Consider the following 84,239-nt stretch of genomic DNA (forward strand, 5'->3'; position numbering starts at 1 on the left):
ACGCTTCAACCGCACCCTGCTCGAGGAATGGGCCTACGCACAGCCCTACCGCTCAGAGACCGAACGACGAGCCGCATTCCCGCACTGGCTTCACAGCTACAACCACCACCGCGGACACACCGCCCTGAACGGCAAACCACCCGCCAGCCGCGTCCCCAACCTCACAGGGCAATACAACTAGCCCGCGGTTACACAGCTCCCGTACGACTTGTAGCAGCACGTCGCTGAAGTCCAGATCGCGCTCCCACGCCGTTTCCGGGGCTGTGACGACTTCTACGGGGGACACGTCCCGTGGCCGCGGGACAAAGGTCGACCGTTTGTGGGGATCCTCAAGGCACTACTGCGGTATCGGCACCGGAAGCTTTGCCTTGATACGGCAAGCGGGTGGCGCCGCCCGGAACCCGTCAGTCTTCGGCAGACCGGGATCGGGCCCACAGGGGCAGGACAAACCAGCACAGCAAATACCAGGCGAGTATTGCCGCCACCAGGTAGGGCACGTACGGATCGTGGGTGGCCACCCGCAAGACCAGGAGCAGGGCGGAGGTCATAGTGGCCAGCAGCAGGACGAGCCCGGCGAAGGTGAGGCGTGAGGCCCATTGCACGGTCTCGGGTTTGATGCGGCGCCCGGAGACGATGCGGTGGAACGAGACCGGTCCGATCAGTGCCCCGGTGGCGGCTGCGCCCAGCGCGACCGTGAGGATGTAGATGATCTTGTCGGTCGGTTCGAGTTGCGGGTAGCGCGGGGTGAAGACCACGGTCAGGAGGAAACCGAAGAGGATCTGGACGCCCGTCTGGGCGACCCGTACCTCCTGGAGGAGTTCTCCCCACTGGCGGTCGGCGCGCTCTTCCCGGCTCTCGTCGCGTCCCTCCCGGCGACCGGTGCCGTCAGCTGGCATGTCGTCCTCCCGTCGATCCCTGGTCCAGTTCACCTCGTGTACCCGGGACGGAGCCCGAGCCCTCCTGCCCGCGGGCCGTACGACGGAACCGGCCGCCGGGGCGTCGGGCCCAGCCGGCCGGTTCCGTGCGTCGTGGTTGCGCGGGGCCGGCCGGGAGCGCCGGCGCAACCGTGGTGACGTTCCCCGTCCGTGCGGCGGCCCGGCTGCTGGGCGGCGCGGGGATTCGGCGCGCGAGCGGCACTGACCGGGAGGGTGAGTCGGGCGCTCCGGCGGGGATGCGCCTGTGCCTCGGAGGTAGGTAGAGCTGCATGAAAGCTCTTGTCATCAACTGCACCCTCAAGCGGTCGCCGCAACCGTCCAACACGTACGCTCTGGCGAAGGTGGTAGCTGACCAGCTCGCGGCCTACGGCGTGGATATCGATTGCGTCCGCGCCGTGGATCTCGACATCAAGCCGGGCGTGACCAGCGACGAGGGCGACGGGGACGCGTGGCCCGAGGTCCACGAGAAGCTGCTGACCTCGGAGATCCTCATCATGGCTTCGCCCACCTGGCTCGGCAGGCCGTCATCGGTCGCCCAGCGCGTGCTGGAGCGCATGGACGCCTTGATGTCCGAGACGGACGGCCGAGTCCGCCCAGTTGCCTACAACCGGGTGGCCGGGGTGGTGGTGACGGGCAACGAGGACGGCGCGCACCACGTCATCAGCGAGATCTCCGGGGCCCTGGCCGACCTGGGGTACACCATCCCGGGCCAGGCCTGGACGTACTGGCACCTCGGCCCTGGCGCCGGCCCTGACTACCTCGACGACGAACGGGGCCACGACTGGTCCCACAGGACGGGCCGCGCGATGGCCGCGAACCTCTACGGCGTGGCCCGGGCCCTGGCGGCCACGCCGCTCGACGCGCCGCCTGGGTGATTCGCGGGCGTCACGGGATCATGAGGACCTTGATCGCGCCGTCGGCCTTCTTCTGGAACATGTCGTAGGCCTGTGGTGCCTGTTCCAGCGGGACGTGGTGCGTGGCGAAGCCGTCCACGCCGAGCGGGTCCTCGTCGGTCAGGAGCGGGAGGATCTCGTCGCTCCAGCGCCGGACGTTGGCCTGGCCCATGCGCAACTGGATCTGCTTGTCGAACAGCGTGAGCATCGGCATGGGGTCGGTCATGCCGCCGTACACGCCGCTCACCGAGATCGTGCCGCCGCGGCGGACCAGTTCGATGGCCAGGTGCAGGGCCCCGAGACGGTCGACGCCGGCGGTCTGCATGAGCTTGGCGGCCCAGGCGCGTGGGAGCAGGCCGGCGGACTGCTGGGCCAGTTTGCCGAGGGTGCTGCCATGGGCCTCGGTGCCCACAGCGTCGATGACGGCGTCCGGGCCGCGGCCGTCGGTGGCGTCCCGGACGGCCTTCACGAGATCGTCCTGGTGCTCGTACTCGTCGAGGCTGAACACGTGGGCGCCGTCGCGGCGCGCACGGGTCAGCCGTTCGGGTACGTGGTCGACGCCGATGACCGTGCCCGCGCCCAGGTGGCGGGCGACACGGCAGCACATGTCACCGATCGGTCCCAGGCCCAGGACGGCCACGCTGCCGCCCTGGGGGACGTCGGCGTACTTCACCGCCTGCCATGCGGTGGGCAGCACGTCGGACAAGTAGACGTACCGGTCGTCTGGCGGACCTTCCGGGACCTTGATCGGCCCGAACTGGGCCTGCGGCACGCGGAGGTACTCGGCCTGGGCGCCGGGGACGCTCCCGTACAGCTTGGTGTAGCCGAAGAGCTCCGCCCCGCTGCCGTACTCGGTGACCTGGGTCGTCTCGCACTGCGTCGGCAGCCCCTCGCGGCACATGTAGCAGGTGCCGCAGGCGATCTGGAACGGCACCACGACTCGGTCGCCCGGCGCGAGGTTGTGCACATCGGAGCCGGTCTCCTCGACGATGCCCATGGGTTCGTGGCCGAGGATGTCGCCGGGCGTCATGAACGGGGCGAGGACCTCGTAGAGGTGCAGGTCGGAGCCGCACAGGCCGGTGGAGGTGATGCGGACCAGCACGTCGGTGGGCTCTTCGATCCGGGGGTCGGGCACGGTGTCGACCCGTACGTCGTGCTTGTCGTGCCACACGGTCGCCCGCATGATCGATCACTTCCTCGCGGTTTGTCCTTCACGGCAGGACCATCGGGTACCCGGGGGCGCGCCGGCGAACCGTCGGGTGCGCTGTCATCCGGCCGATCCGGCCTTGGGGGGCGTTAGAGACCGGACGCTTCGGGAACCCGTGACTGGGGCGCCGAGGCGGTTAACCGACCAGCGGAAGGCGGACGACGCGCACGCCGCCGCCTCGTGCCGGAGCGACCGGGGCGGCTGTCACGGTGCACCGCCACCGACATTGTTGAAGCCGAAACAGGAAGGTGACTCCCGTGTCCATCAAGGTGTCCGACCACGTTCTGCAGCGGCTGCGGGAATGGGGCGTCGACCACGTCTTCGCCTATCCCGGTGACGGCATCAACGGGCTGCTCGCCGCATGGGGCCGGGCGGACGACAAGCCGCGGTTCGTCCAGGCCCGCCACGAGGAGATGGCCGCCTTCCAGGCAGTGGGCTACGCCAAGTTCTCCGGACGAGTCGGCGTCTGCGCGGCCACGTCGGGCCCCGGAGCCATCCATCTCCTCAACGGCCTGTACGACGCCAAGCTCGACCACGTGCCGGTGGTGGCGATCGTCGGGCAGACCAACCGCAGCGCGATGGGCGGCTCGTACCAGCAGGAGGTGGATCTGCTGAGCCTGTTCAAGGACGTCGCCTCGGAGTACGTGGAGATGGTGACCGTCCCCGAGCAACTGCCCAACGTCATCGACCGCGCAATGCGGGTGGCGGCGGCCAAGCGCACGGTCACCGCCGTGATCCTCCCGGCCGACGTCCAGGAGCTCGACTACTCCCCGCCGCAGCACGCGTTCAAGATGGTGCCCTCCAGCCTGGGCATGCCCTCCTTCGCCCCGGTCCCCGACGAGGCCGACTTGGACAGGGCGGCCGAGGTGCTCAACGCGGGCGAGAAGGTGGCCGTCCTCATCGGCCAGGGTGCGCGCGGCGCACGGCTCGAAGTGGAGCAGCTGGCCGACACGCTCGGCGCCGGAGTGGCCAAGGCGCTGCTCGGCAAGGACGCCCTGTCTGACGAACTGCCGTACGTCACGGGGGCGATCGGCCTACTGGGCACCCGGCCCAGTTACGAGCTGATGCGGGACTGCGACACCCTGCTGGTGATCGGCTCCAGCTTCCCCTACAGCCAGTTCCTGCCGGAGTTCGGCAAGGCCCGGGCGGTGCAGATCGACATCGACCCCTTCATGGTGGGTCTGCGCTACCCGTTCGAGGTGAACCTCGTCGGCGATGCCAGGACGACCCTGACGCGGCTGCTGCCGAAGCTGGAACGCAAGAAGCACGGCAGTTGGCGCAGGAAGATCGAGAAGGACACGGCCCGCTGGTGGGAGGTCATGGAGCGCCGCGCCGGCGTCGAGGCGGACCCGATCAACCCGGAACATGTCGTGCACGCCCTGGACGCGCTGCTGCCCGAGGACGTCATCCTGGCCGCCGACTCCGGTTCCGCGGCCAACTGGTACGCCCGGCACCTGCGGATGCGCGGCGGCATGCGCGGCTCCCTGTCCGGCACGCTCGCCACCATGGGACCCGGTGTGCCGTACGTGATCGGCGCCAAGTTCGCCCACCCGGACCGGCCGGCGATCGCCCTGGTCGGTGACGGGGCGATGCAGATGAACGGAATGGCGGAGCTCATCACGGCCGCCAAGTACTACCGCGACTGGTCCGATCCAAGGATGGTCGTGGCCGTCCTCAACAACGGCGACCTCAACCAGGTGACCTGGGAGATGCGCGCCATGTCCGGAGCGCCGCAGTTCCTGCCCTCCCAGGCCCTGCCGGACGTCGCCTACGCGGACTTCGCCCGCTCTATCGGCCTGGACGGCCTCCGCGTGGAGAAGCCGGGCGAGGTCGAGGGCGCCTGGCAGCGGGCGCTGGCCGCGGACAGGCCCTTCGTCCTGGACTTCCGCACCGACCCCGCCGTCCCGCCGGTCCCGCCCCACGCCACGCTCGACCAGATCGAGGCCGCGGCCGCGTCCGTCCTCAAGGGGGACTCCGACAGCGCCGCCATGGTCCGGCAGGGCTTCAAGGCGAAGGTGCAGGAGATGCTGCCCGGCCGCGGACACCGTGGCGGCGGCGAGCAGTGACCGCCCTGCCACGGCCGACATCCCGCCAGTCGACGCCGTGGAAGCCTCGGCGTGCACGGTGCCCACCGACGCACCCGAGGGTGACGGTACCCTGACCTGGGACTCCACGACCCTCGTGCTGATGCGGGTGCGCACCGGCGACACCACCGGGATCGGCTGGACGTAAGTGCTCCTGCCACCGCCCAGGTCGTCACCGGGAAGCTCGCACCGGTCGTAACCGGTACGAGCGCCTGGTTCGTGCCCGGGGCGAACGAGTCGATGTGCCGGGCGGTGTGCAACGCGTGCCTCCCCGGCGTGACGGAGCGGCGCCGTCTCAAGCGAGCGACGGGTTCAAAGACAGGACCGCCGCGGGAGGCTGGCGCAGGCGCAGGTACCTCCGCCCTGGATTCGTCGCATGTCACTCAGGCGCTCCCAATCGAGCGCCCTGCAGTGGTGGCGGCCGAGACCGTGCTGCTCGCAGCGACCCCTATGCGGCCACTGCGCTCTTGCCGTACGCGGCGTGGTCCTGGTTTGTTACGGCGCTCAACGCCAGGATCGTCCAGCTCAACCCGCGTTCCTGAGAGCGCACGGATCGTCCAGGGCTGCCGAATAGCGGGGAGGGACGATCACGCGCTCTGCTCTTCATCCACCTCGTCTTCTTCCTCCTCTTCGCCCCCTTCGTACCCCTCGCCTTCCGGGTACTCTTCTTCTCCCTCGGCGTACGCGTCTTCTTCCTCGTACTCATCCCCTTCGCTTTCGGGGTACTCGTCCTCGTCTTCGTACTCGCCGGGCTCCTCCGAGCTTTCTTCGGCGGCTTGTTCTTCCTCGATGGCTTCCTCATGGGTGCGGACTACTTCACCGTCGCGAATTTCGCCGCGCCAGCCGTCTGGTTCCTCGTCGGTGAGGGTCACGTAACGCTGGTAGTGCTTGAAATCGAGTCGCAGACGGCGCCCCTGGGCGCGCCAGATGTTGCCGGTCTTCTCGAAGAAGCCGGAGGGGTAGTACTCAACCACGAGCACGATGCGGGTGAGGCTGGGTGCCAGTTCGTGGAAGCTGACACATCCGCGGGTGGTGCCCTTTGCGCCCTCCGAGCTCCAGACGATGCGTTCGTCCGGCACCTGCTCTTGCGTTGTGGCCTTCCACCCACGAGTCGACGGACCCACCTTGACCTTCCAGTCGCTGTCCGTGTCCTTGCCCCGTGACGCACTGCGAACGCCCTTAGTGAAGCTGCTGAACTTCTCGTACTGTGTCCAGTGGTCGTACGCGAAGCGCAGCGAAACACCGACGTCCATCACTTCGATGATGTTCATGACCTTGGTGGTGCCGCCCTTACGGCCCTTACCGCCGCCTCCGAAGACCCCCTTGACCTTGTCGACGACGTTGTCCTTGACGCTTTTCGCCTTCTCGCCGATCAACGCCTTGGCCGGTGAATCACCCTGGAGTATCCGCAGACCCGCCTTGGGCAGCACACCGCCGCCGTCAGCTACACCTTGGAGTCCGCTGGTAACGTCGCCGAGTTTGTCGCTAGCCTTGTCTGCCAGGTGTCCTACCTGCGCTCCCATGAAGCTTGTGAGCGCGCCGCGCAACTGGTCCAGCCCCGAGCCCTGCCCGTTGTCTCGTGTCGTGCTGGCCATGGGCCTACCTCCGCCGTGTGGATGTCTTCTTCGCCGCTGTCTTCTTGGCGGCGGTCTTCTTGGCGGCGGTCTTCCTCGCCGGAGCTGAGGTCTTCTTCGCTGTCGTCTTCTTCGCGGGTGCCGCTTTCTTGGCTGCTGTCTTCTTAGCTGGCGCCTGGCGGGGAGCTGCCTTCGCGGGCCGGCGGGTGGCCCTCCGGCTGCGCGCCTTTTCGTCGCGGCTCGCGTCCTGCTTTCGGGCTGTCGTGCGTCGCCTCGGCTCAGGCTCCTCTTCTTCCGGCTCTGGCGCACCCTCGGAGGGTTCCTCTTCCTCCTCGGGCTCGTCTTCCTCTTCGTATTCGTCCTCGGGTTCCTCCTCTTCTTCCGGCTCCTCTTCCTCTTCGTATTCGTCCTCGCGCTCCTCCTCTTCTTCCGGCTCCTCTTCCTTGCTCTTGCCTATGCGTTCTGTGCGTGCGTGGAGGGAGTCGGCCATCTCAGAGAGCTTGCGGTCGACTACCGCGCCCATCGCCTGGCGTCCGGCCTTCAGGGCCTCACCGCGTAGCTGCTCGCTGAGTTCTTCGATCTGAGGAAGTTCACGCAGCCTCTTCGCCCCTTCCGCCAGCAGCTGATGGGGTTCCAGGCCGAACCGGCGTCCAGCCAGGTAGGTCGCCATGGTGAAGGCCAGTCGCCCCTTCTTCGTCCGGCCCAGGATGTAGCCTCCGGCGACCGCGACGGCGATAGCGAGTTTGGGTACGTCACTCATCAGGTTTCCCTTCCGTCCGGCGCACGCCATCACCGAGCACGCAATGGCTCGCTCGCATGGGCGGAGCGCATGATGGGGCAGCGGGCAGGGGCCGCGCTGGGTCGCTCCACTCTTTTCAGTCTGGTCGGAGACTTCGGCCAGCGCACGCGGAGGGCGAACGCCTCCGGGGCCGCCGCAATACGTTGGTATGAGGCCGGAGTGAGCGGTTCGCCTTGCCAGTGCGAACACTCCGCTCTGGTGCCGGCGCTCTATTCGACGCGGCGCTGACGCCGATGCACCCGGGCGGACAGGTCGGTCAAACCGGTGCTCTCGCGGGCGTGCGCCACGGGGCCGCGACACAGCGCCTGCAGGACAGGGGCGGGTGCACCGTGATCTGTCAGCGTCAGAGCCACATCGAGCCGGGGGTGTGCGGGCCGTCCGGTCATGTGGGCGCTGGCTCGGTCGATGCCGGGCAGAGCGCGCGCTTCGTCAGCGACAGCGTCGCTGAGGGCAGGATCTCGCAGTTCGACACCGTCGGGCGGAGGCGTTCCGTTCAGGTGCACTGAGGCAGGGCGGCGACGACTCAGCTGAGCCAGCAGCCAGAGGAGGGCCAAGACGGTTGCCAGGGTGAGGCCTGCGATGACGGTAGGCCACCGCCAGCCCTGGTCGCTCCAGCGGATCCGGTCTGCGTTGCTGAGCAGTACGCCGTTGCGCGTGGTCAGAGGCCAGCCGACGGGCGGACTCACGTGAAGCCGACGGTAGAAGTCGATGCCAGCGGTGAAGATCAGCAGCCCTCCGCCCAGCAGCACCAGGCCGCTGATGGCCAAGAGGAGGCGGTTGAGCATGGATCGGCCGTTCATGGCGCGCTCCCCGGGCAGGTCAACGGTTTCGTTGTCGTATGCGGATCGCCAGCCGTGGGGCATGTGCCAGCGCAAGCTGGCGGCATTGGTCCTGCAGAGCCAAGCTGAGGTCGGCGCGGACGACAACGCGGCGTCGCCCGACCGGACTAACGCTCGCCTGATGCCCGGAACGCGCATCGCGGCGTCGCGCAACATCAGTTCCCGCGTCGCGCGTGGTCCGAACGGCTCCGAATGGCAGGTGGAGGTACGCTGCGTCGTCGCCGAGGGTCGCCGAGCCGTGGACATCGCCCGCACGGTCCACGACCGAGCCCGAGCGTCGCTCCTCCCGCTCGTCACGGCTCACGAGACCGGGAAGGACCTCACCGTGACCGTCACCATCACCCGGATCATGCGGACACCTGCGTGACATGGGCTCCGCGGCTAGCCACGGGCGAAACGGCCTCAACAGGAAACGGCACATTGCAGCTCGGTGGCCACGGAGGGAAGTCGGTTTCCCGTGTGAGGTTCTCGGGCCAAGTCTGCACAGGCAGGCGGGCTGTGCTGGCAGGGGAGGGCCCCTGCAGGGCTGGGACATGTCCCGGCGCCGGCTGACATGCTGGGGGCGATACCGGCGAGAGGGGTAGGGCGGCATGCAGTGGGAGGTCCACGGTGAAAGGCCGATCTACGAGAACCCGTGGGTGAACCTGTGGCTTGTGGACGTGCAGCAGCCTGATGGTCGGCGCTGGGAGCATCACGTGGTGAGGCTGCGGCATCTGGCCGTGGCCGTTGTGGTGGACGACCAGAAGCGGGTGTTGATGATGTGGCGGCACCGCTTCATCACCGATACCTGGGCGTGGGAGCTGCCGATGGGCCTGGTCGAGGCTGGGGAGACCCCGGAGCAGGCTGCCGTCCGTGAGGTGGAGGAAGAGACCGGCTGGCGTGTGAAGGCGGCACAGCCGCTCATCTACGGGCAGCCGGCGAACGGCATCACGGACTCGGAGCACTACGTCTTCCGTGCCGAGGCGGGCGCCTACGTAGGTCCTCCGACGGAGGTCAACGAGACAGATCGCATCGAGTGGATCCCGATGGCGGACATCCGAGGCATGATCGACCGGCGGGAGATCGTGTCCAGCGGCTCTCTGATCGGGGTGCTATACCTGCTTCTGGATGAGGCCACGAGGGGCTAGGCGAAGGCTTTTCGCATCTCCGCCTCGAAGGCGATCACAGGAGGTGCTCCCGCATGGGGGGCCAGGCGGGTGTGGAATTCGCGTACGTGGCCGAGGATGCGCGGGGAGTCCACATTGGTGGCCAGGTCGAGGGCCATGCTGGCGGTGGAACAGGCGCGGTCGAGGGCCCCGTTGTGTAGCTGGGTGGTGGCCAGCCAGAAGGCGTGGAAAGCCCGGCCGCGTTGTTGGTCGCGGTTCTCGCGGCGCAGGCCTTCGGCGATGAGGGGTTCGGCTTGGCGGTGCTCGCCGAGCTGTGCGCGAGCGATGCCGGTGTCCACGATCAGCTTGGTCTCGTCGAAGTAGCGCACCCACTGGGGCGCGTACGTGGTGTCGGCCCGTTCGAACTCGGCGTGCGACCGGGCGAGGGCCCGGTGGCAGTCGTCGGCAGCGCGCAGCGTGGCGTGGGCGAATGCTTCCCGCATGTGGAGCATGGCCATCACCAGCTCCGGGGCTTCGGTGGCGCGGGCGGTGTCCTGGGCGGCGTGGGCGAGTGCAGCGGCTTCGCCGGCGTCGCCTTCGTAGGTGGCCTGCAGGCTCATGCACGACAGGACGTTGGCGACGAATTGCCGGTCGCCGAGGTTCTGCGCGAGGTGCATGGCCTGGGTGAAGTAGGTGCGGGCGGTGCTGTATTGGCGGGCGTCGAAGTAGGACCAGCCCGCCATGCGGGCGAGCTCGGCGGCCAGAGAGATCAGGCCCCGTCGCAGGGGGCCTTCGCGGGTTCCGTCGATGAGCTGTTGGGCGTAGCGCAGGTGGCCGACGACTGCGGGACGCAGTGCTGCGCCGCCGTGCTGGTTGTCGCGTTTCCAGTAGTCCTCGATGGCGGACTGGATGGCTGTGAGGGTGGAGCGTGTGACGTCGCCGGCGTCGACCAGGTGGAGGATGGTGTCGAGCTCGGCGGTGGGGGCAGCGGGAGGGGTGGCCAGGGCCGCCTGCGGCTGCTTATTGGGTTCGGTGACGGTGGCCCGCGGTGGGACTTCCCAGGGGCGCTGGGCGAGTCCCAGCATCGCGCCTGGGATGCGCAGCCCGTCGGCGACGCGTTCGATGACGTCGATGTGTGCGAGCTTGCGCCGCCCTGCCGTGATCTCCCCGACGCGGCTGGGGGTCATGTCGCATAAGGCGGCGATGCGGGAGGGGTAGATCCCGGCGCGGCGCCGTACGAGGGCGAAGACCGTGGAGAAGTCGCGCCTTCGGCAGGCGCTGACCATGTCGGGGTCAGTGAGCAGCGCGGCTGGTAGTGCACGCGGCCCGTTGGTCTTGGCCATCGGCGATCCCCCTCGCCTCAGTTGCGCAGAGTGAAGGAATCTGACGCACCGGAATCTTATCCACGTTGGGTAATCACGTGGGCCTACACGTGGGTTATGGGTTGGCGGGACGCTTCCCACACGCCACTTGAGTGGTGTGACCTCTTGGAACTCGAATGGGGCGTGCGCCCCTCGAAGGGGGAGCTGTTTCCCCGTGATGACGCAACCCAATGCGGACACGCAGGTGTGGCAGATGTGGTTCACGCCGTTCCCGAAGACGGTGTACATCGCTCGTAGACAGGTGAGCCGGGTCCTGGCCGGCTGGGGCGTTCCTGACGATGCGGTGGACACCGCGGTGCTGATCACCAGTGAGCTCGTCACGAACGCGATCCGGCACTGCGGCACTCGGCACCTGGTGCACGTCGAGGTCACGGACGACGGCGACCAGGTGCTGCTGGAGGTGTCCGACCCCAGCCGTGAGCATCCCCGTCCGGCGGTCGCGCCGAGCTACGCCGAGAGCGGGCGCGGGCTGATGCTGGTGCGGGCGGCCGCTGCCGACTTCGGCGCACGGGACCGCGAGCCAGTCGGCAAGACCGTGTGGGCGACCGTCCTTCGGCAGCTGGCCGTATGAAGCCCCGGCCCTGCAGCGCGGACGCTGTCGTGCTGCAGGGCGGGTTCCATTTCCGTCCCTGTAGCGCGAAGGATTCTTGTAGTGGCCGTTGAGGCTGGTGCTGGTGAACAGCTCCCGTTCCGTGTGGCGTTCGACCCGGAGCGTGGGCAGCTGGTGCTGATGGTGACGGTCGGCATGCCGCCGAGGCAGCGGGTGACCACGCAGGTCATCTGCAGTGCTGAGGATGCGGCCTGTCAGGTCACTCTGCAGCGGCATGAGGCGCGGCTGCGGGGCCAGTTGGCCGACATGATCGCCGAGGCGGCCGTGCGGCATTTGGGCGTGGATCCGCACCGGCTGGAGGCGGCGGTGGCCGCATTGTCGGACCCGGCGAGCAGCGTGCCGGCCAGCTCGATCCTCCACGGTGAGCGCGGTGTGGACCATCCGGCCCCGATCGGGCCACCAGGCCTCTGACCTGCGGTTATGCGAAAAAGTTTCTTGACCCCCAACTTGTTTGCCTTTACAATAAGAGGAGGTCGAAGGGGGAGGGAACAGGCCCTTCGACCACCGGCCAGCCGACCGGCTGACCGGACACCAACCCGGATGGGAGATCACCGTGGCAGCCGAGCTGACCAGCGAGAGCACCACCACCGAGCCGTGGGGCGCGAGCCGCCTGGGCCACTACACCGACGACACCGCCGTCCCCGCGTTCACCGCCGTCCTCGACCCGGAGACGCAGACCGCCGTCCTGATCGACGAGCTCGGCCGGACCGTGGAGATGGGCAAGCACGGCACCAGCACCAACACCACCGCCCGCACCTCGACGTCCGGCGACGGAGCCGCGCCGGGCACCACGGACGCCGACTCCGTCCCGGCGAACGACCAGGACTGAGGCTGAGCTGACATGAGCAAGCACCCCCGGCCCGTGCTGGTCGTCACGAACCTCATGGACGAGACCACCGACGTGGTGATCCGCGTCCTGAACGCCCGCGCGGTGCCAGTGGTGCGGCTCGACCCGGGCGTGGACATACAGCAAGGCGGAAGCCTCGCCGCCACGCTCGGGACCTCCCAGATGCAGGGTCACATCACCACCGCGACCCGCCGCATCGAACTGGACGACGTCCGGGCGGTGTACTGGCGCCGCCCGACGTTGTACAGCCCGCCCGCCGGCCTGGAAGGGCCGGCGGGCGACTGGGCTGTGCACCAGTTCCGGTGGGGTCTGGGCGGCGTCTTAGCCGCCCTGCCCCACTGCCTGTACCTCAACCACCCCTGGCGCAACCGCGAAGCCGAACACAAGCCCGCCCAGCTGATCGCAGCAGCCCAGGCGGGCTTGCGCACACCCCAGACCCTGATCACCACCGATCCGCAGCAGGCCCGAGAGTTCGTCGCCGCCCAACGCGACGGCGCGATCTACAAGCCGCTGTGGACCAGCCCGTACCCGGACCAGGAAGGCCGGGCGCGGACCGTGTGGGTCACGACCGTCGACCCGCAGGAGATCACCGACGCGGTGTCGGTGTGCCCGCACCTGTTCCAGGCGAAGGTCCCCAAGGACTTCGACGTCCGCCTCACCGCCGTCGGCGACCGGCTGTTCGCGGTCCGCATCGACATTGCCGGGGACCACCTGGACTGGCGCAAGGACTACGCCAAGCTCAGCTACGAGGTCATGCCCGTCCCCGCCGACGTCTCGGCCGGCGTGCGCGCCTACCTGAACGCATACGGCCTGGTCTACGGGGCGTTCGACTTCGCTGTCACAGCCGAGGGCCAGTGGACGTTCATCGAATGCAACCCCAACGGTCAGTGGGCCTGGTTCCCTGAGGAGATCCGCGACCCGATCGCGCAGGCCCTGGCTGACCAACTGCAGAAAGGTCTCTCGTGACATCACAAGCCCTGCGGGATGCCTTGGCCGACCGGCTCAAGGCATCCGGCGACCTCGACGAACCGGAGTGGGAGCGGGCCGCCCGCTCCGTACCCCGCGAGGCATTCGTATCCGGCGGCTTCCTGCGGCCGCTGCCCGGGACCGCACCGACCCTGTACGAGCCCATCCGGCCCGCCGATGACGGCTGGCTGGAGGGCGTATACAGCGACGACACGCTGATCACCCAGCTCGACGGGCACCTGCGCGCGGTCAACCTGGCCGCGCCCCGGCACGGCGACCCCACGTCATCGTCCACCCTGCCGTCGCTGGTGCTGCGTATGTGGCAGCAGCTCGGCGTGACCAGCGGCCAGCGCGTACTGGAGATCGGCACCGGCACCGGCTACTCGACGGCGCTGGCCTGCGCTCGGCTCGGGTCGGAGAACGTGACCTCCGTCGAGTACGACCCGGAGAACGCCGAGCAGGCGGCCGCCGCGCTCAAGGGGCTGGGCTACAGCCCGGACCTGCGCGTCGGTGACGGCCTGGACGCTGCGGTGGTCGACGGCGACTACGACGCGCTGATCGCCACGTGCTCTGTGCGGTACATCCCGTACGCCTGGCTCGACCAGGTGCCGGTGGGCGGCACCGTGCTGGCCACGATCGGGGGTTGGATGGGCGCCTACGGTCTGGTGAAGCTCACCGTCACCGGCCGGGGGCAGGCCACCGGGCAGTTCCTGCCCGGCACCACCTCCTTCATGATCGCCCGCCCGCACAGCCGCCCCCCGCGGCCGCCGCTGGTGATGCTCCCCGGCCAGACCAAGCTCGCCGAGGCGCAGCCGGCCTGGATGGACGATTGGACGATGCGGTGGGTCGCGCAGCTGGCCGCGCCGTCGGCGGAGCGGCTCGGCGGCGGCGACTACCAGGTGCTGTCCGACGTCTCCACGGGCTCGCAGGCATGGTTCAGCACGGACGAGGATGGGCGGAGGCTGGTCACCCAGCGCGGCCCGATCGCGCTGTGGGACCGGGTAGAGGACGCCCTGGGCGTGTGGAAGCGCGCCGGTTCCCGCCCCCAGTCCGCATTCGGGATGACGATCACGCCCGACGCCCAGTGGGTGTGGATCGGAGACGAGGAAGGCCCGACGTGGCGACTTCCGGTATGAGCGGGGAAGAGACGACAGGCCCCGGCGGGTCGGCGTACCGTACCGGTAGTACGGCCATAGCGCGGAAGGGGACACCCATGCGGCTGCTGTTCGACGAGCACGAGAAGCCCGCGATCCTGGAGCAGGCCACCGAAGCCGAGGAAGCAGGCAAGCAGCTGCTCGCCGACTCGCTGCGTGGCATGGCCGAGAACGGTGTCGACCTCAAGCGCGACTGGGAGACGCTGCGCGTCGAGCTGTACGCGGCACAGGGCATCGACGTCACCGGCGACGGCGGGGATGCCCGTGTCGCCTAAGCACTCGCCGCGGCGGGCGCAGATTGCCTTCACCCCCGAGTGCGAGCCCGTCCTGCGGAAGCTGGGCGTGGCAGACCTGGTGCGCCTGGACCGCGCTCTGGTGGTCATTTCTCTGGACCCGTGGATCGGGCAGGAGCGGGCCACCCGTGCGGGGCACGTGCCGCTGAGGGAGTACACCGAAGGCTCCGCCCGCATCATCTACCACGTGACCGTCCTCGGATCGGTCGTCATCGTCGCCTACCTCGAGGTCTGACCGACCCCTGACTGCCCCGCCTCCCGGCACCCCCGTCCGGGAGGCGGGGCCTTGTGTCCCCTGGAGGGAAGCCGAATGCCGCGGAAGCTCATGAACAGCCGTGAATGCATGGCTTGGCAGCCACCGGCCGGCTGGAACGATCTGAGCTATGAGGAGCGTTTCGCTCACCTCAAGCGGCTCGGCTTGTCGTTCCCACTGCGCACGTCCGACTGGGACGACATGGATTACCTCCAGCAGGTGCGCTACTCGCACTGGCTCGGGCAGATCATGCACGACACGCCTGAGAAGCGGGCTTGCAAACGACGCGAGGAGCGACGGGAAGTCCTGGGGTGGTGGCGGCTGCTGGTGTGGTGGTGCCTGTGCCTGGCGGGGGCCATGGCCCTGATATGGACGGACGTCGTGTTCGGTGCGAGCATCACCACGGCCGAGCGCGTTGGGCTGACCGTATTCACAGTCGCCGGCTACGCCGTGGCGATCGGCGTGCCCATGTACATCACCGCACCGACCAAGTCCACGCGCTGACTCCGACGCCCCTTGTGGCCAGGGGAGTTGTCCGCGCACGGGCCTAGGCTCGAACGTATGAGCACTCCTCCGCCCTCCGAGGGGCTTTCGCTTGCCGCCATCGCCCCCATCGTCGAGACGCGCATCCTCGTGGACACTGTCGAGATCTTCCGCCCCGGGGAACCAGTCCTCGACCCGGACTCCGGTGAGTACGAGCCCGGCCCGGACGCGATCGTCTACACCGGGTCCGGCGCAATCTTCTCCGCCGGCGGCCCAGGCCTGGTTCTGTCGCTGGAGGGGCAGGCGTACGCCGACGACACCCGCAACCGGTACCGGCTGCTGACGCCGCTGGACGCGCCGCTGGCCTCCCGTGAGGACCAGGTGCGGGTCATCGCGGCCACGCAGGACGGGGGCCTGATCAACAGGGTGTGGAGGGTGCTGGACATCTCTGACGCCAACAGCCTCGCTGTGGTGCGCACGACGTGGCTGGACGAGTCCACCCAGACAACGGGGGCGTGACGGTGCTGGATCTCGCACAGGCCCGGGCCGACCTTGAGGCGCAGCTGACCGACACGGTGCGGATCTCTCGAACCGCCGGCCAGCCGGTCCTGGACCCGGTGACGGGGGAGCCGGGCCAGACGCCGACCACCGTGGTCTACGAGGGGCCGGGCGCGTTATTGTCCACGCACGGACAGATCGTCCTCGGCCAAGTCCTCGGCACGGACTGGCTGTCGGAAGGCTCGTCCTGGTACCGGCTGGTCACTCCCGTGTCCGCGCCGATCGCACTGCGCGGCGACCTGGTGGAAGTCGTCACCGAGACGGGCGGCCTGGCCGACCGTACGTGGCTCGCCGACGAGGTCACCGAGGCCTCCACGGTGGAGATCTGCCGCTCCACCATGCTCACGGAGCGCGTCACGACCGCGTCGAGCGCCATCTGACCGCTGACCTCTTGGGCGGCCCCCGCGCGTCCCGCGCGGGGCCGCAGTGCTGTCCGCGAGGCTTCGTAGGCTGATCGGCATGGATGATCAGCTGCACACCGTGCGAATCACGGCCACACACGCCACCGGCAGCGTGGCTCTCGACGGCCGCGACATCTCCCGCCAGGTCTCCGGCTACGAACTCCGCCAGCGCGCGGGCCACCCGGCGGAGCTGGTGCTGCGCCTGTCCCCGTTGGTGAAGGACGAGTTCGACGGCCTGGCCCGCGTTGTCGTCGGTGTCGACCCGGACCCGGGCCCAGCCGCCGCGGCGTTCCTGTCCGCGCTCGACGCCGGCGAGCTGGAGCGGCACGTTCTGTCCCGGCACGACCTGATGGACGGCAGGCCGCACGAGCTGACCCGGGCCATGCTGAGGCTGCTCACGGAGTGGGCGTCCGGCATGTGGCAGCCGGAGGTGACCGCGTAATGTCCGGCCGCCCGGGCGCGTCCAGCAACGCCGCAGAGGTCGCCGCCCTGTTGCGGGCCCGCGCCGCGACGGTGCTGACGTCGACGGTGACGGTGGTGCGGCACTACTCGATGCTGCTGGAGACGCGGATCAAGGCGAACGCCTCCGGCCGGCCTGGTCCGAACGCGCCAACCGGCGACTACCGCAGGTCATGGACCCACGAGGTGCACGTCGGCGGGGACGCGGTGACGGGGATCGTCGGCACAAACAAGCCGCAGGCGGCACGCCTGGAGTACGGGTACGTCGGCCCCGACAGCTTGGGACGCGTCTACAACCAGCCGCCGTACGCCCATGTCGGTCCCGCTGTCGAGAGCGTGGGTCCGCAGTTCGTGGCCGCCCTGGGCCGGGTTGCCGACGGGCACAGGCCGTGACCACCACACCAACCAGGAGGACGTGAAGATGAGTGTGTCAGGGCGCCAAGTGGCCCTCGCAGTACAGGCCATGCTGCAGACGGCCACCGGCAGATCGTGCGGGTATGGGACCGCGCCCACCACAACGGCGCAGCCGACGGGCAACACCATCCCGTACTGCGTGCTGTACGAGCTGGGGCAGACTGCCGGGCTCGGGCCGGCGTTCGGGGACAGCGACGCCGACGCCCGGGTGCTGCTGCAGGTGACGTCGGTGGGCACCACCGCCGAGCAGGCGAGTCTACAGGCCGACAAGGCCCGCCAGGCGTTCCTGGCCCGGGTGCCGGGTAGCGGGCAGTACCTCAATCCGATCACGGTGACCGGCGCTACTGTGATCGGCCGGGAGTTGGACCGTGAGGAAGGAGTCAGCGTCGTGAGCTCCACTTACGCTTACGTGCAGCGATTCGTGCTGACGGTGTCGACACCGAACAGCTGACGGCTGATCGCACTTCACCGCGGAAGCCTCTGCGCGGACGTCCGGCTCCGTTCACCCCTGTCCCATTTGGCACCGCCAATAGGGGCGGCCGTCACGGCGCCGGGGGTTCGGTGATCAGCGCCAGGAGGCCGGCGATCTCGTGGTCGGACTCGGCCGGATGACGAAACATGGCGCCGGGGACGATCTCGTACCGGTTCCGTCGGCCCTCGCGGGACCGGACCAGGTATCCGCCCTCCTCGAGGTCGGAGATGATGCCCTGTACCGTCCGCTCCGTGAGGCCGCAGGCGGAGGCCACGTCACGGAGCCTGATGCCGGAATCGCGGGCGATCATGATCAGGACCCGCGCGTGACTTGTGAGAAAAGTCCACCTCGGCTGGTCCCGGTCCTGTGTGCCTCCGTCGCCCATGCACCCCATCATGCGCTCCCCGTTTCCGGATTATCAACCCACGAAAAATATTTCGTGATTCATTTGACGTACGTCGCTGGTCTGAGCATCATCACAGTTGGCAGGAAGTCCCCTGGTGGAGCAGCGGGAGCCCACGATGTCGCGGCCGGAACACACCCACGAAGACGACGGCACCGCCCCAGACCCCTGGGCACTGCCCCCCTATCTGCCTCCCGGAGCCACGCGGCGCTTCGCCGGCCGGGCCGCGATGAGCCTCGCCACCCGCGGAACGGCTGGAGCGGTGGCGGTGATCACCGGGGAAGTGGACGCCGGTTGTGCCGGGGACCTAGAACGCTGCCTCATCGCGGCCATGCGCGCCCATCCCGAGGGTTTGGAGCTGGACCTGTCCGGGGTCACTTTTTTCGACTGCGCAGGTCTCAACGCGCTACTGGAGGCCAGGGCCTTTGGCGGCCGCGGCCTGACGATCAGAGTCATGAGCCCGCGGGTCGAGCGCGTCCTCGACCTCACCGACACCCGGGCGCTGCTCACTCGCGGCCACTGACTCCGGTGGGGCCCTGTGCGTAGTGGACATCGGAGGAAGACGAGCACCGGCTAATCAGCCCGGCGAGGCGGACACTCCCTGTAGCAATTCGATCACCAAGTGTTGTCAACGTGGATGCGGGGGTCCCGCTCAGAACCGGACTGGGAGGAGGAAGTCGGTGTCATGAGCGCCGCCTACACTTACGTGCAGCGATTCGTCCTGACGGTGTCGACGCCGAACAGCTGACGCCTGATCGCACCTCACCGCGGAGGCCCCTACGCGGACGTCCGGCCAGACGGCACGGGCTGACCCTCTGGTTCGCAGTCTTGCGACCTGTTGGGGACGGGCCTCCGTACGCCGGGGGCTGGGGTCCCCGGAGAGTGAGCACCCCCCTTGGGTACCACCCAGCAGCGGTTCATGCGCCGTGGCGTCACCAAGATCTACTTCCTGTCGGAGATCGCCGCGGCAACGAACGTCCCAACCCGTACCGAGATCAGCGGCGGCACGGACCTGTCCGGCGCAATCTCCGACATCGCCGGCTGGTCGCTCGGCAACTCCCCCATCGACACCCCCGACCTGGGCTCGACGCTGACGACGTCGATCCCCGGTGAGGACAAGGCCGACGCCTCGACCCTGACCTTCTACGAGGACAAGGCGGGCGACACCATCGAGACCCTGCTCAAGAAGGGCGAGGAGGGTTTCGTCGTCATCCTCCGCAAGGGCGACGTCCCGGAGTCGAAGTCGATGGACGTCTTCCCCGTCCGTGTCGCCTCGCGCGCACCGGCCTACTCCGCCGGATCGGACCCGGCCAAGTTCACCGTGACCTTCGCGGTGTCCGACGAGCCGACGCTCGACGCCGCCGTCCCGGCCGCGACCTGATCCACGGGGGGATCCGCATGACCACGAGCACGACTATCGAACCGCCGGCGGCCGCCGTCGCCAAGGACGCCCACTGGGCCGCGAAGATGGCCCGGCTGCGGGCCCGCAAGCTGCCCGAGCGGACGATGTCGATCTGCGACGACCATGTCGCGAAGGCCGCCGTCACCGACGCGGCCCTGTCCCTTGCCAAGGCCCGCGCCGCGGCACTGGCCGAGTGCGTCGAGCAGGGCATCCGCGAGGACCAGCGCGAGGCGTGGGTGGCTTCTAACCCGCAGGTCGTGGCTGCCGACGCGGCGCTGACCGCGGCGCAGGGCACCCTCGCCGAGGTGACGCTGACCCTGACCTTCCGGGCGCTGCCCCGGCCGGCGTGGGAGCAGCTGCTGCGCGAGCACGCGCCGAGCGAGGCGCAGGCCGACAAGGGGATGGAGTACAACGTCGACACTTTCCCTGCGGCGCTGATCTCCGCCTGCCACGTCGAGCGTGACGCCGACGGCGCGGAAGTCGACGGGATGAGCGAGGCCGACGCGCACGAACTGCTGGACACCTGGCCGGACGCCGAGGCGAAGGCCCTGTTCACGGCCGCCCTGGTCATCAACCAGACAATCCGAGCGGACCTGGGAAAAGGCTGACCTCCGACCCCGGATTCCGGGCGGAGATGGAGCTGTGCCACACGTACGGCATCCCGCACTCGCAGTTCACGGGGGCCGGTGACGGCCGCTGGACGGCCCTGGACCGGGCCAAGGCGCTGTCGTGGCTGGCCTACTCCCGGGCGGCGTGTGCGGGGTGCGGGACGCGCCTGGACGAGTGGCGGCCGGAGCAGGGCGGGGACCTGTTCGCGTACGTGGCCGACTCGCACACCTGCCCGGGGTGCGAGCTGGTGGAGATGGAGCGGGAGCAGGTTCCCGAAGGACCGGATGGGCGCGGGGTCAAGATCGGGCTCAAGCCCAGACGGGAGCAGTAGGTGGCCGCCAATGGCTACAACCTGTACGTCAACCTGCAGGCGACGACGGGCGGACTGACCGGGGGTCTGCGCACCGGCGCCACGCAGATCCGCCAGTTCGACGGGCAGCTGCAGCAGGTCAACCGGACGCTGATGGAGACCGGGACCGCGACGGAGCGCCTGGCCCGTCTGCAGGCCTCCGCGTCCGCTGACGCGGTCGTCGGCCAGACCCGGGTGCGGGCGGCCGTGGAGCGCACCCGGGCCGCGCAGACCGCCGCCGGCGCGGCCGCCGAGCGCAGCGGCCGCGCGCAGGCTCTGGCCGCGAACCTGGCCGCCCGAGCGGAGACCGAGCGGGCGGCCGCGGTCGCGGCAGGGGAACGGGCGCTGCGCGCCCAGGCCGTGGCGCAGAGCATGGCCACCCGCGCCGCGGCCGCCACCGGCCGCGGCGCTGCGGCCGCGCAGGCCACCGCGAACGCCGCCGCCACGGCGGCGACCCGGGCCGCGCAGGCTCAGGCGTTGCAGGAAGAGCGTGCGGCCGCGGCCGCCGCCACGTCTGCCCGCGCGCAGGGCGTGGCGACCCGGTCGGTGCGGGCGCGGGAGGTTGCTGACGCCCGGGCCCTTCAGGCGGTCGCCGCCCAGTCCCAGGCGGAGGGCGCCGCAGCTCAGCGGGCCGCCGCCAACAGCTCGGCGGTACGGCACGCGGAGGCGGCGGCCGCCGCCGAGACCCGGGCCGCCTCGCAGGCCCGCATCGACGGCTACCTGCGGACAGGCGTGGTCCTGTCGGCGGTCCTCGGCGCCGGCGTGCTGCAAGCCGTCGAGCTGGAGAAGCGCATGGCGAACGTCATGACGATCTCCCAGCAGATCACCGCCACCACGGTCGGCGGCTTCACCGATCAGATCGTCGCCCTGTCGACCGACCTGACGCAGTCCGCGAACCAGCTCGCCGAGGGCCTGTACCAGATCGTGTCCACCGGCTTCGACGGCTCCGAGGCGATGACCGTCCTCCGCGCGGCCGCGCAGGGCGCCAGTGCGGGCCTGACGACCACCGAGACGTCCGCGCGGGCCCTGCTGGGCGTACTCAAGGCGTACGGGCTCACATCGGCCGACGCCACCGACGTCATGGACATCATGTTCCAGACCGTCAACAAGGGCGTCATCTCCTTCGAGGAGCTGGCGCAGAACCTTGGTGACGTGGTGCCGATGGCGGCCGCCGCCGGCATCGAGTTCGACGACCTGTCCGCCGCGCTCGCCGCGATCACCCTGTCCGGTATCCCGGCGGCCGAGTCCGCGACCGCGCTGAACCAGATGATGACGCGGATGATGGCGCCCACCCGCGACCTGAGCAACGAGATGAAGAAGCTCGGGTACGAGTCGGCGGCGTCCGCGCTGCAGCAGGACGGCCTGTACGTGGTCGTCAACAAGCTGGTGAAGGCCACGGGCGGCTCGTCGGAGGCGATGACGAAGCTGTTCGTCGACGTGCGGGCTGTGCGTGCGGTGCTGTCGCTGGCCGCCAGCGACGGACAGAACTACGCCGACACCTACCAGGGCATCGCCAACCAGGTGGAGCGCGCCGGGGCCACCCAGAAGGCGTTCCAGCTGCAGATGAACACCACCGCCGGGCAGTGGGAGATGTTCGTCAACCGCAGCAGGGCGATCGGCATCGACCTGGGCCGGGCGTTGCTGCCGGTGATGCAGTCCCTCGGCAACGCCCTGTCGGTGTTCGCCGGCGCCATCGCCGACGCCCCGGGGCCCCTCAAGAGCCTCGGCGCGGGCTTGCTCGCGGTGACCGCGACGGGCGCGCTGGCACTGGCGGCGGTCACCAAGCTGACCACCCAGTGGCGCGAGTTCCGGGCCGCGCAGGCGGCCGCGACGGCAGGCGGCTCGGCCATGCCGGCGGCCCTGAAGGGTGCGGGCCTTGCCGTGTCGGGGCTGACCGCGCTCTTGGCGGTCGGCGTGCTGGCGTACGCGGCGTACTCGGCGTCCAAGGAGAAGGCCAAGCAGGCCACCGACGACCTGGTGCAGGCGCTGCGTGCCGAGCGCGAGCAGGGCGAAGAGGGCGCGGGCCTGCGGGCGCTGGCCGAGTCGCTGACGAACTCCGAGGACGCGAAGAAGCTCAAGGACGTCGGCATCGACATGACCAACGCGGTCGACGCCATCTCCTCCGGCGGGCAGAAGCTCGCGGACCTCAAGAGCCAGCTGTGGCGGAACAACTCCTTCGCCGTGGTCGACCAGTCCGGCCTGGTCAGTGCCTCACTGACGCCCCAGGCCAAGGACGCGATGGAGGTCCTGGACAAGCAGCACGAGGTCTGGTCGAAGGCGGTGAAGAAGGAAGCCGAACTCGCCGCGGCCATGCAGATCGTCAACGCCAAGGTGATGAAGGCCAAGACCGGCGCCGGCGCGGCGTGGACGCTGGACTTCCTTGTGCCGCCCGGCGACGACGGCATGCCGAAGTACACCGACGAGATGAAGGCCATGGCGCAGGCCCTGGGCGACATCGTCAACCCGGCCAAGGCGTGGGCCGACGCGCAGGACAAGGTCGCCAAGTCCAACAAGAACGCAAAGGCGACGCTCAAGGACTACATGGACCAGCTGCAGTCGCAGCTGAAGGCGCAGCGGAACTTCCAGAAGAACTTGACCGCGCTGGCCATGGCCGGATACACCGACCTGACCGACCACTTCGCCGAGCTCGGTGTGAGCTCCGCCCCGATCCTCGATGAGCTGGTCACGCAGCTCGGCAAGGGCAAGACGAAGGTCGCCGACGAGCTGCAGGAGATCATCGGCGAGTCGGCGGCCCGTTCTCAGGACTCGTTCCGGGCGGGCCTGGAGCAGCTGCCGGTGATCGCCGCCCGCTACGGCAAGAAGATCGCCCGGGAGTGGGCGGACGCCGCGCAGACCAACGACGCGGGCAAGTTCGGGCGGGTCATGCAGGAGATGGCCGTCTCGGACATGTCCCGTGCGGTGAAGAAGGGCAGCGCGTCCGCCAAGAAGGAGCTGCAGCGCGGCATGGACCTGCTGGCGCAGGTCGCAAACGAGCAGGGCGCGCAGGTGGCGAACGCGCTGCAGCAGGCCCTGCTGTCCGGCGACGTGACCGGCGCCATGGACCAACTGAAGGCGATCTGGGGCGCAGACGTGCCGATCAGCGAGGTCGACCTGCAAGGCATCGTCGCCGCCTTCGAGACGGCCGGCGGGCAGGCCAAGACCACGTGGACGGCCATGCTGGACGCCATTCAGCAGGTGGCCAAGACCAAGGGCACCGCCGCGGCGCAGGCCCTGACGACGGCGCTGCTGTCCGGGGACATGGCGGCCGTGCAGGCGCAGCTCGATGCGATCGGCGTGAGCGTCCGGCAGATCCCCGGTTCCAAGGAGATCTCCGTCAGCATCAACCCGCCCGCGCCGGTGTCGGTGACGGTGATCCCTCGCATCGCGCCCGGGTCGGGCGTGCCGTGGGGCAACAAGCCCCAGGTGCAGGCCGACGGCGGCCTGCTGTCGTTCTACGCCGACGGCGGCGTGCGCCGGGAGAACCACGTGGCCCAGATCGCGCCCGCGGGGTCGTGGCGGGTGTGGGCCGAGCCCGAGACCTACCCGGGAGAGGCGTACATTCCGCTGGCCCCGTCCAAGCGGCACCGCTCCAAGCAGATCCTCGACGAGGTGGCGCACCGGTTCGGCGCGAGCGTCACGTACCACGCCGAGGGCGGCCTCTCGAACTGGTCGTACCAGCCGGCCGGTGGCTCGGATGGCCTGTACTCCCTGTCGGGCATCGCCTCCGACTCCATGAACAAGAAGGGCACCGCCCTGGACCTGGGCAAGTTCTCCAAGAACCTGCACAAGTCCGTGGCGGAGGCGCAGCGGTGGCGCCGGGACCTGGCGACGGTGGCCCGCCGGGCCGGGCAGGACGTCGCCGATGCCCTGGAGGCGATGGGCGCCGACGGCATCGCCCTGACCCACAAGATGGCCACGGGCAGCTCGAAGTACGTCAAGAGCATGACGAAGGACCTGGAGAAGCTGGCCGCGACCGCCAGGGCATCGCTGTCGGAGTACACCAGCCAGCTCGGCAACGCGGCCAAGCACACGTCGGCGTTCCAGCAGAACCTGGCGACGCTGGCGGCCCGCGGCTTCGGGGACCTGGCCGGCAGGCTCGCCGCGCAGGGCGACCAGGCCGCACAGGACCTCGCGGCGCAGGCCGTGAAGAGCAAGAGCGCCGCGACGAAGGCCAACAACGCCTCGAAGGCGGCGTCGGCGACGCTGTCCGACCAGGACCTCGCAGACCTGCTGACGATCATCGCTGCGGTCAAGACGAGCGCGACCGGCATCCACCAGGTCGCCGACGCCACCGAGCTTGGCGAGGACCGCATCATCGACGTCGCCAACGCGGGCCTGTCCCGGCTGAAGAAGGCCCTCGGGACGCGGGCCACGAAGTTCGTCGCGGACCTCGCCAAGGCCAACAAGGGCCTGGCGTACGAAGCCGGCGGGGTCCTGACGCCCGGCCTGTACGCGACCAGCAACGGCCTGGTGCGGTTCGCGGAGCCCTCCACCGGGGGCGAGGCATACATCCCGCTCGGGCAGTCGAAGCGGCCTGCCGCGACGGCGGTACTCGAGGACGTCGCCGCGCGGTTCGGCTACACCCTCACCGCGCACGGCGTGACCGGCCCGATGCCCGTCGACGCCCGTCCCTCCGGTGGCGTGCAGGTCGTGGTGGTGAAGGAGGCCCCGCTGATCGGCCAGATGCCGGTGACCGTCACCTCCGGCGCGGGCGGCCGCGGCACTGCGCAGGAGATCGGCTCGGAGGTGATGCGGCGACTTCGTGCCGCGCAGCGAGGAGGCAAGCTCTGATGACGACCCTTGAGGACTACCAGCTCGACGTCGGCGGGGGCCTGGTGATCGGCTCGGGCACGCTGCTGCCCGTCGGTGAGATCACCGGCCTTGCCGCCCCCGAGCTGCGCACCGCTGACGTGGACAACCCCACCGAGGACGGCGGCTTCCCGGGCGTGGACCTGTACGGCACGCGGGGGGTGACGATCGAGGCCGGTATCCGCACCCCCGACGATCCGGCGGCCGCGCTGGACCTGCTGGCCCGCCTGCAGCAGGTCACCGACGCCGACGGCGTCCGCAAGACCGCGGGCGCTCTGGCGGTCCTGCGGGCGAAGTGGCCAGGGCGGGATGTCAAGCGCCTGTACGGCCGGTGGCGGCGCGTGGAGGCCCTGACCATGTCGCAGGCCGTCTACGGGTGGATTCCGCTCACCCTGGACTTCGCCGCGCTGGATCCGCGCTGGCACGCCGACGACTCGCAGTCGCTGGTGCTGCCGCTGGACATCTCCGACGACGACGAGGGCTTCACCGCACCGGTCACGGCGCCGATCACCACGGGGGTGTCCAACCCCGACGAGCGGCCCGGCTGGGTGGTCAACAACGGTGACCAGGCGGCGTGGCCCACGGTGCGGATCGACGGCCCTGTCACCAACCCGAAGGTGTGGGTGGTGCAGACCGGCCGGTACCTGGAGCTGCAGACCAGCCTCGCCGCCGGCGAGTGGATCGACATCGACACCCGGCCCGGCACGCGCTGGGTGCTGCGCAACGGGTCGGGCAACGCGGCCCCTGCCCTGACGGCGGGCAGCCGCATGGACCTGTTCCAGATCCCGCCCAAGAAGAGCGAGATCCGCTGGACCGCCTCCGACTACTCCAACACCTGCCGCCTGACCCTGTCGTGGCGCGACGCCTACACCGCCCTGTGAGGACACCCCGATGACGCTGATCCAGCCCCCGATGATGGTCAAGGGCGGCACCCACCCCGCCCGCACCATGCGCATGATGATCCGCGACCTGTCGCGCGGGTCCCAGGGCGTGACCGAGTACAACGACCTGAAGGTCTCCCAGCTGACCACGCCCGGTGCGGGCGTGCAGGTTGCCGACGGCTCCGGAGTGGTCCGGGGCGCGGCGCCGGGCCAGGGCTCCTACACGCAGTACAACGTGGGCTCCGCCACGGTGAACATCGCCCCGACCGGGGCGACCGGCCGCTTCGACATGGTGGTGCTGCGCGTGCTCGATCCCGAGTACGAGGGCAACCTGAACCCGGCCACCGACGACATCGGCTACTTCCACGTCGTGTCCAACGTCAGCAGCACCGCGACCCAGCCGCCGGCCGGAATGAGCGCGATCCCGCTGGCCCGCATCGCCATCCCGCCGAACACGGCCACCATCACCGACGCGATGATCACCGACCTGCGGGGCATCGCCAACCCGCGCCGGGACCGGCAGATCTACACCGCCTCCCCCAGCGGCGACCAAAACTGGGCGGGGAACAAGGACGGCACGTACGTGTCGTGGCCGCCGGCCGCCCGGTGGAACATCGCCGTGCCCGTGTGGGCGGTGCGGGCCCGCATCGTCTTCACCGTCGCCGCGGTGCAGGTCGTCTCGGGCAGCGTGTGGGGGCACGCGGCCTTCAAGCTGGGCAGCTCCCAGGGCCAGGGCGTCAACTACGACACCGGCCCGACGACCAGCGGCGACCGCTCCCAGCGCGTGCAGCTGATCTCCGCCGACACCATCACCGTGCCCGCCGCCATGCGCGGCACCACGCAGCTCCTGCAGGCCCTGGTCTCCCTGGACAGCGCGGAAGCCGGAACGCTGCAGGCGGACACGGCCACGACCGCGATCGCGGACGTGGAGTTCGAGGAGGGCGTGTTCTGACGTGCACTCCTACCGCTACCTGACGTGCCACGCGCTGTCGGGGCAGGTCCTGGCGTGGGACCTGCCGCTGTCGGATGTCGCCTACGGCCCGGAGCTGTCCGGGCCGGGGAGCCTGACGGCGACCCTCCAGCCGCACCTGGCGCACGTGCTGGGCACGATGGTCGACCCCGGCAACACGCTGATCTTCGCCGAGCGGGACTCCAAGCTGATGTGGGGCGGTCTGATCTGGCGGGCGGAGCCGGAGGCCGGGAAGTACCCGATCGAGGCCTCCGGGTTCACCTCGTACCTGGCGCGCCGCCACGACGTGCACGGCAACCTCAACGCGCGCGGCCCGTACACCTACGGCGACCCGTGCAAGGTGATGCGGGACGTGTGGGCGTACTGCCAGGAGCAGGCCGACGGCAACCTGGGCGTCCTCGTCGACGGCACCACCTCCAAGGCGAAGATCGGCACCCCGGCTGAGCCGTACTCCTCGGGCTGGTGGGAGACCCGCACCCTGGCGGACATGGTCGTCGACGCGGCTGGCGTCGACGGCGGCCCGGAGTGGACCGAGCACGTCGAGTGGGCCGGTGACGTGCCGCAGCGCCGGTTCCGTATCGGCTGGCCGCGCCTTGGTACCCGCCGTACGGACGTGTCGTTCACGACCGGTGTGAACGTGGCCGACCCGGAGCCGGTCCTCTACGACGGCGACACCTACGCGCAGGTCGTGGTGGCGCTCGGCTCCGGTGAGGGCCGGGCCCGGCTGCGCGCGATCGACGCGGTCCGTGACGGGCGGCTGCGCCTGGAGCAGGTGATGGACCTGCCCGCGGTGAAGGGTACGGACCAGCTCGCGGCGAAGGCCCGCACCGAGCGGATCGCCCGCCAGATCCGGGGCGACGTGCAGCGGCTCGACATCATCGACCACCCCGCGGCCCGCTTCGGGTCGTTCGGGGTGGGCGACGACGTGTGGGTGCAGGTCCACGACCAGTGGACCGACTACGACGGTTGGGCGCGAGTGACCGGCTGGACGCTCACGCCGGCGCAGGGGGACCAGCAGGAGCGGATGACGGTGCGCCTGGCGCGCGCCGACTCCTTCACTTACGGAGGCTGACCCTTGGCTGACACTCTCGCCGTTCTGGCGGGCAGGATCGCCGACCTGGAGCGGCTGGTGCGGGATCTGTCCCGCACCAGTCGCCTGGCGAACTCCTCGATCGAGAACGGCGCCATCGCCGTGTACGACAACGCCGGCACCGTGCGCGGCAGCATCGGCTTGCAGCCGGACGGCACGCTCGCGGTCGCGGCCGTCAACGGCCCCACCCCACCCATACCGGGCCCGCCCACGGTCGCCAGCGTTCTCGGCGGTGTCGCCGTGGGCTGGAACGGCGCATTCGCCGACGGCAGCCAGGCCCCGGCCGACTTCGCCTACGTCGAGGTGCACTTCTCGACCGCACCGGACTTCCCCGACGACGGCACCCTGTTCTCCGCGTTCTACTCCACCTCCGGCGGCTCGCTGACCGTGCCGACGGACAGCCCGCTGTGGGTGCGCCTCGTGTGCGTCACCACCTCCGGTGCCGCCTCCGAGCCGTCGGCCTCTGCGGGACCGGCCGGGCCTGCCCCCGTGGTCGCCCAGGCCGTGCTCGACGGCATCATCGACGAACTCGCCCTCGTCGACGGCGCGGTCAGCGCAGCGAAGATCGAGGCCGGGGCGGTCGGCAGCGTCGCCCTGGCCGGCAATGCCGTCCAAGAGGAGCACCTGCACGACGCGGCCGTCTCGACGGGCAAGCTCGCGGACGGTGCGGTGAGCTCCGGGAAGATCGCCGCTGACGCCGTGACCACCAGGGAGCTCGCCGCTGGCGCGGTCACCGCGGTGGAGCTCGCGGCGGGTGCGGTCACGGCAGACAAGCTGACCGTGGTCGGCAGCTCCAACATCCTGCCCGACCCCAGCTTCGAGGGCGCCGTCACCGCGGCGGCCGCTGCCGCCCGCCCGGGGTGGTCGGTCGACACCATCGGCAACGGCTCACCGAAGTCGCTCAAGGTCGATGCCACCGCGGCGACCGCGACCGCCAAGAACCTGACCCTGACCTCGTTCGCGGTCCTGCCGGGTGACCAGCTGTACCTGGCCATCGACTACATGGCCTCGGCGAACTGGGCAGGCCAGTCCTTGAAGTTCTACGCGGGCTGGATCGACGCCTCGGGCAGCATGTTCTCCTGGGGCACGGTCGTGGTGGCATCGCCCGTCCTCGGGCCGACCTGGCAGCGCGCCTCGGGGACCGTCACTGCGCCGCCGGGGGCCCTTCGGGCGGCCATCGTCGTGGAGACCTTCAACAGCACCGCAGGCACGGTGTGGTGGGACAACGCGGCGGTCCGTCCAGTCCTGCCTGGTGTGATGATCGCCGACGGGGCGATCACCACCCCGAAGCTCGTCGCCGGATCCATCAACGGTGACCGGCTCGCGGTCGGCACTGTGGCTGCCGACCGGATCGCGGCCAACAGCATCACCGCCGCCCAGATCAAGGCCCTTGGCGTTACATCCGATGTGCTCGCCGCCAATGCGGTCACGGCGTCGAAGATTGCAGCGGGTTCCATCGACGCCACGCACATCAAGGCCCTGGCGATCACCGCAGCCCTGCTGGCGGCGGACGCCGTCGACGGCAAGACCGTCACCGGCGCGAAGGTTCGCACTGCCGCTTCCGGGCAGCGCGTGGAGATGGTCCCGGCGACGCCTTTGGGCAACGACAACGGCGACGGAGTCATCACGTACCCGCCGGGCGTCGTCTGGTACTCCGGCCTCGCCGAAGAGGTCTCCCCGGGAGTTCTGCAGCAGTACCTCGCGCACGGCGAGTTCCGCCGCATCCCCACCGTGGAGCTGTGGACGGCCGACGCGGGGAACGGCCGCGCCCAGCTCAACATGAGGGCGGGCGAGCCCGGCGGGGCCATCCCGCGCGTGGACCTCATGGCCGGTGCCTTCTTCATGACGCTGCTGGACGGCAGCTTCTACGTCGGCGACTACTCGGGCGAGACGCCCAGCATCGGCCTGGACTCCACCGGGTTCACCATCAACGGCGCCGGCTTGTCCGTCATCAGGGACTGGACGACCCCGGCCCTGGCCACCGGGTACAGCAACAACGGCAACTCCAACGGGACCCTGCAGTATCGGGTGATCAACCTGCTGGGCACGAGGTTCGTTCAGTGGCGTGGCGGCCTGACCATGACCTACACCGCCGGGGCCCTGCCCAATGGGGCGAACCCGTTCTCGGCCGCGCTGCCCACGAACGCCCGGCCGGCCTCGCGGCGCACCGTCACCGCGGCCGCGTCACTGTCGGCGTCCATCAAGCCGTCCTTGAAGATCGACTTCGACAGCGACGGCACCGTGGGCATCGTCGGCCCGAACTCCACCGACATGCCGCCGTGGCTGTCGTTCAACGGCGTCCAATACAGCTTGTGACAGGGAAGGAGAGCACACCATGGCACGTCAGGTGACGATCGTCGGCCCGGACCCGTCCGGCTTCTCGTGGACGTGCGGTCAGTGCGGCGAGACTGGCACGGAGGCCACCAGCGAGGAGGCCATGGCCGCGTTCAACGAGCACTGGGACAGCGCGGTCATCCCACCGGTCGACCCGTGGATCGGGACCGTCCTGGACGCCGGTCAGGGCCTGGCGGACGCCGCCGGCGAGGGACCGGCCGCCAACGCGTGGCTGCAGGCCCTCGGCGCGGTCCCGACCGCCGTGGCGGCCGCGTGGCGGGACCCGGGCAACGTCCACCCCGCCGACTGACGAGGCGTCGCCCCGTGCCCGTAAGATCGAGTACGGCGCGGGGCACGCCAACCTAGGAGTGTGCGGTGACCCAGCCGCCGAGCGCCGAGCCCACCCTGTGGGAGCTGCACCGCACACTGCAGCAACTCCGCGAAGACCAGAGCGACGGCATCAAGCAGCTCCGTGACGACCTGCGCGGCGACCTCGCGGCGCAGGGCCTGCGCTTCGAGCAGATGGTCACCAAGGACGTCTACCAGGCCGACCAGCGACTGGTGATCCAGCGGATCCAGGCTCTCGAAGAGGGGCTGGCGGCCGCGATCCGGCAGCGCGAGGCCGACCAGCAGCAGGCCGCCAACACCCGCAAGTGGCTGGTGGCGGTGTTCGTCGCCCCGTTCCTGCTGGGCCTGGTGCAGCTGTGGCTCACCAGCAGGATCGGCGCAGGCCCGTAAGGGCCTGCGCCCGTCACAGCACCATCCGTCCGGCGCGGGGGAGAAGCACCGGGCAACGACATGATCAAAGCCATCGACATCAGCTCACTGCAGCCCCACCCGAACCTCGACGGCGTCGACGTCGTCATCATCAAGGCGTCCGAGGGCCGCACCTACGCCAACCCCGAGCGGGTCCAGCAGGCCAAGGCGGCGCGCGCCAAGGGCAAGCCGATCGGCTGGTACCACTTCCTGTGGCCCGGGAACATCCAGGCCCAGGCCGAGTACTTCATCCGCTGCGCCAACCCCAAGGACGGCGACGTCCTCGCGTGCGACTGGGAGACGACCACCTCGGGGACCCGCCCGTCGTGCGCGGACAAGGACGCGTTCCTCGCCGCGGTGAAGAAGCTGCGCCCGCGCCTGCGGGTGATCCTCTACTGCAACCTCGACTACTGGAAGAACCGCGACACCACCGGGAAGTGCGGCGACGGCCTGTGGATCGCCGACCCGAACGCCCCGGCCGGCCACCCGCGCATCCAGCACTCGTGGGTGATCCACCAGTACGGGATCAAGAACCACACCGACGTCAACGTCTGCCACTTCGACTCGGTCGCCGACTGGAAGAAGTGGGCGGGCGTGCCCGCGACGCCCAAGCCGCCGGCGACGCCGAAGCCGCCCGCCTCCAAGCCGTACGTGCCGCCGGCGTTCCCCGTCGGCCTGGCCCCGGGCAAGTCGCGGCCGTCGGCGAAGCCCCTGCAGAGGGCCCTGCGCGCGGCCAAGTTCCTGACCATCAGCGATGCGGACCTGTCCGACCACTACGGGACGCGCACCGAGGGCGGCGTGCGCAAGTTCTTCGCCGCGCACCCGCAGTTCCGCGCCAAGGGCAAGCCCAAAGACTCGGCGATCGGGCCGAAGGGCTGGGCCTACCTGCACAACCTCGCCTACGGCCGGAAGTGACAGCCGTGGACGCCGCCGACGTCATCCGCCGGTTCACCTTCCACCCGGCCGTCACCGACAAGCGCCGCCAAGCCCACGAGGACGTCCGGTCCGGATGCCTGGAACTGGCGCTGATGCTCCACAACGAGCTTCCCTCCGGCGCGGAGAAGCAGGCGGCCCTGTACCGCCTGGAAGAGGTCATGTTCTGGGCGAACGCCGCGATCGCCCGCCAACCCAAGGAGTCCCCGTGAACCTGTTCGTGTCCCTCATCCGCACCGGCGTCCCGGCACTGGTGGCCTGGCTGGTGGCGCTGGCCGCCCGGTACGGCCTCGACCTGGACGCGCAGGCCCTGGCCGGGGTGCTGACCCCGCTGGCCGCGTTCTGCTACTACGCGGTGTTCCGCCTGGCCGAGCAGTACGTGTCGCCGAAGTTCGGGTGGCTGCTGGGCTACGCCCGGCCGCCACAGTACGACCTCGCCGCGTAGCCCGGCCGGCGCAGAAAGACCAAGACCCCCACCGCGTGCGGTGGGGGTCTCGACCTCTTGGAGCCCCAAGCGTAGCAGTCGGCGAAATCACCCACTTGGGGTCCGATCAGCCGCCTACGCTTCAGGTTGTGACAATGGAAGAGATCAACGTGTTGGCCTCGTCGCTCAGCGCCCTCGCCACGGCGGGGGCCCTCTGGGTCGGCATCAGGGTGCTGCGCAACGATCACAGGGCGAACGCCGAGCGCCTGGTGGAGGAGCGCCGTAAGTACGCGGGGATGGTCTCTGCCTGGGGCGAACTGGTGGAGGTACTGGATCACTCGATGCCTTACCCCCGCCAGGACCTCACGTACTTCGTGCAGAACAACAGCGACAGCCCGGTCTTCGAAGTGGCCGTCTACATGCCGGAGACATACGGAGAGCCGCGCGGCAATATCGCGATCGGGATGGTCGCCCCCCAGTCCAAAGCCAACTGTCTGGGCGGGCACGGGATTGGTGGCGAGTTCTTGCAGCCCGCCCCTGTGCCGATCTTCTTCAGCGACGTCGCCGGCGTTCGATGGGTCCGCGATGGCCGCGGGACCCTCTACGAGTGGACCGAGGACATCGAGCGGCGTCTCTCGGACGAGTCCGGCGTCGTTGGAGACGCGCCCCGGACGACGCTTCCGAGGCGGGCTCCGTCTCCCCAGCTGGACAGTTAGCGCCCAGGAGCCCTCACCCACACTGGTTGTAATCTAGAGGCATACGTGAGGGAGAGGAGGGGGTCGGCGGTGTCCAAGAAGCCGTTCCTGGTCGGCCGGCAGGAGTTCGCCGCGCTGTACGGGGTGAAGGCGACGCAGGTCACGCAGTGGGTGGGGCGAGGCGTGCTCGGCTACGAGCACGCGGTGATCGTGTCGGGGTCGCCGTACTGGCTGCTGTCGTTCGCGCAGGGGTACGGTCAGGCGCAGCCTCGACCCAAGGAGCTGGACCGGCGCGTCCTGCACCAGCTGGTGGCCGCGCAGGAGCCCGGCGTGTGGGCGAGCAGCGTGAAGGAAGTGCCGCCGCTGCTGGGTCTGCAGGAGACGACGCAGCTGTTCGGTCTGTCCAGCCAGCAGAACCTGTCGGCGGTGGTGCGGCAGGGCCGGTTCGCGCCGGCGGACTACCAGCTGTCGGGGTCGCCGCTGTGGCTCCTGGACACGCTCATCGAGGCCGCCCCGGACCTGCGGGCAAAGTCCCGCTCCGTGATGTGGGCGATCGTGCCGCAGATCGAGGCGGCGCTGCGGCAGGGCCGCTACGACGGTCCCGGCTCGTCGATCGTGCCGCGTGGGCTCGCCGCGAAGGCCGTCTGACCTGCGGAAAGTCACTCGACACCGACCCCCGAAGAGGCTAAAATAAGAGCAGCGGCGCCGGATGGCGCCGCTGCCCTTTGTCTTTGGAGGAGCGATGCGCGACATCGCAGTTACGGCCCGCTCGCCGACCGCTGGGTCGGGCCTTCGGTGCAGTGCGCTGGTTGATCATGTTGGACCCTTCGTGAAAGATGTGCCACACCATTCGGATGGTTTCCGCACTTCGGGGGTCCTGTGCCCGTTCATCAGCAGCAACTGCCCGGCCTGGACGACATCCAGCTGGTCCAGCAGCCCGCCGTCGAACCCGGCCAGTCCATCCAGGAGCGGTTCGAGGCGTTCAACGACCTCAACCCGTGGGTGCTGCAGCAGCTGGAGGCGCTGGCCGGCGACTGCGTCGCCAAGGGGTTCCGCCGCGTCGGCATCGGGATGCTTTTCGAGCTCCTGCGCTGGCGCTACGGCGAAGCCACCCGAGGCGATGTCTTCCGGCTCAACAACAACTTCCGGTCGCGCTACGTGCGGCTCCTGATCGAACGCCGCCCCGAGTGGGCGGCCCTGTTCGAGACCCGGACCCTGCGCGCCGAATGAGACCAACGACCTCTTGGAGCAGCCCTGATGGGCATCAAGTTGAAGACCCGCAAGCCAACCGGCGTCGTGCCGTGGCCACTCATCCTCATCGAAGGTGAGGAGGGCAGCGGCAAGACCTACAGCGCCGCCGAGTTCTCCGCCTCGAAGCGCATCGGCCAGATGTACTGGGTCGACCTGGCGGAGGGCAGCGCCGACGAGTACGCGGCGATCCCCGGTGCCGACTACGAGATCATCGACCACGACGGCACCTACCGCGACATCCTGGAGCAGATCCGGGCCGTGTACCTGGAAGCCCGGCGGGCCGCGGCCGCCGGCGAACCGCCCGTGGTGCTGTCCGTCGACTCCGGCACCTCGCTGTGGCGGATGCTCAAGACCTGGACCAGCGAGCGGGCCCGGCGAGGCAAGAGCAACTCCCAGCGCCTGCAGGAGGACCCGGACGCCGCGATCGACGTCGGCATGAACCTGTGGAACGACGCCACCGAGCGGTGGATGGAGGTCATCCACCTCCTGCAGACCTTCCCGGGTATCGCCATCATCACCGCCCGCGGCAAGCAGATCACCGCCATCGACGAGGGCGGCAACCCCGTCAAGGACAACCGCGGCCGCGTGCTGCGCGAGTGGAAGGTCCAGGCGCAGAAGGACCTGGCGTTCGACTGCTCGGTGTGGGTGCGGATGCGCCGCGGCCGCGTCCCGCAGGTCATCAAGGCCCGCTCGCTGCAGCTGCGCGTCGAGGACCGCAAGCCGCTGGACCTGCCGGACTTCTCCATCGAGGACCTGGTCTTCAACCGGCTCGGCTGCTCGGTGGATTCCCAGCCCCGCCAGATGCCCGCCCTGGTCGGCGACCGGGTGCAGGCGTGGCTGAACGACAACGACGTGGAGGACCTGCGCGACGTCGAGAAGCTGCGCGAGCTGTGGTGGGACGCGGCCGCCGACGACGCCGGCCTGACCCGCAACGAGGTCGTTTCGATCCGCGCCGCGATCGAGCGGAAAGTCGCCGAGCTCGAGAACCCGCGCACCGAGATGGGCCAGGGACCGGTGAGCGATGCCGAGCGGCTGCGGGCCGCCGTCGAGCGCGGGGACGAAGAGGGCGACGAGGAGCCCGACGACGATCCCGACCCGGACCGTCGCCCCGTCCGCAAGGCCCCCGCCAAGCGCGCCGCCGCCAAGCGCACCACCAAGCGCACGACCGCCAAGCCGGCCGCCGCCCGCTCCTGACCTGCCCCCGCGGGCCGGGCTCGACGGCCCGGCCCGCCCCACGACCTTGGAGTACCTGATGACCGCACAGCCTGTGGAGTTCACGACCACACCGTCCCTGTGGACAGCCGCGCACGATGTCGACGCCAGACGGCCGCGCTCCCTGCAGCGGCAGCTCGGCGCCTCGGACACGGTGTGCGAGCGCCGCGCCGCCTACATCGTGGCCGGGACCGCCCCGACCGACGAGTCCGACAAGCGCGCCGCGATCCTGGGCACCTACATCCACGAAGGCTTGCTGGGCGCGGCCCGCACCGAGTACGGCTGGCTGGTGGAGCGCGCCGTCGGCGACGACACCATCCGTGGCCACATCGACGCGGTGCAGCTCGACGCGGCGACCGCCGCCCGCGTTCCCGCCCGCCACCGCCCCAAGGTGGTGGCCGCCAACGGGGTGACCGTGGAGGACGTCAAGACCAAGACGACGTTCCTGTGGGACAAGGTGCGCCGCTACGGGCCCACCGCCGCCGAGCTGCGCCAGGTGTACCTGTACGCGGACCTGCTGCGCACCGTCGGCTTCGAGGACGTGCGCGGCCAGCGGTACCTGGCCAAGCTCGGCCCGCTGGAGGTCGCCCGGATCCGCTTCCGCTTCGTCAACCGCGACAACGGCGAGGAGCACATCGAGGAGTTCGCGTTCGACCCGATGGAGGCCACCCGCGCCCGCTGGTGGGTTCAGCGGGTACGCGAGCTCAACAGCCCGGAGGAGGCGCGCCGCGACTTCGACGGGCCGGGCGTGGACGCCATGTGCGACTACTGCCCGTTCGTCACCGCCTGCTGGGGTCTGCCTAACCCGCCCGGAACGCCCGTGCAGACGGTGCTCATCCACGATGACGCCGACCGCGCCCAGGCCCTCGCCGACTACGTGCGCGGGCACGAGCTGGAGACCGAGGGCAAGAAGGTCAAGAAGCTCGCCCGCGCGAAGATCGACACCTCGCTGGCGGGCGTCTACGGCGGCAACGAGCTCGCGTGGGGCGGCAACAACGCCAAGTGGGACGTCGACCTGCAGGCGATGGTCGACGTGCACGAGGAGGCGGGCCTGACGGTGCCGATGGTCCCCGACGAGAAGCGCATGGTCGACAACCTCAAGGCGGCGGGCCTGGCCGTCCCAGAGAAGCGCAGCGCCCAGACCACGCCCAGGACCATCATCGTGCGGCCTTTCAAGGCCTGATCGGACTGTCGCCGCCCGCCCCGCTTGCCGGGGGGTGGGCGGCGGCGCCCGTGGAGGGAACTTCCGTTGTCCATTCACCTGATGGTCGTCGCCGCGTACCTGCCCGAGGACGTGGTGAACCAGGGCCAGAAGCTGGCCCTGATGAAGATCTGCGACTCGGCCGACGACGAAACGCGCATCTCCCGGCCGGGTCACCGCCGGCTGCGCGCGTGGACCGGCGTGGGGGAGAAGCGCACGATGACCATCGTCACCGAGCTGGTCGCCAAGGGCCTCATAGAGCGCCTGGAGGTCGGCAAGGCGGGCCGCCGTGCCACCTACCGGGTCTTCCCCCTGGGAGTCCCCCCGATCCCGTCCAACGACGACCTGGACGCCCGCTTCGCGGCGCTCGACGCGGCACCGAAGAACCCGCGCAAGGCGCGGTCGGGCGTCACTCGCGCGGCCCCGTCGAAGCCCGCGATGACGCACGAGGACATCGACGCACGGGCGTTGGCGGCCGGCGAGGGCGTGAGAGAGGCAGGGTTCCACGCGTGGAACCCTGATGAGGAGCCGGGCAGGGTTCCACCGGTGGAACCCAGTGGGTTCCACGGCGGGAACCCTGTGGGTTCCACGGGTGGAACCCCTTCTTTTCCTAGTCCTTCCTCTGTCCTTCCTTCCCCCCTACCCCCGCGGCTGACGCCGCAGGGGAGTCTCGCGGCTGCCCCAAGCACGCCGTTCCGGCTGCCAGTTGTCGCGGATGCGGAACCAACCCGCGCGCTGCGCGGGCCGCTGGCGAGCGCCAGCAGGCGGAGACGGATCGGCTGGCCCAGCAGGACTGGCTGCGCGGCTTCCAGGCGGACCTGAACGCGGCGCGACAGGCCGCGCACGAGCGACCGGGGGATGTGGAGGCGGCCCGGACGCTGGCCCGGCAGCTGGCCCGCCAGGGCCGCGAGAGGGTCCGCGACGGCGATCCCCCCGGAAAAAAATCTTGACCCCCATACGCAAGAAGGTAGAATAAGAGCAGCAGGGGGAGGGCGGAACGGGCCCACCCCACGACAGCGCAAGGAGAACCATATGAACCAGCAGCCGGCCGTCCACTACCTCGACGGCGACACCCGCGACGCGTACGACGCGACCCAGTGCCGCGACGGCATCCGCGACGGCGACGTCCTGGTCGTCGAGTCCGCGAAGGTGGTCGGGTTCCTCGACGCCGCCTGGCCGGTCGCCATCACCGAGGCGCACGGCGAGTTCCACGGCAACGGCACGGCGATCGAAGCCGCCCCCCGGTACGCCGACGGCCGCTACGCGGCCAGCATCGAGCGCGCCCGGCAGGTCGCCGTCGCGCTCGGCTTCCCGCTGGCCGTCGACGTTCACACGGCCTGACCCCCCGGCCCGGGCGGCGGGCAACACCGCCGCCCGGGCCAAGGTGTGCCACACCCTTGGATCGATCCACACCTCTTGGAGGTACCGTATGGGTCACCTGCCCACCCCGCGCAGCGAGGGCAAGGACCAGCTGGTCCTGGACTCCGCCGCGCAGGCCATCCCCGTCCTGATCGGCCTGGCCCACGCCTGGCGCGAGGAACCGAAGGCCGTCGACTCCCTGCTCGCCGATATCGCCGACCGCGACGACCAGGCCCGCGCCGAGGCGTACCTGGACGGCCTCGGCAGCGCCGAGCACGTTCGCGACCAGCTCGCCGACCAGCTCCTCGCCCGCGCCGGCGGCGCCCAGTTCTGGCTGGACCGCGCAAACGACCGCCACGCCGCCCACCAGGCGCGCCGGATCGCCGAGGAAGCCCGCCGACTGGCCGACCGCCTCGATCGGCACGCCAACCTGCTCACGCTGCAGGTGGAGAAGGCCGAGCGGGAGCGCGCGGCCCGCGACGCGGCCGAAATGGCGCACCTGCGGGGCGTGATCAAGGCGGCGGGGCTGTCCGCCGACTGCAAGCACTGCAGTTGCTGGGGGCACCACGCCAACGGCCTGCCGTGCCACCTGGGATGCGGCACCCCCGGTCACGCCATGACCGAGACCCTGCAGCCCGCACACGCGGGTTGACGTCGACCGAGCCGGGTGGGCGGAACGAAACCCCGCCCCCCGGTTCTGAAATGTGCCACAACTCTGTACGGTACGACTCACCTCTTGGAGATCATGATGAACCTTGCACCCCCTCCCGACCACGGCCGCACCGGCCAGCGCGAATGGCAGGCGCTGTGGCGGCAGTACGAGACCGTCACCCTGCCCCTGCGCGCGTCCGGGCTCCCCTGTGACATCGAGACCGCCGGCAGCCAGTACGTCATCTACGTCAACCTGCCCGACGGCTCGCACCTGTCCGTCTCCGACGAGCACGAGCTGCCCACCCGCCTCGCTGACGTCAACGGCTGGCGGATCGTGCGCGGTCACGAGGACAGCCCGAACCATGACGGCCTGGTCTACGACTCCACCGCCGAAGGCGAGCACAGCCAGCACGGCGCCGACGTCGTCACGATGCTCGCCGCCATCGCCCTCCACCTGAAGGCACTGCCCGACGCGGACACCCAGAGCGCCGGAGCCGCACTCGGCGAGCTGCTGCTGGTGAACGCGCAGCGGTTCGCCGTCAGCTTCGTCGGCGTCAACGGCCAGCACATCGGCAGCGGCCGAGTCCTCACCGGCCCCTTCGACAGCCGCGAGCAGGCCGTCAAGGAGTACGGCTGGCAGACCCACCTCCTCCAGGACGACGGCTGGCAGATGGTCCACGAGCAGGGCGGCACCGAGTGGCCCCTGACGGTCTGGGTGCGCCGCGGCGTGCTGCAGGCGGTCTTCGTCAGCCGCCAGCCCCTCCTGTGACCCCCGCCCGCGCCTGACCCCCGCGGCCCCGCGCCACCACGGCGCGGGGCCGCCCGACCTCTTGGAGAACACCGTGTTGAGCACCCTGCCCCGCGACGTCGACCTGACGTTCAACGACCTCCTCGCCGGCGCCGGCGGATCCTCCTCCGGCCTTGTCGAGGCCGGTTGGAAGGGCAAGTTGGCCATGAACCACTGGCAGACCGCGATGGACAGCCACGCCGCGAACCACCCGACCATCGAGCACCTGACAGCCGACGTCACCGGCTACCCGATGCGCTTCCTTCCCCGCGCCCTGCTGCTGTGGGCGTCGATCATCTGCACCGAGGTGTCCCCGGCCGGCGGCCGCGTTCACCCCACCGACCAGATCGACCTGTTCCAGGTCCTCGAGCAGCTCGGCGACGAGGACGACGCCGAGTCGTGGCAGGCCCTGACACCCGATGCGTTCGAGCGGACCCGGGCCACCGCCTGGTGCGTGGTGCGCGCCTGCGAGGCCAAGCGGTTCCCGTACGTGGTGATCGAGAACGTCGTCGAGTTCGCCCAGTGCTGGGTGCTGTTCAAGACCTGGGTCAAGGCCATGACGGAGCTCGGCTACGAGCAGCCCCAGATCATGTGCGCCACCTCCGCGCACGTCGGCGACAACGACAACCTGCGAGCCCCGCAGTGGCGCGACCGGATCTACATCGTCTTCCGCCTCAAGGGCATGCCCAAGCCGGACCTGGAGCCCCGCCCGCTCGCCCACTGCTTCGAGTGCGGCAAGGACGTCCGCGCGAAGAAGGCGTGGTTCGTCCACGGGGTCCGCATCGGGAAGTACCTGCGGGACTACAACTACCGCTGCCCCAGCACGCGGTGCCGTCACGCCGAGGTCGAGCCGTACGTGCGCCCGGCCGCCTCCGTCATCAACTGGGACGACCTCGGGCAGCGCATCGGCGACCGCAGGAAGCCCCTGGCGGACACCACCATGGACCGCATCCGGGCCGGCCTTACCAAGTTCCCTCACACGCCCAGCTCGATCACCCTCAACCACGGCAAGGACGGCACCGACCGGGCCTACGCGGTGGCCGACCGGCCGTTCTCCACCCGCACCATCAAGCAGGGCGACGCGCTGCTCGTCCCGACCGGCGGCAGCTGGAACACCGCGGCGAGCGACGTCGCCGACCCGATGCGCACCCGGCTCACCCGCGAGAGCGAGGCACTGGTCACGGTCGACCCCGAGCCGTTCGTGATCACCTACCGCAACAACGCCAACCCGGCACTGGCCACCGACCCGGTCACCTCCGTCACCGCGCAGGGCAACCATCACGCCCTGATCGTCCCCGGCGCTGCGGTGCCGCCCGAGCTGCGCAACACGCTGGTCATCCCCTACCGCAAGGCCGCCGTCAAGACGGTTGGCCAGCCCGTTCACACACTGTCCACTCGCGACTCGGCCGCCCTCCTTCACAGCGCGCCAGCGGTCGAGGAGTGCCGCTTCCGGATGCTCAAGCCCCGCGAGCAGCTGGGAGCCCAGCGGTTCGAAACCCGGTACATCGTCATCGGCACCCAGGCCGAGCAGACGATGCAGGCCGGGAACGCGGTCAGCGTCAACGTCGCCCGGCACATCGGCGAAGCCATCAAGGCCGCCCTGTGACCGACTGGACCGACATCGCGCCGTGCCGCGGCATGGACGGCTTCACCGTCAACGAGGACGAGTGGCAGCACGGGGACGACCTCATGGATCTGTGCGAGCCGCAGCTCCCCACCTGCGGGCCGTGCCCGTTCCGCGCCGAGTGCATCGCTCTGATCAAGCCGGCCCAGGCCAAGTTCGACGGCATCGCCGGCGGACGCCTGTGGTGCAACGGCGAGGTCATCACCGCCCTCGACGACGTCGACGTGGAGGAGCTGGCCGAGCCGAAGCTGCGCGCGTCCTGCGGCACCGAGGCCGGAGCCGGGGACCACAAGCGCCACGGCGAACGCCCCTGCCCCTCCTGCCGCCAGGCCGCCCGCGAGATGACCGCACGCCGCAACGAGCGCAAGGCCAAGGAGCCCAAGCAGTTGCAGATCGACTTCGCCACCACCACCTGACCGACCCGCCCGCCCCCTCCCGGGGGCGGGCCCCACCCCGCCCCTGGAGGGACCATGCCCCACCCGACGACCTCGCTGCGGCAGGTCCTGCAGCCGCTGCACGCCGAGACCGCCCCGGCGGGCGTGCGGTGATCCGCACCAGGGGCCGCGCCTGCACCGGCAAGCGCCGCCACGACACCAAGGAGCAGGCCGAGGACCACCGGCAGCGGCTCGTCGACCGGGGCGGCGTCCGCCTGGCCATCTACCGGTGCCGCAACCGCGACTGCCGCGGCTGGCACGTCGGCCACCTCCCCAAGCCCCGCACCTGACCCGTCACACCCTTCGGGAGACACCCATGGACCACATCACCACCCTCGCCACCCGCCTCGGCGAGCGCGCCGCCGGATCGTGGCAGGAGGAGGCAGCCGTGTGGCTGCTGGGCTCGCACGGCCACTGGCTGCCCGAGCTGGAGCGCACCCAGCTGGTCATCGCCGACGCCGACGGCCAGTCCCGCATCGCCTGGCGGCAGGTGGCCGCCGCATGCCTGTCCGCCGGCGACGGCCCGCTGATCGGCACCCTGTCGGAATGGCAGGTCCTGCGCCTGGCCTGCGTGCTGACCGGACGCCACGCCCTGTCGCTGGCCAACCTCTCCGCACTCGACGAGCCGAACAAACGCCTCGCCCTGCACGCGATGGCATGGGCGGCCGGAGGCCGCGCATGGGCCGCCAGCCTCGGCCTGCTGCCGCCCGCACCGCACCCCGCCTCCGCCTGACCCCACCCCTGATCCGGGCCGCGCCCGCGGTGACGCCCCCGCGGGCGCGGCCCTCCAGCCCCACCACTTCAAGGAGCAGAGCACCAGTGGACACCTCCCGCCGCGCCGAACTCGTCATCGAAGCCCTCCGGTACGCCGTCGACCTCGGCTTCAGCGAGGCCTCGGTACGCATGGGCGAGATCGCCGCGCACAGCACCGGCAACCAGATGTACGGCGTGTGCTGCGCACTTGCCGAGTCAGGCCGCCAGACCCTGATCCGCATGTACGGGCACCCGGGCCCCGAGCTGCTGTGGGCGCTGATCGCCCCGGACCCGGCCGACGGCGAGCCCGGCGACCCGGCGCGCACCTTCTCTCTGCAGTTCATCTCGGCCTTCGCCAACGGGGACCTGAAGACCTGCGAGGCCCTGTACGTGGCGGCCGCCAAGGGCAGCGCCGACGACTACGCGCACGCGCTGATCGCCTTGCTCGGCGACGTCGCCAACCTGGCCCGCATCGAGCGGGAGGAGCCGGCCGCCGACCAGGAGGCGGCCCCCAGCCACCCGCACTGACTCTCCAAGCCGGGCCGCGCCCGCGGTGAGCGCCCCCGCGGGCGCGGCCCTCTCAACCGAAGACAAGGAGCCCACCCGTGCAGGCAGCCCTGCTCACGGCCGGCCGGTCCCCGCTGGTGATCGGCGTGGACCCGTCGCTGACGTGCACCGGCATCGCCGGTGACGGCTGGGCGGATGCGCTGCGGCCCAAGAAGCTGCGCGGGCACCCGCGGCTGCAGTGGCTGCGCGACGAGGTCCGCGAGCGCACCCGGGCGGCCGACCTGGTCCTCATCGAGGGCGCGGCGTACGGACGCGGCGGGCAGGCCGGGCACCACGAGCTCGCGGGCCTGTGGTGGCACCTCACGCAGGACTGGTGGGAGCGGGGCATCCCGTACGTGGTGGTGAACCCGCACTCGCGCACCATCTACGCCACCGGCAGCGCCAACCCCGCCAAGGACCACCCGAGAGCGAAGCGGGCCCGCATCGCCAAGGGCATGGTGCGCGACGCCGTGGCGCAGCGGTACGGCATCGAGTGCGAGGGCCCGGGCCGCTACGACCAGGCGGACGCGTTCATCCTCGCCGCGATGGGCCTGCACTGGGCGGGCTGGCCGCTGGCCGAGGTTCCGGAGACGCACAGCAGGGCTCTGGAAGCCGTGCCGTGGCCCGAGCCTGAACCGGGCCAGCAAGCCTCTGACCTGCGGAGACGTGAAAAAAATGGTTGACGTGGCGAGGTGGGCAGGTAGAATAAGAGGGATCAGCGGGGGGAAGGGCCCCCCGACGTACCGACAGGGAGGCGCGCGATGAAGGACACCGAAGCCCGTACGGCCGAACCGGTCGACGGCGAGTTCGAGGACTCGACGTTCGGCCGCTGGCTGGCGGAGCGGGCGGCCGACGGCATCCGCACGGCCGCCGGCGCCTGACGTCACCGCAGGGCCCGCGAGGGAGCGGCCGACGCGCCGCTCCCTCCTCGCATGTGCCACAACGTTCAGCCGACCATCAAGCCTCTTGGAGTGAGCCTTGTTCGCACCCGTCACCGACGTGACCGACCGCCTCGCCGGCCCGTACACCCTCGGCGCCAGCGAGTTCACCGATCGCCTCGCCGACGCCCTTGACGCCCCGCACCTCGTGCGCCTGCTCATGGAGCGGTTCGGCTTCGGCACCGAGCCCGCCGCGCAGGCCGCGACCGCGGTCACCGCCGCCCTTCACGAGACCTGGCAGGGCATGGCGTACGGCGAGGACTACGCCACCTGGATCCGCCGCATGCCCGAGACGCTGCTCAAGTGCTTCGTCGACCTGGCCGTCCGCGCCGAGGACAACGAGCTGACCGCCGAGCACGAGCTGCGCGTGGCGCGGCAGATGCTCGCCGAGCTGGCCATCGTCATCCGCCACCGCTGACCCACACCGGGGGCCGCCACCACGGCGGCCCCCGGCATGTGCCACAACCCTCAACCCGGAGGAACCCTTGCTGTCCAACGTCATCGACTCGCTGACCGCCAACCTCGGCGAGCGATTCGAGCAGGGCGTCTCGCGCGTCGGCGACAACCTCTACGTCTGCTTCGCCGACGACCCCCGCGTCCTGAAGGTCATCGTCAGCCCGACCGCGCCCAGTGAGCTGCGCATCACGCTCGTGGCCGTCGACCCGCAGCACGGCCCGATCGACCAGGCCAGCTTCATCCACACCCGCTCGCAGAACCTCACCGCCTGCCTGGAGCCGCTCGACGCGTTCCTGGCCGTCTGGTTCGACTGACCCCTCCCCGCCAGGGGGCCGCCACCACGGCGGCCCCCGGCCCCACCCATGAGGAGAGACATGAGCACCGACCGCACCATCCGCGCCGTCCGCCTCGACGCCGACGGCACCCTCACCGACATCGACCTGCCCCTCGGCGCCGGCCTGAGCAAGGAGCTGCGCCGCCTGGTCGACGGCTGGGTCGAGGTCGCCCACTACGCCCGCGCCGACGGAAGCCGCCGCCTGTCGGTGGCCCTCGACTCCGACGGCGCCCTCACCAAGCCGGAGAACCCCTACGCGGCCTCGCTGGTCAACGCGATCCGCCTCCAGCAGCTCCCGTACAGCCTCTACGGGACGGCCGTCCTGCTCGGCGCCCTGGACGACGGCGGCCAGCACACCGACGTGCCCGAGGACCTGCACCAGGTGCTGCCGCAGGTCATCGCCGCCCTGAAGGCCCGCTACACCCCGGCCGCTTCCTGACCCGCCGTCCGACCCCGCGATCCCCGACATCGAGGAGAGTTCCATGCAGACGCACCAGGCCCTGTACGTCCAACCCGGCGGCCTCATCGAGGACTTCCCCCTGGCAGGCGATGCCGACCGCCAGAACAAGGCGATCGCCGGCGAGCTCGACGGCCCGGTCGCCAACTGGCGCCTCGGCTGCCACCTGACCATGCACGCCAACGCCGACGCCCGCCACAGCCCCCGCAACCAGGTCGCCCGCAGCACCTGGAACGACCTGGCCGGCTCGCCCGGCCCGGACCTGCGCGGCCCCGTCATCGTCACCGGCGCGCCCGGCCGCGACGACTTGCTGCAGCCGCTGCCGCCGGCGAGCGCAGAGCTGGTCACGCACTGGGCGCGCCTGCAGCACGCGATGGCCGTCGTCTCCAGCCTGCAGGTGTCCGCCGCCCAGGCCATCGGCACCCGCGACATGCAGTGCGACGCGCACGCCGTGCACCGCGACCGCGACAGCGGACGGTGGGCGTATGTCGTCCTGGACGGCATCGGCGACGAGGACGACGTGCGCGAGCACGTCCGCACGTGGGCGCCCGCCCTGGCCCGCGAAGCCGCCCGCTCGGGCGACCCGGCCGACGCGATCGCCCACATCCGCGCCCGGATCGAGGCGCGGCAGCGGTCGCGGCGCTGGCACTACATCGACCCGGGCGCGGTCGCGGTCGTCGCCGTTCACCACCAGGACGATCCCATGCTGCAGCTGGCCTGGTCCGGTGATGCCCGCGCCTACCGCTTCTCCCGCACGGGCGTCCTTCACCAGCTGACGAAGGACCACAACTACGCGCAGGAACTCCTGGACGCCGGCCGCACCCCCAGGAAGTGGGACCACAACTCGGTGACGGCCAACCTGGAGTACGGCGCCATCGGCCACCTGAAGGTGCACGCGGATCTGGTCGGGCAGCTCATCCTCTGCTCCGACGGGGTGTACCACCCCCTGGAGACCCACGAGCCGGGCCTGCTGGAAGCGGTCGCCGAGCTCGCGCTGGACGCGAAGGACAGCGCGGCCTCGCTGGTGGCCGAGGCCCTGGCGGTCGGTCAGCGCCACGGTGAGAAGTGCGACAACGCGACCGCGCTCGTGGTCACCTTCCCCTAGCCCGGCGCCCTGAAAAAACCTGGCCCACCAGGGCATATACCCCCGGGCTGGTAGAATAAGAGCAGTAAGGGGGGTGGACGCCCCCCGACCCGACCTCTTGGAGGGCAACGTGACCACCGCCTCGACCCTCATGCCCCCTCCCCCCTACCCCGGCCTGGACGTCACGGCCGTCGTCGACCACCACAACGCCACCGGCGCCGACGTCCGCGCCGCCACCGACCTCGTCAACCAGGCCCTGGACGCCGCCTTCGACCCCGGCAAGAACTTCGTCCGCATCGACCGGGTGCACGGCCTGACCCGCGAGCAGTTCGTGCAGGTCGCCTGCCACTGCTTCTATCGCTCGCTGTTCGAGACCGCGCTGGTCACCAAGAGCCTGTGGCTCGTGACCAACGACGCCCACGTCTACGTCGGCCAGATCAGTCGCTGACACCCCCCGAGGCCCGGCGGCGGGCGACCCCGCCGCCGGGCCTCGGATATGCCACAACGCTCGTTCGACCATCGACCTCTTGGAGACCCGCATGACCACCCTCGGCCCACCACGCCGCCGCTGGATCGTCGCCTTCAACGACGAGCCGCACGCGATGCGCATCGTCGCCGCCGAACCCGCCCCCCAGGACCCGGGCGCCTGCAACGAGCTGCGCACCGAACTGTGGATCGCCTGCCTGTCCTCGTACGAGGTGGACGCCACCACCAGCCAGGAGGCCAAGCGCACCGCCCGGCAGCTCCACGACGTCGACCGCATCCGCAGCGTCCGCTCCCGGCAGGTCTGCCCCGGCCAGCGCCGCCCCGCCCCGCGCGGCCGCCAGCTCGTCGCCGTCGCCGGCCAGACCCTCACCCACGCGGCCAAGGACCTGGAGCTGCCCCGCCGAGGCGTCCGGCGCGCCGACGCCATCGCCACGGCCGCGCTGCGCGCCGGCTTCCAGCACCGGCCCTGGCGGCAGCGCGAGCTGACGTTCGAGCAGTACGCCGACCAGATCCCGGCCACCGCCGCGACGGTCCTCTACCGGTACTCCGCCCTCACCGTCGCGGGCCGCACCGAGGAGGCCGTGGCGCTGCTCGTCAACTCCCTCGCCGCCGCCAGCTCCGACCTCTGACCCCACCCCGACCGCCAGGCCGGGCCCCCGCCGCGGGGCGCCCGGCCCGGCCACACCCGAGGAGAACAGCATGCCCGGCACCGATCAGCAGTGGCTCGCCGACGCCGAAGCCACCTACGCCCGCCAGCAGGAAGACGCGAAGGCCAAGGAGATCAGCGACGCCCGCGAACGGGTCAACCACATCGCCTGGATGCTCCGCCAGCTCGGCATCACCCCGATCGTCCCCGCCTCCGTCCCGGACGGCAGCACGGTCGTCGTCCCGGCCCTGCTCGTCGAGAGCAACCCCGAAGAGGAGCTGTACTCCGTCCACGCCGACTGGGACGGCGAGGAGGGCCAGATCCGCCTGACCCTCGGCCACTACTGGGGCGACTCCGAGTACGTCGGCCAGCGCCCCGGCCGCCTCCTCAACACCGTCCTCGACGTGGCGGAGGCCCGCCGCGAAGGCCCGACCAGCCAGCCGGAACGCAAGCGCGCCGTCATCGGCGGCCCAACCCGGCAGGAACTGCGGAAGACCGCCGAGGACACCGCCCGGTACATCCCCGGCGACCTCACCTCACGCGACGCCGACGACATCGCCTCGATGATCAGCGGCCTGACCGCCGCGGTGCTCTACCTCGCCGACACCGTCACCCGCGCCAACGACCGCCCCTGACCCCGCTCCACCCACCCCTTGGGCCGGGCCCCGCAACCGCGGGCGCCCGGCCCCTCCCACGCCCGGAGGAATCCATGGCCACCAAGTCCATCCTTGCCCGCCCCACCGCGGACGGCGGCTTCGCCGGCCGCCACGTCCAGTGCGACGGCTACCCCACCGCCCGCATCTTCACCCTCGGCTACCTGGTCTCCAACGTTCACCGCGGCAACGTCGAGGCCGCAGCCCGCGCCCTGCTCGACGAGCACCCCAACGGCTGGGTCAGCCTGCCCCGCAGGGGGAACCCCGGCGAGTGCTACTGCCACAGCGGCGACCAGACCGACCGCATCGACATGGGCCTGCTCACCCAGGAGGGCACCGCAGGCGGGCAGTACGAATACGCCTACGTGCTCCACACCGACCTCCTCGCCATCTACGAGCCCAACGCCGAGCGCACCGACTGGATCCTCAAGCGCCGCATCTTCTGGGCCGACCGGCAGGAGCGACCCGCCGACAGCCGCCGGATCCAGACCCGGGTCTGCCTCGAGGAAATCCTCGGCCCGTACGACGCCACGGTGGACCCCACCAACCGGTGGAACGGCTGGCTGGCCCCCTCCTTCACCCTCGACACTGTCCGGCTGATCGCCGCGCGCACGCAGCAGCTCGCCGAAGAAGACGGCCACGACAGCGTCGACACGATCTACGTCCTCGACGGCGGAACCCGCGCGGGCGAGCCGCGTGCGGTCGTCGTCCACGTCAGCTGGCAGTGGCACGACGAAGAGAACACGGGCGCCTCGATCATCGAGCCCAACGACGATGGCCTGTACGCGATCGGCGGCTTCTCGTGGTGCTGGGGCTTCGCAACCTGGACGTGTCCCTGCGGCGCCTACGCCGAGTGGCACAAGACGACCTGCGGCAGCTGCGGCCTGCCCCGCCCGGAGGAGGCCTCCGCACCCCTCACCGACGCGGAAGAAGGCCGGTGACGACCACCGCGCCGGACCCCGTACGCCTGCCGAAGGTCCTGATGACGCTGCGCACCTACCGCCGCGGCGTCGACGGCCAGGTCCTCGACCAGACGCCGGTCCGGGAGATCACCAGCGCACAGAACCTGGCCCCGCTGGGCTCGGCCTGGCACTGGCCGCCGTGCCAGTGCCCGCGCCACGCCCGGAACCTGCACCGCACCGCGTAACGCGAGCCCGCACGACAGCGCCCCGCCGCCCGGCCGACCACGGCCCGGGCGGCGGGGCGCCGCCATGCCCACACCTCGAAGGAGCAACCGATGGACCAGCTCGACCTGTTCGCGCCCGCCAAGGAGACCCCGGCGACGTTCGCCGCCCGCCCCGCGCCCGCACCCCGCCCGGTCGCCGCGCCGGCGCCTCGCCCGGCGCCCGCACCCCGCCCGGTTGTCGCGGCCGACGCCGAGCCCGACAGCCTGTTCGCCGAGGAGATCCCGGCGACGTTCGTCGCCCGCCCTGCGGCCGCGCCCCGGCCTGCCGCCGCGCCCGCCCGCCGCCCGGTCGCGCCAGCCGACGACGAGCCCCAGGGCCTGTTCGCCGACCCCCGCCCCGAACTGCCGTCCGTCCAGACGCCCATCCCGGTGCCGCGCCGCATCGCGCCGCTGCTGATCGGCAACCCGCGCGACGCCGGCCAGCGGCTCGGCGAGGCCGTCGCCGACACCTGGCACGCCTCCAACTGGGGCGGCTACCGCATCGACATCCCCGTCAGCATCATCGGCGGCCTGTGCCTGTTCCCCGTCAAGGGCCACATGGAGGACGTCGCCCGCATCATCACCGGCTCCAGCGACTACCAGCTCCTGCAGGGCTACCGCGAGATCTACGTCCACGCCTGGGCGCACCGGCCCGAGCTGGGCGCCCGCATGGCACCCCTGATGGCCTGGCTCACCGAGGACGGCGTGGAGGAGAAGGCGCACGCGGTGCGCCGGGTGACCGAAACGGCCCTCAAGTACGGCATCCTGCAGCTGACCGGCCACGAGGACCCCTACCACCGCTCGGACACCGACGTGATGTCGTGGACGATCACCTCACTGCGCTCGCATGGCGCCCGCCAGGGCATGGGCGAGTACCACACCCCGCCCGAGCTGTGCGACATGATGGCCGCGATGAACTGCCCGGTGGCGCCACCGAAGGGCCAGAAGTTCCACGAGCCCGCCGGCGGGACGGGCGGCATGTTCCGCGCCCTCGCCCAGCATCTCCGCCACCTGCAGTGCGACCCGGCCGACTACGAGTGGTGGCTGAACGAGCTCGATCCGCTCGCGGCGGCCGGCGCGGCCGTCAACGCGATCGTGTGGGGTCTGGGCCCGCGGGTGGTCATCGCCTGCGGCGACACCCTCGCCGACGGCGACCTGGCGAACCGGGCGGCGCGGGAGCGCACGCACCTGTTCGAGGAGCGCGACGAGATTCTCGGCCGGTTCGCGGTTGCCGAGGCCTTCCGGGAGGCGATCAGCCTCGCAGACCGGCTCATGGCGAAGGCGTAGGGCCTCTGACCTGCGGAAACGCGGAAATTTTTCTTGCGCCTGGCGCTGAATGCGGGTAGAATACGAGCGAGGGGCGAGGGGGAAGCCCGGGCCCACACCGCGAGGGGAACTGAGGATGAGCGAGCAGCAGACGCACTCGATTCACTACGACGGCTGGGAGCTGAGGTTGCGCCACGAGGGCGACGCGGCGATCGCCGAGCTGTGGACCTTCGGCGCTGGCCTGAGCGAGACGACGTTGAACACCGCCGGAACCGGTGAGGTCACCGTCACCTCCGAGTTCGCACCTCACGTCAGGGGCGATCGGCGGACGGAGTGCTCCGCCGGCTGCCCGTGCGGCTGGGAGCTGAAGTCGCGCGCGGAGGGCGACGCGGCGATCGCCGAGGTCTGGGCCTTCGGCGCCAAGCTCAGCGAGACGGCGCTGAACACCACCGGAACCGGCGAGGTCGCCGTCACCTCCGAGTTCTGATCCTCCCGCGGGCGGCGGATGACTCCGCCGCCCGCGGCGTCAAATGTGCCACAACGGTCAACCGTCTCTCCGGCGAGAAAGGCAGCCCATGTACCAGCCCGGCCAGCGCGTCGCCCTCGTCCGCACCACCGACTCCCACACCGAGCTCCGCCCCGGCGACGAGGGCACCGTCCGCTCCTGCAACCACGCCCTGCAGCAGCTCAACGTCGACTGGGACAGCGGCTCCCGCCTGTCGATGCTCCTCGACGACGGCGACGAGGTTCGCCGCATCGCCTGACCCCGCCCCCCAGCGCCCCGCCGCCCGGCCGACACCGCCCGGGCGGCGGGGCGCCGCCACACCCACACCCGCCAAGGAGCAACAGATGGACCAGCTCGACCTGTTCACAGCCGCGACGCAGGGCGCCCGCACCTGGGCCCTTCGCACCCGGACCCTCGCCAATCGCTCCCCGTGCGACGACCAGGAAGCCGCCCTCCGGGTCGCCGCGGTGCAGTTCGACTCCGCCGCCGAGTACCTCGTCCACGGCGACACCGTCAGCGCGCGCACCGCCCTCCGCGCGGCCCACAACTACGCGGCCAGCGAGGAGGGATGCGCCCCCAGGGTCGCCGCGGCCGCGACCTCCCTCCTGGACGGCCTCACGGCCTGACCCCACCAGCCTCCGCCCGCCGCCGGCGGGCGGGTCCACTCGCACCACACGACCTCTTGGAGACCCCCGTGCAGCTCGCACCGTCAGCCCTCCACGACACCGCCGCAACCGTCGGCCGCCATCTCGGCTGGATGCCCAACGAACTCGTCATCGACGACGTCATCAGCCTCGACGGCCCCCTCGACCGGCAGATCGCCATGCGCCTGCTCGACAACGGCGGCACCGTCCAACTGTGGGCCACCGGCGGCACCATGCCCGCCGACCTCCAGCCCACCGACGGCATCGCCCCCCTGCCGCAGGGGCACCGCTGGCACACCTGGGTCCACATCGGCGGCCTCGAAGCCGACCAGGACCCCGCGGCCGTGCTCCAGGACGCCATCACCGACCGCCTGCTGCCGGTCTTCGACACCAAGCCCCTGTACGTCGGCCACCGGCCCTGGGACCCCGCACCCGAGCTGGAGATCCCGGTCCCCGACGAGGACGAGGCGACCGCCCCCGTCGACGACCAGCCCGCCGTCGAGCCCACGCCCCACCTGGAGGTCCCAGTCCCCGCCGACGTCGAGACGAGCGTCCCCGTCGACGGCGACCAGCCGGCTGTGCAGCCCGAGCCCGAGCCCGAGCCCGAGCCCGCCCCCGAGCCCGCGCCCGCACCTGAGCCCGCGCCGGAACCGGCCGCCAAGGTCGTTCCGATCCGCGGCCGCCGCCCCAAGCCGGCCGCCGCCGAGAAGACCGACACCCCGGCCGCCGAGCCCAAGCCGCGCCCCGCGCGCAAGCGCACCCCGGCCAAGACCGCGGCCGCCAAGCCGACCCCGGCCGCCGAGCCCAAGCCCCGTACCGCCCGCAAGCGCACCCCCAAGCCCGCCACCTCCTGACCCCACACCCACGCCGGGCCGCCCACCCCACCAGGTGGGCGGCCCGACCCGTACCGCGAGGAGAACACCATGCCCAGATTGGGCGAACTCAACGTCGAGCAGCTGCTCGACGGCGCCGACCGCGACATGGCGTACCTGGTCGAGCGCCTGGACAAGCTGGCGCGCGAGCGCGGCGACGACCCCGAGCACATCGAGGAGATCATCACCCGCGCCACCACCACCCAGGTCCGCAGCCAACTCATCGTGGCCCAGGGCAAGTGGCGCGAGGAGCGCAAGGCCCTGCAAGCCGCGGCCGCCCCCGCCGGCACCACCAGCCCCGGGCCCGACCACGACCCCGAGCGCAGCGAGCGCCAGGCGGCCGAAGCGATGACCGCCCACCTGGTCGCCCTCGGCGTCGCCGCCGAGACCGTCAACACCGGCGGCAACTGCTGGGCGACCTCAATCACCCTCACCCCCCACACCCGCCTGGAGCTCGCCGACGCCCCCGGCGAGCTGTGGGCCTGGTGCCTCTACCACCACGGCGGCGACCAGGTCCTCTGCGGCCACTGGGACAGCGCCAACGACCACACCGTGGCGAGCAAGGCCCAGGCCCTCATCCACGCCATGGGCTCGATCGTCGCCTAACCGACACCCCCACCCCGCGGCCCGGCCAACCGGCCGGGCCGCACCCACCAGGAAGGAACCCAGCAGTGACCCCCGCGAACTGGAAGCCCGTCATCACCCTGGAACACAACGCCGGCCGCCACGTCGCCTACAGCGGCGACCACACCACCGTCTACGGCGCCCACGCCGCCCCCACCGGCGAGGTCTTCTACTACTCCCTCGCGCTGCACCTCGACCCCGACCAGGCGGCCGCCACCATCGCCGACCTGCCCGTGGCCCTCATCCTCACCGGCGACATGGAACACGGCCTGCTGCCCCTGACCACCGACACGAACTGCTGGCACATCGCCGAAGCCTTCTGCCGTCTCGGCATCCTCCCGCCGGCCACAGAGCTGCACCCGAACCCGGCCATCGCCCCAGCCGACTTCACGATCGCCCGCAAGCGGTACCTCCTCGACGCCCTGACCCTGTCCCGCCGCAACGACGTCGCCCGCGCCCGGCAGTACATCGCCGACATGCACGCGATCCGCGCCGGCTTCACCGAGGCCCGACCCGGACCCACGGAACAGCACCTGTCCGTGCAGATCCACGACGACCACGCCTTGGGCGGCCACGGCTGGACCCCCGCCCGGGTCACCGTCGACGAGGCCCCCAGCCGCCTCGGCCCCTACGACGCCGAGATCAGCTGGCACCGCTGGATGGGCGACCTCGTCATCCCGCGCTTCACCGCCGACGTCGTCCAGCAGCTCGCCGTGGACACCATCCCCTGGGAGTCCCAGGTCATCTGGCGCGACGGCTACGCCGAGGTCCGCGTCGAGAACGGCGGCCCCGGCGGCCTGCCCTGGATCGAGCTGTGCCTGCCCGACGACGACGGCCGCTTCCAGATCGGCGGCTCCCAGTGGACCTGGCAGGCCCACGCCACCATCGAACCGGCCGAGGCCGGACGCCGCATCCACGCCCTGTTCCAGGACCGGCCGCGCACCCTCGACACGCTCGCCGAGGTCCCCGCGATCCTCGCGGCCGCCGGCCTGGTCGTCGGCCGCGCCCACCCGTACGGCGAAGACCGCGACGGCCTTCCGGTCCCGGACTACTTCGTGGACCCGGAAGCCGCTGCCCGCCTGATCCACACGATCCACCACGGCCGCGAAGCCGACCAGGACCTCCTGGACCGCATCGCCGCGGTCGCCGACCGCACCTCCGCCTGACCCAACTGCAGGGGGCGGCACGCTGCCGCCCCCTGCCCCAGACACCCCGACCGGCCCACACAGGAAGGAACACCCATGGCCGTCATCCCGCTTGACGGATTCCCGCAGAACCACATCCCCATCGTCCACATGCCCACCCGGCACGCCCTGGTCGACCTGGTGCGCGGCGGCACCCTCCGCGAGGGCCTGCCCTCCAGCCAGCACCCGTTCCTGAACGACATCGCCGAGGCGTACACCACCTTCGGCGGACGCTGCTGGGTCCTCGCCCGCCAGTTCGTCACCGACCACCAGGGCAGCAGGATCCACAACGTCCGGCACGTCTTCACCCGCACCCCCGGACAGCCCTGGTGGTCCCTGCCGATCCGGCCCGGAGAGCGCGCCTACCAGCTTGACTTCAACACCGGCGTCCCGGTCGCCGGCAGCGGCCGCCCGTACCCGCACCCCGTCCTGCCACCCGAGATCGCCGCCATTGAGGAGGAGCGGTGCGGCCCGTACCGCGACGCCTTCGGCCTGTGCACCGGCTGCGGGCTGCGCGGCCGCGTACAGCACCGTTGCACCGCCGAAGACCCCGACCGCTCCCGCGAGTCCCTGCGGTCCCCGTACGCCCAGCCCTGGAAGTGGGTGCCCTGCCCGCACGGCTGCGGCTACGTCGACCAGCCCGAGATCCGCCCCAGCATCCTGTACGGACTCGTCCCGCAGCTCAGCCCGAGCCGCTAGCCTGAGGGCAGCGGTCGACGTCGGCCGCGCAGACGGCCGAAGGCCCCGCCCCGGATGGGGACGGGGCCTTCGTCATGCCCAAGGGGTCTGCGACGCTCACCACTTCGGTGACCCCCGCCGACCTCGACCGACGCTCCCGCCCCCGTTCCCCAGGCATGCAGGGGCACCCCAAGGGGAACGTCAGGGGAACGGAAGGCCGTGTAAAGGCCGGGAATGATCCGACAGGGACGGAACGCCCCATCGCCCTGACCAGGCAGAACAGTGAAACCGGGGGAAGATCATCACGCATAGGGGAGACTCTGGGGGCTCTTGTAAAGCGAAGGTCGTCGGTTCGAACCCGACAGGCGGCTCCAGTTGGGAGCAGCGACAACGCCCCGGACCATGATCGGTCCGGGGCGTTCCGCATTTCGCGGGCGGCGTCTGCGGGGCGGTCGCGGACGGTCGAGGCGGCGCCTGGGCAGGCGGTCCCTGCGGCTGGTGGGCTCACGCTGTGTGTCCGATGTCACGTGCGGGAGCGGTGCCACCATGCGCGGCAGAAGGGTGCCCCCGTGTCCAGGGGCACCCTTCCGGCTGTCTGCCCATGGGCTCAGGAGCCCGACATGGCGTCCCCGAACACGGGGTCGTTCCCCGAGTTTCCGATGCCCACGGAAGACGCACCGAAGCTCACCGCGCCAGTGGTCGTGACGCCTCCGGTGGAGCCGCGTAGGACCCACACGGCGCCGTCGTCGCTGTTCTCGCCGGCCGCGCCCACCGACAGATCGGCCCGGCCGTCCTTGTTGTGATCGGCGAGGTGGATGGCATCGCCGAACATGTCCGACGACTCGTTGGCGCCCGGGACACCCGAGGTGCCCTGGTTGAAGGACTGGGCACCGGTCCCCGTCAGGCCGGAGGCGCCGCCGCGCAGCACCCAGACGCTCCCTGTGTGGGTCGCGGAGCCCACGGTCTCGAAGTTCGCGCCGACGGCGAGGTCCGGGTAGCCATCGCCGTTGACGTCGCCCGCGTCGAGTGCGCCACCGAACGAATCGTCGGACTCGTCCGCTCCCGGCACACCGGTGGTGTCCTGGCTGAAGACGGCACTGCGAGTGGTGTCGACGCCCGCCGTACCGCCGTAGAACACGGTGACGTAGCCGCCCTTCGCCGTCTGGTCCATGACGGGGACGAAGTCGGAGCCGACGACCAGGTCGTCGTGCCCGTCGCGGTCGAAGTCGGCCGCGGTGAGCGCGCCCGCGTACCCTGCGCCCACCTCGGTCTGCAGCGTGGGCCCGGTCGAGGCGCCCCGGTAGACGACGTTGCCCGCGGAGGACCCCACCACCAGGTCGTCCGCCCCGTCGTCGTCGAAGTCCCCGGCGGCCAGTTGGACGGCGCCCTTGGGGTAGGCGCCGGACTCGATCTGTGCGTCGAAGCGCAGCTTCCCGGCCGCGCCGCCGGACTTGGTGAAGCCGCCCTTGAAGATCCACACGTCCTTGCCGGTGGAACCGACCGCCAGATCGACCTTGCCGTCACCGGTGAAGTCCCCCACCGCGAGTGACTGGCCGAACCGGTCGTGGCCCGAAGCGTTCGGGTCGCTGATCGTCGTGCCGCCCGACAGGCCGGACGAGCCGCCCCACAGGATTGTGACCGAACCGCCGTCGACGTCGCCGCCGACGTCCTCCAGCGGTGTGCCCACGACCAGATCGCCGTAGCCGTCGTTGTTGAGGTCGCCGTGCGCGAGTTCGGTGCCGAAGCGGTCGGAGGTCTCCGAGGCGCCCGGCACGCCGGAGGAACTCTGCGATGTGGTCTTGTGGCGCGCGGCGCTGATACCGCTCGACGAGCCGTAATTGACGACCACAGCGCCCGCCTTCGCCTTCCCGCCCGCGACAGCACCCGGGGCGCCGGTCGCCAGATCGCGGTAGCCGTCCCCGTTGAAGTCGTCGGCGAGGCCCGAGGCCGCAGCATTCGCGCCGCTGGGCAGGGCGATGAGCAGGCCCCCCGCAAGGGCTGTCGCGAGGGCGGTGGCGCCCAGCACGAGGGGGCGCCGGGAGCGCTTGTGGTGAGGTCTGGGCATGGGTTCCTCTCCAGGGCATGCGTGCGGGCTCAGAGATGACCGCTGGTCAGCTCGAAGGGTTGTATGGGAAAGGAGAGGAGGGGCGGCACTACAGCGGCGAAGTGCCGTGACCGCGTGAACCGCAGGGGCGCACGTCTTCCGCACGGCGACACCCTGCTCGGCATGATCAAGCAGACCCGGGCGCAGTTGACTTACCGGCCCGGCCCCGTGCCGCGGAGTGCGACCGGGCCGAACGACTTCGACGGCCCCGAGTGACGGGTGCCGTGGAGCAACGAAGTGAGGTGCGGCCTATGGCAGCGCATGCCCGCTCGTTGCGCTCGCGTGCGACGGCATGCGGGAGCTCCCGTCCGCCGCGTGCTTCCGGGTCGACTCCGGGTCGACGCGGACCCGGCGTGCCCGACGGGGCGGCGCAGTCCCGGTGACTGTCCCGGCTGCGCTCGCGCGGGAGCGCCCCGCGGCGCCTGGCTGCGGGGCGCCTTGGGGGTCTAGTCGACCTGCTCCCCGTCGTGCGTACCGCCCTTGCAGTAGTTGCCCTCCTCGTTGATCGCGGGCGTTCCGCCGCCTTCCGTGCACTCGGAAGGGGTGACGTAGGACGGAGCGCCCTGTGCGGTGGCGGTGGCGGCGCCTGTGAGGCCGAGTCCGGCGAGGGCTGCCGTGGCGATGACGGTGGCGAGGATTCGTCGACTGCGCATGTGGTTCCCCTTTCACGGATTGCCTCGGTCGGGGCACTAGCCAGCTTGATCTTCACCCATGTGGGTGGCACGTCATGTTGCGCCATTCGGGTGGCGGCGGTCGGTGCTCACCCGGACGTCATCACGGCCGCACGGGGTCTCCCGTACGGCCTCGGGTGCCGCATAGGCTTCGGCCATGGGGGGCAGGGGGGATGTGATGAGCCGAGTGCATGGAGTGCCCGGGTGGAATCCCAAGGCGTTCCCGAACGCGGGTGAGCGGGACACCGAATCAGCCCGGGACCCGCGGGCGCTCCTCGCCGTCGGAGCGCTGCTGCTCGTCGTAGGCGCGTGGGTTCTGGCCACGACGGTGAAGCAGACCGTCGACCAGCGCCACGGTGTGCACACGACGGGGATCATCCGGACGCATGTCCACGGCGCCGGCGACGACCGGCTCTGGGTGAGGTTCACCGCGGTGAATGACGAGGTGACGCACCGGCTCCCGGAGTCCACCGACCCCAGAGGGCTGGACGACGGGGACCGCTTGGCCGTCGTCTACGAGGCGGGCCATCCCGAGAACGTCGTCGCGGAGCGCGACATCGGGACCAAGGCGCTGTTGTTCTCCTCGGGGTTGGCAGCCGTGGGCCTCGCCCTGGTGACCGGCTCGGGCCTGACGCTGCATCGCGCGGCGAGGCGGCGGAAGCGTGTCCGCACCGATCCCGCGGTGTGAGACGGCCGTTCGGCCGCGCCAACCGGGTTCGTGTCCTCTGGGGTTGGGCGCGAGCCGCGGATGCGTCGGTGGCCGGCGGTCCGTCACCCGGTACCGGGCCGGAGGGGTCCCACACGAGTACCCGGCCTCCGGCCTGCGCGTGCGCGCCCCGGTCAACCCCGGCGCTTGTGCACCTGCCACCAGATGATCAGGGCGGCGGCGATCGCCAGCAGTATCACCACGCCCCAGAACGTGATCTGGCCGCCCCAGTAGTGGAAGGAGATGCCGCCTCTGCCGCGGTACCGGCTGCGAGCGAGCAGCAGCGTGCCGGTGGTGAGTGTCGTGTGCATGGCTCAACATGCTCATCGCGTGGAGTCCCGCGCAAGAGAGCCGGGGTTTCGTGACGGACCCGTGACGGCGCGGGTGGCGCGTGCCGGGTGCCCGGGCGGAGCGGGCACACCTGCGAGGTCGGCGGACGGTGACCTCGTTCGTGCCCGCCGCCGTACCGGCGCGGACGTGCGGAACGCCCCGGCCCCTGCTCGGCCGGGGCGTTCGGTGGGCCCCACGGGTCAGGCGCGGACGCCCGTCACCAGGGGGACGGGGCCGGGGGTGCGACGACCGGGGGGCGGTCGTCGCAGGTGATGGTGTTGGGCAGCTCCCACGCGCCCAGCCACGGACCGGTGGTGCCGCCTCCGTCGTTCCCGCCGAGGTCGGTCAGGGAGAACTCGGAGCCGGTCGCGGGGAAGTTGAAGGATCCGCAGTTGTTCACCCCGACCGCGCCGACATGGCGCGCGTCCACGTTCTCGAAGGACGCCGAGCCGGCGACCCGGGCGCTGACGACCGAGGTGCCGGTGCCGTCCACCCGGATGTCCTTGAAGTGCACGTTCGTGATGGAGTACGTGTCCTTCACCGGCCAGTCGGCGACCAGCATGATGGCGTTGTAGGTGTTGTCGAGGAAGTGGTCGCCGGTCACGCGGATGTCGGCGTCGATGTTCCGCTCCAGGGCGTAGAACCAGATCGCGCCGAGGCCGATGTTCCAGTTCAGCTCGTAGGTGCCGGCCCGCACCGTGGTGTTGTCGGTGATCCACAGGTGCCCGGTGAAGGGCTGGGCGCCGAAGCGGGAGCCCACCTGGAGGGCGCTGCCCTCGCGAACGGGGTCGGCGATCAGGTTGGCCGAGACCGTGTTGTCGGTGCCGCCGTAGATCGCGATGCCGTTGGCGAGTACGGGCGTCTGCACGGTGTTGTGGTCGAAGGTGTTGCGCGCGTTGCCGGTCTTCTCCGACCACATGGCCAGGCCGTCGTCGCCGGAGTTGCGGACGACGTTGTTGCGGACGACCGAATCCGTCACGCCGGTGTGGAAGTTGAGGCCGTCGGCGATCTGGTCGGTGATGACGTTGTCCGTGATCCGCAGGTTCGACATCGGGCCGTCGAACCACATGCCCACCTTGGTGTGGTGGATGTACAGGCCCTGGATCGTGGAGTCGCTCATCGCCCCGCCGACCCCGTTCACCTGGTCGGTGTCGATGCGTTCGCGGACGTCGCCCTCGATCGCGAAGCCGGACAGATGGACGTCGCGGCTGCCGCCGTCCGCCGCGTCCTTGCCGTAGAAGCCGACGCCCGTGTGGACGGACCCGTCGGGAAGGGGGGTGTCGAGCGCGACCTCCTTGCCCTTGAAGATCGTGTACCAGCTGCCGGCGCCCTCGATCGTCACGTCGTCCACGATGATGTGCCGGTTGACCTGGTACGTGCCCGGCGGGACATAGACCTTCAGGTGCGCGTGGCGGGCGAAGGCGATCGCCTTGTCCAGGGCCTTGGCGGAGTCCCGGCGTCCGGTCGGGTCGGCGCCGAAGGCGAGGACGTTCGCAGCGAGGAGCGAGACGCGGGGCGGCGCGACCAGGTGCGAGTCGAGCAGGTCGACGGTCGTCGGGACGGCCCCGGCACGCGACGGGACGGTCAGCCGGATCTTGTCGCCCGCCTTGTACGTCCGGCCGAGCAGGAGGCGCTGCTCGTCGTAGAAGTGGTTCGGCCGGAAGGGCTTGGCGATCACCGGCGCCGGGGTGGTCGCGTTGGGGACGCAGCCGCACTCGGTGATCCACCAGTCGTCGTGGAGCAGCCCGGCCCGCGGGTCGTTGGAGAACGGGTACTGGTTGTAGAGCCAGGCGTACTGCGAGGTCAGCGTCATCGTCGTGCGGGCGCGGCCGTTGACCGTCACGTCGAGCGGCGCGGTGATGCCGCCCCCGCCGGGCGCGTCCGGGATGCTGTACCGCACGGTGATCGCGTTGGCGGCGCTCGGCAGCGTGAACTCGACGTACCGGCCGCGCTGGAGGGTCACCGCCTTGCGCCCGGACGCCTCCGCGGGAAGCGTGTAGGCGGTCCGGTCCGGGCCGATGACCTCGCCGTTCGTCGCGGCGTTCTCGGCTTCCTGCTCCACGAACCCCAGGTCGGCGCCGCGTCCGGCGACCAGCGACGGATCCACCGCCCCCCGCGTCACGACGGGCGCGGCCGTCCCCCTCGCGGGCGCGGCACCGGCCTGGGCCGTTCCGACCGGCCCGATGCCGATGCCCACCCCGGCCGCAACCGCGACCACCGCCACGGCTCTTCGCCACGCTCTCCTGCTGCTGCTCCGTGTCATCCCCAGCTCTTCTCTCGTAAGGCGCGACCGCCCGGGACGTTCGAGGCGGAGCGGACGTCGTGAGGTGAGGCGACAGTAAGGACCCGTCAGGCCGCTCCACAAGGCTCTTGCCCGATGTTTTCGGGCTGATGATGAGCAACTGCGGATCTCTGTTTGTTTTTTGCGCGGCTTACGTTGGTCATTGCGAAGGCGGACAGCACGACGCACCCCGGCGCGGCCGGGGTGCGTGGGGTGGGGGTGGTTCTAGTGGGCCCGGTCCGCCCGGTCCGCCCGGTCCGCCCGGTTCGGCCACGGCTGGGGCAGGGGGGACCAGTCGGGCCCGCGGTGGCGCAGCCACCACTCGCCGATGGTGCGGAACTTCTCCTCGAACGCCGGGTCCCGGGCCGGGAAACCGGTGACGGGGGCTCGCAGCCGGGTGAGGCGGCCGTCGCCCTCGCAGATCACTATTCTCCGGAGTCCCATGGAGGACTCGGTCCAGATGCCCTGGACGTCCCCCCAGGAAATCGTCCGGCGGCGCAGGCCGTGCACCACCGCGGACGAGGCGGTGAGCGTCACGCCGTACGGAGCGGACAGAAGCGGCAGCGCCGGCACCGACAGCCACATACCGGCCGGGAACGCGAAACCGACCCCGGGCGACGCCGGGAAGGCGATCTGCTCGACGACCGACAGGACCGTGAGGACGACGGCGGCGGGCAGGGCCGGCATCATCCGCTGGTACCAGGTCAAACGGAAGCGGACGCGCTCCATCGAACTCCCCACCCCGCGCGGTGCGGTCCCGTGCCGCACATGATCGCGGACGCAGCATGTCCGAGCCGGGCACCGCTGTCCAGGGGATCGACCGCCGCGGGCCCTCCGCGGGCGGCGACCTTCCTTGCCCCTGGTCGGGACGCCGGTGCCGCCGGTCGGGACGCCGGTCGGGACCCGGGCCGACACCCGGGCCGACACCCGGGCCGACACCCGGACCGGCGCGGTCCCGGGCCGCTTTCCGCGTGGGGCACGGCAGGCCACTTACCAAAGGTGAGCGGCTAATGCCCTCCTTTGCCGGCGGCCCCGGCCCCCCGACGCTGAAGCCATGGACACCACCGACCGCGCACAGCCGCTCCGCTTCGGCCTGAGCCTCGACCCGGACGCCGGCCGCCTGCCGGAGACGCTGGAACTGGCCGCCGCCGCGGACGCCGCGGGGCTGGACCTGCTCGCCCTGCAGGACCACCCCTACCAGCCGGGGCACCTCGACGCGCTGACGCTGTCCGCCCTGGTCGCCGCCCGCACCTCGCGCATCTCCGTCTTCACCGACGTGGCGGACCTCCGGCTGCGGCCCCCGGTCATGCTGGCCAAGGCCGCCGCGAGCGTGGCCGCGGCGTCCGGGGGCCGGTTCCGGCTCGGCGTCGGCGGCGGCGGGATACCGGAGGCCATCGGCTCGATGGGGGCGCCGCCGATGCCGCCCCGCGAGGTGGTGGCGTACACGGAGGAGTCGTTGCGGATCATGCGGGCGGCCCTGGACGGGGGACCCGTGGCGTACCGCGGCGAGGTGCTCACCGTGCCGGGCTACCAGGCGGGCCCGGTGCCGCCTCGCCCGGTGGAACTGTGGCTCGGCGGGCAGCGACCGCGCATGCTGGCCGTCGCGGGCCGGGCGGCGGACGGCTGGATCTCGCCGCTGAACATCTACGTACCGCCGCGGGAGGTGCCGGAGCGTCAGCGGATCATCGACGAGGCCGCACGCGCCGCGGGACGCGATCCGGCGGGCATCCGCCGCATCTACAACGTGATCGGCGTGATCGGCGGCTCCGGCGCCCCCGGTCTGAACGGCGACGTCGACCGGTGGGCCGACACCCTCGCGGAGTGGGCGACCGAACTGCGCTTCGACACCTTCGTGTTCTGGCCGGTCACCGCGCACCGCCGGCAACTGGAGGTCTTCGCCGGGGAGGTCGTGCCGGCCGTCCGCGAGCGGGTGGCCCGATGACGCCCCGGCCCCGTCCGGGCGTGGTGCCGGCCGCCGCCTTCGCCGTGCCGGCCACCCTGGCGGACCGGACCGTGCTCCCCGGTGACCCCCGCTACCCGCTGCTGAGTTCCACCTACACCGCTGTCGCGCACCCCGCCGCCGTGGTCCTGGTCCGCGGTGCCGGAGATGTCGCGGCCGCCCTCGCGGCGGCCCGTGCGCAGGGTCTGGCCGTCTCCGTGCGCAGCGGCGGCCACGGGCTGTCGGGCCGGTCGTCCAACGACGGAGGCGTCGTCATCGACCTGTCCGCGCTGGACGAGGTCCGGGTCCTGGACCGGGCCGCTCGTCTGGTGCGGGTGGGGGCGGGTGCCCGCTGGGGCTCGGTGGCGTCCGCGCTCGCCCCGTACCGCCTGGCCATCAGCTCGGGCGACCACGGCAACGTCGGGGCCGGTGGGCTGGCGACCGCGGGCGGCATCGGCTGGCTCGCCCGCCTGTACGGCCTCACCGTCGACCGGGTCCGCGCCGTGGAGCTCGTCCTGGCCGACGGGACCGCGCTGCGCGCCGACGCCACGCACCACCCGGACCTGTTCTGGGCGGTGCGCGGGGCGGGCGCGGGCGTGGGGATCGTGACCGCCTTCGAGATCGAGGCGATGGAGCTGGGGGACATCGGCGTGGCCCAGCTCGTCTACGAGGCGGACCCGGGCGGCGCCGCCCTCGCGCAGTGGGCGTCCGCGATGGCCGCGGCCCCGCGCACGCTCACCTCCGCCGCCCTGATCGTGTCCAACGGCCCGGCCCTGGCGCTCTCCGTCACCGCGGCCGTGGCCGACGACGACCCCGACCGGGTACGCGAGGCCCTCGGCCCCCTGCTGACGGGGCGGCACCGCCCGCTGCGGGCCACCGCGCAGATGGCCCCGTACACCGCGCTGGTCTCGACCGCCCACCGGCACCCGAACACCGGGCAGCAGCCCGTGGTCAGCACCAACGCGCTGCTCCCCGCACCGACCCGGGAGGCGGCGCGCGCCGTCATGGCCGTCGCGGGCGACCGGCGCCGGCCGGCCTTCGTCCAGCTGCGCTCGCTCGGCGGCGCGATCAACGACGTCCCGGCCGACGCGACCGCCTACGCCCACCGCACCCAGCAGGTCATGGCGCAGGGCAACCTCTTCCCGCCGCACGGGGCGGAGGACCTGCGCCGGCTGTGGGCACCGGTCCGCGAGCTCGGCACCGGGGGCTATGTGAACTTCGAGAGCGGCACCGGCCCCGACGTCTTCGACCGCGCCTACCCGGGGGCGACCGGCGCGCGGGTACGGGAGACGTGGCTGCGGTACGACCCGGACGGAGTCCTCCGCCCGCTCACCCCCGGCTGACCGGACCGGCACCCGGCTCGCGGCGCTCCGCGAAGGGCCCGCCCGGCCCGAAGGCGATCGCCGCGAAGCGCCGGCCCATCCGCCGGTAGCCGGCGGCGTTGGGGTGCAGGTCGTCGGGCAGGTCGGCGACGTCGCCGGGGCCGAACAGCCGGCGGCCGTCCAGATAGTGCAGGTGCCGGTCGCCGGAGGCGGCACGGGCGGCGACGATGCGGGCCAGCTCGGCCCGGATGACGGTGAGGGTGAGGGCCCCGCCGGGGACGTCGGCCGGGCTGCCCATCGCGACGATCCGCGGGACGGCGGCCGACAGGTCGGGCGCGGTCGGGCCGGGGGTCGTCTCGACGACGGGGCAGCTGATGGGGGACACCACCAGCAGCGGGGTGTCCGGATGCCCGTCCCGGACGGTGTCGAGGAAACCGTGCACGGCCGGGCCGAACGAGCGCAGCCGGAAGGCGTCCCGGTTCACGATGTTGATGCCGAGCTTGAGGCTGATCAGGTCGGCCGGCAGGTCCCGGATGGTCCGCGCGACATAGGGGTCGAGGAGGGCGTTGCCGCCGAGCCCCAGATTGAGCAGTTCGGCCCCGGCCAGGGCCGCGGCGAGGGCGGGCCAGGTGGCGGTCGGGGACTCGGCCGCCGCGCAGTGGCTGATGGAGCTGCCGTGGTGGATCCAGCGGCGCCGGCCGGTCGGGCGCGGCGGCAGCACCTCGGCGTCCGCCCACAGCCCGACCAGCTCGGTGCGGGTCTGCTGCGGCAGCCACAGCTCGATGTCCTTCTCGCCCCCGGGGAGGCCGCCGAACCTGACGCGCCCCGGTGTCCCCGGCTCGCGCCGGGAGGGCTCGGCGAAGAGGTCCGGCTTGTGGAGGACGTCGCCGGGCGGCGCGGCGGCGCTGCCGGCGCGCGCGCCGTCGACGACCAGGTCGACGAGCCCGGCGGGCAGCGGCTCGGAGGTGCCCGCCAGCTGCCACACCGAGGTCAGCACCTCCAGCTCGATCACCCTGGCCGCGGTGCGGAACGCCAGCCGTACGCCGGAGGGCAGGGCGGTCACCTCGTCCATGAAGACGTCCGGGTACTGCGTGCGCGTCCACGCCGGGAGGCGGCGCGGCAGCACTCCGGCCCTCGTCCGTTCCAGGTCGAGCGCGCCGCGGATCTCCACCGGGCCACCGGTCAGCGGGACCGCGTGCAGGGCGTGCGTGGCTGTTGTCACGTTTTCTCCCTGCCCGCGACCTGCCGTCGGCACACGGCCGGGCCGCCGATCCGGCGCCGGGGTACCGGGCGCAGGGGCCAGGCCGCGTGCCCGGGTCAGGGGATCAGGACGACCTTGCCCATCGTCCCGCGGCCCTCCAGGGCCTCGTGCGCGGCGGCGGCGCCGGCCAGCGGGAAGCGCTGCACGGCGGGGGTGAGCCGGCCGGCCGCCCACTCCGCCAGCGCCTGCTCCTCCAGCGTGCGCAGGCCGATCCGGAGCATGGGGGGACCCAGGACGACCTCGGAGGTGATGCCGCGGGCGGCCAGTTCCCGGGCCGTGAACTCCAGCGGCCCGCCGGACGTCCAGCCGTACACCACATGCCGCCCGCCCGGGCCCAGCAGCCCCACCGCCCCCCGGCCCAGGTCGCCGCCGACCGCGTCGAGGACGACCGTGCCGGGCCGGCCGTCCAGGGCCTCCCGGGCCCGGTCCGGCCAGCCGTCCGCGGAGTAGTCGACGGCGGCGTCCGCGCCCAGCTCCAGCACCCGCGCGGTCTTGACCGGCCCGCCCGCCAGGCCGAGGACCCGGGCGCCGGCGTTCCGGGCGGCCTGCACCAGCAGGCTGCCCAGGCCGCCCGCCGCCGCGGTGACGACGGCCGTGTCGTCCGGGCCGAGCGGTATCTGCCGCAGGATGCCCAGGGCGGTGCGGCCGGTGCCGATCATGGCGACGGCCTCCGCGGCGTCCCGGCCGTCCGGCAGGACGTGGAGCCTCTCGACGGCGGTGACGGCGAGTTCGGCGTAACCGCCCGGCACCGTGCCCAGGTGGGCGACGACAGGCCGGCCGAGCCACTCGGGGCCGACGCCCTCCCCGACCGCCTCCACGGTGCCGGCGATCTCGCGGCCGGGGATCGTGGGCAGTTCCGGCAGCGGATAGGGGCCCTTGGGGTCGCCCGAGCGGATGGCGGTGTCGATCACGTGGACGCCGGCGGCCGCGACGGCGACGCGTACCTCGCCGGGGCCGGGTACCGGGTCCTCGGCCTTCTCGTACCGCAGGTTCCCGGCCGGGCCGAACGCGTGGAGACGGATGGCGTGCATGGTGTTTCCCCCTGGACACGACGACAGTGGGCGGTCGGATGATCCGCACCGCCCACTGTTCAACCTCAAGCGGGGTTGAGGTCAAGCGAGGAGTTTCGCCTTCGCCTTGGCGTACTCGTCCTCGGTGATGTGGCCCTGGCTCTTGAGTTCGGCGAGCTTGGCCAGCTGGTCGACGTTGCCGCCGGCCGCTCCGCCCTCGCCCGAGGCGGCCTCGCGCACATACTGCTTGAAGGCCGCGTCCATTTCCTTCGCCTGCTTCTGGTCGCGCTCGGCCATGCCCTTGCCCCTGGCGATGATGTAGATCAGCACGCCGATGAAGGGCAGGAAGATCAACAGGATGATCCAGCCGGCCTTGGCCCACCCGCCGACCGTGTGGTCACGGAAGAGGTCGCCGATGATCCGGAAGAGCAGGAAGAACCACAGCACCCAGCAGAAGATCAGGAGCATGGTCCAGAACAGGTTCAGCAACGGGTAGTTGTCGTCCATGCCCCAAGTGGACGGCGGCCGAACGGGTCGCGCACCCGGGATTGCGCCGTTCGGGCTACACGCGCGGGAAGCGCGCCGCCAGGTCCCAGATCACGGGGTTGGCGTCCAGGCCGTCGTGCATGTCGGTGAGGTCGGCGATCAGGTCGTGCAGGAAGTCGCGGGCCTCGCGGCGCAGCTCGGCGTGGGCGAGGGCGAGCGGCCGGTCGTCCGGGGCCCAGTCGGCGGAGACGTCCACGAAGCCGAAGCGGCGCTGGAAGCGGAGCCGGTCGGTGGACTCGGTGAAGTCGAGCTCGGCGTACTGCGGGCGGGCCGCGCGGCTGCCGAGCGGGTCGCGGTCCAGCTGCTCGACGATGTCGCACAGCGCCCACGCGAAGTCGAGGACCGGCACCCATCCCCAGGCTGTGGACAGTTCGCGGTCGGCCGTCACGTCCGCCAGGTAGACGTCCCCGCAGAACAGGTCGTGGCGCAGCGCCCGCACGTCCGCGGTGCGGTAGTCGGTCTGCGGGGGGTCGGGGAAGCGGCGGGAGAGCGAGTAGCCGAGGTCGATCACCCGCCGATGGTACGCGGCGGCCCCGGCGGCAGGTCCTTGTGCAGGACGGAGCAGGGACGGCCCATCTGCCGGTCCTCGCGGTGGTCGATCACCCGGTAGCCGAGCGCCCGCCAGAACGCGAGCGCGCCCGGGTTGGCGTCGAGCACGGCAAGGCGCACGCCGTCGCGGCCTCCCGCGCGCAGCCGCTCCTCGACCAGGCCCGCGAGTTCGCGTCCCACGCCCGTCCGCCGCCGGCCGCCGTCCACCATCAGCAGGCCGATCCAGGGGTAGGGGTCGAGGGGGTCCGGGTGCTCGGCGAGGGTGACGGCGATCCCGGCGAGTCCGCCGTCCGCGTCGTCGCGGGCGAGCAGCACCTCCGCGGCGGGGTGGGCCAGTTCCGCGTTGACGCTGCTCTCGACCTGCTCGGCGGTGACGTTCTCGGGGTCGGGGAAGTCCCCGGTGGCGCGGTGGAAGGCGGGAGCGGAGGCGTACAGCGCCGTCAGCTCGGCGAGGACGCCGGGCGGGAGGGAGCCGTCCACCGGGACGAGGGGTTCGAGCAGCAGCATGCCCCGCACGCTAGTCGCGTGCGGGGCATGAGGCGCCTCGTCGAGTGAGGCCCCGGATGCGTCAGAGGCCCACGCCGAAGTCGGTGGCGATGCCGGCGAGGCCGGCGGCGTAGCCCTGGCCGACCGCGCGGAACTTCCACTCGGCACCGTTGCGGTACAGCTCGCCGAAGACCATGGCGGTCTCGGTGGCCGCGTCCTCGCTGAGGTCGTAGCGGGCGATCTCGGCGCCGCCGGCCTGGTTGAGGATGCGGATGTAGGCGTTGCGCACCTGCCCGAAGTTCTGGCTGCGGGAGTCCGCGTCGTAGATGGAGACGGGGAAGACGATGCGCTCGATGTCGGCGGGCAGCCCCGCCAGGTTGACGTTGATCGCCTCGTCGTCGCCCGCGCCCTCGCCGGTGCGGTTGTCGCCCGTGTGGACGATGCTCTGGTCCGGCGTCTGCTTGTTGTTGAAGAAGACGAAGTAGGCGTCGGCGTAGACCTTGCCGCTCGGGTTGAGCGCGATGGCGCTCGCGTCGAGGTCGAAGTCGGTGCCGGTGGTGGTGCGAACGTCCCAGCCCAGGCCCACCGTGACGGCCGTCAGGCCCGGCGCTTCCTTGGTGAGCGAGACGTTGCCGCCCTTCGACAGGCTTACAGCCATGGGAGTCCCCTCCGTGATGTCGGTCATTCGTGCCGACGTCGACGCTACCTTCACGGGGGAGAACGCGGTGAGAGGCCGGCATGGTTCCTTTGCGGCGAAAACCGTGTCCCGGACCATGTCCCGGAAAATCCTGTGACGCCGGAGGCCGTCGGCGGGATCATGGGAGGCATGTCATGGCCGCCCCCACTCGTCGTCCGCGGTTCGGTCTCCATACCGGAGTCCGAGCTCATGTGGCGTTTCTCCCGGTCGTCCGGACCGGGCGGCCAGCACGTCAACACCTCCGACAGCCAGGTCGAGCTCCGATTCGATCTCGCCAATTCCGCGTCGCTGCCGCCGGTGTGGAAGCAGCGCGCCCTGGAGCGGCTCGCCTCCCGCCTCGTGGGCGGTGTCCTGGTCGTACGGGCCTCGGAGCACCGCTCGCAGTGGCGCAACCGGGAGACGGCGATGACGCGTCTGGCGGCACTGCTCGCCGAGGCGACGGCGCCGCCGCCCAAGGTGCGCCGGCCCACGAAGATCCCGCGTGGGATCAACGAGCGGCGGCTGCGGGAGAAGAAGCGCCGCGGCGACACCAAGCGCGGACGCGACCCGCGCGGCTGGGCCTGAGCGTCCCGGCGTCAGCTCAGGTGCCGGTAGCGGCCCCGGAAGTACACCAGGGGCGCGCCGTCCGCGCTGGGGACGCGGGCGGTCAGCACGCGGGCGATGACGAGCGTGTGGTCACCGGCCGCCACGCGCTGCTCGGTCTCGCACTCGAGTACGGCCAGGCCGCCGCCGAGGATGGGCGCACCCGAGACCTCGCCGCGGTAGTAGGGGACGTCCTCGAAGAGCAGCCGGTCGCTGATGCGGCCGCGCATGGCGAAGCGTCCGGCGATGTGCCGCTGGCTCTCGCTCAGCACGGACACGGCCCAACGCGACCGGCGCTCCAGCAGGTCGTCCATGCGGGACCCCTCGCGCAGGCTCACCATCACCAGGGGCGGCTCCAGGGAGACCGAGACGAAGGCGGTCGCGGTCATGCCGACGTCCTCGCCCCGCGGGCCGTCCTCGGGGTCGTGGGCGGTCACGAGGACGACGCCCGCGGCGAGGCGGCTCATGGCGGCGCGGAAGGCTTCGGCGTCCACGTCCGGGGGCGGTGGCTCGGAACCGTCGGGCACGGTCCCAGGATGAGGGATCGGAGAGGCGGAGGTGATTGACTGTGACACGCCCCGACGCTAGCCGGACAGGCGCACCACCCGCATCGGACTTCGGATCGAGCCAGGTCCTAGGACTCCCGGCCGCCCCCGGTTCCGGTCGCACACCCCCCGCTCACCTGCTCGATTGTGTTCAATGGGTGAAGGCGGACCACCGGCCTGCTCTACGCTGCGTGATCGGAACACGACAATCAGATGTGACTTGAGTCACAAGGGGCATGAATTGTTGACCCTGTGTACCGGTCGAACTGCTCGCTGTGATTCAGTTGCGGTGGGAATTGGACCACAACGGACCACAAGCAGTCTCAGGAGTTGTCGTCGAGGGCCCGGGGAGAGCGCATGGACACCGAGTCGGAGCCGTATGTCCGCCTCGCGACCCTGCGCCAGGTGCACCAGGTCGTGGCGGACCTCAACTGCGCACGGAGCCTCGCCGACACCTTGCAGGCCGTGGCCGACGGCGTCGTCAAGGGTCTCGGTTTCGAGCTGGCCGTGGTCAACCTCGTCCGGCCGGACGGTGACCTGGTCGTCGCGGCCGTCGCCGGGAGCGCCGCCGCCGAAGCCCTGATGGCCGGGCGGGTCGGCTCGCGCGCCTCCTGGGAGCGCCGGCTCACCATGGGGGAGCGCTGGGGCACCCTGCGCTTCATTCCGCACCACGAGGGCTGGGTCCTGGACGGCGACGACGTCCCCAGCTGGCCCGGCGACGGCCCGCCGCCGCGCTTCCCCGACGAATGGCACCCCGAGGACCGGCTCCTGGCGCCCATGTACGCCAACCCGACCGGCGGCGGCGAGCTGATCGGCGTCATATCCGTCGACCGGCCGGTGGGCGGACGGCGGCCCGGCCCGTGGGGCCGCGAGGCGCTGCAGATGTACGCCTTCCAGTCCGCCATCGCCATCAGCAACGCGCGTCTACGTGCAAATATGCAACGCGCCCTGGTCCGTCTGGAACGCGAGCAGCAGGCCCTGCGGGCCAGCGAGGAGAGCTTCCGGCAGGCCTTCGAGTACGCCCCCAGCGGCATGGCCATCGCCGAGATGGGCGGCGACCAGCACGGCAAGCTCGTCCGCACCAATGACGCGCTGTGCCGGCTGCTCGGCCGCCCGGCCGCCGTGCTGCGCCGCTACTCCTTCTCCGACCTCGTCCACCCCGAGGACGTCGGCGTCCTGCTGCGCACCAGTGCCGAGGGCGGCCGCGCCGAACTGCGGCTGCAGCGCCGCGACGGCTCGTACCTGTGGGTGAGCCTGCGCAACTCCGTGGTCGCCGACACCGCCGACGGGCCGCGCTTCCTGCTCACCCACGTCGAGGACATCGAGGAACGCAAGGGCCGCGAGCTCGCCCTCGCCCACCGCGCCAGCCACGACTCGCTCACCGGCCTGCCCAACAGCGCCGAACTGCGCGCCCGGCTCTCCGGCAAGATCTGCGCCCGCCCCCAGGCCCCCGACGCCGACGGCCACACGGCCGCCCACGCGGGCGGCGACGAGTTCGCCTACACCTACGACTACGACCCGGTCGAGCGCGGCGCCCCGCCGGCGGGCTTCGACCACCACACCCACACCGTCGCCCCGTCCGACGAGGGCGAGGGGGGCAAGGGCCTGGCCGTGCTCTTCTGCGACCTGGACGGCTTCAAGTCGATCAACGACCGCTTCGGCCACCACACCGGCGACGCCGTGCTCATCGAGGTCGCCCGCCGCCTCACCAGCGCCGTACGGGACGGCGACACGGTGGCCCGGCTCGGCGGCGACGAGTTCGTCGTCCTCGCCGACGGCCTCGGCCGGGAGGACGCCGAGGACCTCGCGGTGCGGCTGCGCAACGCGATCATCCCGCCGATCCGCTTCGAGGGCCGCGCGGTCCGGGTCGGCGCCAGTTTCGGCATCGGCTGGGCCGGCTGCGGCATGACCGCGGACGAGGTGCTGCAATCCGCGGACCAGCGCATGTACATCGAGAAGCGCTCCCGCAACGGCACCCGAAGCCACCGCCGCGCCGCGGGCTGACCGCCGCGCGCGCCTCCTCCTTCGCGGAGGGGGCGCCTCCAACCTGGGGAGTACCCGGGATCGCTCTGCCGGTTGACTCCTGCACGCATCTCGGGTGCCTACGCTGGGTTACGTGCAGCGTCTCTACGACTTCCTCCGCAGGCACCCGACCGCGGTCGACACCTTCTGGGCCGTCGTCCTGCTCGGGTTCTCCGGCCTGTGGATCGCGGCGACGGAGCTGCGGGCCGGGGGGTCGGTCGCCGCGGTGCCGCTGGCGTTCGCGCTGTCCACCGTGGTCGCGCTGCGCCGCCGCATGCCGGAGAAGATGCTGCTGCTGGCGATCGCCGTCGGCGTGACCCAGCTGATCGTCGACGTCGAGGTCAACCCCGGCGACTTCGCCATGCTGGTGATCATCTACACCGTCGCCGCCAACGGCGCCCGCTGGGCCTCCCGGCTCGGCCTGGGCGTGGGGCTGGTGGCCTCGACCATCGCCACCCTGCGCTGGCCCAACGAGGGCGAGGAGACGGGCCAGTGGGCCAACGCCGTCGCCGCCTTCTTCCTCGCCGTCCCCTTCCTGCTGGCCTGGGTGATCGGCGACAGCCTCCGCACCCGCCGCGCCTACTACGCCGAACTGGAGGAACGCGCCGCCCGGTTGCAACGCGAGCGCGAGGCGCAGTCCAAGGCCGCCGTCGCCGCCGAACGCGCCCGTATCGCCCGCGAACTGCACGACGTCGTCGCCCACAACGTCTCCGTCATGGTCGTCCAGGCCGACGGCGCCGCCTATGTGCTGGACGCCTCCCCGGAGCAGGCCAAACAGGCCCTGGAGACCATCTCCACCACCGGTCGCCAGGCGCTCACCGAGATGCGCCGCCTGCTCGGGGTGCTGCGCGCGGGCGACGACGGCGGCGGCGAGTACGTGCCGCAGCCCGGGGTCGACCAGCTCACCGACCTCATAGAGCAGGTCCGGGGTGCCGGCCTCCCGGTCGCCTTCGAGGTCGAGGGCGAGTCCCGGCCACTGGCCAGCGGCGTCGAACTCACCGCGTACCGCATCGTGCAGGAGGCGCTCACCAACACCCGCAAGCACGGCGGCCCCGAGGCCCGCGCCAAGGTGCGGCTCACCTTCGGCGACAGCGATCTCAGCCTGCTCATCGAGGACGACGGCCGCGGCGCCCAGCAGGAGCTCTACGAGGGCGGCGGCGAGGACGGCCAGGGCCAGGGCCTCATCGGCATGCGCGAACGGGTCGGCATGGTGAGCGGCACCCTCGACGCCGGACCGCGCCCCGGCGGCGGCTTCCGCATCAACGCGGTGCTCCCGGTGAAGACCGCGCGCTAGCCGGTCCGTGCCGGGGCGCGGCGACAGACACGACAGGAAAAGGGAAAGAGGACCGGACCCATGGCGATCCGCGTGATGCTCGTCGACGACCAGGTGCTGCTGCGCACCGGCTTCCGCATGGTGCTGCAGGCGCAGCCCGACATGGAGGTCGTCGCCGAGGCGGGCGACGGCGCGGAGGCCGTCGAGATCCTCCGCACCACCCCGGTGGACGTGGTCCTCATGGACGTCCGCATGCCGCGCCTGGACGGCGTGGAGGCCACCCGCCAGATCTGCGGCGCCCCGGACCGCACGCCCGACGACGGCGGCCCGCGCGTGCTCATCCTGACCACCTTCGACCTCGACGAGTACGCCTTCTCCGCCCTCAAGGCGGGCGCGAGCGGCTTCATGCTCAAGGACGTTCCGCCGGACGAGCTGCTCACGGCGATCCGCGCCGTCCACAGCGGCGACGCGGTCGTCGCCCCGAGCACCACCCGGCGCCTGCTCGACCGCTTCACGCCGCTGCTGCCGAGCGCGAAGCAGCCGACGCACAAGGAGCTGGATCGGCTGACGGACCGCGAGCGGGAGGTGCTGCTGCTGGTCGCCCAGGGGCTGTCCAACGGGGAGATCGCGGCGAAGCTGGTGCTCAGCGAGGCGACGGTGAAGACGCACGTGGGGCGCATCTTGACGAAGCTGGATTTGCGGGACCGGGTGCAGGCGGTGGTGCTCGCGTACGAGACGGGGCTTGTGCGGGCGGGGGGTGGCGGCGCGGCCTGAGCGTTCCGCGGGCCCGGGTTGTTGTGTGCGGGTGCGTTGTGGTTGCGGTTGGGGGTCCCCCGCCCTCCCGCCCTCCCCCAGCCTTCGGCCGGGGGGACCCCCACCAACGCTCGCGGTTTACGCCGACATCATTCGGCGCCGGGTCCGCCGCTCGTCTCCCCCCAGCCTTCGGCCGGGGGGAGCACCCCGCCACACCCCCTCCGGTCGTTGGCGCGCACGACGGCCGGAGGGGGTCAGCAAGGCACTCGCGGCGACCCCGAACCGCTTGCCTACCCCCTGCGTCCGCCAGTTACCGCTGGGCGGTGCGCCCTTGGGGTGCCTGACCCGGTGGGGGTCGGCTAGGCAACCGGGGCGCCCCCGGACCGCCCACTTACCCCCCTCCGGGGATCAGGCGCGCTACGAGAGGGAGGGGGTGGGGTCGTAGGGGTGGGCGTTCTGGACACTGGGCGTATTTGTGTGCGGCACCCGGGGTGACCAGGGAAAGTGCCCGTCACGCACGTAAATATGCGTCCAGAATGCCCAGCCCCGGAGGCCCCGCACCCGGCCCACCCTCACACGCGCGAGGCGGTGCCTGACCGCGCCGGGCAATCGGGAGGGCGGGCGGGGGACAGCCCGCCGCAGGCGCAAACGACCCGCACACAAACGCCGGGCCGCACACGACAACCCGGCCCGGCACAACTCACGCGGCCCCGCGCACGGCCCCCACGAACCGCAGGAAGTCCGCGACAGCGTCCCCCACGGCCCCCGGGTCCCACTCAAGCGCGGACGCCCCCACCGTGACCTCCGTCATCCCCACCCCCGGCACTTCCCCTCCGCTCCAGCGGCCGAACAGCGCCGTCTTCGTCTCCTCCGCCTGCCGCACCGCGGCCTCGTTCAGGACGTCCGGGGACTCCGCGAGCCACACCTGGAACTGGTGCGTGTGCGGGATCTCCGGGTGCACCCGGACCCAGCCCGCCCCCGCCGCGAGTGCGTCCCGCAGCGCCGCCGCGACGACCTTGGCGTGCGCCACGTACTCCGGCAGGCGCGGCAGCTCGTGGTCGAGCCCGTCGAGCGCCGCCAGCACCGCAGGCCACTGCTGGAAGACGAGCCCGCCGTAACGGTGCCGCCAGGTGCGGGCCTCCGCGGCCAGGTCGGCGGGGCCGGCCAAGGCGGCGCCGGAGATGCCGCCGAGGGACTTGTAGAAGGAGACGTACACGCTGTCGGCGAGCCCCGCGATCTCCTCCAGCGGCTGCCCGAAGTGCGGCGGGCACTCCCACAGCCGGGCGCCGTCGAAGTGGACGACGGCGTCGCGCTCGCGTGCCGCGGCCACGGTGGCGGTGAGTTTGTCCCAGGTGGGGAGGACGAATCCGGCGTCGCGGAGCGGCAGCTCCAGCATGAGCGTGCCGAAGGGCTCGTCCATGCCGCGCACCTCGTCCGCGTCGGGTATGCGGCGGGCCGTGGTGGGGTGGACGGTCCGCAGCCCGCTCAGCGCGGACAGCGCGCCGCGCTCGTGCACCTCGGGGTGGGCCAGCGGGTGCAGCGCGACGACCGGGTTGCCGGTGCGTCCCGCCCAGCAGCGCAGGGCGACCTGCTGGGCCGTGGTCCCGGTGGGGAACCAGACGGCCTCCTCCGTGCCGAGCAGCCCGGCCACCCGGTGCTCCAGCTCGGCGACGATCCCGTCGCCGTACATGTCCGGCGGGCCGTCGAGGCCGTCCCGTCCGGCCAGCCCGGCCAGCCGTTCGCGCATCGTGGGGGGCTTCCCGTGGGACAGCACGCGGTCGCAGGAGCGTACGGCGGCGATGCGCCGCGCCTTCTCGTCATCGGCAGAGGTCATGCACCGATCCTGCCGCCCCGGAGGGCGCCGGGAAACATTCGCGTAGCATTGACGAGAACGTCCGGTACCCCCGTGAGGACTGGAACGGAAGGCCATGGCAGCGTGAACGCATCGCACACCCCGGGGCCCCTGCCCCCCGACGTGGAGGCCCGCCCCGCGCGGCTCACGGTCGGCGTCGTCGGCGCGGGTCGGGTCGGTCCCGCGCTCGCGGCCGCGCTGCGACTCGCCGGGCACCACCCGGTCGCGGCGTCGGGTGTGTCCGACGCCTCACGGCGCCGTGCCGCCGCCCTGCTGCCCGACGTGCCGCTGGTGGAGCCCGCCGAGGTGCTGGCCCGCTCCGAGCTCGTCCTGCTGACGGTGCCGGACGACGCGCTGCCGGAGCTTGTGGCAGGGCTCGCCGAGACCGGAGCCGTACGGCCGGGCCAGTTGCTGGTGCACACCTCGGGCCGGTACGGCGCGGGCGTGCTGGAGCCCGCGCTGCGCGCCGGCGGACTGCCGCTGGCCCTGCATCCGGCGATGACCTTCACCGGCACCTCCGTCGACGTGCAGCGGCTGGCCGGCTGCTCCTTCGGCGTCACGGCGCCGCCGGAGCTGCGGATGGCCGCCGAGGCCCTGGTGATCGAGATGGGCGGCGAGCCCGAGTGGATCGAGGAGTCGGCCCGTCCGCTCTACCACGCGGGTCTGGCGATCGGCGCGAACCACCTGGTGACGCTGGTCGCCCAGTCCATGGAGCTGCTGCGCGCCTCGGGCGTCGCCGAGCCCGGCCGCATGCTGGGCCCGCTGCTCGGCGCGGCCCTGGACAACGCGCTGCGCTCCGGTGACGCCGCCCTCACCGGCCCGGTCGCCCGGGGTGACGCGGGCACGGTCTCCGCGCACCTGGCCGAGCTGCGCCGGCACGCGCCGGAGATGGTGGCGCCGTACGTCGCGATGGCCCGCGCCACGGCGGACCGCGCGCTGGCCGGCGGCATGCTGAAGCCCGAGTTCGCCGAGGCGCTGCTGGGCGTCCTGGCGGACGGCACCGAGGGGGGAGAGCGATGACCCGGCTGGTGCACACCGCGCGCGAGCTGCGGGAGGCCGTCGCGGGCCGCCCCGGCGAGGCCGGTGTCGTCATGACCATGGGCGCGCTGCACGAGGGGCACGCCACGCTCGTGCGGACCGCCCGTGAGCGGGTGGGCGACGGCACCGTCGTCGTCACGGTGTTCGTCAACCCCTTGCAGTTCGGCCCGAACGAGGACTTCGACCGCTATCCGCGCACCCTCGACGCCGACGTCGAGATCGCCGGGCGGGCGGGCGCGGACATCGTCTTCGCGCCCTCCGTCGACGAGGTCTACCCGGGCGGGCGGCCGCAGGTGCGGATCAGCGCCGGGCCGATGGGCGAGGGCTACGAGGGCGCCTCGCGCCCCGGCCACTTCGACGGCATGCTGACCGTCGTCGCCAAGCTGCTCCACCTGACCCGGCCGGACGTGGCCTTCTACGGTCAGAAGGACGCCCAGCAACTGGCCCTGATCCGCCGCATGGTGACCGATCTGAACTTCCCGGCCGAGATCGTGGGGGTCCCCACGGTCCGCGAGCCGGACGGCCTGGCCCTGTCCAGCCGCAACCGCTACCTCTCCGCGGGCGACCGCGAGAGAGCCCTCACCCTCTCCCAGGCCCTGTTCGCCGGCTGCGAGGCGCTGGAGGACGGGCCGGACGGCGTACGGGCCGCCGCGCGCTCGGTGCTGGAGAAGGGCGACGGTCTCGCGGTGGACTACCTCGCCCTGATCGACCCGCGCGACTTCACCGAGGCCGCCCCCGACCACAGCGGGCCGGCGGTGCTCGCGGTCGCCGCCAAGGTCGGCACGACCCGGCTGATCGACAACATCCCCCTGGAGTTCGGAGCCCGCCGATGAGCGGCACAGGTACAGGCATACGACTGCACGCCCCCGCGCCCGGCTGGGCGCACGAGGCGGACGTGGTGGTGGTCGGGTCCGGCGTGGCGGGGCTGACGGTCGCGCTGCGCTGCGCCGCGCAGGGCGCCAAGGTCACCGTCGTCACCAAGGCCCGGCTCGACGACGGCTCCACGCGCTGGGCGCAGGGCGGCATCGCCGCCGCCCTCGGCGAGGGGGACACCCCGGAGCAGCACCTGGACGACACCCTCGTCGCGGGTGCCGGGCTCTGCGACGAGGAGGCCGTGCGCATCCTGGTCACCGAGGGGCCCGACGCCGTCCGCCGGCTGATCGCCACGGGCGCGCACTTCGACACCAGCGAGACGACGGGCGAGATCCTGCTGACCCGGGAGGGCGGTCACCACCGCCGCCGGATCGCCCACGCGGGCGGCGACGCGACGGGTCTGGAGATCTCCCGGGCGCTGATCGAGGCCGTGCGCGAGGCCGGGATCGAGTTCGTCGAGAACGCGCTCGTGCTCGACCTGCTGACCGACGCCGAGGGCCGTGCCGCGGGCGTCACCCTGCACGTCATGGGCGAGGGGCAGCGCGACGGCGTCGGTGCCGTACGGGCCCGGGCGGTGGTGCTGGCGACGGGCGGCATGGGCCAGGTCTTCTCGGCCACGACCAACCCCGCGGTGTCCACGGGTGACGGGGTGGCGCTGGCGCTGCGCGCCGGCGCGGAGGTCTCGGACCTGGAGTTCGTGCAGTTCCATCCGACCGTGCTCTTCCTCGGCCCGGACGCCGAGGGCCAGCAGCCGCTGGTCTCCGAGGCCGTGCGCGGCGAGGGCGCGTACCTCGTCGACGCCGACGGGGTGCGCTTCATGCAGGGGCAGCACGAGCTGGCCGAGCTGGCGCCGCGCGACATCGTCGCCAAGGGCATCACGCGCCGCATGCAGGAGACCGGCACCGAGCACATGTACCTCGACGGGCGGCACTTCGGCGCGGAGATGTGGGAGCGCCGCTTCCCGACGATCCTGGCCGCCTGCCGCGCCAACGGCATCGACCCGGTCACGCAGCCCATCCCGGTGGCTCCGGCGGCGCACTACGCCTCCGGCGGGGTACGCACCGATCTGCGCGGCCGCACCACGGTGCCGGGCCTGTACGCGTGCGGCGAGGTCGCCTGCACGGGCGTGCACGGCGCGAACCGGCTGGCGTCCAACTCCCTCCTGGAGGGGCTGGTCTTCGCCGAGCGCATCGCCGCGGACATCGCCGAGCACCCCGCGGCGCCCGGCGCGCCGGTGGTCCCCGACCCGAGCCGCTTCCCGCTGCTGCCGTCCGGGGCCCGCTTCGAGATCCAGCGGATCATGACGCGCGGCGCCGGGGTGCTGCGCAGCGAGGCCAGCCTGGAGGAGGCGGCGGCGGCGCTGGGCCGGATGTACGCCGACGCCGCGGAGCTGCTGGAGCGCGACGGCAAGACGGCCGAGCCCTGTGTGGAGAACTGGGAGGCGACCAACCTCTGCCTGGTCGCCCGGGTCCTGGTGGAGGCGGCCCGCCGCCGCGAGGAGACCCGCGGCTGCCACTGGCGCGAGGACCGGCCCGAGCGGGACGACGAGAACTGGCGCAGGCACATCGTCGTACGGCTTCCGTCCGGTGCGGCGGCACCCGTCGCACCCACTAGTCTCACCATCCACACCACCCCCACAGCGGACCTCCCCGCGACCCGTCCCGGAACGGAGCACCTGCGATGAGCACGCCCGACCTCCCCCTCCTGCAGATCGGCGGCGCAAGTGGCGGCGGCGGTGGCTGCGGTGACGGCTGCGGCTGCGGTTCCGGCGACGCGTACGCCCACGACCCCGCCGAGTGCGGCCTGGACCCGGACCTGGCACAGCTGCTGGCCGACGCCGGGCTGGACCCGGTGCTGGTCGAGGACGTCGCGCACATGGCCATCGAGGAGGACCTGGACGGTGGGGTGGACGTCACCACCGTGGCCACCATCCCCGAGGACGCCCTGGCCACCGGTGACTTCACCGCGCGCGAGGCCGGCGTGGTCGCCGGGCTGCGGGTCGCCGAGGCGGTCCTTTCCATCGTGTGCACCGACGAGTTCGAGGTCGAGCGGCACGTCGAGGACGGCGACCGGGTCGAGGCGGGTCAGGTGCTGCTCTCCGTGCGCACCCGTACGAGGGACCTGCTGACCGCCGAGCGCAGCGCGCTCAACCTGATGTGCCGGCTGTCCGGGATCGCCACCGCCACGCGCCGCTGGGCCGACGCGCTGGAGGGCACCAAGGCGGAGGTCCGCGACACCCGGAAGACGACCCCGGGTTTGCGCGCCCTGGAGAAGTACGCGGTCCGCTGCGGCGGAGGCGTCAACCACCGCATGTCGCTGTCGGACGCGGCCCTGGTGAAGGACAACCACGTCGTCGCCGCGGGCGGCGTCGCGGCGGCCTTCAAGGCCGTCCGCGAGGAGTTCCCCGATCTGGCGATCGAGGTGGAGGTCGACACCCTGCACCAGGTCCGCGAGGTCCTGGACGCGGGCGCGGACCTGATCCTGCTCGACAACTTCACCCCCTCCGAGACGGAGGAGGCGGTCGCCATCGTCGCGGGCCGCGCCGTGCTGGAGTCCTCCGGGCGGCTCACCCTGGACAACGCCCGCGCGTACGCGGAGACCGGCGTCGACTACCTGGCCGTGGGCGCGCTGACGCACTCCTCTCCGATCCTCGACATCGGCCTGGACCTGCGGGCCGAGGGGTCGGAGCGGGACTGATGCTTCTCACCATCGACGTCGGCAACACCCACACCGTCCTGGGGCTGTTCGACGGGGACGAGATCGTCGAGCACTGGCGGGTCTCCACCGACGCACGCCGCACGGCGGACGAGATGGCGGTCCTCATGCAGGGCCTGATGGGCATGCACCCGCTGCTGGGCGAGGAGCTGGGCGACAACATCCACGGGATCGCCATCTGCTCCACCGTCCCCTCCGTCCTGCACGAGCTGCGCGAGGTGACCCGCCGCTACTACGGCGACGTCCCCGCCGTCCTGGTCGAGCCCGGCGTCAAGACCGGTGTCCCGGTGCTCACCGACAACCCCAAGGAAGTCGGCTCCGACCGGATCATCAATTCCCTCGCGGCCGTCCACCTCTACGGCGGCCCCTGCATCGTCGTGGACTTCGGCACGGCCACCACCTTCGACGCGGTCACGGCGCGCGGCGAGTACGCGGGCGGCGCGATCGCCCCCGGCATCGAGATCTCCGTCGACGCGCTGGGCGCCCGGGGCGCCCAGCTGCGCAAGGTCGAACTGACCCGTCCGCGCAGCGTCATCGGCAAGAACACCATCGAGGCCATGCAGTCCGGCATCCTGTACGGCTTCGCCGGCCAGGTGGACGGCGTGGCCGAGCGCATGGCGCGGGAGCTCGCCGACGACCCGGACGACGTCACGGTCATCGCCACCGGCGGTCTGGCCCCGCTGGTGCTGGGCGAGTCGGCGGTCATCGACGTCCACGAGCCCTGGCTGACCCTGATAGGCCTCCGGCTGGTCTACGAGCGGAACGTGTCGACGACCTGACGCCGTGGCGGGTGCGCGGGAGGAGGACGCCCGCGGCGCGCCCGGGCATATCTGGTTACGCGTATTTTGTCCGCTTAGTACGTAAAGTCAGACCATGCCCACGCCACACGGGTCCCGAGGCGGAATGGCGTTCAGCGCGGATGAACTGCGCGTGCTCCGGCGCGCCCTCTCAGCGGCCCTACAGTCCAGCACCACCATCCCCACCCCCGACGAGGTCAGGGACTATCTGCGCCTCGCCGAGGGCGTCGACGAGGCGGCCCGCGAGGGCGGGCGGCTGCGGACCTTCCAGCTCGCGGAGCTCGCCCGCTACCGGGCGGCGCTGCCCGGCAGCGCCGCCGGCTATCTGGAACGGTTGACGGGGGCGCTCGACACGGGGTACGTGCCCCTGCCGGACGACCTCGCCGCGCTGCGCCGACTGCACGACGCGCCGTGCACCGACGCCGAGGCGCACCGCAGGCGCGCCGTGCTGCGCCGCTGCGAGCACCTGGCGGAACTCGACGTGCGCGCCCGCCTGGAGGCGCGCATCCCGGCCCCCGCGCAGCCCTGCGGCACGCCCTCCGCGGGCCGGGCCCGGCTGCGCGCGCTGCCCGGCGGGCGGGCCGCGTCCGACGAGCCCAAGCCGGGCCCCAAGCCCGAGCCCAAGACGCCCCCCGCCGACCCGGCGGCGCCCGAACCGGGCGACCCGAAGCGCAAGGTGCCCACGCCGGCCGAGATCTTCCCGCCGCGCCGCCGCACCCCGCCGCCGCCCGAGGAGCGTGCCACGGGCTGACGGTCGGTCACCGCACAACCATCGGAAGGCGCCACGAGTCCATCTCGTGGCGTCTTCCCCGCGTTCACGGGTGCGCCACCCGACTGTCGACTTCCTCAGGGGGAACCCGGCATGAGACCCACCCGCTTCGCCGCGTGCGCCGCGGCTGCCGTCACGACCCTCGCGGCCGGACTCGCCGCCGCCGCGGGCCCGGCGTCGGCCGCGCCCGCCAGGGAGCTCTACCTGACCGCCCCGGTCGACGTCGGGGTGGCCGCGTCGGGCACCGCGTACAAGACCTTCGAGGTGACCGCCCGGGCCCAGCGCCAGGGCGAGGCGTCGGAGCCCGCCCACGAGGTCGTCGTCACCCTCGACCTCGCGGGCCTGGCCGGAGTCGTGGACGTGGTGCTCCCCGCGGACCTGTGCGCCACCTCCGGCACCACCGCCACCTGCTCGCTGGGCGAGGTCGACCACATCGGCACGGCGATACCCGTGAAGGTGCGGGCCGCCTCCGGCTCGCGGGCCGACGGCGCCGGGACGCTGCGCTACACCGTCACCGCGAAGGACGCCGCGGCGCATCCGGACAACACGGCCGCCACGCGGATCACGGTCGGCTCCGGTCCGGACCTGACGGTGCCGAAGCGGTCGACCGTCTCCGACGTGCGGCCCGGCGACACCCTCGAACTGCCGGTCGTCATCGCCAACACCGGCGACCGGCCGACCCGCGGCGGCGTCTCCGTCCTGGTGCAGACCGGCCTCACCGAGTCCTCCGGCCGGGATCTGGTGGTGGCGGGCGACTTCGGCAACTGCCGGTACGACCTGGAGTACACCGAGGGCGATCCGCAGAGCGGCTTCGTCTGCCACTTCGACACCGACATCGCCCCGGGCGAGGTGTGGGAACTCGCGCGGCCGCTGCGGATCGAGGTGGGGCCCGACGCCGGCGACGGCACGGTGGGCTATCAGGCCGACGTGATCGGCGGGGACCTCGACGAGGAGGCGGTCCGCGGGACGCCCGGCACCGGAGCCCCGCTCACCCTCGTCCGTACGACCCCCGCCCCGGCGGCGAAGGCGGCGGGCGGTCCGGGGACGGCTGCCCGGACCTCCGCCACGCCCGAGGGCCGGGACATCGACTACGGCGACAACACCGGCGGCCTGGTCGTCCGGCTCGCCGCCCCCGGCACCCCGGCCCCCGGCCACCGCGGGGCGGACCTGGTGGCCATCGGGGACACGGTCCGCACGACGGTCGGCGACCGTGCGACGGCCGTCGTGGGCCTGCGCAACGAGGGCGACGAGGCCGCCTCCGCGCTCGGCTCCAGTGAGACCGGACCTGCCACGTGGGTCGCGGTGGAGATCCCCGACGGGGTGCGGGTGACCGCGCGCGACCGCGCCTGCAGGCTGACGACCAGCGCGGACTGGGACGACTACCCCGGCGGGGTCACCTTCGGCGACGACCCCGGGGACGTCGCGCCCGTGCCGACCGGAACGATCTACTACTGCTCCACCCGGCACACGATCGAGCCCGGCACCGATCAGACGTTCTCCTTCACCATCGTCGCGGACCGGACGCTGGACGAGGCGACCGGCCTGGTCTTCGCGGCCTCGGGCTACGGCGCCGACCTGAAGGACCAGAAGAACAACGCGGGCACCCTCTCCGTCACGGCGGCCGAGGCGCCGTCCGGCTCCGGCGGCTCCACCGTCGTTCCGGCCGGCGGGACCGGCGGCTCCCTCGCCGCCACCGGAACGGCTCCCGTGCGCGCCCTGGCGGCCGGTTCCGCGGCCTGCGCGGCCCTGGGGGTCCTCCTGTCGGCGGCGGCCCGCCGCAGGGCGCGTACGGAGGCGTAGCCCCTTCGGGAACCCCCTCCCGCGAGCGCTCGCGCGACCGCGGCGGGCGGCCTCGGCGGCGTACCAGCCGATCCCGAAACCGTCGCCGTTGGTCGGCTCGACGCCCCTCCGGGAGTGCTGGCTCGGGTCGATCAGGGGGTGCGGC

At 71.7% G+C, this 84,239-nt stretch carries 99 protein-coding genes; 79 read left to right on the plus strand and 20 right to left on the minus strand.

What is annotated here, in order from left to right:
- A partial coding sequence (locus AB0F62_RS24300) for an integrase core domain-containing protein (RefSeq protein WP_361802771.1) occupies positions 1–181 on the plus strand: 181 nt, incomplete at its 5' end.
- Between the two features lie 223 nt (positions 182–404).
- Here AB0F62_RS24300 and AB0F62_RS24305 read toward each other — a convergent pair.
- Entirely contained in the window at positions 405–896 is a 492-nt protein-coding gene (locus tag AB0F62_RS24305; RefSeq protein WP_361802774.1) for a DUF6328 family protein, read from the minus strand.
- Between the two features lie 308 nt (positions 897–1,204).
- On the opposite strand from AB0F62_RS24305, the gene AB0F62_RS24310 reads away from it, so the two are divergent.
- The gene (locus AB0F62_RS24310; protein ID WP_361802777.1) at positions 1,205–1,810 is read left to right on the plus strand and encodes a flavodoxin family protein; all 606 of its coding nucleotides are present in this window, start codon (positions 1,205–1,207) and stop codon (positions 1,808–1,810) included.
- A 10-nt stretch (positions 1,811–1,820) separates the two neighbouring features.
- On the opposite strand, the gene AB0F62_RS24315 is transcribed toward AB0F62_RS24310, so the two are convergent.
- Positions 1,821–3,011, minus strand: a complete 1,191-nt coding sequence (locus tag AB0F62_RS24315) for a zinc-dependent alcohol dehydrogenase (RefSeq protein ID WP_361802780.1) — start codon at positions 3,009–3,011, stop codon at positions 1,821–1,823.
- Positions 3,012–3,292: 281 nt separating this feature from the next.
- On the opposite strand from AB0F62_RS24315, the gene AB0F62_RS24320 reads away from it, so the two are divergent.
- Complete coding sequence (locus AB0F62_RS24320) at positions 3,293–5,101, plus strand: thiamine pyrophosphate-requiring protein (protein WP_361802783.1); 1,809 nt, start codon at positions 3,293–3,295, stop codon at positions 5,099–5,101.
- Positions 5,102–5,706: 605 nt separating this feature from the next.
- On the opposite strand, the gene AB0F62_RS24325 is transcribed toward AB0F62_RS24320, so the two are convergent.
- The 3 genes from AB0F62_RS24325 to AB0F62_RS24335 all read right to left on the minus strand — a co-directional run bounded on the left by AB0F62_RS24325 (position 5,707) and on the right by AB0F62_RS24335 (position 8,292).
- A complete protein-coding gene (locus AB0F62_RS24325) occupies positions 5,707–6,714 on the minus strand; it encodes an SRPBCC family protein (RefSeq protein ID WP_361802786.1) in 1,008 nt (335 codons plus the stop codon).
- Positions 6,715–6,718: 4 nt separating this feature from the next.
- Entirely contained in the window at positions 6,719–7,453 is a 735-nt protein-coding gene (locus AB0F62_RS24330) for a histone protein (RefSeq protein ID WP_361802789.1), read from the minus strand.
- 248 nt (positions 7,454–7,701) lie between these two features.
- The gene (locus AB0F62_RS24335; protein WP_361802792.1) at positions 7,702–8,292 is read right to left on the minus strand and encodes an alkaline shock response membrane anchor protein AmaP; all 591 of its coding nucleotides are present in this window, start codon (positions 8,290–8,292) and stop codon (positions 7,702–7,704) included.
- On the opposite strand from AB0F62_RS24335, the gene AB0F62_RS24340 reads away from it, so the two are divergent.
- Positions 8,276–8,698, plus strand: coding sequence for a hypothetical protein (locus AB0F62_RS24340; RefSeq protein WP_361802795.1), 423 nt, complete (start codon positions 8,276–8,278; stop codon positions 8,696–8,698). The two genes, AB0F62_RS24335 and AB0F62_RS24340, sit on opposite strands and share 17 nt — an antisense overlap.
- Before the next feature lie 223 nt (positions 8,699–8,921).
- Positions 8,922–9,458, plus strand: a complete 537-nt coding sequence (locus AB0F62_RS24345) for an NUDIX hydrolase (protein ID WP_361802798.1) — start codon at positions 8,922–8,924, stop codon at positions 9,456–9,458.
- Here AB0F62_RS24345 and AB0F62_RS24350 read toward each other — a convergent pair.
- Positions 9,455–10,759 (minus strand): hypothetical protein, encoded by a 1,305-nt coding sequence (locus AB0F62_RS24350; RefSeq protein WP_361802801.1) that lies wholly within the window; start codon positions 10,757–10,759, stop codon positions 9,455–9,457. The genes AB0F62_RS24345 and AB0F62_RS24350 overlap by 4 nt on opposite strands.
- Before the next feature lie 196 nt (positions 10,760–10,955).
- Here AB0F62_RS24350 and AB0F62_RS24355 point away from each other — a divergent pair, with 196 nt between their 5' ends.
- The 13 genes from AB0F62_RS24355 to AB0F62_RS24415 all read left to right on the plus strand — a co-directional run bounded on the left by AB0F62_RS24355 (position 10,956) and on the right by AB0F62_RS24415 (position 17,687).
- Entirely contained in the window at positions 10,956–11,369 is a 414-nt protein-coding gene (locus AB0F62_RS24355; protein ID WP_361802804.1) for an ATP-binding protein, read from the plus strand.
- An 81-nt stretch (positions 11,370–11,450) separates the two neighbouring features.
- Positions 11,451–11,819 (plus strand): hypothetical protein, encoded by a 369-nt coding sequence (locus AB0F62_RS24360; RefSeq protein ID WP_361802806.1) that lies wholly within the window; start codon positions 11,451–11,453, stop codon positions 11,817–11,819.
- Positions 11,820–11,961: 142 nt separating this feature from the next.
- Positions 11,962–12,237: a putative ATP-grasp-modified RiPP gene (gene tgmA / locus AB0F62_RS24365; RefSeq protein ID WP_361802808.1), complete on the plus strand. Its 276-nt coding sequence runs from the start codon at positions 11,962–11,964 to the stop codon at positions 12,235–12,237.
- A 12-nt stretch (positions 12,238–12,249) separates the two neighbouring features.
- Positions 12,250–13,221 (plus strand): ATP-grasp ribosomal peptide maturase, encoded by a 972-nt coding sequence (tgmB, locus tag AB0F62_RS24370; RefSeq protein WP_361802811.1) that lies wholly within the window; start codon positions 12,250–12,252, stop codon positions 13,219–13,221.
- Positions 13,218–14,357, plus strand: a complete 1,140-nt coding sequence (gene tgmC, locus AB0F62_RS24375) for an ATP-grasp peptide maturase system methyltransferase (protein ID WP_361802814.1) — start codon at positions 13,218–13,220, stop codon at positions 14,355–14,357. The genes tgmB and tgmC overlap by 4 nt, the downstream gene beginning before the upstream one ends.
- Positions 14,358–14,434: 77 nt before the next feature.
- The gene (locus AB0F62_RS24380; RefSeq protein WP_361802817.1) at positions 14,435–14,650 is read left to right on the plus strand and encodes a hypothetical protein; all 216 of its coding nucleotides are present in this window, start codon (positions 14,435–14,437) and stop codon (positions 14,648–14,650) included.
- A complete protein-coding gene (locus tag AB0F62_RS24385) occupies positions 14,640–14,903 on the plus strand; it encodes a hypothetical protein (protein WP_361802820.1) in 264 nt (87 codons plus the stop codon). The genes AB0F62_RS24380 and AB0F62_RS24385 overlap by 11 nt, the downstream gene beginning before the upstream one ends.
- Positions 14,904–14,978: 75 nt before the next feature.
- Positions 14,979–15,425, plus strand: a complete 447-nt coding sequence (locus AB0F62_RS24390; protein WP_361802823.1) for a hypothetical protein — start codon at positions 14,979–14,981, stop codon at positions 15,423–15,425.
- A 57-nt stretch (positions 15,426–15,482) separates the two neighbouring features.
- Positions 15,483–15,923 (plus strand): DUF6093 family protein, encoded by a 441-nt coding sequence (locus tag AB0F62_RS24395; protein WP_361802826.1) that lies wholly within the window; start codon positions 15,483–15,485, stop codon positions 15,921–15,923.
- Positions 15,920–16,342 carry a DUF6093 family protein gene (locus AB0F62_RS24400; RefSeq protein ID WP_361802829.1) on the plus strand — a complete coding sequence of 141 codons (423 nt, stop codon included), beginning with the start codon at positions 15,920–15,922 and terminating at the stop codon, positions 16,340–16,342. The genes AB0F62_RS24395 and AB0F62_RS24400 overlap by 4 nt, the downstream gene beginning before the upstream one ends.
- Before the next feature lie 79 nt (positions 16,343–16,421).
- Positions 16,422–16,805 (plus strand): hypothetical protein, encoded by a 384-nt coding sequence (locus AB0F62_RS24405; protein WP_361802832.1) that lies wholly within the window; start codon positions 16,422–16,424, stop codon positions 16,803–16,805.
- Entirely contained in the window at positions 16,805–17,215 is a 411-nt protein-coding gene (locus tag AB0F62_RS24410) for an HK97 gp10 family phage protein (RefSeq protein ID WP_361802835.1), read from the plus strand. The genes AB0F62_RS24405 and AB0F62_RS24410 overlap by 1 nt, the downstream gene beginning before the upstream one ends.
- Before the next feature lie 160 nt (positions 17,216–17,375).
- The gene (locus AB0F62_RS24415) at positions 17,376–17,687 is read left to right on the plus strand and encodes a hypothetical protein (RefSeq protein ID WP_361802837.1); all 312 of its coding nucleotides are present in this window, start codon (positions 17,376–17,378) and stop codon (positions 17,685–17,687) included.
- Positions 17,688–17,778: 91 nt separating this feature from the next.
- Here AB0F62_RS24415 and AB0F62_RS24420 read toward each other — a convergent pair whose 3' ends face one another.
- Positions 17,779–18,018 (minus strand): AsnC family transcriptional regulator, encoded by a 240-nt coding sequence (locus AB0F62_RS24420; RefSeq protein WP_361802839.1) that lies wholly within the window; start codon positions 18,016–18,018, stop codon positions 17,779–17,781.
- A gap of 172 nt (positions 18,019–18,190) precedes the next feature.
- On the opposite strand from AB0F62_RS24420, the gene AB0F62_RS24425 reads away from it, so the two are divergent.
- From AB0F62_RS24425 to AB0F62_RS24650, 46 genes are all read left to right on the plus strand, one after another.
- Positions 18,191–18,634 carry an STAS domain-containing protein gene (locus AB0F62_RS24425; RefSeq protein ID WP_361802841.1) on the plus strand — a complete coding sequence of 148 codons (444 nt, stop codon included), beginning with the start codon at positions 18,191–18,193 and terminating at the stop codon, positions 18,632–18,634.
- Between the two features lie 372 nt (positions 18,635–19,006).
- The gene (locus AB0F62_RS24430) at positions 19,007–19,492 is read left to right on the plus strand and encodes a hypothetical protein (protein ID WP_361802844.1); all 486 of its coding nucleotides are present in this window, start codon (positions 19,007–19,009) and stop codon (positions 19,490–19,492) included.
- Between the two features lie 17 nt (positions 19,493–19,509).
- Entirely contained in the window at positions 19,510–20,121 is a 612-nt protein-coding gene (locus AB0F62_RS24435; protein WP_361802847.1) for a hypothetical protein, read from the plus strand.
- A gap of 26 nt (positions 20,122–20,147) precedes the next feature.
- Positions 20,148–20,453, plus strand: a complete 306-nt coding sequence (locus AB0F62_RS24440) for a hypothetical protein (RefSeq protein WP_361802850.1) — start codon at positions 20,148–20,150, stop codon at positions 20,451–20,453.
- Positions 20,454–25,262, plus strand: coding sequence for a phage tail tape measure protein (locus AB0F62_RS24445; RefSeq protein ID WP_361802853.1), 4,809 nt, complete (start codon positions 20,454–20,456; stop codon positions 25,260–25,262).
- On the plus strand, positions 25,262–26,161 hold the full coding sequence (locus AB0F62_RS24450; RefSeq protein WP_361802856.1) for a hypothetical protein: 900 nt from the start codon (positions 25,262–25,264) through the stop codon (positions 26,159–26,161). The genes AB0F62_RS24445 and AB0F62_RS24450 overlap by 1 nt, the downstream gene beginning before the upstream one ends.
- A 10-nt stretch (positions 26,162–26,171) precedes the next feature.
- Positions 26,172–27,113, plus strand: a complete 942-nt coding sequence (locus AB0F62_RS24455) for a hypothetical protein (RefSeq protein WP_361802859.1) — start codon at positions 26,172–26,174, stop codon at positions 27,111–27,113.
- 1 nt (position 27,114) lies between these two features.
- On the plus strand, positions 27,115–28,203 hold the full coding sequence (locus AB0F62_RS24460; protein WP_361802862.1) for a hypothetical protein: 1,089 nt from the start codon (positions 27,115–27,117) through the stop codon (positions 28,201–28,203).
- 3 nt (positions 28,204–28,206) lie between these two features.
- Entirely contained in the window at positions 28,207–30,537 is a 2,331-nt protein-coding gene (locus AB0F62_RS24465; protein ID WP_361802865.1) for a hypothetical protein, read from the plus strand.
- 19 nt (positions 30,538–30,556) lie between these two features.
- On the plus strand, positions 30,557–30,865 hold the full coding sequence (locus AB0F62_RS24470; protein ID WP_361802868.1) for a hypothetical protein: 309 nt from the start codon (positions 30,557–30,559) through the stop codon (positions 30,863–30,865).
- 65 nt (positions 30,866–30,930) lie between these two features.
- Positions 30,931–31,293, plus strand: coding sequence for a hypothetical protein (locus tag AB0F62_RS24475; protein WP_361802871.1), 363 nt, complete (start codon positions 30,931–30,933; stop codon positions 31,291–31,293).
- A gap of 60 nt (positions 31,294–31,353) precedes the next feature.
- On the plus strand, positions 31,354–32,226 hold the full coding sequence (locus AB0F62_RS24480) for a GH25 family lysozyme (RefSeq protein WP_361802874.1): 873 nt from the start codon (positions 31,354–31,356) through the stop codon (positions 32,224–32,226).
- A gap of 5 nt (positions 32,227–32,231) precedes the next feature.
- Positions 32,232–32,456, plus strand: a complete 225-nt coding sequence (locus tag AB0F62_RS24485) for a hypothetical protein (protein WP_361802877.1) — start codon at positions 32,232–32,234, stop codon at positions 32,454–32,456.
- Complete coding sequence (locus tag AB0F62_RS24490; RefSeq protein WP_361802880.1) at positions 32,453–32,689, plus strand: hypothetical protein; 237 nt, start codon at positions 32,453–32,455, stop codon at positions 32,687–32,689. The genes AB0F62_RS24485 and AB0F62_RS24490 overlap by 4 nt, the downstream gene beginning before the upstream one ends.
- 134 nt (positions 32,690–32,823) lie before the next feature.
- Positions 32,824–33,384: a hypothetical protein gene (locus AB0F62_RS24495; RefSeq protein ID WP_361802883.1), complete on the plus strand. Its 561-nt coding sequence runs from the start codon at positions 32,824–32,826 to the stop codon at positions 33,382–33,384.
- Positions 33,385–33,453: 69 nt separating this feature from the next.
- The gene (locus AB0F62_RS24500; RefSeq protein WP_361802886.1) at positions 33,454–34,011 is read left to right on the plus strand and encodes a hypothetical protein; all 558 of its coding nucleotides are present in this window, start codon (positions 33,454–33,456) and stop codon (positions 34,009–34,011) included.
- A 231-nt stretch (positions 34,012–34,242) separates the two neighbouring features.
- Positions 34,243–34,593 (plus strand): hypothetical protein, encoded by a 351-nt coding sequence (locus tag AB0F62_RS24505; protein ID WP_361802889.1) that lies wholly within the window; start codon positions 34,243–34,245, stop codon positions 34,591–34,593.
- A gap of 27 nt (positions 34,594–34,620) precedes the next feature.
- Positions 34,621–35,808, plus strand: coding sequence for an AAA family ATPase (locus AB0F62_RS24510; protein ID WP_361802892.1), 1,188 nt, complete (start codon positions 34,621–34,623; stop codon positions 35,806–35,808).
- Positions 35,809–35,866: 58 nt separating this feature from the next.
- Positions 35,867–37,009, plus strand: coding sequence for a PD-(D/E)XK nuclease family protein (locus AB0F62_RS24515; protein ID WP_361802895.1), 1,143 nt, complete (start codon positions 35,867–35,869; stop codon positions 37,007–37,009).
- Between the two features lie 66 nt (positions 37,010–37,075).
- Positions 37,076–37,849 (plus strand): hypothetical protein, encoded by a 774-nt coding sequence (locus tag AB0F62_RS24520; protein ID WP_361802898.1) that lies wholly within the window; start codon positions 37,076–37,078, stop codon positions 37,847–37,849.
- Positions 37,850–38,059: 210 nt separating this feature from the next.
- Complete coding sequence (locus tag AB0F62_RS24525; RefSeq protein WP_361802901.1) at positions 38,060–38,368, plus strand: hypothetical protein; 309 nt, start codon at positions 38,060–38,062, stop codon at positions 38,366–38,368.
- A gap of 88 nt (positions 38,369–38,456) precedes the next feature.
- Entirely contained in the window at positions 38,457–39,038 is a 582-nt protein-coding gene (locus AB0F62_RS24530; RefSeq protein WP_361802904.1) for a hypothetical protein, read from the plus strand.
- A gap of 96 nt (positions 39,039–39,134) precedes the next feature.
- A complete protein-coding gene (locus AB0F62_RS24535; protein ID WP_361802907.1) occupies positions 39,135–39,806 on the plus strand; it encodes a hypothetical protein in 672 nt (223 codons plus the stop codon).
- A gap of 73 nt (positions 39,807–39,879) precedes the next feature.
- On the plus strand, positions 39,880–41,430 hold the full coding sequence (locus AB0F62_RS24540) for a DNA cytosine methyltransferase (protein ID WP_361802910.1): 1,551 nt from the start codon (positions 39,880–39,882) through the stop codon (positions 41,428–41,430).
- Positions 41,427–41,864 (plus strand): hypothetical protein, encoded by a 438-nt coding sequence (locus AB0F62_RS24545; protein ID WP_361802913.1) that lies wholly within the window; start codon positions 41,427–41,429, stop codon positions 41,862–41,864. Before AB0F62_RS24540 ends, AB0F62_RS24545 begins: the two co-directional genes overlap by 4 nt.
- Before the next feature lie 128 nt (positions 41,865–41,992).
- A complete protein-coding gene (locus AB0F62_RS24550) occupies positions 41,993–42,172 on the plus strand; it encodes a hypothetical protein (protein ID WP_361802916.1) in 180 nt (59 codons plus the stop codon).
- 26 nt (positions 42,173–42,198) lie between these two features.
- Positions 42,199–42,615: a hypothetical protein gene (locus AB0F62_RS24555; protein ID WP_361802919.1), complete on the plus strand. Its 417-nt coding sequence runs from the start codon at positions 42,199–42,201 to the stop codon at positions 42,613–42,615.
- A gap of 86 nt (positions 42,616–42,701) precedes the next feature.
- The gene (locus tag AB0F62_RS24560) at positions 42,702–43,163 is read left to right on the plus strand and encodes a hypothetical protein (RefSeq protein WP_361802922.1); all 462 of its coding nucleotides are present in this window, start codon (positions 42,702–42,704) and stop codon (positions 43,161–43,163) included.
- Between the two features lie 77 nt (positions 43,164–43,240).
- Positions 43,241–43,864: a hypothetical protein gene (locus AB0F62_RS24565; RefSeq protein ID WP_361802925.1), complete on the plus strand. Its 624-nt coding sequence runs from the start codon at positions 43,241–43,243 to the stop codon at positions 43,862–43,864.
- 295 nt (positions 43,865–44,159) lie between these two features.
- Positions 44,160–44,537, plus strand: coding sequence for a hypothetical protein (locus AB0F62_RS24570; RefSeq protein ID WP_361802928.1), 378 nt, complete (start codon positions 44,160–44,162; stop codon positions 44,535–44,537).
- 67 nt (positions 44,538–44,604) lie between these two features.
- Positions 44,605–44,889, plus strand: coding sequence for a hypothetical protein (locus AB0F62_RS24575; protein WP_361802931.1), 285 nt, complete (start codon positions 44,605–44,607; stop codon positions 44,887–44,889).
- Positions 44,890–44,949: 60 nt separating this feature from the next.
- Complete coding sequence (locus AB0F62_RS24580; RefSeq protein ID WP_361802934.1) at positions 44,950–45,348, plus strand: hypothetical protein; 399 nt, start codon at positions 44,950–44,952, stop codon at positions 45,346–45,348.
- Between the two features lie 43 nt (positions 45,349–45,391).
- Positions 45,392–46,471, plus strand: a complete 1,080-nt coding sequence (locus tag AB0F62_RS24585) for a PP2C family serine/threonine-protein phosphatase (RefSeq protein ID WP_361802937.1) — start codon at positions 45,392–45,394, stop codon at positions 46,469–46,471.
- Positions 46,472–46,580: 109 nt separating this feature from the next.
- Positions 46,581–46,898: a hypothetical protein gene (locus AB0F62_RS24590; RefSeq protein WP_361802940.1), complete on the plus strand. Its 318-nt coding sequence runs from the start codon at positions 46,581–46,583 to the stop codon at positions 46,896–46,898.
- Between the two features lie 91 nt (positions 46,899–46,989).
- Positions 46,990–47,565: a hypothetical protein gene (locus tag AB0F62_RS24595; RefSeq protein WP_361802943.1), complete on the plus strand. Its 576-nt coding sequence runs from the start codon at positions 46,990–46,992 to the stop codon at positions 47,563–47,565.
- Positions 47,566–47,635: 70 nt separating this feature from the next.
- On the plus strand, positions 47,636–48,217 hold the full coding sequence (locus AB0F62_RS24600) for a hypothetical protein (RefSeq protein WP_361802946.1): 582 nt from the start codon (positions 47,636–47,638) through the stop codon (positions 48,215–48,217).
- Between the two features lie 74 nt (positions 48,218–48,291).
- Positions 48,292–49,176 (plus strand): hypothetical protein, encoded by an 885-nt coding sequence (locus tag AB0F62_RS24605; RefSeq protein WP_361802949.1) that lies wholly within the window; start codon positions 48,292–48,294, stop codon positions 49,174–49,176.
- Positions 49,173–49,382 carry a hypothetical protein gene (locus AB0F62_RS24610; RefSeq protein WP_361802952.1) on the plus strand — a complete coding sequence of 70 codons (210 nt, stop codon included), beginning with the start codon at positions 49,173–49,175 and terminating at the stop codon, positions 49,380–49,382. The genes AB0F62_RS24605 and AB0F62_RS24610 overlap by 4 nt, the downstream gene beginning before the upstream one ends.
- Before the next feature lie 90 nt (positions 49,383–49,472).
- The gene (locus AB0F62_RS24615) at positions 49,473–50,687 is read left to right on the plus strand and encodes an N-6 DNA methylase (RefSeq protein WP_361802959.1); all 1,215 of its coding nucleotides are present in this window, start codon (positions 49,473–49,475) and stop codon (positions 50,685–50,687) included.
- Between the two features lie 115 nt (positions 50,688–50,802).
- Positions 50,803–51,153 (plus strand): hypothetical protein, encoded by a 351-nt coding sequence (locus AB0F62_RS24620; RefSeq protein WP_361802962.1) that lies wholly within the window; start codon positions 50,803–50,805, stop codon positions 51,151–51,153.
- Positions 51,154–51,241: 88 nt separating this feature from the next.
- A complete protein-coding gene (locus AB0F62_RS24625; protein WP_361802965.1) occupies positions 51,242–51,430 on the plus strand; it encodes a DUF4314 domain-containing protein in 189 nt (62 codons plus the stop codon).
- 85 nt (positions 51,431–51,515) lie between these two features.
- Positions 51,516–51,797 carry a hypothetical protein gene (locus tag AB0F62_RS24630; protein ID WP_361802968.1) on the plus strand — a complete coding sequence of 94 codons (282 nt, stop codon included), beginning with the start codon at positions 51,516–51,518 and terminating at the stop codon, positions 51,795–51,797.
- A gap of 68 nt (positions 51,798–51,865) precedes the next feature.
- Positions 51,866–52,669 (plus strand): hypothetical protein, encoded by an 804-nt coding sequence (locus AB0F62_RS24635; protein ID WP_361802971.1) that lies wholly within the window; start codon positions 51,866–51,868, stop codon positions 52,667–52,669.
- 69 nt (positions 52,670–52,738) lie between these two features.
- Positions 52,739–53,293: a hypothetical protein gene (locus tag AB0F62_RS24640; protein WP_361802974.1), complete on the plus strand. Its 555-nt coding sequence runs from the start codon at positions 52,739–52,741 to the stop codon at positions 53,291–53,293.
- A gap of 65 nt (positions 53,294–53,358) precedes the next feature.
- Entirely contained in the window at positions 53,359–54,477 is a 1,119-nt protein-coding gene (locus AB0F62_RS24645; protein ID WP_361802977.1) for a hypothetical protein, read from the plus strand.
- Between the two features lie 75 nt (positions 54,478–54,552).
- Positions 54,553–55,194: a hypothetical protein gene (locus AB0F62_RS24650; protein WP_361802979.1), complete on the plus strand. Its 642-nt coding sequence runs from the start codon at positions 54,553–54,555 to the stop codon at positions 55,192–55,194.
- A 586-nt stretch (positions 55,195–55,780) separates the two neighbouring features.
- On the opposite strand, the gene AB0F62_RS24655 is transcribed toward AB0F62_RS24650, so the two are convergent.
- Positions 55,781–57,238, minus strand: coding sequence for an FG-GAP repeat protein (locus AB0F62_RS24655; RefSeq protein ID WP_361802982.1), 1,458 nt, complete (start codon positions 57,236–57,238; stop codon positions 55,781–55,783).
- 114 nt (positions 57,239–57,352) lie between these two features.
- On the opposite strand from AB0F62_RS24655, the gene AB0F62_RS24660 reads away from it, so the two are divergent.
- Positions 57,353–57,493: a hypothetical protein gene (locus AB0F62_RS24660; protein ID WP_361802985.1), complete on the plus strand. Its 141-nt coding sequence runs from the start codon at positions 57,353–57,355 to the stop codon at positions 57,491–57,493.
- Positions 57,494–57,723: 230 nt separating this feature from the next.
- Here the strand turns inward: AB0F62_RS24660 and AB0F62_RS24665 are convergent, their stop codons facing one another.
- The gene (locus AB0F62_RS24665; RefSeq protein WP_361802988.1) at positions 57,724–57,930 is read right to left on the minus strand and encodes a hypothetical protein; all 207 of its coding nucleotides are present in this window, start codon (positions 57,928–57,930) and stop codon (positions 57,724–57,726) included.
- 196 nt (positions 57,931–58,126) lie between these two features.
- Here AB0F62_RS24665 and AB0F62_RS24670 point away from each other — a divergent pair, with 196 nt between their 5' ends.
- Positions 58,127–58,636: a DUF3592 domain-containing protein gene (locus tag AB0F62_RS24670; RefSeq protein WP_361802991.1), complete on the plus strand. Its 510-nt coding sequence runs from the start codon at positions 58,127–58,129 to the stop codon at positions 58,634–58,636.
- Between the two features lie 152 nt (positions 58,637–58,788).
- Here AB0F62_RS24670 and AB0F62_RS24675 read toward each other — a convergent pair whose 3' ends face one another.
- From AB0F62_RS24675 to AB0F62_RS24685, 3 genes are all read right to left on the minus strand, one after another.
- Positions 58,789–58,965: a hypothetical protein gene (locus AB0F62_RS24675; protein WP_361802994.1), complete on the minus strand. Its 177-nt coding sequence runs from the start codon at positions 58,963–58,965 to the stop codon at positions 58,789–58,791.
- 236 nt (positions 58,966–59,201) lie between these two features.
- Positions 59,202–61,247, minus strand: coding sequence for a glycosyl hydrolase family 28-related protein (locus AB0F62_RS24680; protein ID WP_361802997.1), 2,046 nt, complete (start codon positions 61,245–61,247; stop codon positions 59,202–59,204).
- Between the two features lie 243 nt (positions 61,248–61,490).
- A complete protein-coding gene (locus AB0F62_RS24685) occupies positions 61,491–61,994 on the minus strand; it encodes a hypothetical protein (RefSeq protein ID WP_361803000.1) in 504 nt (167 codons plus the stop codon).
- 325 nt (positions 61,995–62,319) lie between these two features.
- On the opposite strand from AB0F62_RS24685, the gene AB0F62_RS24690 reads away from it, so the two are divergent.
- Both AB0F62_RS24690 and AB0F62_RS24695 read left to right on the plus strand, forming a co-directional pair.
- A complete protein-coding gene (locus tag AB0F62_RS24690; RefSeq protein ID WP_361803003.1) occupies positions 62,320–63,207 on the plus strand; it encodes an LLM class flavin-dependent oxidoreductase in 888 nt (295 codons plus the stop codon).
- Positions 63,204–64,547, plus strand: coding sequence for an FAD-binding protein (locus tag AB0F62_RS24695; RefSeq protein WP_361803006.1), 1,344 nt, complete (start codon positions 63,204–63,206; stop codon positions 64,545–64,547). The genes AB0F62_RS24690 and AB0F62_RS24695 overlap by 4 nt, the downstream gene beginning before the upstream one ends.
- On the opposite strand, the gene AB0F62_RS24700 is transcribed toward AB0F62_RS24695, so the two are convergent.
- From AB0F62_RS24700 to AB0F62_RS24725, 6 genes are all read right to left on the minus strand, one after another.
- Positions 64,534–65,748: a GDSL-type esterase/lipase family protein gene (locus AB0F62_RS24700; protein WP_361803009.1), complete on the minus strand. Its 1,215-nt coding sequence runs from the start codon at positions 65,746–65,748 to the stop codon at positions 64,534–64,536. The genes AB0F62_RS24695 and AB0F62_RS24700 overlap by 14 nt on opposite strands.
- A 95-nt stretch (positions 65,749–65,843) precedes the next feature.
- Positions 65,844–66,818, minus strand: a complete 975-nt coding sequence (locus tag AB0F62_RS24705; RefSeq protein ID WP_361803012.1) for a zinc-binding dehydrogenase — start codon at positions 66,816–66,818, stop codon at positions 65,844–65,846.
- An 81-nt stretch (positions 66,819–66,899) separates the two neighbouring features.
- Entirely contained in the window at positions 66,900–67,304 is a 405-nt protein-coding gene (locus AB0F62_RS24710; protein WP_361803015.1) for an SHOCT domain-containing protein, read from the minus strand.
- Between the two features lie 55 nt (positions 67,305–67,359).
- Positions 67,360–67,854 carry a hypothetical protein gene (locus AB0F62_RS24715; protein WP_361803018.1) on the minus strand — a complete coding sequence of 165 codons (495 nt, stop codon included), beginning with the start codon at positions 67,852–67,854 and terminating at the stop codon, positions 67,360–67,362.
- Positions 67,851–68,399 carry a GNAT family N-acetyltransferase gene (locus AB0F62_RS24720; RefSeq protein ID WP_361803021.1) on the minus strand — a complete coding sequence of 183 codons (549 nt, stop codon included), beginning with the start codon at positions 68,397–68,399 and terminating at the stop codon, positions 67,851–67,853. The genes AB0F62_RS24715 and AB0F62_RS24720 overlap by 4 nt, the downstream gene beginning before the upstream one ends.
- Before the next feature lie 61 nt (positions 68,400–68,460).
- Positions 68,461–69,036, minus strand: coding sequence for a TerD family protein (locus AB0F62_RS24725; RefSeq protein WP_361803024.1), 576 nt, complete (start codon positions 69,034–69,036; stop codon positions 68,461–68,463).
- 159 nt (positions 69,037–69,195) lie between these two features.
- On the opposite strand from AB0F62_RS24725, the gene arfB reads away from it, so the two are divergent.
- Complete coding sequence (gene arfB / locus AB0F62_RS24730; RefSeq protein WP_361803060.1) at positions 69,196–69,639, plus strand: alternative ribosome rescue aminoacyl-tRNA hydrolase ArfB; 444 nt, start codon at positions 69,196–69,198, stop codon at positions 69,637–69,639.
- Positions 69,640–69,650: 11 nt separating this feature from the next.
- Here the strand turns inward: arfB and AB0F62_RS24735 are convergent, their stop codons facing one another.
- Positions 69,651–70,124 carry a flavin reductase family protein gene (locus tag AB0F62_RS24735; RefSeq protein ID WP_361803063.1) on the minus strand — a complete coding sequence of 158 codons (474 nt, stop codon included), beginning with the start codon at positions 70,122–70,124 and terminating at the stop codon, positions 69,651–69,653.
- A 435-nt stretch (positions 70,125–70,559) separates the two neighbouring features.
- On the opposite strand from AB0F62_RS24735, the gene cdgB reads away from it, so the two are divergent.
- From cdgB to AB0F62_RS24750, 3 genes are all read left to right on the plus strand, one after another.
- The gene (gene cdgB, locus AB0F62_RS24740) at positions 70,560–72,206 is read left to right on the plus strand and encodes a diguanylate cyclase CdgB (protein WP_361803027.1); all 1,647 of its coding nucleotides are present in this window, start codon (positions 70,560–70,562) and stop codon (positions 72,204–72,206) included.
- A 112-nt stretch (positions 72,207–72,318) separates the two neighbouring features.
- Entirely contained in the window at positions 72,319–73,518 is a 1,200-nt protein-coding gene (locus AB0F62_RS24745) for a sensor histidine kinase (protein ID WP_361803030.1), read from the plus strand.
- A gap of 60 nt (positions 73,519–73,578) precedes the next feature.
- Positions 73,579–74,271 (plus strand): response regulator transcription factor, encoded by a 693-nt coding sequence (locus tag AB0F62_RS24750; RefSeq protein WP_361803033.1) that lies wholly within the window; start codon positions 73,579–73,581, stop codon positions 74,269–74,271.
- 679 nt (positions 74,272–74,950) lie between these two features.
- Here the strand turns inward: AB0F62_RS24750 and AB0F62_RS24755 are convergent.
- Positions 74,951–76,084, minus strand: coding sequence for a beta-eliminating lyase-related protein (locus tag AB0F62_RS24755; RefSeq protein WP_361803036.1), 1,134 nt, complete (start codon positions 76,082–76,084; stop codon positions 74,951–74,953).
- Positions 76,085–76,186: 102 nt separating this feature from the next.
- Between AB0F62_RS24755 and AB0F62_RS24760 the strand changes: the two genes are divergently transcribed.
- The 7 genes from AB0F62_RS24760 (at position 76,187) to AB0F62_RS24790 (ending at position 84,094) form a co-directional block, all read left to right on the plus strand.
- Positions 76,187–77,122 carry a DUF2520 domain-containing protein gene (locus tag AB0F62_RS24760; RefSeq protein WP_361803039.1) on the plus strand — a complete coding sequence of 312 codons (936 nt, stop codon included), beginning with the start codon at positions 76,187–76,189 and terminating at the stop codon, positions 77,120–77,122.
- Positions 77,119–77,973, plus strand: a complete 855-nt coding sequence (panC, locus tag AB0F62_RS24765) for a pantoate--beta-alanine ligase (RefSeq protein WP_361803042.1) — start codon at positions 77,119–77,121, stop codon at positions 77,971–77,973. Before AB0F62_RS24760 ends, panC begins: the two co-directional genes overlap by 4 nt.
- Positions 77,970–79,697 carry an L-aspartate oxidase gene (locus tag AB0F62_RS24770; RefSeq protein ID WP_361803045.1) on the plus strand — a complete coding sequence of 576 codons (1,728 nt, stop codon included), beginning with the start codon at positions 77,970–77,972 and terminating at the stop codon, positions 79,695–79,697. The genes panC and AB0F62_RS24770 overlap by 4 nt, the downstream gene beginning before the upstream one ends.
- Positions 79,694–80,710: a carboxylating nicotinate-nucleotide diphosphorylase gene (gene nadC, locus AB0F62_RS24775; protein ID WP_361803048.1), complete on the plus strand. Its 1,017-nt coding sequence runs from the start codon at positions 79,694–79,696 to the stop codon at positions 80,708–80,710. The genes AB0F62_RS24770 and nadC overlap by 4 nt, the downstream gene beginning before the upstream one ends.
- Entirely contained in the window at positions 80,710–81,507 is a 798-nt protein-coding gene (locus tag AB0F62_RS24780) for a type III pantothenate kinase (RefSeq protein WP_361803051.1), read from the plus strand. Before nadC ends, AB0F62_RS24780 begins: the two co-directional genes overlap by 1 nt.
- 94 nt (positions 81,508–81,601) lie before the next feature.
- Entirely contained in the window at positions 81,602–82,276 is a 675-nt protein-coding gene (locus AB0F62_RS24785; RefSeq protein ID WP_361803054.1) for a hypothetical protein, read from the plus strand.
- A 111-nt stretch (positions 82,277–82,387) separates the two neighbouring features.
- Positions 82,388–84,094, plus strand: coding sequence for a hypothetical protein (locus AB0F62_RS24790; protein WP_361803057.1), 1,707 nt, complete (start codon positions 82,388–82,390; stop codon positions 84,092–84,094).
- Positions 84,095–84,239 lie beyond the last annotated feature (145 nt).

The organism is Streptomyces sp. NPDC026673, from assembly GCF_040638135.1.
In the GTDB taxonomy this organism is placed as follows: domain Bacteria; phylum Actinomycetota; class Actinomycetes; order Streptomycetales; family Streptomycetaceae; genus Actinacidiphila.

What these genes read in the sequence shown, in the direction of transcription:
- AB0F62_RS24615 (WP_361802959.1), top strand. Translation starts at nt 49,473, where the DNA reads ATGGACCAGCTCGACCTGTTCGCGCCCGCCAAGGAGACCCCGGCGACG.
- AB0F62_RS24390 (WP_361802823.1), top strand. Translation starts at nt 14,979, where the DNA reads ATGCCGCGGAAGCTCATGAACAGCCGTGAATGCATGGCTTGGCAGCCA.
- AB0F62_RS24525 (WP_361802901.1), top strand. Translation starts at nt 38,060, where the DNA reads ATGAACCAGCAGCCGGCCGTCCACTACCTCGACGGCGACACCCGCGAC.
- AB0F62_RS24675 (WP_361802994.1), bottom strand. Translation starts at nt 58,965, where the DNA reads ATGCACACGACACTCACCACCGGCACGCTGCTGCTCGCTCGCAGCCGG.
- AB0F62_RS24355 (WP_361802804.1), top strand. Translation starts at nt 10,956, where the DNA reads ATGACGCAACCCAATGCGGACACGCAGGTGTGGCAGATGTGGTTCACG.
- AB0F62_RS24680 (WP_361802997.1), bottom strand. Translation starts at nt 61,247, where the DNA reads ATGACACGGAGCAGCAGCAGGAGAGCGTGGCGAAGAGCCGTGGCGGTG.
- AB0F62_RS24470 (WP_361802868.1), top strand. Translation starts at nt 30,557, where the DNA reads ATGGCACGTCAGGTGACGATCGTCGGCCCGGACCCGTCCGGCTTCTCG.
- nadC (WP_361803048.1), top strand. Translation starts at nt 79,694, where the DNA reads ATGAGCACGCCCGACCTCCCCCTCCTGCAGATCGGCGGCGCAAGTGGC.
- AB0F62_RS24605 (WP_361802949.1), top strand. Translation starts at nt 48,292, where the DNA reads ATGGCCACCAAGTCCATCCTTGCCCGCCCCACCGCGGACGGCGGCTTC.
- AB0F62_RS24725 (WP_361803024.1), bottom strand. Translation starts at nt 69,036, where the DNA reads ATGGCTGTAAGCCTGTCGAAGGGCGGCAACGTCTCGCTCACCAAGGAA.
- AB0F62_RS24330 (WP_361802789.1), bottom strand. Translation starts at nt 7,453, where the DNA reads ATGAGTGACGTACCCAAACTCGCTATCGCCGTCGCGGTCGCCGGAGGC.
- AB0F62_RS24405 (WP_361802832.1), top strand. Translation starts at nt 16,422, where the DNA reads ATGGATGATCAGCTGCACACCGTGCGAATCACGGCCACACACGCCACC.
- panC (WP_361803042.1), top strand. Translation starts at nt 77,119, where the DNA reads ATGACCCGGCTGGTGCACACCGCGCGCGAGCTGCGGGAGGCCGTCGCG.
- AB0F62_RS24710 (WP_361803015.1), bottom strand. Translation starts at nt 67,304, where the DNA reads ATGGACGACAACTACCCGTTGCTGAACCTGTTCTGGACCATGCTCCTG.
- AB0F62_RS24685 (WP_361803000.1), bottom strand. Translation starts at nt 61,994, where the DNA reads ATGGAGCGCGTCCGCTTCCGTTTGACCTGGTACCAGCGGATGATGCCG.
- AB0F62_RS24770 (WP_361803045.1), top strand. Translation starts at nt 77,970, where the DNA reads ATGAGCGGCACAGGTACAGGCATACGACTGCACGCCCCCGCGCCCGGC.
- cdgB (WP_361803027.1), top strand. Translation starts at nt 70,560, where the DNA reads ATGGACACCGAGTCGGAGCCGTATGTCCGCCTCGCGACCCTGCGCCAG.
- AB0F62_RS24695 (WP_361803006.1), top strand. Translation starts at nt 63,204, where the DNA reads ATGACGCCCCGGCCCCGTCCGGGCGTGGTGCCGGCCGCCGCCTTCGCC.
- AB0F62_RS24585 (WP_361802937.1), top strand. Translation starts at nt 45,392, where the DNA reads ATGCAGACGCACCAGGCCCTGTACGTCCAACCCGGCGGCCTCATCGAG.
- AB0F62_RS24595 (WP_361802943.1), top strand. Translation starts at nt 46,990, where the DNA reads ATGACCACCCTCGGCCCACCACGCCGCCGCTGGATCGTCGCCTTCAAC.
- tgmB (WP_361802811.1), top strand. Translation starts at nt 12,250, where the DNA reads ATGAGCAAGCACCCCCGGCCCGTGCTGGTCGTCACGAACCTCATGGAC.
- AB0F62_RS24600 (WP_361802946.1), top strand. Translation starts at nt 47,636, where the DNA reads ATGCCCGGCACCGATCAGCAGTGGCTCGCCGACGCCGAAGCCACCTAC.
- AB0F62_RS24420 (WP_361802839.1), bottom strand. Translation starts at nt 18,018, where the DNA reads ATGATCGCCCGCGATTCCGGCATCAGGCTCCGTGACGTGGCCTCCGCC.
- AB0F62_RS24780 (WP_361803051.1), top strand. Translation starts at nt 80,710, where the DNA reads ATGCTTCTCACCATCGACGTCGGCAACACCCACACCGTCCTGGGGCTG.
- AB0F62_RS24535 (WP_361802907.1), top strand. Translation starts at nt 39,135, where the DNA reads ATGAACCTTGCACCCCCTCCCGACCACGGCCGCACCGGCCAGCGCGAA.
- AB0F62_RS24620 (WP_361802962.1), top strand. Translation starts at nt 50,803, where the DNA reads ATGAGCGAGCAGCAGACGCACTCGATTCACTACGACGGCTGGGAGCTG.
- AB0F62_RS24305 (WP_361802774.1), bottom strand. Translation starts at nt 896, where the DNA reads ATGCCAGCTGACGGCACCGGTCGCCGGGAGGGACGCGACGAGAGCCGG.
- AB0F62_RS24720 (WP_361803021.1), bottom strand. Translation starts at nt 68,399, where the DNA reads ATGCTGCTGCTCGAACCCCTCGTCCCGGTGGACGGCTCCCTCCCGCCC.
- AB0F62_RS24630 (WP_361802968.1), top strand. Translation starts at nt 51,516, where the DNA reads ATGGACCAGCTCGACCTGTTCACAGCCGCGACGCAGGGCGCCCGCACC.
- AB0F62_RS24785 (WP_361803054.1), top strand. Translation starts at nt 81,602, where the DNA reads ATGCCCACGCCACACGGGTCCCGAGGCGGAATGGCGTTCAGCGCGGAT.
- AB0F62_RS24345 (WP_361802798.1), top strand. Translation starts at nt 8,922, where the DNA reads ATGCAGTGGGAGGTCCACGGTGAAAGGCCGATCTACGAGAACCCGTGG.
- AB0F62_RS24625 (WP_361802965.1), top strand. Translation starts at nt 51,242, where the DNA reads ATGTACCAGCCCGGCCAGCGCGTCGCCCTCGTCCGCACCACCGACTCC.
- AB0F62_RS24480 (WP_361802874.1), top strand. Translation starts at nt 31,354, where the DNA reads ATGATCAAAGCCATCGACATCAGCTCACTGCAGCCCCACCCGAACCTC.
- AB0F62_RS24750 (WP_361803033.1), top strand. Translation starts at nt 73,579, where the DNA reads ATGGCGATCCGCGTGATGCTCGTCGACGACCAGGTGCTGCTGCGCACC.
- AB0F62_RS24755 (WP_361803036.1), bottom strand. Translation starts at nt 76,084, where the DNA reads ATGACCTCTGCCGATGACGAGAAGGCGCGGCGCATCGCCGCCGTACGC.
- AB0F62_RS24530 (WP_361802904.1), top strand. Translation starts at nt 38,457, where the DNA reads ATGGGTCACCTGCCCACCCCGCGCAGCGAGGGCAAGGACCAGCTGGTC.
- AB0F62_RS24515 (WP_361802895.1), top strand. Translation starts at nt 35,867, where the DNA reads ATGACCGCACAGCCTGTGGAGTTCACGACCACACCGTCCCTGTGGACA.
- AB0F62_RS24440 (WP_361802850.1), top strand. Translation starts at nt 20,148, where the DNA reads ATGGAGCTGTGCCACACGTACGGCATCCCGCACTCGCAGTTCACGGGG.
- AB0F62_RS24735 (WP_361803063.1), bottom strand. Translation starts at nt 70,124, where the DNA reads ATGAGCCGCCTCGCCGCGGGCGTCGTCCTCGTGACCGCCCACGACCCC.
- AB0F62_RS24410 (WP_361802835.1), top strand. Translation starts at nt 16,805, where the DNA reads ATGTCCGGCCGCCCGGGCGCGTCCAGCAACGCCGCAGAGGTCGCCGCC.
- AB0F62_RS24450 (WP_361802856.1), top strand. Translation starts at nt 25,262, where the DNA reads ATGACGACCCTTGAGGACTACCAGCTCGACGTCGGCGGGGGCCTGGTG.
- AB0F62_RS24790 (WP_361803057.1), top strand. Translation starts at nt 82,388, where the DNA reads ATGAGACCCACCCGCTTCGCCGCGTGCGCCGCGGCTGCCGTCACGACC.
- AB0F62_RS24380 (WP_361802817.1), top strand. Translation starts at nt 14,435, where the DNA reads ATGCGGCTGCTGTTCGACGAGCACGAGAAGCCCGCGATCCTGGAGCAG.
- AB0F62_RS24690 (WP_361803003.1), top strand. Translation starts at nt 62,320, where the DNA reads ATGGACACCACCGACCGCGCACAGCCGCTCCGCTTCGGCCTGAGCCTC.
- AB0F62_RS24455 (WP_361802859.1), top strand. Translation starts at nt 26,172, where the DNA reads ATGACGCTGATCCAGCCCCCGATGATGGTCAAGGGCGGCACCCACCCC.
- AB0F62_RS24350 (WP_361802801.1), bottom strand. Translation starts at nt 10,759, where the DNA reads ATGGCCAAGACCAACGGGCCGCGTGCACTACCAGCCGCGCTGCTCACT.
- AB0F62_RS24325 (WP_361802786.1), bottom strand. Translation starts at nt 6,714, where the DNA reads ATGGCCAGCACGACACGAGACAACGGGCAGGGCTCGGGGCTGGACCAG.
- AB0F62_RS24665 (WP_361802988.1), bottom strand. Translation starts at nt 57,930, where the DNA reads ATGCGCAGTCGACGAATCCTCGCCACCGTCATCGCCACGGCAGCCCTC.
- AB0F62_RS24640 (WP_361802974.1), top strand. Translation starts at nt 52,739, where the DNA reads ATGCCCAGATTGGGCGAACTCAACGTCGAGCAGCTGCTCGACGGCGCC.
- AB0F62_RS24510 (WP_361802892.1), top strand. Translation starts at nt 34,621, where the DNA reads ATGGGCATCAAGTTGAAGACCCGCAAGCCAACCGGCGTCGTGCCGTGG.
- AB0F62_RS24580 (WP_361802934.1), top strand. Translation starts at nt 44,950, where the DNA reads ATGAGCACCGACCGCACCATCCGCGCCGTCCGCCTCGACGCCGACGGC.
- AB0F62_RS24310 (WP_361802777.1), top strand. Translation starts at nt 1,205, where the DNA reads ATGAAAGCTCTTGTCATCAACTGCACCCTCAAGCGGTCGCCGCAACCG.
- AB0F62_RS24655 (WP_361802982.1), bottom strand. Translation starts at nt 57,238, where the DNA reads ATGCCCAGACCTCACCACAAGCGCTCCCGGCGCCCCCTCGTGCTGGGC.
- AB0F62_RS24315 (WP_361802780.1), bottom strand. Translation starts at nt 3,011, where the DNA reads ATGCGGGCGACCGTGTGGCACGACAAGCACGACGTACGGGTCGACACC.
- AB0F62_RS24435 (WP_361802847.1), top strand. Translation starts at nt 19,510, where the DNA reads ATGACCACGAGCACGACTATCGAACCGCCGGCGGCCGCCGTCGCCAAG.
- AB0F62_RS24705 (WP_361803012.1), bottom strand. Translation starts at nt 66,818, where the DNA reads ATGCACGCCATCCGTCTCCACGCGTTCGGCCCGGCCGGGAACCTGCGG.
- AB0F62_RS24335 (WP_361802792.1), bottom strand. Translation starts at nt 8,292, where the DNA reads ATGAACGGCCGATCCATGCTCAACCGCCTCCTCTTGGCCATCAGCGGC.
- AB0F62_RS24670 (WP_361802991.1), top strand. Translation starts at nt 58,127, where the DNA reads ATGAGCCGAGTGCATGGAGTGCCCGGGTGGAATCCCAAGGCGTTCCCG.
- AB0F62_RS24395 (WP_361802826.1), top strand. Translation starts at nt 15,483, where the DNA reads ATGAGCACTCCTCCGCCCTCCGAGGGGCTTTCGCTTGCCGCCATCGCC.
- AB0F62_RS24495 (WP_361802883.1), top strand. Translation starts at nt 32,824, where the DNA reads ATGGAAGAGATCAACGTGTTGGCCTCGTCGCTCAGCGCCCTCGCCACG.
- arfB (WP_361803060.1), top strand. Translation starts at nt 69,196, where the DNA reads ATGGGAGGCATGTCATGGCCGCCCCCACTCGTCGTCCGCGGTTCGGTC.
- AB0F62_RS24555 (WP_361802919.1), top strand. Translation starts at nt 42,199, where the DNA reads ATGGACCACATCACCACCCTCGCCACCCGCCTCGGCGAGCGCGCCGCC.
- AB0F62_RS24340 (WP_361802795.1), top strand. Translation starts at nt 8,276, where the DNA reads ATGGATCGGCCGTTCATGGCGCGCTCCCCGGGCAGGTCAACGGTTTCG.
- AB0F62_RS24650 (WP_361802979.1), top strand. Translation starts at nt 54,553, where the DNA reads ATGGCCGTCATCCCGCTTGACGGATTCCCGCAGAACCACATCCCCATC.